General features: G+C 54.0%; 107 protein-coding genes, 3 tRNA genes, 2 rRNA genes and 1 pseudogene (1 of these 113 only partly in view). 58 read left to right on the forward strand and 55 right to left on the reverse strand.

The annotated features are described in order from the left end of the window. Nucleotides 1-9 precede the first annotated feature (9 nt). The 3 genes from rrf (COO59_RS14510) to rrf (COO59_RS14520) all read left to right on the forward strand — a co-directional run bounded on the left by rrf (COO59_RS14510) (nt 10) and on the right by rrf (COO59_RS14520) (nt 417). Nucleotides 10-125: ribosomal RNA gene (gene rrf, locus COO59_RS14510) — 5S ribosomal RNA — on the forward strand. A 14-nt stretch (nt 126-139) separates the two neighbouring features. Further along, nucleotides 140-215: transfer RNA gene (locus tag COO59_RS14515), tRNA-Thr, on the forward strand. 86 nt (nt 216-301) lie between these two features. Further along, nucleotides 302-417 (forward strand): 5S ribosomal RNA (gene rrf, locus COO59_RS14520). A 177-nt stretch (nt 418-594) separates the two neighbouring features. Here the strand turns inward: rrf (COO59_RS14520) and COO59_RS14525 are convergent. The 17 genes and pseudogenes from COO59_RS14525 to acuI all read right to left on the reverse strand — a co-directional run bounded on the left by COO59_RS14525 (nt 595) and on the right by acuI (nt 16,610). Beyond that, nucleotides 595-1,350 carry an amino acid ABC transporter ATP-binding protein gene (locus tag COO59_RS14525; RefSeq protein WP_103060496.1) on the reverse strand — a complete coding sequence of 252 codons (756 nt, stop codon included), beginning with the start codon at nt 1,348-1,350 and terminating at the stop codon, nt 595-597. 8 nt (nt 1,351-1,358) lie between these two features. Then, nucleotides 1,359-2,460, reverse strand: a pseudogene (locus COO59_RS14530) (amino acid ABC transporter permease). Nucleotides 2,461-2,475: 15 nt separating this feature from the next. Further along, nucleotides 2,476-3,654, reverse strand: a complete 1,179-nt coding sequence (locus tag COO59_RS14535; RefSeq protein ID WP_133158611.1) for an amino acid ABC transporter permease — start codon at nt 3,652-3,654, stop codon at nt 2,476-2,478. 65 nt (nt 3,655-3,719) lie between these two features. Then, nucleotides 3,720-4,745 (reverse strand): amino acid ABC transporter substrate-binding protein, encoded by a 1,026-nt coding sequence (locus tag COO59_RS14540; protein WP_103060497.1) that lies wholly within the window; start codon nt 4,743-4,745, stop codon nt 3,720-3,722. Nucleotides 4,746-5,094: 349 nt separating this feature from the next. After that, on the reverse strand, nt 5,095-6,015 hold the full coding sequence (gene lpxP, locus COO59_RS14545; protein ID WP_103060498.1) for a kdo(2)-lipid IV(A) palmitoleoyltransferase: 921 nt from the start codon (nt 6,013-6,015) through the stop codon (nt 5,095-5,097). Between the two features lie 193 nt (nt 6,016-6,208). Beyond that, on the reverse strand, nt 6,209-6,505 hold the full coding sequence (gene fis, locus COO59_RS14550) for a DNA-binding transcriptional regulator Fis (RefSeq protein WP_000462905.1): 297 nt from the start codon (nt 6,503-6,505) through the stop codon (nt 6,209-6,211). Between the two features lie 24 nt (nt 6,506-6,529). Next, complete coding sequence (gene dusB, locus COO59_RS14555) at nt 6,530-7,495, reverse strand: tRNA dihydrouridine synthase DusB (RefSeq protein ID WP_103060499.1); 966 nt, start codon at nt 7,493-7,495, stop codon at nt 6,530-6,532. Between the two features lie 301 nt (nt 7,496-7,796). Then, nucleotides 7,797-8,531: a carbonic anhydrase gene (locus tag COO59_RS14560; protein ID WP_103060500.1), complete on the reverse strand. Its 735-nt coding sequence runs from the start codon at nt 8,529-8,531 to the stop codon at nt 7,797-7,799. Nucleotides 8,532-8,705: 174 nt separating this feature from the next. Continuing rightward, the gene (gene prmA, locus COO59_RS14565) at nt 8,706-9,587 is read right to left on the reverse strand and encodes a 50S ribosomal protein L11 methyltransferase (RefSeq protein WP_103060501.1); all 882 of its coding nucleotides are present in this window, start codon (nt 9,585-9,587) and stop codon (nt 8,706-8,708) included. Between the two features lie 11 nt (nt 9,588-9,598). Then, nucleotides 9,599-11,050: a sodium/pantothenate symporter gene (panF, locus tag COO59_RS14570; protein WP_103060502.1), complete on the reverse strand. Its 1,452-nt coding sequence runs from the start codon at nt 11,048-11,050 to the stop codon at nt 9,599-9,601. Beyond that, on the reverse strand, nt 11,040-11,300 hold the full coding sequence (locus COO59_RS14575; RefSeq protein WP_240614142.1) for a YhdT family protein: 261 nt from the start codon (nt 11,298-11,300) through the stop codon (nt 11,040-11,042). The genes panF and COO59_RS14575 overlap by 11 nt, the downstream gene beginning before the upstream one ends. Before the next feature lie 59 nt (nt 11,301-11,359). Further along, nucleotides 11,360-12,709: an acetyl-CoA carboxylase biotin carboxylase subunit gene (accC, locus tag COO59_RS14580; RefSeq protein ID WP_103060503.1), complete on the reverse strand. Its 1,350-nt coding sequence runs from the start codon at nt 12,707-12,709 to the stop codon at nt 11,360-11,362. An 11-nt stretch (nt 12,710-12,720) separates the two neighbouring features. Continuing rightward, complete coding sequence (gene accB / locus COO59_RS14585; RefSeq protein WP_085068405.1) at nt 12,721-13,188, reverse strand: acetyl-CoA carboxylase biotin carboxyl carrier protein; 468 nt, start codon at nt 13,186-13,188, stop codon at nt 12,721-12,723. Between the two features lie 21 nt (nt 13,189-13,209). Continuing rightward, entirely contained in the window at nt 13,210-13,662 is a 453-nt protein-coding gene (aroQ, locus tag COO59_RS14590; protein WP_103060504.1) for a type II 3-dehydroquinate dehydratase, read from the reverse strand. 235 nt (nt 13,663-13,897) lie between these two features. Then, nucleotides 13,898-14,503 carry a protein-methionine-sulfoxide reductase heme-binding subunit MsrQ gene (msrQ, locus tag COO59_RS14595; RefSeq protein WP_103060505.1) on the reverse strand — a complete coding sequence of 202 codons (606 nt, stop codon included), beginning with the start codon at nt 14,501-14,503 and terminating at the stop codon, nt 13,898-13,900. Next, a complete protein-coding gene (msrP, locus tag COO59_RS14600) occupies nt 14,504-15,508 on the reverse strand; it encodes a protein-methionine-sulfoxide reductase catalytic subunit MsrP (RefSeq protein ID WP_103060506.1) in 1,005 nt (334 codons plus the stop codon). Between the two features lie 118 nt (nt 15,509-15,626). Next, entirely contained in the window at nt 15,627-16,610 is a 984-nt protein-coding gene (gene acuI / locus COO59_RS14605; RefSeq protein WP_103060507.1) for an acrylyl-CoA reductase (NADPH), read from the reverse strand. A 213-nt stretch (nt 16,611-16,823) separates the two neighbouring features. Between acuI and csrD the strand changes: the two genes are divergently transcribed. The 8 genes from csrD to tldD all read left to right on the forward strand — a co-directional run bounded on the left by csrD (nt 16,824) and on the right by tldD (nt 29,289). Next, on the forward strand, nt 16,824-18,773 hold the full coding sequence (gene csrD, locus COO59_RS14610; protein WP_103060508.1) for an RNase E specificity factor CsrD: 1,950 nt from the start codon (nt 16,824-16,826) through the stop codon (nt 18,771-18,773). Between the two features lie 305 nt (nt 18,774-19,078). Next, nucleotides 19,079-20,122, forward strand: coding sequence for a rod shape-determining protein MreB (mreB, locus tag COO59_RS14620; protein ID WP_003855260.1), 1,044 nt, complete (start codon nt 19,079-19,081; stop codon nt 20,120-20,122). A 69-nt stretch (nt 20,123-20,191) separates the two neighbouring features. Then, entirely contained in the window at nt 20,192-21,226 is a 1,035-nt protein-coding gene (mreC, locus tag COO59_RS14625) for a rod shape-determining protein MreC (RefSeq protein ID WP_103060509.1), read from the forward strand. Beyond that, the gene (mreD, locus tag COO59_RS14630) at nt 21,223-21,711 is read left to right on the forward strand and encodes a rod shape-determining protein MreD (RefSeq protein WP_103060510.1); all 489 of its coding nucleotides are present in this window, start codon (nt 21,223-21,225) and stop codon (nt 21,709-21,711) included. Before mreC ends, mreD begins: the two co-directional genes overlap by 4 nt. Nucleotides 21,712-21,719: 8 nt before the next feature. Beyond that, the gene (locus COO59_RS14635) at nt 21,720-22,307 is read left to right on the forward strand and encodes a Maf family protein (protein WP_103060511.1); all 588 of its coding nucleotides are present in this window, start codon (nt 21,720-21,722) and stop codon (nt 22,305-22,307) included. Beyond that, nucleotides 22,307-23,776: a ribonuclease G gene (gene rng / locus COO59_RS14640; RefSeq protein ID WP_103060512.1), complete on the forward strand. Its 1,470-nt coding sequence runs from the start codon at nt 22,307-22,309 to the stop codon at nt 23,774-23,776. The genes COO59_RS14635 and rng overlap by 1 nt, the downstream gene beginning before the upstream one ends. Before the next feature lie 178 nt (nt 23,777-23,954). Further along, entirely contained in the window at nt 23,955-27,779 is a 3,825-nt protein-coding gene (gene yhdP, locus COO59_RS14645; protein WP_103060513.1) for an AsmA2 domain-containing protein YhdP, read from the forward strand. Nucleotides 27,780-27,843: 64 nt separating this feature from the next. After that, nucleotides 27,844-29,289 carry a metalloprotease TldD gene (gene tldD, locus COO59_RS14650; RefSeq protein WP_103060514.1) on the forward strand — a complete coding sequence of 482 codons (1,446 nt, stop codon included), beginning with the start codon at nt 27,844-27,846 and terminating at the stop codon, nt 29,287-29,289. A 35-nt stretch (nt 29,290-29,324) separates the two neighbouring features. Here the strand turns inward: tldD and aaeR are convergent, their stop codons facing one another. Then, entirely contained in the window at nt 29,325-30,245 is a 921-nt protein-coding gene (aaeR, locus tag COO59_RS14655) for an HTH-type transcriptional activator AaeR (RefSeq protein ID WP_103060515.1), read from the reverse strand. 270 nt (nt 30,246-30,515) lie between these two features. Here aaeR and aaeX point away from each other — a divergent pair, with 270 nt between their 5' ends. From aaeX to COO59_RS14680, 5 genes are all read left to right on the forward strand, one after another. Then, nucleotides 30,516-30,719 carry a p-hydroxybenzoic acid efflux pump operon protein AaeX gene (gene aaeX, locus COO59_RS14660; RefSeq protein WP_103060516.1) on the forward strand — a complete coding sequence of 68 codons (204 nt, stop codon included), beginning with the start codon at nt 30,516-30,518 and terminating at the stop codon, nt 30,717-30,719. A gap of 8 nt (nt 30,720-30,727) precedes the next feature. Further along, the gene (gene aaeA, locus COO59_RS14665; RefSeq protein ID WP_103060517.1) at nt 30,728-31,660 is read left to right on the forward strand and encodes a p-hydroxybenzoic acid efflux pump subunit AaeA; all 933 of its coding nucleotides are present in this window, start codon (nt 30,728-30,730) and stop codon (nt 31,658-31,660) included. Nucleotides 31,661-31,671: 11 nt separating this feature from the next. Beyond that, entirely contained in the window at nt 31,672-33,636 is a 1,965-nt protein-coding gene (gene aaeB / locus COO59_RS14670; protein ID WP_103060518.1) for a p-hydroxybenzoic acid efflux pump subunit AaeB, read from the forward strand. 132 nt (nt 33,637-33,768) lie between these two features. Then, nucleotides 33,769-35,220, forward strand: a complete 1,452-nt coding sequence (locus COO59_RS14675; protein ID WP_103060519.1) for an NAD-dependent succinate-semialdehyde dehydrogenase — start codon at nt 33,769-33,771, stop codon at nt 35,218-35,220. A 48-nt stretch (nt 35,221-35,268) separates the two neighbouring features. Next, a complete protein-coding gene (locus COO59_RS14680; RefSeq protein WP_103060520.1) occupies nt 35,269-35,553 on the forward strand; it encodes a barstar family protein in 285 nt (94 codons plus the stop codon). 52 nt (nt 35,554-35,605) lie between these two features. Here the strand turns inward: COO59_RS14680 and yhcN (COO59_RS14685) are convergent, their stop codons facing one another. From yhcN (COO59_RS14685) to argR, 4 genes are all read right to left on the reverse strand, one after another. Further along, nucleotides 35,606-35,869 carry a peroxide/acid stress response protein YhcN gene (gene yhcN / locus COO59_RS14685; RefSeq protein WP_103060521.1) on the reverse strand — a complete coding sequence of 88 codons (264 nt, stop codon included), beginning with the start codon at nt 35,867-35,869 and terminating at the stop codon, nt 35,606-35,608. A gap of 88 nt (nt 35,870-35,957) precedes the next feature. Beyond that, entirely contained in the window at nt 35,958-36,227 is a 270-nt protein-coding gene (gene yhcN / locus COO59_RS14690) for a peroxide/acid stress response protein YhcN (protein WP_103060522.1), read from the reverse strand. A 120-nt stretch (nt 36,228-36,347) separates the two neighbouring features. After that, nucleotides 36,348-36,611 carry a peroxide/acid stress response protein YhcN gene (gene yhcN, locus COO59_RS14695; protein WP_103060523.1) on the reverse strand — a complete coding sequence of 88 codons (264 nt, stop codon included), beginning with the start codon at nt 36,609-36,611 and terminating at the stop codon, nt 36,348-36,350. 517 nt (nt 36,612-37,128) lie between these two features. After that, on the reverse strand, nt 37,129-37,599 hold the full coding sequence (argR, locus tag COO59_RS14700) for a transcriptional regulator ArgR (protein ID WP_038628827.1): 471 nt from the start codon (nt 37,597-37,599) through the stop codon (nt 37,129-37,131). A 445-nt stretch (nt 37,600-38,044) separates the two neighbouring features. Between argR and mdh the strand changes: the two genes are divergently transcribed. After that, the gene (gene mdh, locus COO59_RS14705) at nt 38,045-38,980 is read left to right on the forward strand and encodes a malate dehydrogenase (RefSeq protein ID WP_103060524.1); all 936 of its coding nucleotides are present in this window, start codon (nt 38,045-38,047) and stop codon (nt 38,978-38,980) included. A gap of 118 nt (nt 38,981-39,098) precedes the next feature. Here the strand turns inward: mdh and degS are convergent, their stop codons facing one another. The 3 genes from degS to zapG form a co-directional block, all read right to left on the reverse strand. Next, nucleotides 39,099-40,154 (reverse strand): outer membrane-stress sensor serine endopeptidase DegS, encoded by a 1,056-nt coding sequence (gene degS, locus COO59_RS14710; protein WP_103060525.1) that lies wholly within the window; start codon nt 40,152-40,154, stop codon nt 39,099-39,101. Between the two features lie 94 nt (nt 40,155-40,248). Next, nucleotides 40,249-41,619 (reverse strand): serine endoprotease DegQ, encoded by a 1,371-nt coding sequence (gene degQ / locus COO59_RS14715; protein WP_103060526.1) that lies wholly within the window; start codon nt 41,617-41,619, stop codon nt 40,249-40,251. A 105-nt stretch (nt 41,620-41,724) separates the two neighbouring features. Further along, nucleotides 41,725-42,126 carry a Z-ring associated protein ZapG gene (gene zapG / locus COO59_RS14720; RefSeq protein ID WP_103060527.1) on the reverse strand — a complete coding sequence of 134 codons (402 nt, stop codon included), beginning with the start codon at nt 42,124-42,126 and terminating at the stop codon, nt 41,725-41,727. A gap of 174 nt (nt 42,127-42,300) precedes the next feature. Between zapG and zapE the strand changes: the two genes are divergently transcribed. The 5 genes from zapE to sspB all read left to right on the forward strand — a co-directional run bounded on the left by zapE (nt 42,301) and on the right by sspB (nt 45,923). Further along, nucleotides 42,301-43,425 (forward strand): cell division protein ZapE, encoded by a 1,125-nt coding sequence (gene zapE / locus COO59_RS14725; protein ID WP_103060528.1) that lies wholly within the window; start codon nt 42,301-42,303, stop codon nt 43,423-43,425. 225 nt (nt 43,426-43,650) lie between these two features. Continuing rightward, nucleotides 43,651-44,079: a 50S ribosomal protein L13 gene (gene rplM / locus COO59_RS14730; protein ID WP_006121722.1), complete on the forward strand. Its 429-nt coding sequence runs from the start codon at nt 43,651-43,653 to the stop codon at nt 44,077-44,079. A 15-nt stretch (nt 44,080-44,094) separates the two neighbouring features. Continuing rightward, entirely contained in the window at nt 44,095-44,487 is a 393-nt protein-coding gene (rpsI, locus tag COO59_RS14735) for a 30S ribosomal protein S9 (protein ID WP_085068355.1), read from the forward strand. 300 nt (nt 44,488-44,787) lie between these two features. Then, on the forward strand, nt 44,788-45,429 hold the full coding sequence (gene sspA / locus COO59_RS14740) for a stringent starvation protein SspA (RefSeq protein ID WP_103060529.1): 642 nt from the start codon (nt 44,788-44,790) through the stop codon (nt 45,427-45,429). A gap of 5 nt (nt 45,430-45,434) precedes the next feature. Next, nucleotides 45,435-45,923 (forward strand): ClpXP protease specificity-enhancing factor, encoded by a 489-nt coding sequence (sspB, locus tag COO59_RS14745; RefSeq protein WP_103060530.1) that lies wholly within the window; start codon nt 45,435-45,437, stop codon nt 45,921-45,923. A gap of 149 nt (nt 45,924-46,072) precedes the next feature. Here sspB and COO59_RS14750 read toward each other — a convergent pair whose 3' ends face one another. Further along, entirely contained in the window at nt 46,073-47,491 is a 1,419-nt protein-coding gene (locus COO59_RS14750; protein WP_103060531.1) for a glutamate synthase small subunit, read from the reverse strand. Between the two features lie 9 nt (nt 47,492-47,500). Next, nucleotides 47,501-51,970 carry a glutamate synthase large subunit gene (gene gltB, locus COO59_RS14755; RefSeq protein WP_103060532.1) on the reverse strand — a complete coding sequence of 1,490 codons (4,470 nt, stop codon included), beginning with the start codon at nt 51,968-51,970 and terminating at the stop codon, nt 47,501-47,503. Between the two features lie 859 nt (nt 51,971-52,829). Between gltB and arcB the strand changes: the two genes are divergently transcribed. After that, on the forward strand, nt 52,830-55,163 hold the full coding sequence (arcB, locus tag COO59_RS14760) for an aerobic respiration two-component sensor histidine kinase ArcB (protein WP_103060533.1): 2,334 nt from the start codon (nt 52,830-52,832) through the stop codon (nt 55,161-55,163). An 889-nt stretch (nt 55,164-56,052) separates the two neighbouring features. Next, nucleotides 56,053-56,769, forward strand: coding sequence for a monofunctional biosynthetic peptidoglycan transglycosylase (gene mtgA, locus COO59_RS14765; RefSeq protein ID WP_103060534.1), 717 nt, complete (start codon nt 56,053-56,055; stop codon nt 56,767-56,769). A 5-nt stretch (nt 56,770-56,774) separates the two neighbouring features. On the opposite strand, the gene npr is transcribed toward mtgA, so the two are convergent. From npr to COO59_RS14820, 11 genes are all read right to left on the reverse strand, one after another. After that, nucleotides 56,775-57,047 carry a PTS phosphocarrier protein NPr gene (npr, locus tag COO59_RS14770; protein WP_085068341.1) on the reverse strand — a complete coding sequence of 91 codons (273 nt, stop codon included), beginning with the start codon at nt 57,045-57,047 and terminating at the stop codon, nt 56,775-56,777. After that, nucleotides 57,044-57,898 (reverse strand): RNase adapter RapZ, encoded by an 855-nt coding sequence (gene rapZ, locus COO59_RS14775; RefSeq protein WP_103060535.1) that lies wholly within the window; start codon nt 57,896-57,898, stop codon nt 57,044-57,046. The genes npr and rapZ overlap by 4 nt, the downstream gene beginning before the upstream one ends. 70 nt (nt 57,899-57,968) lie before the next feature. Next, complete coding sequence (gene ptsN, locus COO59_RS14780) at nt 57,969-58,451, reverse strand: PTS IIA-like nitrogen regulatory protein PtsN (protein WP_205960880.1); 483 nt, start codon at nt 58,449-58,451, stop codon at nt 57,969-57,971. A gap of 192 nt (nt 58,452-58,643) precedes the next feature. After that, nucleotides 58,644-58,931 carry a ribosome hibernation promoting factor gene (hpf, locus tag COO59_RS14785; protein ID WP_103060537.1) on the reverse strand — a complete coding sequence of 96 codons (288 nt, stop codon included), beginning with the start codon at nt 58,929-58,931 and terminating at the stop codon, nt 58,644-58,646. A gap of 23 nt (nt 58,932-58,954) precedes the next feature. Further along, nucleotides 58,955-60,388: an RNA polymerase factor sigma-54 gene (gene rpoN / locus COO59_RS14790; RefSeq protein WP_103060538.1), complete on the reverse strand. Its 1,434-nt coding sequence runs from the start codon at nt 60,386-60,388 to the stop codon at nt 58,955-58,957. Between the two features lie 48 nt (nt 60,389-60,436). After that, the gene (lptB, locus tag COO59_RS14795) at nt 60,437-61,162 is read right to left on the reverse strand and encodes an LPS export ABC transporter ATP-binding protein (RefSeq protein ID WP_103060539.1); all 726 of its coding nucleotides are present in this window, start codon (nt 61,160-61,162) and stop codon (nt 60,437-60,439) included. Nucleotides 61,163-61,167: 5 nt separating this feature from the next. Continuing rightward, nucleotides 61,168-61,719 (reverse strand): lipopolysaccharide ABC transporter substrate-binding protein LptA, encoded by a 552-nt coding sequence (gene lptA, locus COO59_RS14800; RefSeq protein WP_103060540.1) that lies wholly within the window; start codon nt 61,717-61,719, stop codon nt 61,168-61,170. After that, the gene (gene lptC / locus COO59_RS14805; RefSeq protein ID WP_103060541.1) at nt 61,691-62,266 is read right to left on the reverse strand and encodes an LPS export ABC transporter periplasmic protein LptC; all 576 of its coding nucleotides are present in this window, start codon (nt 62,264-62,266) and stop codon (nt 61,691-61,693) included. The genes lptA and lptC overlap by 29 nt, the downstream gene beginning before the upstream one ends. Then, complete coding sequence (kdsC, locus tag COO59_RS14810; protein WP_103060542.1) at nt 62,263-62,829, reverse strand: 3-deoxy-manno-octulosonate-8-phosphatase KdsC; 567 nt, start codon at nt 62,827-62,829, stop codon at nt 62,263-62,265. The genes lptC and kdsC overlap by 4 nt, the downstream gene beginning before the upstream one ends. Before the next feature lie 17 nt (nt 62,830-62,846). After that, on the reverse strand, nt 62,847-63,833 hold the full coding sequence (gene kdsD / locus COO59_RS14815) for an arabinose-5-phosphate isomerase KdsD (RefSeq protein WP_103060543.1): 987 nt from the start codon (nt 63,831-63,833) through the stop codon (nt 62,847-62,849). Between the two features lie 14 nt (nt 63,834-63,847). After that, entirely contained in the window at nt 63,848-64,828 is a 981-nt protein-coding gene (locus COO59_RS14820; protein WP_103060544.1) for a calcium/sodium antiporter, read from the reverse strand. A gap of 225 nt (nt 64,829-65,053) precedes the next feature. Between COO59_RS14820 and mlaF the strand changes: the two genes are divergently transcribed. The 7 genes from mlaF to murA all read left to right on the forward strand — a co-directional run bounded on the left by mlaF (nt 65,054) and on the right by murA (nt 69,848). Continuing rightward, nucleotides 65,054-65,869 (forward strand): phospholipid ABC transporter ATP-binding protein MlaF, encoded by an 816-nt coding sequence (gene mlaF / locus COO59_RS14825; RefSeq protein WP_103060545.1) that lies wholly within the window; start codon nt 65,054-65,056, stop codon nt 65,867-65,869. 4 nt (nt 65,870-65,873) lie between these two features. After that, the gene (gene mlaE, locus COO59_RS14830; protein ID WP_103060546.1) at nt 65,874-66,656 is read left to right on the forward strand and encodes a lipid asymmetry maintenance ABC transporter permease subunit MlaE; all 783 of its coding nucleotides are present in this window, start codon (nt 65,874-65,876) and stop codon (nt 66,654-66,656) included. 4 nt (nt 66,657-66,660) lie between these two features. Then, the gene (gene mlaD / locus COO59_RS14835; RefSeq protein WP_205960879.1) at nt 66,661-67,200 is read left to right on the forward strand and encodes an outer membrane lipid asymmetry maintenance protein MlaD; all 540 of its coding nucleotides are present in this window, start codon (nt 66,661-66,663) and stop codon (nt 67,198-67,200) included. Between the two features lie 12 nt (nt 67,201-67,212). Beyond that, complete coding sequence (gene mlaC, locus COO59_RS14840) at nt 67,213-67,851, forward strand: phospholipid-binding protein MlaC (protein ID WP_103060548.1); 639 nt, start codon at nt 67,213-67,215, stop codon at nt 67,849-67,851. Continuing rightward, complete coding sequence (gene mlaB / locus COO59_RS14845; protein WP_103060549.1) at nt 67,844-68,149, forward strand: lipid asymmetry maintenance protein MlaB; 306 nt, start codon at nt 67,844-67,846, stop codon at nt 68,147-68,149. Before mlaC ends, mlaB begins: the two co-directional genes overlap by 8 nt. A 116-nt stretch (nt 68,150-68,265) precedes the next feature. Further along, nucleotides 68,266-68,520, forward strand: coding sequence for a BolA family iron metabolism protein IbaG (gene ibaG / locus COO59_RS14850; RefSeq protein WP_103060619.1), 255 nt, complete (start codon nt 68,266-68,268; stop codon nt 68,518-68,520). Nucleotides 68,521-68,588: 68 nt separating this feature from the next. Further along, nucleotides 68,589-69,848, forward strand: coding sequence for a UDP-N-acetylglucosamine 1-carboxyvinyltransferase (gene murA, locus COO59_RS14855; RefSeq protein ID WP_103060550.1), 1,260 nt, complete (start codon nt 68,589-68,591; stop codon nt 69,846-69,848). Nucleotides 69,849-69,933: 85 nt separating this feature from the next. On the opposite strand, the gene COO59_RS14860 is transcribed toward murA, so the two are convergent. Continuing rightward, nucleotides 69,934-70,200 (reverse strand): helix-turn-helix domain-containing protein, encoded by a 267-nt coding sequence (locus COO59_RS14860; protein ID WP_103060620.1) that lies wholly within the window; start codon nt 70,198-70,200, stop codon nt 69,934-69,936. Between the two features lie 289 nt (nt 70,201-70,489). Continuing rightward, complete coding sequence (gene ispB, locus COO59_RS14865; protein ID WP_103060551.1) at nt 70,490-71,461, reverse strand: octaprenyl diphosphate synthase; 972 nt, start codon at nt 71,459-71,461, stop codon at nt 70,490-70,492. A gap of 257 nt (nt 71,462-71,718) precedes the next feature. On the opposite strand from ispB, the gene rplU reads away from it, so the two are divergent. The 4 genes from rplU (at nt 71,719) to fepB (ending at nt 74,801) form a co-directional block, all read left to right on the forward strand. Continuing rightward, entirely contained in the window at nt 71,719-72,030 is a 312-nt protein-coding gene (rplU, locus tag COO59_RS14870) for a 50S ribosomal protein L21 (protein WP_085068300.1), read from the forward strand. Between the two features lie 15 nt (nt 72,031-72,045). Further along, nucleotides 72,046-72,303 carry a 50S ribosomal protein L27 gene (gene rpmA / locus COO59_RS14875; protein ID WP_103060552.1) on the forward strand — a complete coding sequence of 86 codons (258 nt, stop codon included), beginning with the start codon at nt 72,046-72,048 and terminating at the stop codon, nt 72,301-72,303. A gap of 208 nt (nt 72,304-72,511) precedes the next feature. Further along, nucleotides 72,512-73,684: an Obg family GTPase CgtA gene (cgtA, locus tag COO59_RS14880; RefSeq protein WP_103060553.1), complete on the forward strand. Its 1,173-nt coding sequence runs from the start codon at nt 72,512-72,514 to the stop codon at nt 73,682-73,684. 133 nt (nt 73,685-73,817) lie between these two features. Then, nucleotides 73,818-74,801, forward strand: a complete 984-nt coding sequence (gene fepB, locus COO59_RS14885) for a Fe2+-enterobactin ABC transporter substrate-binding protein (RefSeq protein ID WP_165786522.1) — start codon at nt 73,818-73,820, stop codon at nt 74,799-74,801. Here fepB and fes read toward each other — a convergent pair. Beyond that, on the reverse strand, nt 74,761-75,963 hold the full coding sequence (fes, locus tag COO59_RS14890) for an enterochelin esterase (RefSeq protein WP_103060554.1): 1,203 nt from the start codon (nt 75,961-75,963) through the stop codon (nt 74,761-74,763). The genes fepB and fes overlap by 41 nt on opposite strands. 135 nt (nt 75,964-76,098) lie before the next feature. Between fes and COO59_RS14895 the strand changes: the two genes are divergently transcribed. Then, nucleotides 76,099-78,339 carry a TonB-dependent siderophore receptor gene (locus tag COO59_RS14895; protein WP_103060555.1) on the forward strand — a complete coding sequence of 747 codons (2,241 nt, stop codon included), beginning with the start codon at nt 76,099-76,101 and terminating at the stop codon, nt 78,337-78,339. On the opposite strand, the gene pmrB is transcribed toward COO59_RS14895, so the two are convergent. From pmrB to dacB, 3 genes are read right to left on the reverse strand one after another with little or no spacing between them, the layout of a single operon-like run. Continuing rightward, on the reverse strand, nt 78,317-79,411 hold the full coding sequence (pmrB, locus tag COO59_RS14900; RefSeq protein ID WP_103060556.1) for a two-component system sensor histidine kinase PmrB: 1,095 nt from the start codon (nt 79,409-79,411) through the stop codon (nt 78,317-78,319). The two genes, COO59_RS14895 and pmrB, sit on opposite strands and share 23 nt — an antisense overlap. Further along, complete coding sequence (gene pmrA / locus COO59_RS14905) at nt 79,408-80,070, reverse strand: two-component system response regulator PmrA (RefSeq protein WP_103060557.1); 663 nt, start codon at nt 80,068-80,070, stop codon at nt 79,408-79,410. The genes pmrB and pmrA overlap by 4 nt, the downstream gene beginning before the upstream one ends. Before the next feature lie 5 nt (nt 80,071-80,075). Further along, entirely contained in the window at nt 80,076-81,509 is a 1,434-nt protein-coding gene (gene dacB / locus COO59_RS14910) for a serine-type D-Ala-D-Ala carboxypeptidase (protein WP_103060622.1), read from the reverse strand. Between the two features lie 250 nt (nt 81,510-81,759). Here dacB and greA point away from each other — a divergent pair, with 250 nt between their 5' ends. Then, nucleotides 81,760-82,236, forward strand: a complete 477-nt coding sequence (gene greA / locus COO59_RS14915; protein ID WP_103060558.1) for a transcription elongation factor GreA — start codon at nt 81,760-81,762, stop codon at nt 82,234-82,236. 112 nt (nt 82,237-82,348) lie between these two features. On the opposite strand, the gene yhbY is transcribed toward greA, so the two are convergent. Then, nucleotides 82,349-82,642: a ribosome assembly RNA-binding protein YhbY gene (yhbY, locus tag COO59_RS14920; protein WP_103060559.1), complete on the reverse strand. Its 294-nt coding sequence runs from the start codon at nt 82,640-82,642 to the stop codon at nt 82,349-82,351. Between the two features lie 125 nt (nt 82,643-82,767). Here yhbY and rlmE point away from each other — a divergent pair, with 125 nt between their 5' ends. The 4 genes from rlmE (at nt 82,768) to glmM (ending at nt 87,759) form a co-directional block, all read left to right on the forward strand. Further along, nucleotides 82,768-83,397: a 23S rRNA (uridine(2552)-2'-O)-methyltransferase RlmE gene (gene rlmE, locus COO59_RS14925; protein ID WP_103060560.1), complete on the forward strand. Its 630-nt coding sequence runs from the start codon at nt 82,768-82,770 to the stop codon at nt 83,395-83,397. 173 nt (nt 83,398-83,570) lie between these two features. After that, nucleotides 83,571-85,499: an ATP-dependent zinc metalloprotease FtsH gene (gene ftsH / locus COO59_RS14930; protein WP_103060561.1), complete on the forward strand. Its 1,929-nt coding sequence runs from the start codon at nt 83,571-83,573 to the stop codon at nt 85,497-85,499. An 84-nt stretch (nt 85,500-85,583) separates the two neighbouring features. Then, nucleotides 85,584-86,420 (forward strand): dihydropteroate synthase, encoded by an 837-nt coding sequence (gene folP / locus COO59_RS14935; protein ID WP_103060562.1) that lies wholly within the window; start codon nt 85,584-85,586, stop codon nt 86,418-86,420. Between the two features lie 4 nt (nt 86,421-86,424). Beyond that, entirely contained in the window at nt 86,425-87,759 is a 1,335-nt protein-coding gene (gene glmM / locus COO59_RS14940; protein ID WP_103060563.1) for a phosphoglucosamine mutase, read from the forward strand. Between the two features lie 27 nt (nt 87,760-87,786). On the opposite strand, the gene COO59_RS14945 is transcribed toward glmM, so the two are convergent. After that, nucleotides 87,787-87,966, reverse strand: coding sequence for a hypothetical protein (locus tag COO59_RS14945; protein ID WP_103060564.1), 180 nt, complete (start codon nt 87,964-87,966; stop codon nt 87,787-87,789). Nucleotides 87,967-88,054: 88 nt separating this feature from the next. Here COO59_RS14945 and secG point away from each other — a divergent pair, with 88 nt between their 5' ends. The 12 genes from secG (at nt 88,055) to COO59_RS15005 (ending at nt 100,877) form a co-directional block, all read left to right on the forward strand. Then, the gene (gene secG / locus COO59_RS14950) at nt 88,055-88,384 is read left to right on the forward strand and encodes a preprotein translocase subunit SecG (protein WP_103060565.1); all 330 of its coding nucleotides are present in this window, start codon (nt 88,055-88,057) and stop codon (nt 88,382-88,384) included. A gap of 47 nt (nt 88,385-88,431) precedes the next feature. Further along, a tRNA-Leu gene (locus tag COO59_RS14955) sits at nt 88,432-88,518 on the forward strand. 58 nt (nt 88,519-88,576) lie between these two features. Then, nucleotides 88,577-88,653: transfer RNA gene (locus COO59_RS14960), tRNA-Met, on the forward strand. A 210-nt stretch (nt 88,654-88,863) separates the two neighbouring features. Next, a complete protein-coding gene (gene rimP, locus COO59_RS14965) occupies nt 88,864-89,316 on the forward strand; it encodes a ribosome maturation factor RimP (protein WP_157130228.1) in 453 nt (150 codons plus the stop codon). A gap of 24 nt (nt 89,317-89,340) precedes the next feature. Beyond that, nucleotides 89,341-90,828, forward strand: a complete 1,488-nt coding sequence (nusA, locus tag COO59_RS14970; protein WP_103060566.1) for a transcription termination factor NusA — start codon at nt 89,341-89,343, stop codon at nt 90,826-90,828. A 17-nt stretch (nt 90,829-90,845) separates the two neighbouring features. After that, nucleotides 90,846-93,536 (forward strand): translation initiation factor IF-2, encoded by a 2,691-nt coding sequence (infB, locus tag COO59_RS14975; protein ID WP_103060567.1) that lies wholly within the window; start codon nt 90,846-90,848, stop codon nt 93,534-93,536. Nucleotides 93,537-93,635: 99 nt separating this feature from the next. Next, on the forward strand, nt 93,636-94,040 hold the full coding sequence (gene rbfA, locus COO59_RS14980; protein WP_103060568.1) for a 30S ribosome-binding factor RbfA: 405 nt from the start codon (nt 93,636-93,638) through the stop codon (nt 94,038-94,040). Beyond that, nucleotides 94,040-94,984, forward strand: a complete 945-nt coding sequence (gene truB, locus COO59_RS14985) for a tRNA pseudouridine(55) synthase TruB (protein WP_103060569.1) — start codon at nt 94,040-94,042, stop codon at nt 94,982-94,984. The genes rbfA and truB overlap by 1 nt, the downstream gene beginning before the upstream one ends. 105 nt (nt 94,985-95,089) lie before the next feature. Continuing rightward, nucleotides 95,090-95,359: a 30S ribosomal protein S15 gene (gene rpsO / locus COO59_RS14990; RefSeq protein ID WP_103060570.1), complete on the forward strand. Its 270-nt coding sequence runs from the start codon at nt 95,090-95,092 to the stop codon at nt 95,357-95,359. A 285-nt stretch (nt 95,360-95,644) separates the two neighbouring features. Beyond that, nucleotides 95,645-97,774: a polyribonucleotide nucleotidyltransferase gene (gene pnp / locus COO59_RS14995; protein ID WP_103060571.1), complete on the forward strand. Its 2,130-nt coding sequence runs from the start codon at nt 95,645-95,647 to the stop codon at nt 97,772-97,774. Nucleotides 97,775-97,900: 126 nt separating this feature from the next. Further along, nucleotides 97,901-98,785, forward strand: a complete 885-nt coding sequence (nlpI, locus tag COO59_RS15000) for a lipoprotein NlpI (protein WP_103060572.1) — start codon at nt 97,901-97,903, stop codon at nt 98,783-98,785. A gap of 178 nt (nt 98,786-98,963) precedes the next feature. Beyond that, complete coding sequence (locus tag COO59_RS15005) at nt 98,964-100,877, forward strand: DEAD/DEAH family ATP-dependent RNA helicase (RefSeq protein ID WP_103060573.1); 1,914 nt, start codon at nt 98,964-98,966, stop codon at nt 100,875-100,877. A 62-nt stretch (nt 100,878-100,939) separates the two neighbouring features. Here the strand turns inward: COO59_RS15005 and COO59_RS15010 are convergent, their stop codons facing one another. The 3 genes from COO59_RS15010 to ubiU form a co-directional block, all read right to left on the reverse strand. Continuing rightward, entirely contained in the window at nt 100,940-101,953 is a 1,014-nt protein-coding gene (locus COO59_RS15010) for a luciferase-like monooxygenase (protein WP_103060574.1), read from the reverse strand. A 173-nt stretch (nt 101,954-102,126) separates the two neighbouring features. Next, nucleotides 102,127-103,005, reverse strand: a complete 879-nt coding sequence (locus COO59_RS15015) for a U32 family peptidase (protein ID WP_103060575.1) — start codon at nt 103,003-103,005, stop codon at nt 102,127-102,129. A 10-nt stretch (nt 103,006-103,015) separates the two neighbouring features. After that, complete coding sequence (gene ubiU / locus COO59_RS15020) at nt 103,016-104,011, reverse strand: ubiquinone anaerobic biosynthesis protein UbiU (protein ID WP_103060576.1); 996 nt, start codon at nt 104,009-104,011, stop codon at nt 103,016-103,018. 204 nt (nt 104,012-104,215) lie between these two features. Here ubiU and ubiT point away from each other — a divergent pair, with 204 nt between their 5' ends. Beyond that, nucleotides 104,216-104,740 (forward strand): ubiquinone anaerobic biosynthesis accessory factor UbiT, encoded by a 525-nt coding sequence (ubiT, locus tag COO59_RS15025; RefSeq protein ID WP_420845709.1) that lies wholly within the window; start codon nt 104,216-104,218, stop codon nt 104,738-104,740. After that, on the forward strand, nt 104,734-105,243 hold the full coding sequence (locus COO59_RS15030; RefSeq protein ID WP_103060577.1) for a GNAT family N-acetyltransferase: 510 nt from the start codon (nt 104,734-104,736) through the stop codon (nt 105,241-105,243). The genes ubiT and COO59_RS15030 overlap by 7 nt, the downstream gene beginning before the upstream one ends. On the opposite strand, the gene COO59_RS15035 is transcribed toward COO59_RS15030, so the two are convergent. Continuing rightward, a complete protein-coding gene (locus COO59_RS15035) occupies nt 105,224-105,526 on the reverse strand; it encodes a GIY-YIG nuclease family protein (RefSeq protein WP_103060578.1) in 303 nt (100 codons plus the stop codon). The genes COO59_RS15030 and COO59_RS15035 overlap by 20 nt on opposite strands. Nucleotides 105,527-105,615: 89 nt before the next feature. Here COO59_RS15035 and COO59_RS15040 point away from each other — a divergent pair, with 89 nt between their 5' ends. Next, complete coding sequence (locus COO59_RS15040; protein WP_103060579.1) at nt 105,616-106,056, forward strand: YhbP family protein; 441 nt, start codon at nt 105,616-105,618, stop codon at nt 106,054-106,056. A 79-nt stretch (nt 106,057-106,135) separates the two neighbouring features. On the opposite strand, the gene COO59_RS15045 is transcribed toward COO59_RS15040, so the two are convergent. Beyond that, nucleotides 106,136-106,657: a type 1 glutamine amidotransferase domain-containing protein gene (locus COO59_RS15045; RefSeq protein WP_103060580.1), complete on the reverse strand. Its 522-nt coding sequence runs from the start codon at nt 106,655-106,657 to the stop codon at nt 106,136-106,138. 153 nt (nt 106,658-106,810) lie between these two features. Between COO59_RS15045 and COO59_RS15050 the strand changes: the two genes are divergently transcribed. Further along, nucleotides 106,811-107,443, forward strand: a complete 633-nt coding sequence (locus COO59_RS15050) for an NAD-dependent epimerase/dehydratase family protein (protein ID WP_103060624.1) — start codon at nt 106,811-106,813, stop codon at nt 107,441-107,443. Between the two features lie 78 nt (nt 107,444-107,521). On the opposite strand, the gene nrdG is transcribed toward COO59_RS15050, so the two are convergent. The 3 genes from nrdG to treC all read right to left on the reverse strand — a co-directional run bounded on the left by nrdG (nt 107,522) and on the right by treC (nt 111,989). Further along, the gene (gene nrdG, locus COO59_RS15055) at nt 107,522-107,986 is read right to left on the reverse strand and encodes an anaerobic ribonucleoside-triphosphate reductase-activating protein (protein WP_103060581.1); all 465 of its coding nucleotides are present in this window, start codon (nt 107,984-107,986) and stop codon (nt 107,522-107,524) included. Further along, the gene (nrdD, locus tag COO59_RS15060; protein WP_103060625.1) at nt 107,983-110,103 is read right to left on the reverse strand and encodes an anaerobic ribonucleoside-triphosphate reductase; all 2,121 of its coding nucleotides are present in this window, start codon (nt 110,101-110,103) and stop codon (nt 107,983-107,985) included. Before nrdD ends, nrdG begins: the two co-directional genes overlap by 4 nt. Before the next feature lie 218 nt (nt 110,104-110,321). Next, nucleotides 110,322-111,989: an alpha,alpha-phosphotrehalase gene (gene treC / locus COO59_RS15065; protein WP_103060582.1), complete on the reverse strand. Its 1,668-nt coding sequence runs from the start codon at nt 111,987-111,989 to the stop codon at nt 110,322-110,324. Between the two features lie 354 nt (nt 111,990-112,343). Between treC and COO59_RS15070 the strand changes: the two genes are divergently transcribed. Continuing rightward, on the forward strand, nt 112,344-114,749 hold the full coding sequence (locus COO59_RS15070) for a beta-N-acetylhexosaminidase (protein ID WP_103060583.1): 2,406 nt from the start codon (nt 112,344-112,346) through the stop codon (nt 114,747-114,749). Nucleotides 114,750-114,823: 74 nt separating this feature from the next. Here the strand turns inward: COO59_RS15070 and ridA are convergent, their stop codons facing one another. Then, nucleotides 114,824-115,050: the 3' portion of a 2-iminobutanoate/2-iminopropanoate deaminase gene (ridA, locus tag COO59_RS15075; protein ID WP_103060584.1), read on the reverse strand. Its footprint extends 160 nt past the window's final position; the window shows 227 of its 387 coding nt (coding positions 161-387); the start codon falls outside the window, past its right edge; its stop codon occupies nt 114,824-114,826.

Here is a 115,050-nt window from a genome sequence, read left to right on the forward strand (position 1 = left end):
CAGAATTTGCCTGGCGGCGAGAGCGCGGTGGTCCCACCTGACCCCATGCCGAACTCAGAAGTGAAACGCCGCAGCGCCGATGGTAGTGTGGGGCTTCCCCATGCGAGAGTAGGGAACTGCCAGGCATCAAATTTAGTGTGCTGATATGGCTCAGTTGGTAGAGCGCACCCTTGGTAAGGGTGAGGTCCCCAGTTCGACTCTGGGTATCAGCACCAGTATTATTAGGGCGGCACTATTGTGGCCCATGCTTAAAAAGCAACAGATTAAATAAGTCGTCTTAGACAACTTATAAAAAGATTTGCCTGGCGGCAAGAGCGCGGTGGTCCCACCTGACCCCATGCCGAACTCAGAAGTGAAACGCCGTAGCGCCGATGGTAGTGTGGGGCTTCCCCATGCGAGAGTAGGGAACTGCCAGGCATAAAATAAACGACAGAGCCTCAGCGAAAGCTGAGGCTTTTTCGTTTCTGGCTGGCAAAAATAAGTTAACCAGCTTTTCAAAAAAGTTTCGTCGTTAAGCCAGTTATTAAATTATCTACCCCAGCCCAGCCCAGCCCAGCCCAGCCCAGCCCAGCAAGGGCAGATTCTATGACATGCCTAATGGATAACCTGCGATAAAAAGGTACGCGTACGCTCAGATTTGGGATGCGCAAAAAACTCCTCTGGCGGCGCCTGTTCAACAATCTCTCCGCGATCCATAAAGATCACGCGATCGGCAACGGTACGAGCAAAGCCCATCTCATGCGTAACGCAAAGCATGGTCATGCCGTCTTCTGCCAGACCAATCATGGTATCCAGAACCTCCTTCACCATTTCCGGATCGAGCGCCGATGTCGGCTCATCGAACAGCATAATTTTGGGTTTCATACACAGCGAGCGGGCAATAGCCACACGCTGCTGCTGGCCGCCAGAAATTTGTCCGGGAAATTTGTGGGCATGTTCAGCGATACGAACCCGTTCCAGATAATGCATAGCCAGTGCTTCAGCCTCTTTTTTAGGCGTCTTGCGCACCCAGACCGGAGCCAGAGTACAGTTTTGCAGCACGGTCAGATGGGGAAAAAGATTAAAATGCTGAAATACCATACCCACTTCGGTACGGACTTTTTCAATATTGCGCAGGTCATCATTTAAATGAATGCCATCAACGATGATCCGTCCCTGCTGATGCTCCTCAAGATGATTAATACAGCGTATCGTCGTTGATTTCCCTGAACCGGAAGGGCCGCACAATACAATACGCTCGCGCGGTTTCACCGTCAGGTTAATATTTTTCAGGACGTGAAACTGCCCATACCACTTATTCACATTTTCGAGCGTAATCATCGTATCGGCAGAATGAGTAACAGGTTTCATTATATTCCTTAGTGCGCTTTACGCCCGGTGCTAAAACGGTTTTCAAGGTGCTGACTGTAACGCGACATACTGAAACAAAAGATCCAGTAAACCAGCGCTGCAAAAACGTAGCCTTCGGTCGACATGCCGAGCCAGGCTGGATCGACCGTAGCCTGCTGTACGCTGCTGAACAGATCAAACAGACCAATAATGATCACCAGACTGGTATCTTTGAACAGGGCGATAATGGTATTGACCAGGCCAGGGATGGTAAGTTTGAGGGCCTGCGGAAGGATCACCAGCAGCTGGGTTTTCCAGTAGCCAAGCGCTAAAGATTCCGCGGCTTCCGTTTGCCCTTTAGGCAACGCCTGTAACCCGCCCCTGACGACTTCCGCAACGTAGGCCGACTAGAAAGAGAATGACGCCTGTCAGCGCCCGCACCAGCTTATCTATCGAAGTTCCCTCTGCCATAAACAGCGGCAGCATGACGGATGACATAAACAGTACGGTAATCAGGGGAACGCCGCGCCAGAATTCAATAAAAATCACTGACAGCGCCCGTACCACCGGCATTTTTGCGCGGCGTCCCAGAGCCAGTAAAATGCCCAGCGGTAAAGCGCCGGCAATACCCACTGCCGCAATAATCAACGTCAGGGTTAAACCGCCCCACTGGCGCGTTTCCACTCGCTCAAGCCCGAACAGGCCGCCATAGAGCATCAGCCAGACGAAAAGCGGGTATATCACAGCCCAGACGGCGATATAGCGGCCCCGACGCGGCATGCGCTTGATAAACATCGGAATAACAGAAAACAGCCCAACAACTAACGCGACATTGATACGCCAGCGCAGCTCATGCGGATAAAGGCCATACATAAACTGGCCAAAACGCGCATGAATAAATACCCAACAGGCTCCCTCTTTCGTGCAGTCGGTCCGACTTTCACCAAACCAGTTAGCCTGGAAAATCAGCCAGTTCAACGCAGGCGGGATAACGCTCCATATAATCCATAAACAGAGCAAAGTAAGCAGTGAATTAAACCAGCTGGAAAACAGATTTTTACGTGCCCAACGCGCCATTCGCATAACAGCATTTATCGGAACGGGAGGCGAATCGTGTGTCGTTACTGTCATGATATGCCGTACCTTTTAACGCTCAACCAGGGCGATTTTGCGGTTGTAGATGTTCATAAGCAGCGAGATCAGCAGGCTGATCGTCAGATAAACCGCCATCGTCATCGCAATAGTCTCGATTGCCTGACCGGTCTGATTAAGTACCGTACCGGCAAACAGCGAAACCATATCGGGATAGCCAATAGCGGCCGCCAGCGAGGAGTTTTTAACAATATTCAGATACTGGCTGGTCAACGGTGGAATAATTACCCGCATCGCCTGCGGAATGATGACCTGTCGTAGCGTAACCGGATTAGGTAAGCCTAACGACATGGCGGCTTCATGCTGCCCATACGGCACCGACTGAATGCCTGAACGGATCACCTCGGCGATAAATGAGGAGGTATAAATAGAGAGCGCCAGCGTCAGCGCTGCCAGTTCAGGTATCAATACAAAGCCACCACGAAAATTGAAGCCGTGCAGCGCAGGGATAACCCAGTGCATTGCCGCGCCAAACAGCATATGGGCAAGTAAGGGAAAAATAACTAACATCGTCAGCGCTGCGGGCCAGGTGCGGCGTAGCCGACCGGTTTTTAGCTGATAGTTGCGATTAAAACGAAACAGGACAACGGTAGCAATGACGGCCAGCAGCAGGGCGGCGATAAAAGGCAGCGTTCCCGAAGCGTATTCAGGCCAGGGGATATAAAGCCCACGGTTACTGATAAAAGCCAGCTCAAAAGCATTCAGCGCCTGCCGTGGTCCGGGCAGATTACGCAGCACGGCGAAGTACCAGAAAAATATCTGTAGCAGCGGCGGAATATTACGGAAGGTTTCGATATAGCAGGTTGAAATTTTACGCAGCAGCCAGTTATCGGACAGACGCGCCAGGCCGATAAAAAATCCCAGGACGGAAGCAAAAACAATACAAAGCGCAGAAACCAGCAATGTATTGGTTAAGCCAACCAGAAAGACACGGGCATAGGTATCGCCGTCAGAGTAGTCGATAAGATGCTGAACAATACCGAAGCCAGCGCCGCGCTCCAAAAAGCCGAAGCCGGAAGTAATACCCCGGTTGGCCAGATTAATCACGCTATTATGGATGAGATAACCCACCACGGAGAAAACCGCGAGAACGGCAAAAATCTGGTAAAGCCAGGCGCGAACCGCAGGATTAGAGAATGAAAAGTCCCTTTTCACGGTTGGGCGTTGAGACATGATCGACCTCAGAAACGAGAATACTGGCGAGGGCACCGTTGGCGGTGCCCGGTGTGGTAACAGGATTAACGTACGGGTGGCGCGTACTGAATACCGCCATCTTTCCAGAGAGCATTTTGCCCACGGGCGATTTTGAGCGGACTGTCTTTACCTACGTTGCGATCGAAACTCTCCTGATAGTTGCCGACCTGTTTGATAATGTTATAAGCCCATTTGTTATCCAGCTTCAGATCCTTACCAAAATCGCCTTCCGCGCCCAGTAAATGCGCCATATCCGGCGTGGTTGGTTTTGCCGCCATTTGATCAACGTTTTTCGAACTGATGCCCATCTCTTCGGCGTTAAGCATGGCGTAGAAAGACCATTTTACGATGGTGAACCAGTCATCATCGCCACGACGGACGACTGGGCCAAGCGGCTCTTTCGAAATCACTTCTGGCAGGACGATAAATTCATCCGGCTTGCCCAGCTTAATACGCAAGGCATACAGCTGTGACTGATCGGACGCTAGCGTATCGCAACGCCCGCTGTCGAGCGCCTTCGCTGACTCATCGGAGCGGTCAAAGGTAACCGGCGTATACTGCATCTTATTTGCTTTGAAATAGTCCGCCACGTTCAGCTCGGTATCCGTACCGGCCTGAATACATACGGTTGCGCCATCAAGCTCTTTAGCGCTTTTTAGCCCGGCTTTGTTATGGGTAAGAAAGCCGATGCCGTCATAGTAGTTGACGCCAGCAAACAGGAAGCCCATGCCGCCGTCACGCGAGGAAGTCCATGTGGTGTTGCGTGATAAAATATCGACCTCGCCCGATTGCAGGGCGGTAAAGCGTTCTTTAGCGGTTAGCGGGGTATACTTCACTTTGGTTGCATTGCCGAATAGCGCGGCGGCGGCGGCGCGGCATATATCCACATCCAGGCCGGTAAATTTGCCGTTGGCATCAGCATAGGAAAAGCCAGGCAGACCATCGCTAATCCCGCACTGAATAAATCCTTTCTTCTTAATGGCATCAAGCGTAGCGCCAGCGTGCGCCTGATTCGCTACGGCCAGCAGCGACGCGGTAGCAAACAAAGCGGAAAGCATCATTTTATTCATAAATAATCCTGTGTGGCGTGATCGTATTGTTATGGAGTAACCAGCGCTTTTGCGGCGCTTTTCCTGTCTGTGGCGGTCAGCCATCTACAACTTTGCAAGGAGAATGCCAGAGTTGCAGGATCCTGATTTTTTGTAGGAGTGGTATTAATAACTGCAGGTAACGGAAAAGTTTGGCTACTATCGCGCACCAGTATGAGGCGACGTAAGTCGCCGCGATCACAAAGGGTGCAAACGATTGAAGAGGATGATCGTAATGTGAACTGGCGCGCACATTAAGCGCATCACAAGGTGACGCGCATAAAAAAGCCCGTTAGCGTTACCACCAACGGGCTGTAATAAATTCGGTTAGCTAGTAGAGCGAGGTAGCGCCGGCTGGACGGGTTTTAAAACGGCGATGCAGCCATAAATACTGGCTTGGCGCACGCAGGATTTCCCGCTCAATAATTTTATTCATATAGGCAGCAGCAGCCTGTTCATCGTCCAGCGGATAATCTTCCAGCTGCGGCTGGATCACCAGTTCATAGCCCTGGCCACGCTCTTTACGAATCAACACTACGGTAATCATGGCTGGTTTGGCCATACGGGCCAGCATAAAAGTACCGTTGGTGGTCGCCGCCTGCGGAACGGCGAACAGCGGAGCAAATACGCTGCCTTTAGGACCGTAGTCCTGATCGGGCGCGAACCATACGGCCTCGCCTTGCTTAAGCGCTTTCACCATGCCGCGTAAATCACGGCGATCGATCATTGCCTTATTGGAGCGAGTGCGGCCTTTCGTTTGTACCCATTCCATCAGCTTATTGTTATGAGGCCGATACATAGCCATCATCGGCTGACACAGCCCCATCGTGCGGCCGCCCAGCTCCAGCGACATAAAATGCACGCCAATAATCAGCGCGCCGCGTTTATTTTTCTGCGCCGCATGCAGGTTATGTAAACCATTAACGGTAAACCAGCGCTTCACGCGGGCGTCTGACCAAAACCACGCCATGCCGGTTTCCATCAGGCCCATGCCCAACGATTCAAAATTATGGACGATACGCTGCTCTAACTCATCCGGGCTAAGATCGGGAAAGCAGAGTTCTAAATTACGCCGCGTAATACGTACCCGGCGCGGCAAAAAGCGCATTGAGGTGCGGCCCATCCAGACGCCCAGGCGCTCAAGCAACGGGAAAGGAAGCTGAACCAGCAGAAACAGGATGCCAAGACCGAACCAGGTAAGCCAATAGCGGGGGTGCAACATATCAACGGTAAAACGTGGAGATGATTTCATGACGCTCTCATATGCGTAAAAGAAAGATGTAACGCATAAAGATGCCAATCAGTCGCGGTACAGATTCTCAGACAACAATCGTACTCAGAAGTTAGGCCGGGCGGCTCAACTTTACAAAAAATGGACAATTCTTGAGGTCCAGACATTAAAAAGGCGCATCCGGATGGAGCGCCTTTTTTTCACAGCGGAGAAATTAATTCATGCCGTATTTTTTCAGTTTCTTACGCAGCGTACCGCGGTTGATGCCCATCATCAGGGCTGCACGGGTCTGGTTGCCACGGGTATATTGCATCACCATGTCCAACAGAGGCTGCTCTACTTCAGCCAGTACCAGCTCATACAGATCATTGACATCCTGACCATTCAGTTGAGCAAAATAGTTCTTCAGTGCCTGTTTTACCGAATCACGCAGCGGCTTTTGCGTCACCTGATCCTGTGAGTTAACGGTAGAAACGGTCAGTACGTCAGAATTTACGCGTTGTTCGAACATAGTTCTGTCAGCTCTTTATTTCGTTTACGCAAGTTTTTCGAAGTATGCCTCCAACGCCTCCAGCTGTTCGCTGGCATCCTCAATGGCGTTGAATGTGCGCCGAAACTGGTCGTTTGGGGCGCTCTCCTGGAGATACCAGGAAACGTGTTTTCGTGCAATACGGTATCCCTTGCCGTGACCGTAAAAGTCGTGCAGTTCCCGTATATGCCCGATTAGCAAGCGCTTCACTTCTGCCAGCGGCATGGGTGGGAGCAACTCCCCAGTGTCCAGATAATGCTGGATTTCCCGGAAGATCCACGGTCTTCCCTGAGCGGCGCGTCCTATCATCAGAGCATCAGCTCCCGTATAGTCGAGCACCGCCCTGGCCTTGTGCGGGTCAGTAATGTCTCCGTTCGCGATAACCGGAATGGAAACGTTCTGCTTAACTGTCCGAATGCTGTCGTATTCAGCGTTGCCGTTGAACAAACAGGCGCGGGTACGGCCATGAATGGTCAAAGCCTGGATACCACAACGTTCAGCCAATTGGGCAATTTCAGTGCAATTACGATTATCTCTATCCCAGCCGGTACGAATCTTTAAGGTAACCGGCACCTCTACCGCATTCACCACGGCGGTAAGAATATTCTTTACCACCTCGGGGTATTGCAGCAGCGCAGAGCCTGCCATCTTTCGATTAACTTTCTTAGCCGGGCAGCCCATATTGATATCAATAACCTGAGCGCCGGATGCGACATTAATCCGTGCCGCTTCAGCCATTTCATCAGGATCGCAACCGGCAATCTGCACGGTGCGAACGCCGGGCTCGTCACTATGTACCATACGCAAACGAGATTTATCGCTGGCCCAAACTTCCGGGTTCGACGACATCATCTCGGAAACGGTCATTCCGGCCCCCATCTGATAACAAAGCGTTCTGAAAGGCCTGTCAGTAATACCGGCCATCGGAGCGGCTATCAGTTGATTACGGAGCTGGTGTTGTCCAATGCGCATGAAAGAAGTGACCGTATCTACTCGCAAGGCGGCGTATATTACGCATTTTTTACTGAAGATGAAAGGCCAAACTTTGAACAATCAGCGGGTAAAAATCATGGAAAAGCCGGTTACCCACTGACCCTTTAAACTTTACCTTTTAAAAACATGCAGTTAAAAAAATGCGCTTGAATTGTGAGCAAAGATTTTTATTAAAATGTGATCTCATCCACAAGATAAAAGCGCCTTTTCGCCGCTTAAAACCAGAGATATGACGCCAGTAACGCGCCTGAAACCGGCTATGGCTTTAAAGAGCGGCGCATCATTGCGTTATTTGCCGACCATGAAGCGGCTGCAACGGACGGTTATTCGCGTGACGCAGCGCTTGCGCAAAATGCGCCAGCTGTGTTTCAGATGCCTCTACCGGCTGCTTCATCACCAGCCATATAACGCCTTCCGTGCAAGGCGGCGTGGTCAGTGAGCCGCTGAAACGGTAATAATGTTTATCCTGCGGAAAAAGCGATTCTAAAGAGAAGGGTTGATTCAATGCTTTTTCTTGGTTTTGCTGTTGCGGCAAGGCAGCAAGCATCATTTCCAGCGCCGGGTTGGCCTTACCGGCTACCAGCATGACGGCGATAACCACCAGTTCATTGTCGCTGTTAGCCTGCACGAAATGCACCTCCAGCGGAAAGCTTTGGCCGTTAATATGATTCTCGCTGGGCGTATGAAAATGAAATTGCTTTAACTCCCAACGTTGCCTGTCCAGCATAAAGCTGTTTCCATCCTCAACGGCGATTTGAATCGTGTGCCCGTTGTTGATGATGCTTTTGGCACGCGTGGAGAATTTAAAGTTTAACGGCGGCAGGTTTCCCGCTATGGGATTTCTGATATCAATGGGTGACTGGTACATACCCTTATTGCAGAAAAACCACTGTTTGCTCAGTTCGCCCCAGTGCTCAGGCGAGGTATTTCCCTCATATGACCATTGATTTTCTGCAAGCGCTGATGTCGTCCAGGCCAGCGGCAAGCTCAGCAGTGCGGTGGTTATTTTTTGCATCTTTATATCCCTTTTTGGTTTATCAGTGGCGTCTCAGCGCCTTCCCGGTTAAAGCAGCGAAGCCCTAATCCGTACTGATAGTACAAAAAATAACCACGTCTTTATTAATAGAAAAGAGGAAAAGGGAAATGGCGCGTTGCGATAGCCGCTCACAACGCGCTGGAAGGCTAAGGATTAGCGGCGGATACCGGTAATGCGGCACCACTCTTCTTTTTCAGCTACGGGATCGAGCGCAAAGTGTTCCGTGTAAGCTTCACAAACGCTTTCAGCCTGGCTTGCAAGAATACCTGACAGGCCTAAATGGCCGCCGGGCTTCGGCAGGACGCTGATAAGCGGCGCCAGCTCGCGTAGCGGCCCGGCAAGGATATTCGCTACCACAACATCGGCGCTCAGATTGTCCGGCTGCTGGTGGGGCAGATAGAGCGCTAAGCGATCGGACACGCCATTACGTTCAGCGTTATCGCGGCTGGCCTGAATGGCCTGCGGATCGATATCAATCCCAATCGCCTGAGCGGCGCCAAGCTTCAGTGCCGCGATAGCCAGAATACCGGAGCCGCAGCCGAAATCGATAACGGTCTTGCCCTGCAAATCCAGGCCATCAAGCCAGCTCAGGCACATTGCGGTGGTAGGGTGCGTGCCGGTTCCGAAAGCGAGCCCCGGATCGAGCATTACGTTAACCGCATGCGGATCGGGCACGTCACGCCAGCTTGGACAGATCCACAAACGTTGTCCAAAGCGCATCGGATGAAAGTTTGCCATCCATTCGCGTTCCCAGTCCTTATCTTCGATCTGTTCGATCTTATGGCGAAAGCCTTTGCCCAGCAGCGGATCCTGTTCCAGCAGGCTAACGATCTCCGCCATATCCGTTTCGGCATCAAACAGGCCGATAGCGTCGGTGTCGCCCCACAGGCGCGTCTCGCCCGGCAGCGGCTCAAATACCGGCGTATCGTGAGTATCCTGGAAGGTTACCGACACGGCACCCTGTTCCATTAACAGGTCACCCAGCGCTTCTGCATCCGCGCCGGTTGTGTTGATCTTAATTTGTATCCAGGGCATAGCGATTCTCTTTATTCATACAGTGAAGAGGCGTCCGGCGCTGAAGCCGAACGCCCAAACAGGTTACCGATAATAAATGCCAGCAGGCTTAATAGCAGGGCCGGCACGATAGGATGAAAGCCTCCCGGCTGCAGCTGCAGCGCCGCCAGCAGGGTATAACAGGACGCACCGACAATCATGGCGCTCAGGGCGCCCGCCGCATTGGCTTTTTCCCAGTAAAGGCCTAACACCAGCGGCCACAGAAAGACCGCCTCCAGCCCGCCAAACGCCAGCAAATTCAGCCAGATCAGCATATCGGGCGGATTCCACGCGGCCAGCAGCAGTAAAACCCCCAGCACCAGCGTAACGATGCCGGACAGGCGCCGCAGCCGTGGCTCGTTATCCATCTGTTGCGGATAGAGACGCAGGTAGAGATCTTTAACGATCGTCGCAGAGGATTGCAGCAGCTGAGCGTTGATCGTTGACATGATCGCCGCCATCGGCGCAGCCAGAAAGATCCCGGCGGCGAACGGCGGCAGCACGGTAAGCATCAGTACAGGAATAACGCGATCCGGGATTGCCAGATCGGGCAGGATCGCCCGGCCCAGCGCACCCGCCAGATGCATACCAAATACCAGCAGCGAAACGACAAGGGTGCCAACGATAATGCCGCGATGTACTGCCTTGCTGTCTTTATAGGAGATACAGCGCACTGCGGTATGCGGCAGGCCGATAACGCCAAAGCAGACCAGTACCATAAAAGAAGAAAGAAAAGTGGGCGTAATAATGTTATCGACACCCTGCGGCGTAACCAGGCGCGGGTCGATATGTTGCAGCTTGCTGATGGCGGCGTGCATACCGCCTGCCGCATGCACGACGGCGAACAGCAGCAAAAAGGTGCCGATCAGCATCACCAGACCCTGCATCGCATCGTTCAGCACGCTGGCGCGAAAGCCGCCGAAAGCGGTATAGAGCGCGATGGTGCCGCCGAAGATCAGCAAACCGGTATCGTATGGAATACCCGCTGCGCTTTCCAGCAGCCGGGCTCCGCCGATAAACTGTACGGTCATGGCGCCAATAAACGCCACCAGCAGGCTAAGGCTGGCCAGCCAGACCAGCAGCGGGCTGCGGTAGCGGGCGTAAAGCATGTCATTGAGCGTAACCGCATTATAACGCCGCGCCAGGATGGCGAACTTTTTACCCAGCACGCCAAGCGATAACCAAACGGCAGGTACCTGAATCATCGCTAACAGCACCCAGCCCAGCCCATATTTATATGCCGCGCCGGGCCCGCCAATAAAGGAGCTGGCGCTGATATAGGTCGTGGTCAGCGTCATCGCCAGCACGAAGCCGCCCATGGAGCGACCGCCAAGAAAATATTCGTTAAGGAAGTTTCCCTGACGGCGCTTGCGCATCGCATAGACCGAAAGCAGGGCGATCAACAGCAGGTAACCGAGCAGGGGAAGAATAACTTCAGCTTTCATCATCATCCTCCAGCGGAATATCACGGAAGCAGACGCGAATCATCAACCAGCAAAGCAGAATAAACAGCAGCGGCGCAAACAGGCAGGAAAGCTCAAACCAGCGCGGCAGGCCGGTGAAGCCGGGTTGCATACCGCCCAGCCAGGCACAAAGCGCCCAGACGGCAAGATAAGCCACTGCCAGCCAGAAAGAGCAGCGGGCCTCACGGTGTGCCTGAATAAAGCGCGTATCGACAGAAGTGCTTTTCATCATCAGCAAAACCAGAAAGAAAAAAGGCCGGACAAGCCGGCCTCAGACAGGGCAACAGGAAGTTATTTCTCTGCCAGACCCAGCTTTTTCTCCAGATAGTGGATATTGGTGCCACCATGCTGGAAGTTTTCATCGCACATGATCTTCATCTGCAGTTCGACGTTAGTTTTAATCCCGTCGATGATCAGTTCAGCCAGCGCGTTTTTCATGCGGGCAATAGCCACATCACGGTTTTCACCGTAGGTAATCAGCTTGCCAATCATGGAATCGTAGTACGGCGGCACGGTGTAACCGGCATAAATATGCGATTCCCAACGCACGCCGAAGCCACCCGGCGCATGGAAGCGCGTGATTTTGCCCGGACTTGGCAGGAAGGTGTTGGGATCTTCCGCGTTAATACGGCATTCCATCGCGTGGCCTTTAACCACGACTTCTTCCTGTTTGATCGACAGCGGCTGGCCTGCAGCGACACGCAGCTGTTCTTTGATCAGATCCACGCCGGTGATCATCTCGGTAACCGGATGCTCAACCTGAATACGGGTGTTCATCTCGATAAAGTAGAATTCACCGTTTTCATACAGGAACTCAAAAGTCCCCGCGCCGCGATAGCCGATCTCAACGCACGCCTGGGTGCAGCGCTCGCCGATATAACGGCGCATTTCTGCGGTAATGCCCGGTGCCGGCGCTTCTTCCACCACTTTCTGGTGACGGCGCTGCATAGAACAGTCGCGTTCAGCCAGATAGATAGCGTTGCCCTGACCGTCAGCCAACACCTGAATTTCGATGTGGCGCGGATTCTCCAGGTATTTCTCCATGTAAACCATGTCGTTGTTGAAAGCGGCTTTCGCTTCCGCACGCGTCATGTTGATGGAGTTTTCCAGCTCTTTATCACTGCGGACAACGCGCATACCGCGTCCGCCGCCGCCGCCGGAGGCTTTGATAATTACCGGGTAGCCGATGCGTTTAGCAATCGCGCGGTTCTTATCCATATCATCGCCCAGCGGGCCATCAGAACCGGGTACGCACGGAACGCCAGCTTTTTTCATCGCGCTAATCGCGGAAACTTTATCGCCCATCAGACGAATCGTTTCGGCACGAGGACCGATGAAAATAAAGCCGGAGCGCTCAACCTGCTCGGCAAAGTCAGCGTTTTCTGACAGGAAGCCGTAGCCTGGGTGAATGGCGACCGCGCCGGTGATTTCCGCAGCGGAGATCAGCGCCGGGATATTCAGATAGCTTTTTACTGACGGCGCCGGGCCGATACAAACGGTCTCATCAGCCAGCAGCACATGTTTCAAATCACGATCCGCAGTGGAGTGTACCGCAACGGTTTTGATGCCCAGTTCTTTACAGGCACGCAAAATACGCAGGGCAATCTCACCACGGTTGGCAATAACAATTTTATCCAGCATGGTTCGCCTCGTTATTCGATGACGACCAGCGGCTCGTCAAACTCAACAGGTTGACCGCTCTCGACCAGGATAGCTTTAACCACGCCCGCCTTATCTGCTTCGATCTGATTCATCATTTTCATGGCTTCAACGATGCACAGGGTATCGCCGATATTCACCTTCTGGCCGACTTCAACAAACGCTTTAGCGTCCGGGCTTGGGGTGCGGTAGAACGTCCCGACCATCGGTGAGCGAACAATGTGACCACTCAGTTCAGCGGCGGCAGGCGCTTCGATAGCCGGCGCGCTGGCTGGGGCAACGGCGGTAGCCAGCGCCGGCTGCGGAGCCGGTACGGCGTAAGCCTGTTGCATCATGGGATAAGGAGCGGCTGCAGGTGCGCGGCTGATACGAACTGATTCTTCGCCTTCGGAAATTTCAAGTTCAGCGATACCGGATTCTTCAACCAGTTCGATCAGTTTTTTAATCTTACGAATATCCATGAGTGTGGTTCCGTACTCTGTTTAATTTGATTTTGACAGGCGTTTTACTGCCGTTTGTAAAGCCCAGGAGTAACCGTCGACGCCAAGTCCACAGATTACACCGGCAGCAATATCAGAAAGCCAGGAATGGTGGCGGAAAGGCTCGCGGGCATGCACATTGGTGATATGCACCTCGATAAAGGGAATATCCACCGCCAGCAACGCATCACGTAGCGCTACGCTGGTATGAGTGAATGCCGCCGGGTTGATAATGATGTAATCAACGTTGCCTCTCGCCTCGTGAATACGATCAATCAGAACGTGTTCTGCATTCGACTGTAAATGGCTTAACTTCACATTCAGTTCGCTGGCCTGCGAGGTCAGATCGTCTACGATCCCAGACAGCGTGGTATGCCCATATTTATCTGGCTCACGCGTTCCCAATAAATTGAGGTTGGGGCCATTCAAGAGCAGAATATGAAAATTATGCGCCATTTTGCTGCTATCTCCTGCAATAAGTGAGGCATCGCGTAAAATACCTCGTGAAAAGCCATTTGTCACCTTTCTGAAGTGAAAAAGAGGCTTTCATAGCAACCGAAGCCGGGCATTATATCTATTTCGTTACTTTTCGCAGCTAAATACTGGTCTTATCTGCGGAGTTTATCAACGCGAGCGGGAAAAGTTTTTGCGGAGTTATACAGATATGTGGGATGCGGCACAGATTATGCCGCTATTTAGACCACCAACGGCGAAATTTCTTATAACGCCAGGCCAGCAAGATGAACGCCAGCAGCGCATAAATAAGCGGCTGCGGGGAAACCACTTTTACCGACCAGAGATAGTGTATTGGCGCAAGAATGGCGACCAGGTAAATAAAGTTATGCAACGTTTGCCAGCGAGGCCCCAGTTGGCGCTGGAATTTCTGCAACGAGGTTGCCGCCAGCGCCAGCAGGATCGCCCAGCTAATAATGCCCAGCGTTAAATAAGGACGTAAAATTAACTCCGATCCCAGCAGCGATAAATTACTGAGGCCCAGCTCCAACAGCGCATAGCTCAGCAGGTGCAGCGTGGCCCAGGCAAAGCACCATAAACCCAGCAGGCGCCGCACGCGAACTAATAGCGGCTGGCGACCATAGCGCGCCAGTGGCGTAACCAGCAGCGTAGCGAGCAAAAATTTCAGCGCCATGCGGCCGGTAAAATGCTGAATATCTTTCGCCGGATCGGCGCTAAATCCGCTGCCCTGCAGGACGGAAAATATCAGCCACAGCAAGGGCAGCAATCCTGCCAGATGCAGCAAAACTTTCAGGCCCGTTATCTGCTTTAACGTCAGGCGCATTCAGTAATTCTCTCTTAAATCGAGCCCGTGGTAGAGCGACGCGACCTGCTCGCCATAGCCGTTAAATAACAGAGTCGGCTGCCGTTTGACGTCCAGAATGCCGCCGCTGCCAATAAAGCGCTCGCTGGCCTGCGACCAACGCGGATGATCCACATGCGGGTTTACGTTGGCAAAAAAACCGTACTCATTTGGCGCCAGCTGATTCCAGGTCGTCGTCGGCCGATCGCGCGTCAGTGCAATATGAACAATAGATTTAATGCCTTTAAAACCATATTTCCACGGCACCGTCAGGCGAATCGGCGCGCCATTCTGCGGTGGGAGCGCTTTCCCATAAACCCCAGTGGAAAGCAGCGTTAGCGGATGCATCGCTTCATCCAGGCGTAACCCTTCCACATAAGGATAATCCAGCCCGCCGCCAATAAATCGATCCTTTTGTCCAGGCATCTGATCGGGAGCGTAAAGCGTTTGAAAAGTGACATAGCGTGCATGGCTGGTCGGCTCGGCCGCTTTGAGCAGCGCGCCCAGTTCGAAACCAATCCAGGGAATCACCATCGACCAGGCTTCAACGCAGCGCATACGATAAATACGCTGCTGCTGGGGAAAACGTTTAAAAATATCGTCCATATCCAGCGTGAGCGGTTTTGCCACTTCACCATCGATGCGGATTTTCCAGTTTTCCGTTTTTAGCGTGCCGGCGTTGGCGGCGGGGTCCGCTTTATCCAGGCCAAATTCGTAGAAATTATTGTAGCCGCTGACCTTTTCTTCCGGCGTTAGCGGCAGCGCCGCCTGCCAGGCTTCGGGCTTGCTGAAATCCAGCGGGCGGCCTGCGGGCGCGGGCGGGCGATCGTTGCCCTTAAACCAGGAAAGTACGTCGGCACGCGCGATCCCCGGAACGCTGAGCGCCGCCGCGCTCAAACCCAGCGCCTTAAGCACCTGACGACGCTGCTGATAGAAAATACTTTCGGGGGTTACATCAGCTTCGGTCAGCTTATTCACCGGCTTCATGGCTTTACTCCTGTGCAGGCTCCCCGCAGCGTCGGCGGGAAACGGATAACTAAGCATGAAGCAAAACATGGCTCCCGTGCACCTGGTTACGCAAAAATATGAAATTTCCTGGCTCGGTTTATGCCTGGCCGATTTTTACCAGCGTGCGGCCCGTCACTTTATTATCCAGCAGGCGCTGGGCGGCAACGATAGCTTCCGATAAGGTCACCTCCGTGGTGGCCTGTTGGTAAAAGCTGACCGGCACCGTTTTGACCAGTCGTTTCCAGGCCTCGATACGGCGGCCCGCTGGCGTTTGCACCGAATCAACGCCCTGCAGACGAACATTGCGCAGGATAAAAGGCATCACTGTGGCAGGCAGTGCAAATCCTCCGGCCAAACCACAGGCGGCCACCACGCCGGAATAGCGCATTTGCGCCAGCACGCTGGCCAGCACCTTATCACCGACGGTATCAATCGCACCTGCCCAGCGCTGTTTCTCCAGCGGGCGGCTTTCGGCCGTAAACTCGCTGCGCGGCAGCACATTAACGGCGCCGAGCTGATGCAAATAATCGGTATTACTTTCCCGGCCGCTGACGGCGGTAACCTGATAACCCAGCGCGCTGAGCAAGGCGATTGCCGTACTGCCGACGCCGCCGCTGGCGCCGGTCACCAGCACCTCACCTTTATCTGGCGTAATGCCGCCTTCTTCCAGCGCCATTACGCACAGCATCGCGGTAAAACCCGCGGTGCCCAAAATCATCGCCTGACGCTCCGTCAGCCCTTCCGGCAACGGCACCAGCCAGTCGCCATTGACCCGCGCCTGTTCCGCCAGGCCGCCCCAGTGCGTTTCGCCAACGCCAAAGCCGGTCAATAAGACCTGCTGCCCCACGTGAAAACGGGGATCTTCGCTGTGATGCACGGTACCGGAAAAGTCGATGCCGGGCACCATCGGAAACTGGCGAATAATTTTGCCTTTACCGGTAATCGCCCGCGCATCTTTATAGTTAATGCCCGACCAGTTAATATTCACCGTCACGTTACCCGGCGGCAGCTGCTGCGGCGAAATATCACTCAAGGCTACGTGGTAAGCGCCGTCAGATTGCTCAATCAGTAAAGCCTGCATGGGATTCTCCTGAATTTTATTATTCAATGGTAACGATAAGTTCTCTGGCAACTATACTCGCCGAAGAGTAGCAGAGGTTGACCAGCCGCAAATAAATCCAGGCTATTGATTATGTTATCGCTGGCGACGCGAATGACGTCAGAATATTTACCATCCTGCACCCGCTTCTGATTGTCATGGCGTGGTCATAACCGCAGTGAAAAAGGCACAGGGATGCGATTAACTACAAAACTTTCAGCGTTTATTACGCTGCTTATTACTCTGGCAATAGTATTCATGTTGGCAGGCTGCACGCTGAGCTTTTTTTGGCTACGCAGCGAATGGGCCGAACAGCAGGTGCAGGCGCTGACAACGGAAGTCGATCAGGCGCTGCTAACGCAGAGCCCTACCGAACTGGCGCCCTGGCTGCGGCGTACGATGTCGCTGATGGATATAGAACGGCTACGGATCATTGGAAAAAAAGAGGTTATTCTTTCGCTTTCCCACCGCCAGTATCCTTTACTGGATGATGTTCCCAATCGCTTTCGCCGTTACGATCTGCCGCTGCTGCATCAGCAGGGCTGGGTACTGCGCGTTGAGCTGCTCGATCCGGCGAATACCTGGTTTAGATCCTTTATCGGCTCCTCGACGATTATTGCCGTCGTGCTGGTGGCGGCCTTTATGCTGCTGCTGCTGGTGCCCACGCATCGCTGGTTATGGCGGCAGCTCAAGGGGATGGAAAGCCTGGAAAAGCGTGCAGAACGGATTATTGCGGGCGAGCGGCGCGGTATCGGGCGCGGCAATGTAAATGAATGGCCGTCGAAAGCCTCTACGGCAATCGATCTGCTGCTGGACAATCTGCAGGAGGCGGGCGAGCAGCGTACCCGAATTGATACTTTAATCCGTGCGTTTACCGCTCAGGATGCCGCTACCGGCCTGAACAACCGGCTGTTTTTTGATAATCAGCTGGCGACGCTATTAGAAGATCAGGAAAAAGTGGGCACTCACGGCGTGGTAATGATGATCCGTCTGCCTGATTTTGACAGCCTGAGTGAAAAATGGGGCAGCGGCGCGGTACAGGATTATCTCTTTTCGCTGGTCAATATGCTGTCGACGTTTGTCATGCGCTATCCCGGCGCGCTGCTGGCACGTTATTTTCGCAGCGATTTTATGGTGCTGCTGCCGCACCGCACGTTAAAAGAGGCGGACGGCATCGCCGCACAGCTGGTTAAAGCGGTCGATGCGCTGCCGCCTACGGCAATGATTGATCGGCAAAATATGCTTCATATTGGCATCAGCGCCTGGCGCAGCGGACAAACTACCCAGCAGGTGATGGAGAGCGTTGAGCAGGCCACGCGCCATGCTTCGTTGCAGGGCGGTAACACATGGGCGACGGCAGAAGGCGCGGATGTGGACGGCGGGCGCGGCAGCGTGAAATGGCGCACGCTGCTGGAGCATACGCTGAAGCGCGGCGGGCCACGGCTTTATCAGAAACCTGCCGTGTTGCGCGATGGACGCGTCCATCATCGTGAAATGCTGCCGCGAATTTTTGACGGCGAAAAAGAGCTGCTGGCTGCCGAGTTTATGCCGCTGGTACAGCAGATGGGGCTGGCAGAAGCTTACGATCGCCAGCTAATGCAGCGCATCATGGAGCTCTCCGCCTGCTGGCCGGAAGAGACGCTGGCGGTGCCGGTTACCATCGATTCGTTATTACAGCCTGCGTTCCAGCGAACGCTGCGCGATATGCTGCTACAGTGTACAAAATCGCAGCGGCAGCGTTTTTTATTTGAACTTGCTGAGGCGGAAGTGTGTCAACACTTCAATCGATTGCAACCGGCGTTACGATTGATCAAGGGTTTTGGCTGCCGTTTGGCAGTCAGCCAGGCCGGATTAACGGTGGTCAGCACCGCCTATATTACCCAGGCGGGCGTTGAGCTTATTAAGCTTCATCCGGGGCTGGTGCGTAATATTGAGCGACGCACGGAAAACCAGCTGTTTGTAAAGAGTTTACTGGAAGTGTGTACTATGACACCGGCGCAGGTTTTTGCCGCAGGCGTCAGGACGCGGGAAGAGTGGCAAACGCTGTCAGCGCTTGGCGTGGCGGGCGGACAGGGCGACTTTTTCTCGACTTCCCAGCTGGTTAACAGCAACGTGAAAAAATATTCGCAAAGAGTTCGGGTTTAGCCGGATGATTTGACATAATGGCGCGCGGTTATGGAGCCAGCGGCTGTTTGCGGCGGCCAAGCGCCGTGGAATTTAAATGTTAGATTTTATAACTGTTATGTCCGCTTGCCAGCCCGATTTTGAGGGTATTTAGCTATTTTTTCGGCCGAATATTGTTGCATCGCTTCGATGACTTGGTAACAAGCGCGAGATAGCGTGATTTTTCACCGAAGTAGAACGTTTTTGCGCCTTGTGGCGGCTTCGCGTGGTTGGTAAAGTAAGCGGATTTTATTTTCCGCCCCCAGCTTGCAGGATTATCCTTTAGTATGTTTAAAAAATTTCGTGGCATGTTTTCCAACGACTTGTCCATTGACCTGGGTACCGCGAATACCCTGATTTACGTCAAAGGCCAGGGTATCGTACTGAATGAGCCCTCAGTCGTTGCCATCCGCCAGGATCGTGCCGGCTCTCCTAAGAGCGTTGCGGCTGTTGGTCATGATGCAAAACAGATGCTTGGTCGTACGCCGGGCAATATTGCCGCTATTCGTCCAATGAAAGACGGCGTAATCGCTGATTTCTTTGTTACTGAGAAAATGCTGCAGCACTTTATTAAGCAGGTGCATAGCAACAGTTTTATGCGTCCCAGCCCGCGCGTGCTGGTATGCGTTCCGGTCGGCGCAACCCAGGTTGAGCGCCGCGCAATCCGTGAGTCGGCGCAGGGAGCAGGCGCGCGTGAAGTCTTCCTGATTGAAGAACCGATGGCTGCCGCTATCGGCGCAGGCCTGCCGGTATCTGAAGCAACCGGTTCTATGGTGGTGGATATTGGTGGCGGTACTACCGAGGTTGCGGTTATTTCCCTTAACGGCGTGGTCTACTCCTCTTCCGTACGTATCGGCGGCGATCGTTTTGATGAAGCTATTATTAATTATGTGCGCCGTAACTACGGTTCACTGATTGGTGAAGCTACCGCGGAACGTATCAAGCATGAAATCGGTTCTGCCTATCCGGGTGATGAAGTCCGCGAGATCGAAGTGCGCGGGCGTAATCTGGCTGAAGGCGTGCCGCGTGGCTTTACGCTTAATTCCAACGAAATCCTGGAAGCCCTGCAGGAGCCGCTGACCGGCATTGTTAGCGCCGTGATGGTTGCGCTTGAGCAGTGCCCACCGGAGCTGGCGTCCGATATTTCAGAGCGCGGCATGGTTCTGACCGGCGGCGGCGCGCTGCTGCGTAATCTTGACCGACTGCTGATGGAAGAGACCGGCATTCCGGTCGTGGTGGCTGAAGATCCGTTGACCTGTGTCGCACGTGGCGGCGGTAAAGCGTTGGAAATGATCGACATGCACGGCGGCGATTTGTTCAGCGAAGAATAATCTGCCAGAAGGGAGTACGCGACGAAAGCCACACTCCCTTTTTTTGATGTCGGGGAATACGCAGAGTTTATGAAGCCAATTTTCAGCAGGGGGCCCTCCCTGCAGCTCCGCCTTTTTCTGGCGGTTATTGTGGCCATCGGCATCATTGTTGCCGACAGCCGCGTGGGTTCGTTTACCCAAATCCGTAACTATATGGACACGGCCGTAAGTCCATTCTATTTTCTGGCCAATGGGCCACGACAAATTCTGGACAGCGTTGCTGAAACGCTGGCCTCTCGCCAGCAGCTGGAACAGGAAAATAAAGCGCTGCAGCGCGAACTCTTTCTGAAAAATAGCGAGCTGCTGATGCTGGGACAATACCGGCAGGAAAATGCACGTCTGCGCGAGCTGTTAGGATCGCCGCTGCGTCAGGATGAGCATAAAATGGTGACCCAGGTGATTTCTACCGGCACCGATCCCTATACCGATCAGGTGGTGATTGATAAAGGCAGCGTGAACGGCGTCTATGAAGGCCAGCCGGTCATTAGCGATAAAGGCGTCGTGGGGCAGGTTATTGCGGTGGGCCAGATGACCAGCCGCGTACTGCTTATTTGTGATGCGTCTCATGCCTTGCCGATTCAGGTGCTGCGTAATGATATTCGCGTTATCGCCGCCGGCAACGGCTGCACGGAAGAACTGCAGCTGGAGCATCTGCCGGGCAATACCGATATTCGCGTGGGCGATGTGTTGGTCACTTCCGGCCTCGGCGGCCGTTTCCCGGAAGGTTATCCGGTCGCGGTGGTATCTTCAGTGAAGGTGGATACGCAGCGTGCCTATACGGTTATTCAGGCGCGTCCAACGGCAGGGCTGCAGCGTCTGCGCTATTTGCTATTGCTGTGGGGCGCGGATCGTAACGGTGATATGCCGATGGCGCCGGATGAAGTCCATCGGGTGGCGAACGAGCGTTTGATGCAGATGATGCCGCAGGTGCTGCCGCCAGCCGGAGTCATGGGGCCGCCGTTGCCGCCTGAAGCCGAAGGCGCGCCAGCACAGGATAAGCCATCAGCGGATAGCCGAGCTGCCGTACCGGGCAGCCAGCCCGCCGCGCCGGGAGGCCGTCCTTGAGCCGCTATCGCAGCCATGGCCGCTGGGTTATCTGGCTATCCTTCCTGGTGGCGCTGATACTGCAAATTATGCCGTGGCCGGACAATTTCTATATGTTTCGTCCTTCCTGGCTGCTGCTGATCCTGATCTACTGGCTACTGGCGCTACCGCATCGGGTTAGCGTCGGCACCGGTTTTTTGATGGGCGGCATTATGGATCTTATCTCCGGCTCTACGCTGGGCGTACGGGCGCTGGCGCTTAGCATTATCGCTTATCTGGTCGCTTTCAAATTTCAGCTTTTCCGTAACCTGGCGTTGTGGCAACAGGCGTTAATGGTTATGGTGCTGTCGCTGGCGATGGATGTCATTGTTTTCTGGGCTGAGTTTTTAGTTATCAATATTTCGTTCCGACCAGAGATTTTCTGGAGTAGCGTGGTGGACGGTATTTTGTGGCCCTGGCTATTCTTATTGATGAGAAAGATTCGTCGTCAATTCGCCGTTCAGTAAGGACAACTATGTTATCCCTTTATCTTGCCTCCGGTTCACCGCGTCGTCGTGAACTGCTGACGCAGCTTGGCCTGCATTTTGAGCGTGTGATGACTAACGTGGAGGAGCTGCGCCGCGAGAAAGAGAGCGCGCAGCACTACGTGCGTCGGCTGGCGCGTGAAAAAGCCCAGGCGGGCGTTGCGGCGGCAGCGCAGGATCTGCCGGTACTGGGCGCAGATACGATTGTGGTGCTGAATGGCGAAGTATTGGAAAAGCCGCGCGATGCGGTGCATGCTGTGGAGATGCTGACGCGCCTGTCCGGCCAGACGCACCAGGTGCTGACGGCAGTGGCGCTGGCGGATCGTCAGCATGAACTTGACTGTCTGGTCGCCACGGACGTGACCTTCCGGTTGCTGACGCCGCAGGATATTCGCGATTACATCGCCAGCGGCGAACCGATGGATAAGGCGGGCGCATACGGTATTCAGGGGCTGGGCGGCAATTTTGTCAGAAAAATTAACGGAAGCTATCACGCCGTGGTTGGCTTGCCGCTGGTGGAAACCAGCGAACTGTTCAGCCATTTTCAATCGTTGCGTGAGGTAAGTAAGAGGACATGATGACGGCTGAGCTACTGGTTAACGTCACGCCATCAGAAACGCGCGTGGCCTATATTGACGGCGGTATCCTGCAGGAAATCCATATTGAACGCGAAGCGAAGCGCGGCATCGTCGGCAATATCTATAAAGGCCGCGTGAGCCGGGTTCTGCCGGGCATGCAGGCCGCCTTTGTGGACATTGGCCTGGATAAAGCGGCGTTTCTTCATGCCTCCGATATTATGCCGCATACCGAATGCGTGGCTGGCGAAGAACAGAAGAATTTCAGCGTCAGAGATATTGCGGAGCTGGTGCGCCAGGGACAGGATCTGATGGTGCAGGTGGTGAAAGATCCGCTTGGCACCAAAGGCGCGCGCCTCACCACCGATATTACATTGCCTTCGCGCTATTTGGTGTTTATGCCGGGCGCCTCTCACGTTGGCGTATCGCAGCGCATTGAAAGTGAAGCCGAGCGCGATCGTCTGAAAGCGGTGGTTTCTGCCTGGTGCGACGAGCAGGGCGGATTTATCATTCGCACGGCGGCGGAAGGCATTGGCGAAGATGAGCTGGCGCAGGATGCCGCTTTTCTTAAGCGCCTGTGGACCAAAGTTATCGAGCGGAAAAAGCGCAATAAAACGCGCTGTCGCCTGTATGGCGAGCTGGCGCTGGCGCAGCGCGTGCTGCGTGATTTCGCCGGTGCCGCGCTCGATCGCATCCGCGTTGATTCACGGCTGACTTATGAACTACTGCTGGAATTCACCTCCGAATATATGCCGGAAATGACGGCCAAGCTGGAGCATTACAGCGGTCGCCAGCCGATTTTCGATCTGTATGATGTGGAAAATGAAATTCAGCGCTCGCTCGATCGCAAGGTCGAGCTGAAATCGGGCGGCTACCTGATTATCGACCAGACGGAAGCGATGACGACGATCGATATTAATACCGGCGCTTTCGTGGGTCACCGCAATCTGGATGAAACCATCTTTAACACCAATATCGAAGCGACGCAGGCGATCGCGCGCCAGCTGCGGCTGCGTAATCTCGGCGGCATTATCATTATCGATTTTATCGATATGAATAATGAAGAGCATCGCCGCCGCGTACTGCATTCGCTGGACAGCGCGCTCAGTAAAGATCGGGTGAAAACCAGCATCAACGGTTTTTCCGCGCTGGGGCTGGTGGAGATGACGCGCAAGCGTACCCGCGAAAGCATTGAGCATGTGCTGTGTCAGGACTGCCCGGTCTGTAAAGGACGCGGCACGCTGAAAACCGTCGAAACCGTCTGCTACGAAATCATGCGTGAAATCGTGCGCGTCCATCATGCCTATGACTCCGATCGCTTTTTGGTCTATGTTTCGCCCACCGTTGGTGAAGCGCTGAAAAGCGAAGAGTCGCATGCGCTGGCCGAAGTGGAGCTGTTTGTCGGCAAGCAGGTAAAAGTGCAGATCGAGCCGCTTTATACCCAGGAGCAGTTTGACGTCGTGATGATGTAAAATCTGGTTAATATTTTGGTCGGCAATTGACGATTTCTCTCCAGTCAAGCGCTAAAAATGCGCGTCTGTTTCAGGTAAACTCCGCTGACCTGATTCTCCCTGACTGCTGCAACGGCACGTTCGGGAATATGAGCCAGCTTATTCATCCGTTCAGTTTGCGCAAAACAAGGAGAGGAGTGTGAGGCAACTGCCCAGGATCCTGTTACTTACAGGCGCTGCGGTAATCGTTATCGTTGCGCTACTGGTCAGTGGCTTGCGGCTGGTGATGCCGCAGTTAAAACACCATCGCAGTGCGCTGTTCAGCGCCGTTTCCTCTGCGACCGGTTTAAAAATCGATGCCGCCTCGCTGCAGGGGCGTTGGGAAAACTTTGGCCCAACGCTGGATATGCATCGGCTGGCGGTTTCCCTGCCTGACGGCGGTTCGCTGGATATTGGCCGCGTTACGCTGGCGCTGGATGTCTGGCAGTCTCTGCTGCATGCCCGCTGGCAGTTTCGTGAGCTGACCTTCTGGCAGCTCGATCTCGATAGCCTTTCGCCGCTTATCAGCAATGATGAACATAACCACACGCTGAAGGCGGGACAAATCAACGAACTTTTCCTGCGGCAGTTCGATCATTTTGATCTGCGCGATAGCCGTATTCGTTTCCAGACGCTTTCCGGGCAGCGCGCCGAGCTGACGATCCCGCGTCTGAGCTGGCTGAATGAAAAAGCGCGTCACCGTGCGGAAGGGGAAGTCAGCCTCTCCAGCTTTACCGGCCAACATGGCGTGGTACAGGTACGCTTAGATCTGCATGATGAAAACGGCCTGCTGAACGATGGGCGCATCTGGCTACAGGCGGATGATATGGACCTGAAGCCCTGGCTGGGGCGATGGATGCGCGATAACACCACGCTTCAGAGCGCGCGCTTCAGTCTGGCCGCCTGGCTTAGCCTGAAGGAGGGGGAAGTCTATGATGGTGATGTCTGGCTGAAACAGGGGGGCGCGCGCTGGCAGGGCGATAAGCAACCGCATCTGCTGGAGGTGGATAACCTGACGATGCATCTGGCGCGTTGGCGCAGCGGCTGGACATTAACCGTACCGCAAAACAGCCTACGTACCGACGGTCAGCCGTGGCCAGAAGGGCATTTTTCTCTGGCCTGGCTACCGCAGCACACTATCGGTCCGGAGCCGCAAAGCGTGGAAGAGCTGCGCGTGCGCGCCACCGGGCTTAATCTTCAGCGGCTGGAGCCGTTAATTCCGTTATTCTCTCGCCTGACGCCGCAGCTGCTGGAAAACTGGCGTACCCTGCAGCCGCAGGGGCAAATCGATGCGCTGGCGCTGGATATTCCGCTGCAGCAGCCGGAGCAAAGCCGTTTCCAGGCGCGCTGGCACGATTTAAGCTGGCAGCACTGGCAGCTGCTGCCCGGCACGCAGCATGCCACCGGCAAACTGAGCGGCAGCCTGCCGGATGGACGTCTGGATATTGGCGTTAATGATGCGGTAATGCCTTACGGCACCATGTTCCGGGCGCCGCTGGAAGTTAAACGCGCAACCGGAACGCTAAGCTGGCAGCGTAGTGAAAACGCGCTGGCGCTGCAGGGCAAAAATCTTGATGTGCAGGCGCGCTCACTGTGGGCCAGAGGGGATTTCAGCTATCGGCAGGGAGCGGGACTGCCGCCGCGCCTCGATATTCTGGCCGGTATTAACGTAACCGATGCCGGTGATGCCTGGCGTTATTTCCCTGAACCTCTAATGGGAACCCGCTTAACCGACTATCTCAGCGGCGCGATTAAAAGTGGTCAGGCTGCTAACGCCACGCTGCTGTTTGCCGGCAACCCGAAACTGTTCCCCTTCCGCCATAATGAAGGCATGTTTGAAGTATCGGTGCCGCTGCGTCGGGCCAGCTATGCTTTTCAGCCTGGCTGGCCGACTATCGAGAACATGGATATCGATCTCGACTTCGTTAATGATGGCCTGTGGATGACGGCGAAGCAGGCGATGCTCGGCAAGGTGCAGGCGAATAATGTCAGCGCCGTGATCCCGGACTACCTGAAAGAGAAGCTGATCGTTAACGGCGATCTGCGCGGCGAGGCGGCTAATATTCGCGACTACTTTAACCAGACGCCGCTGCGATCTTCACTGGGCGCGGCGCTGGATGAGCTGCAGCTGAGCGGACAAACCGGCGGGCATCTGCAGCTGGATATTCCGCTGGATGGCAAACAGGTACATGCGCGTGGCGATGTGCAGCTCGCCGATAACGCCCTGTTTATCGTCCCGCTTAATAGCCGGTTAACCGCGCTTAACGGCAGCTTTACCTATGATAACGGCAACCTGCACAGCGATACGCTGCGGGCCAGCTGGTTTGGGCAGCCGGTTAACGTTAATTTCCATACCGAGGAGCGTCCGCAGGATTATCAAATCGGCGTTAATCTGGCGGCAGACTGGCAGGTTAATAAACTCTCACCGTTACCCGCAGGCGTAAGCCGACAGCTGAAAGGCAATCTTCCCTGGCAGGGCGACGTCGCCATTACGCTACCGCATCAGGGCGGAGCGAATTATAAAATTAACCTCTCTGGCGACCTGAAGAATATAAGCAGTAACTTACCTTCTCCGCTGGGAAAAATACGCGGGGATGCGTTGCCGCTGCAGGTAACGGCAGTCGGCGACCTGCAGCACTTTGACTTACAGGGCGTGGTGGCTAATCAGCAGCGCTTTAACAGCCGCTGGCTGCTCGGTAAACAGCTGCGCCTCGATCGCGGTATCTGGCTGAACGATGCGAAAAGCACGCCAGCCTTACCGGATACGCGCGGAATGTTGCTGCATCTGCCGCCGCTGGACGGCGACAGCTGGCTAAAACTGCTGATGGCCGACGGCGGAACGCAGAAAGCCACGTCAAAACCGGGCAGCAGCGCCATCAGCCGCAACAGGCTTCCTGGCGATATTACGCTGAGTACGCCAGTTCTCCAGCTGGCGGGGCAGCAGTGGCACGATACGCAGGTTACGCTGCGTCAGCTGATGACCGGAGGAATGCAGGCCGATGCGCAGGGGCGTGAAATTAACGGCAGGCTGGATATTCCCGCCCGCGGTCCGTGGCGCGTGCATCTTGACCGGCTCTATTACAACCCTGAATGGCACGGCAGCGATGCCTCGTCACCGGCTTTGCCGCAGGAAAGCATGCCTGCTGACTTTGCCGGCTGGCCAGCGTTGCAAATCAACTGTGACGACTGCTGGCTGCGCGGACAAAAGTTCGGACGCATCCAGGCTAACCTGACGCCGCAGAATGATACGTTAGCGCTGACCGACGGCCTGGTGGATACCGGCAGTTCGCGCCTGAGCGTTAGCGGGGAGTGGGTTAATCGCCCTGATGAACAGCGCACCTCGCTTAAAGGCAGGCTGAGCGGCAGCAATATCAATAATGCGACCAACTGGTTTGGCGTGAATACGCCGCTGCGCGATGCACCTTTCGCTCTGGAATATGATTTACACTGGCGCGCGGCGCCCTGGCAGCCAGCGGCATCCTCGCTAAGCGGCGTGCTGAAAACCCACTTTGGGAAAGGGCAAATCGCCGATGTCAACAGTGGACGCGCCGGTCAGCTGCTGCGTCTGGTTAGCTTTGATGCGCTGCTGCGCAAACTGCGTCTCGATTTTAGCGATACCTTTAGCGAAGGCTTCTGGTTTGACTCGATTAACGGCACGGCATGGATCAAAGACGGCGTTATGCAAACCGACAATCTGCTGATCGATGGGCTGGAGGCGGATATCGCCATGCAGGGCAAGCTGGATCTGGTGCAGCGGCAGATTGATATGGAAGCGGTCGTCGCGCCTGAAATCTCTGCTTCGGTAGGGGTCGCGACCGCGTTCGTGATCAATCCGGTGGTCGGCGCGGCGGTTTTTGCTGCCAGCAAGGTGCTGGGACCGCTGTGGAACAAAATTTCGCTGCTGCGTTACCACATCAGCGGGCCTATAGATAAGCCGGAAATTAACGAAGTGTTGCGCAAACCGCGCGAAAAGAGCGCGAAGTGAATTTGACGCCGCAGGGGAATTACCGCAGGCTATAGCAATAATGTCACATAACGAGTGAGAAACGATGAGTCTGAATCTGGTAAGTGAGCAATTGCTAACTGCGAACAACATCAATCAGCAGGATTTGTTCACCCTGCTTGGGCAGCTTTCAGAACGTCGCCTGGATTATGCCGATCTCTATTTCCAGTCCAGCTATCATGAATCCTGGGTGCTGGAAGACCGCATTATTAAAGACGGCTCCTGGAATATCGATCAGGGCGTTGGGGTACGCGCCGTTAGCGGCGAAAAAACCGGCTTCGCCTATGCCGATCAGATTACCCTGAATGCGCTGCAGCTGAGCGCGCAGGCCGCACGCAGCATTGTCCGTGAACAGGGCAACGGCAAGGCGCAGGCGCTGGCTGCGGTAACGCACCAGGCGCTTTATCCCTCCTTCGATCCTTTACAAAGCCTGTCGCGTGAAGAAAAAATTGCCCTGCTGCACCGCGTCGATAGCGCGGCGCGCTCGGCGGATAAGCGCGTACAGGAGGTCAGCGCCAGCCTGACCGGCGTTTATGAGCTGGTGCTGGTGGCGGCCACTGACGGCACGCTGGCGGCAGACGTTCGTCCGCTGGTGCGCCTGTCGGTTAGCGTGCTGGTGGAAGATGACGGCAAGCGCGAGCGCGGCTCCAGCGGTGGCGGCGGGCGTACCGGCTACGATTTCTTCCTGGCTGATGAAGCGGGCGAAGTGCGGGCGGAGCGCTGGGCGCGCGAAGCGGTACGCATGGCGTTGGTCAACCTCTCCGCCGTGGCGGCGCCTGCGGGTTCAGTCCCGGTAGTGCTGGGCGCCGGCTGGCCTGGCGTACTGCTGCACGAAGCGGTCGGGCATGGGCTGGAAGGCGATTTCAACCGGCGCGGCACCTCGGTGTTTAGCGGTCAGATGGGCAAGCTGGTGGCCTCTGAACTTTGTACGGTGGTTGATGACGGTACGCTGGACGGCCTGCGCGGTTCGTTAGCTATTGATGATGAAGGCGTGCCGGGCCAGTACAACGTGCTGATCGAAAACGGCGTGCTGAAAGGCTATATGCAGGATAAGCTCAACGCGCGTCTGATGGGCGTTAAGCCCACCGGTAACGGCCGCCGCGAATCCTATGCGCATCTGCCGATGCCGCGTATGACCAATACCTATATGCTGGCCGGGCAGTCCACGCCGCAGGAAATTATTGAAAGCGTGGACTATGGCCTTTACGCGCCTAACTTCGGCGGCGGACAGGTGGACATCACTTCCGGCAAATTTGTTTTCTCTACTTCAGAAGCCTATCTGATCGAAAAAGGGAAAGTGACGCGTCCGGTAAAAGGCGCCACGCTGATTGGCTCCGGTATTGAAGCCATGCAGCAGATTTCTATGGTCGGTAACGACCTGGCGCTGGATAAAGGCGTGGGCGTATGCGGTAAGGAAGGGCAAAGCCTGCCGGTAGGCGTCGGCCAGCCGACGCTGAAGCTGGATCGTTTGACCGTTGGCGGCACTGCCTGATTTACCGTCCCCTGGCAGGCTCTCTGCCAGGGGATTCAACCGCCGTTGCGATGTTCCTGATAGATTTGCGCCACTTTTTTAAACCAGGCGCTGAGATAATCAATACACACCTGTACCTTTAGCGGCAGCTTATCTTTCTGCGTATAAAGGGCATATACCGGTCGCGGATCTGACTGATAGCGGCTAAACAGGATCTCTACCTCGCCCGCCTTAATCTCTTCAATTACCCACATCAGCGGAACATAAGCGATACCGCAGCCTGCCTTCAGCCAGCGGATCAGCGTCTGTGAATCATTGGTGACAAAGCGCCCCTGTGGCGAAAGGTGCGTGCTAATCCCTTCCGGCGCGATAAGTTCGAAATCGCTGTCCGGCCTTACGCTATATTCCAGCCACGAAAAATTGGCAATATCGGCAGGCTTATCGGGCGTACCGTGCTGCTCAAGATAGTGCTTCGCGGCGCAAACCACCATCGGCATTGAGCCCAGCCGCCGGGAAAACAGGCTGGAATCCTGTAACGCGCCGACCCGAATAACCACGTCCAGCCCGTCGGCAATTAGATCGGGAGCCGGAATGCCGGTCACCAGATTTACCGTCAGGCCGGGATATTCCTGCAGCATTTCCGCCGTCATACTGGCCAGGACGTTTTGCGCCATAGTCGATGAGCTGCCAATGCGCAGCGTGCCAATCGGCGAGTTATTAAACGCATAGAGCTGTTCATGAACCTGATGCACTTCCGTCAGCATCCGGCGACAGCCCTGATAATAGATGCGGCCCGCCTCGGTAAGTCCAATGCTGCGGGTGCTGCGATTCAGCAATTTAACCTGCAGCCCATCCTCCAGCCTGGAGACAATTTGGCTTATTGAAGAGACGCTCATCTGTAGCTGACGCGCAGCGGCAGTAAATGACCCTAATTCAACCACTTTGGCAAAAACTGACATACCCTTAAGTCGTTCCATTATTCACTCTGGCTTAAAAGTGATTTAGATCACATTATGTAGATTACTTATAGTCAGGCGCGTTACTATACGACGCCGGGTTGCCGTCTGGTGACTCACCTTTTGTGCCAGGGCACTAACTACACGCTATGCTTTAGGTGCTGATATTCGTCTGACAGTGTACCTGTCGTCCGATCATCATCAACCCGTAATATGAAACTTCCTGTATTCGCAGGCCGTTTCGTACTGGCATAACGGTAAGACCCGGTTACGTATCAATAAGGATAAAAGATGAGTGTGTTACCGGTTATCGTCATATTTGGGCTCTCTTTCCCGCCCATATTTTTTGAAATCATTGTCTCGCTCTTGCTGTTCTGGCTGGTACGCCGCGTACTGCTGCCGGTCGGCCTGTATGATTTTGTCTGGCATCCGGCGCTATTTAATACCGCACTCTACTGCTGCCTATTTTATTTAGTATCCCGTCTGTTCGTCTGAGGTTTTAAGTGAAAGCTCTAATAAGAAAAATTGCGCGCTATGCCATTACCCTGATTCTGGTTGTTATCGCCGTGGTGGTTATTTTCCGTGCCTGGGCTTTTTATACCGAATCGCCCTGGACACGAGACGCTAAATTTACCGCTGACGTGGTCGCTATCGCGCCTGACGTTACCGGTCTGATTACCGACGTGCGCGTGCATGATAACCAGCTGGTGAAGAAGGGCGATGTGCTGTTTACCATCGACCAGCCGCGTTTTGAGAAAGCGCTCGCGGAAGCGGAGGCGGATGTACAGTATTACCAGGCGCTGGTTAACGAGAAACGTCGCGAAGCGGCCCGGCGTAATCAGCTGGGCGTGGTCGCCATGTCGCGTGAAGCGATCGAACAATCCAATAACGATCTGCAAACCGCCGAACATCAGATGGCGAAGTCGCAGGCCTCGCGCGATCTGGCGAAGCTGGATCTGGAGCGGACGGTAATCCGCGCGCCGGCAAATGGCTGGGTCACCAACCTCAACGTTTTTACCGGTGAGTTTATTACGCGCGGCACCACGTCGGTGGCGCTGGTAAAACAGAACTCTTACTACGTGATAGCCTATATGGAAGAGACCAAGCTGGAAGGCATTCGCCCCGGCTACCGTGCAGAGATCACGCCGCTGGGCAGCGATCGCGTACTGCGCGGTACGGTTGATTCGGTAGCCGCTGGCGTGACCAACAGCAGCAGCAGCGTCGATAGCAAAGGAATGGCAACCATCGATTCTAATCTGGAATGGGTGCGTCTGGCGCAGCGCGTACCGGTCAAGATCCGGCTCGATCGGCAACCGGGTAACCTTTATCCGGCGGGCACAACCGCCACTATCGTGGTAACCGGTGAGAAAGATCGTGAGCAGAAACCAGAATCACCGCTGACCCGGCTGCTGCATCGCCTGCGTGAGTTCGGTTAAGCGAGGGCGTGATGCAACTCGAACGGTTACGCTTTCCGGTTAAGCTGACTTGCGCCATCCTTATCGCGCTGCTAATTGGCTTTCACTTTAATCTGGAAACGCCGCGCTGGGCGGTGATGACCGCCGGCATTGTCGCCGGCGGCACCGCCTTTGCTGCGGGTGGCGATCCTTACTCCGGCGCGCTGCGCCATCGCGGCATGCTGCGTATTATCGGCACCTTTCTGGGCTGCCTGGCGGCGTTGGTGATTATGATCGTCGCCATCCGCGCGCCGGTGGTCATGATGCTGCTCTGCTGTATCTGGGCGGGATTCTGCGTCTGGCTTTCCTCTTTAATTCGGGTTGAAAACTCCTATGCGCTGGGGCTGGCGGGCTATACCGCGCTGATTATCGTGGTCAGCGTTGATTTATCCGCCGGCACGCCGATGCTGGCACCGCAGTTTGCGGTAGAACGCTGCAGTGAGATTATTATTGGTATCATCTCGGCGATTTTGGCGGATATGATCTTCTCGCCGCGATCGATCAAGAAGGTGATTGATAAAGAGATCGAAACGCTGCTGCTGGAGCAGTATCGCCTGCTGCAGATCTGCGTAGCCCACGGCGATAAAGAAGAGGTGGATAAGGCGTGGGGCAACCTGGTGCGTCGTACCACCACGCTTAACGGTATGCGCAGCCAGCTGAATATGGAATCATCACGCTGGCGGCGGGCAAATCGTCGTCTGAAAGGAATGCATACGCTTTCGTTAACCTTGATTACCCAGGCGGCGGAAACCTTTCTGATCCAAAACACCCGTCCGGAATATATCCCGCCGCAGTATCGCGTTCTGCTGGAAAAAGAGGCCGATAACCTTAGCGATCTGCACAAACATCTGAAAAATTTACGGCGCGTGATAAGCACATCCGGCAGTAAAAGTACGCCAATTACGCTGGTGAGCTGGGTAGGAGCCGCGACGCAGTATCTGATGCTGTTAAAAGGCGTGCAAACCAACACCCGCATTAATCAGCAGGAAGAAGCCCTGCTGAGTAAAGAGGTGGAAGTGGTGCGCGCACGCTCGGCGGAAACCCATCATGCGATGATTAACGGCATCCGCACTTTCGTTGCTACGGCGCTGGGTACGCTGTTCTGGCTGTATAGCGGCTGGACTTCCGGCAGTGGCTGTATGCTGATGCTGGCGGTCATTACCGCGCTGGCGATGCGTGCGCCAAATCCGCTGATGATGGCGAAAGACTTTCTTTACGGCATGACGGTCGCGATACCGTTGGGCGCGCTCTACTTTATGGTGATTATGCCCTCTACGCAGCAGAGTATGCTGCTGCTGTGTATCGCCATCGGCGCGCTGGCGTTTGTCGCCGGTATCTTTATTCAGCGTCGGCAGATAGGCACGCTCGGGGCGTTTGTCGGCACGCTTAATATCCTGGTGCTGGATAACCCGATGTCATTCTCGGTGAATGCGTTTCTTGATAGCGCGCTGGGCCAGGTTATCGGCTGTTTCGTGGCGCTGATGGTGATCCTGCTTATCCGCGATAAATCACGCGCGCGCACCGGACGTACCCTGCTGAATCGCTTTATGTATGCGGCGGTATCGGCCCTGACCACCAATCAGGCGCGACGTAAAGAGAATCATCTGCCCGCGCTTTATCAGCAGCTGTTTTTACTGTTGAACCTGTTTCCCGGCGATATTAATAAATACCGGCTGGCGCTGACCCTGATTATCGGACATCAGCGGTTGCGTAATGCGGAGATCCCGGTGAACGCCGATCTTTCCGCGTTTCATAAGCAGCTACGCTATACCGCCGACCGGGTAATCGCTTCGCGTAGCGATGACAAGCGACGTTACTACTATCAAAAGCTGCTGCGCGAGTTTGATTCCTATCAGGAAAAGCTCCGGCAGTATCAGGCGCCGCTAAGCGTTACCGAGCCGGTACAGCGTCTGGCCGATATGCTGAAAAAATATCAGAATACCCTGATCAATATTTGATCCTGCCGCCGGTGCTCCTCTGGCACCGGCCTTTTCACCTGTTTTCCCCGTTTTCCTGCTGCGCTGAAACCGAAGGCCCAGGCTTTGCCAACTATACTTGGCACAACAGGATGACAAAAACAGGAGCGTAAAATGACCCATTCCCTGCAAGATCATGAGCTATTCCAGACGGGCTGTCTGATTAACGGCCAGTGGCAAACCCTGAGCGAAACCTTTGATGTGCTTAATCCGGCTACCGGAGAAGTCATTGCCCGCGTTGCTAAAGGCGGTAAGCGCGAGACGGAGCAGGCTATTGCGGCGGCCGAGCGGGCTTTTCCCGCCTGGCGGGCCCTGACGGCGAAACAGCGGTCAGAGATCCTTTATCGCTGGTATCAGCTGATGATTGAAAATAAAAGCTGGCTGGGGCGGCTGATGACGGCTGAACAGGGCAAACCGCTGAAAGAGGCGGAAGGCGAAGTGGAGTATGCCGCCAGCTTTATTCAGTGGTTTGCCGAGCAGGCCAAGCGCGTTAATGGCGAAATTATTCCGCCAGCCAAAAGCGGCGCGCGCATTCTGGCAACCCGTGAACCCATTGGCGTGGTAGCCGCGATTACGCCGTGGAATTTTCCGATGGCGATGCTGACGCGTAAGCTTGGGCCCGCGCTGGCCGCCGGCTGTACCGGCATTATCAAACCGGCCAACAACACGCCGCTTTCCGCCTTTGCGCTGCTGGCGCTGGCGCAAAAAGCGGGCGTGCCCGATGGGGTGCTGAATGGCGTTGCCGGCGATACCCACGCCATCAGCGACGCCATTATGGCCAGCGGCGCAGTGCGCAAAATCTCTTTTACCGGCTCAACCGCCGTGGGCAAAACGCTGATGCGTAACGCTGCGGAAACGATGAAAAAAATCTCTATGGAATTAGGCGGCAACGCTCCTTATATCGTGTTTGAGGATGCGGATATTGATGCTGCGGTTAAAGGGGCGATAGCAAATAAATTCCGTAATGCCGGGCAGGTTTGCGTCAGCGTAAATCGCTTTTTTATTCACGATGCGGTTTACGATCGTTTCGTTAATCAGCTGGCGACAGAGGTCAACAAGCTGAAGGTTGGCAACGGCATGGATGAGGGCGTCGTGGTTGGTCCGTTAATCAATCACGCGGCGGTAGAAAAAGTTGAGGAACATGTAAAGGATGCGCAGGCGAAGGGCGGCCGTATCGTGACCGGCGGCGCACGACATGCGCTGGGCGGCAACTTTTGGCAGCCAACGGTGATCGCCGATGCCAGTGAAGAGATGAAGTTGGCCCGCGAGGAGACCTTCGGCCCGGTTGCGGCCTGTTTTCGTTTTACCCATGAGGATGAGGTTATCCGCCGGGCGAATGCCACGGAGTATGGTCTGGCGGCCTACTTTTATACGCAAAACCTGCAGCGGGTATTTCGGGTCTCCTCGGCGCTGGAAAGCGGCATGATTGGCATCAATGAGTGTGCGGTATCAACCGAACTGGCACCTTTCGGCGGCGTAAAAGAGTCCGGGCTGGGACGTGAAGGCTCGGTACTGGGTATGGAAGAGTATCTGGAAGTAAAAGCCCTGCATATTGGTGGCCTGTAAGCAGATTGGGCGCGCAGGCGCCCAATTGCGTATTAAGGAGCAGCCGGCATGAAGAAAGAGAGTTTTGATTTTAATGAGATCGTCGATCAGGCGCACTTTTATCGCCAGTTCAGCGAGCGCTTTGCGCTTAGCGATCGGTTAATTGTCGACCTGGATTCATTATGGGATGCCGTGACGGAATCCCGGCTGCCGTTACCGGTAGAAATTGAGTTTATTCATTTAGGCGCCGGGCAAAAACGCCGCTATGGCGCGCTGATTTTGCTGTTTGAGGAGGCAGAAGAAGAGCTGGAAGGAAAGTTCCGCTTTAATGTTCGTCAGGCGAAAAGCCAATAAAAAAGGCCCCAAACGACAGGGCCAAAGGGTTCGTCAGGTAGCTGACGAGGAATTACTTATAGAGTTCTGCCGTGACATGCCAGCTATTGCCGCTGCGTGCTTCGATAATGCGATAAGCATGAGCGCCCTGTGCATCGGCTTTTTCAGCGAGTCGTGCCTGCTGATCCATTGGCGACCCGCCAGCACCGCTCACGGTGATAATCCCCGTAGACTGCAAATTTTGCGCCTGCTGCTGGCTAACCTGTTCAGCAGCACAAGCGCCAAAGGTTACCAGCGTCAGCAGGCCAAGAGCATTAATCGCCGTTTTGATTGTCATTGTTCATCTCTTCGTGTGATCAACAACCTACGGTTACCACATCAGGCCCCGGTCATCGATGCCACGCTCAGGCCTTCAGGCCCGCTAATTATTGATAAATTACAGCGGTAGCGTGGTAGTTACCGTTGGTATAAGCCTCAACAACGCGGTAGGCCGAAGCGCCTTCTTTATCCGCTTTCTGAGCCAGATGCTGGCGAATAGTGGTGGGGCTGGCATCAATACCGCTAACGGAAATGGTGCCGATCGGCTGTAGGTTTTGGCTGGCAGCCTCTTGTTGCGTTACCAGATCGGCTGCGGCTGCGCCGAATGAAAGTACGGAAGCCAGACCTAAAGCAGCAAAGGTAAATGTGGTTTTCATTTTTTACTCCTGAATATCGATGTTACGGCAGCCGGGATGGCTTGATAGCGATTGTTTTTTCTGAGGCTGCCTGAGTCGTAGATGCGTTAAACCGTTATGCAACCGACGGTTGCGTTTCGCTTATTTATACAGCTCAGCAGTCACGTGATAGTTGTCATTGTTACGCGCTTCGATAATGCGATACGCGCTGGCGCCCTGACGTTCGGCTTTTGCCTGCAGCGCCTGATGAATATCCATCGGCGTGCCCGCTACGCCACTAACGCTTACCGTCCCTACAGGCTGCAGATTTTGCGCTTGATCGGCGTTAATGGATTCTGCTGCGAAAGCGCCGAATGACAGGGTAGAAAGAAGCCCTACGGTTGCGATGGTAGTTTTAATGTTCATTGATCTGTTCCTCGTCTTCTGTTTTTGTCTTTATTTGCTCTGTGATTCGCATCACGAAAACAAGTATAGAACTAATAACGTCAGAAATTAATACTCTGCTAATAATGTTTTGTTGTGACGCTTTAGCCAATGACGCCCTTTTTATAACGTTAAGTTATAACAAGCGGTTATAATGTGTACGATGTGCGTTATTTTTTAGTAAAAACAAAGGGATGTGTCACTTTATCTATTTGTGCTTTGCCTGCTGGTTAAATCCACCAGTGAAAAAATAAAAGCAGTCATATGCACTATGGTACAGCCATAAAAGCAGCATAATATGCGAAGGAGGCGCTATGGCGGGCTACTGGGCGACGTGGCCTTATTCCATTTGGCGCTGATAGCGCCTTATCGCAATAAGGAAATAAGAGTAGAAGGCGGCGGATCGGCAGCCCATTGGACAAGAAAAGTAATAGCGGCGAGTTAACGGTGGGGAAAGAAACGGGATCGTTAGCTCCGAATGCCAGCGATCCCGCTTTGCTTACAGCTCCTGTTCAAACAGATTCAGGATAGCTTCATAAAGTTGTTTAACGGTAAAGGCGCGTGCCGGGGTAATAAAAATGGTGTCATCACCCGCAATCGTACCGAGGATCCCTTCTGCTTTTCCTAAGGAGTCCAGCAGGCGGGCGATCAGCTGGGCTGCGCCGGGGCTGGTATGAATCACTACCAGCGCATCATTGTAATCAATATCCAGCACCAAGTTTTTAAGCGGAGAGGTGGTGGTCGGCACCCCCAGTTCGGCTGGCAGACAGTAGACCATTTCCATCTTCGCATTACGGGTACGCACCGCACCAAACTTGGTCAGCATACGGGAGACTTTCGACTGATTGATATTGTCGAAGCCTTCTTCCTGCAGGGCGGTCACGATCTCGCCCTGCGAGCTGAATTTTTCTTCTTTAAGTAAAGCTTTGAACGCTTTAATCAGATCTTCTTGTTTCGATGGGTTACGCATAGGCTACCGATAATATAAAAATGCTGTGAAGCCCGGCCAGCAGGCGATACATTATTATGCATTTGGATGAATGTTTATGCAAATACGCTGCGGCGAATAACAGCTTTACCGCGCGGTGGGCGCGCATTTTACCAGACTTTCAGCGCAGAGAAAATTTACGCTAAGCGCATAGCTATGACGGATGAAGTGAAGGAATTGTTATAAAATTGATGTTGTTCTGCTAAGCGCGAACGGTGTAAGGTATTGCTGATTAATCTATCTTTATCCGGTTACGCTCAGTGTCAGACCTGTACGTAATGCGGTCATTTTCACCCGTTTTCGCCAGCAGTTTGTGTCTTGCTACGCAAAACGATGACAACGTCCTCGCTATTACTTCTCAGGTCGTCCAGCATGGTACCCCGCTGGATTCCAACATTTTTCTGCTCACAATAATAAGGAGTTTAGGATGAAAGTTGCAGTTCTCGGTGCGGCTGGTGGTATCGGCCAGGCACTCGCACTTCTGCTGAAAACCCAGCTGCCTGCGGGTTCAGAACTCTCTCTGTATGATATTGCTCCCGTAACGCCCGGTGTGGCCGTTGATTTAAGCCACATTCCTACGCCGGTTAAAATCAAAGGGTTCAGCGGTGAAGATGCAACGCCTGCGCTGCAGGGCGCCGATGTGGTATTGATCTCTGCCGGCGTGGCGCGTAAGCCTGGTATGGATCGCTCCGATCTGTTTAATGTTAACGCCGGTATCGTACGCAATCTGATTGAACAGGTGGCTAAAACCTGTCCTAAAGCGCTGATCGGGGTAATTACTAACCCGGTTAACACCACCGTTGCCATTGCCGCAGAAGTACTGAAAAAAGCGGGCGTTTACGATAAAAATCGTCTGTTCGGCGTAACCACGCTGGATATTATCCGCTCTAATACTTTTGTGGCCGAGCTGAAAGGCAAACAGCCGACCGAGTTGAATGTACCGGTCGTGGGCGGACACTCCGGCGTCACCATTCTGCCGCTGCTTTCACAGGTGCCCGGCGTTTCTTTCAGCGAACAGGAAGCGGCCGACCTGACCAAACGTATCCAGAACGCGGGTACTGAAGTGGTTGAAGCGAAGGCGGGCGGCGGATCCGCTACGCTGTCGATGGGGCAGGCCGCTGCGCGCTTTGGCCTGTCGCTGGTACGTGCGCTACAGGGCGAAAGCAACGTAGTTGAGTGCGCCTATGTCGAAGGCGATGGCGAATATGCACGCTTTTTCTCGCAGCCGCTGCTGCTGGGTAAAGAGGGTGTTGCCGAGCGTCGTCCTGTTGGCCAGCTGAGCGATTTTGAGCAAAAAGCGCTGGAAAACATGCTGGACACGCTGAAGAAAGATATTCAGCTGGGCGAAGAGTTCGTTAAGTAAAAAACGAATATTAAAAAGGGAGCCGCAGGGCTCCCTTTTTTATTGTCAGGCAACCCGAAGCGCAGATTCGTTGCCTTGCTTTTAAAGGAAGCCGTAAGACTTCCTTTTTACTTGCCAGCTATTGCGCCGGATATTCCTGAATGGTGACTTTCAGCGTCAGTTTCCGATCGTTACGAATAACCCGCACATCAATGACCGAGCCTGGACGTATCTCAGCTACCTGATCCATGGTTTCCTGTGCAGAAACGGCGGGCTTGCCGTTGACGCTAATAATCAGATCGTTAACCTGAATACCGGCTTTGGCCGCCGGGCCCTCAGGCGAAACGTTACTTACCACAATCCCCTGAATATGATCGATACCAGCATTCTGCCCATGCAGCGGAGGAACCTCGCGGCCGGTAATGCCGATATAGCCGCGAATCACGCGCCCGTCACGGATAAGCTTATCCATAATTTTTGTCGCCAGCGCGGTGGGAATCGCAAAGCCGATGCCTTCGGGCGTCTCTCCATCATTACTTTTATCAAAAGAGAGCGTATTAATGCCCATCAGCTCGCCCAGCGAGTTAATTAGCGCCCCGCCGGAGTTGCCCCGGTTAATCGACGCGTCGGTTTGCAGGAAGTTTTGCCGCCCGGAAGGGCTTAAACCGACGCGGCCGGTGGCGCTGATAATGCCCTGCGTAACGGTTTGCCCAAGGTTATAGGGATTACCGATAGCCATCACTATATCGCCTACGTGAGCGATGCGTTCACGGTTAATGGGAATAACCGGCAAATTAGTCGCGGTGATTTTCAGCACCGCCAGATCGGTCAGGCTATCAGAGCCAACCAGCATTGCTTCAATAAAACGCCCGTCCTGTAGCGCGACGATAATCTGATCGGCACCGTTGATGACGTGACGGTTAGTCAGAATATAACCTTTGTTATTCATTATCACGCCGGAGCCGAGCGTAGTAATGCCTCGTCCGTTATTACTCGACGCGCTGCGGTTATAAACGTTTACCACTGCCGGAACGGCGCGGCGTACACCCTGATTAAAGCTAAATGGCGTTTGATCGGCGCTGCTTTCAGGTGAGGAAAGCAAACTGTTGCCGATGCGTAACGCGGGCATCACCGCCAGTAAAATACCTGCGACGATCAGCCCCAGAACTACCGAGCGCAAGAGTTTAAGAAACATGATGTTAAGCTATATCGGAAAAGAACTGGGGCAGAATATCATGAGTTACGCGGACACACACGGGCTTGTGTCCGCAACATGATACGGCTCTTTTTTAACGCAGCAGCAGATAGATACTTTCACCGCCGCGTACTACATTCAGCGCCAGGAAAGGCGGTTTGCTGGTCAGCACCTTACGCATCTCATCCAGGTTCTGAACGCGAGTGCGGTTAACGCCGATGATGACATCATCCTTTTGCAAACCGATCTGTTCGGCCGGCGTCCCTTTTTGTACGCTATCTACCTTGACGCCCTTATTACCGTCCGGTAGCTGACCATCGCTGAGCGAAGCGCCCTGTAACGCTGGCGTCATTAGTTCGTCGCTGGTCATGGTACGCGCGCTGGCATCAAGCTTCACCGTGACGCTAAGCGGCTTCCCTTCGCGCAGCAGGCCGATTTTTACCTCTTTACCCGGCGGCGTAGTGCCGATTTTTACCCGCAGCTCGGCAAAGCTGGTAACCGGCTTATCATCCACGGAAGTGATAATGTCGCCGGCCTTAATCCCTGCGGCTGCCGCAGCGGATTTAGGCAGAACTTCCGAGACAAAGGCGCCGCGCTGGGTATCAACGTTAAAGGCGCGCGCCATGTCGGCGGTCATTTCCGTTCCCTTAATGCCCAGCTGACCGCGTTTTATTTCACCGGTCTCAATCAGCTGCTTAGCCAGCTCCATAGCCATATTGCCGGGAATCGCGAAGCCGATACCAATATTGCCGCCGCTGGAGGCGAGGATCGCGGTATTGATGCCGATCAGCTCACCGTTCAGGTTCACCAGCGCCCCTCCTGAGTTGCCACGGTTAATCGCAGCATCGGTCTGAATAAAGTTTTCCAGACCTTCCAGGTTCAGGCCGCTGCGGCCCAGCGCGGAGATAATGCCTGAGGTTGCGGTTTGGCCGAGACCAAAGGGGTTACCGATGGCGATAGCGAAGTCGCCGACCCGTAGCTGGTCGGAATCCGCGACTTTTATCTGCGTCAGGTTTTTAGCGTTCTGTATCTGAATAAGCGCAATATCAGTCTGCTCATCGCGCCCCAACAGCTTAGCGTCATATTCACGGCCATCGCTCAGCTGGACGCTGATTTTATCGGCACCGTTAACCACATGATTATTGGTTAATATATAGCCTTTTTGCGCATCGATAATCACGCCCGACCCTAAGCCTTCAAAAGGCTGCGGCTGCGCCTCGCCCTGTCCCTGACCAAAAAAGCGTTTTAACGGCTCAGGCAGATCCTGCGTCGCGTCTTCGGTTGACGTGCCTTCAACATGCACGCTGACCACGGCCGGCAAGACTTTTTCCAGCATTGGCGCCAGGCTGGGCAGCGCCTGATTCTGAACCTGGGCAGGCAGCGACGCCATGGCTGAAGGCGCCAGGGTCAGATTTAAACCAACGGATAAGGCTACCGCGCTCAACAATAATGATTTTTTCTTCATCGTTACGACGCTCTCGCTGCTCAACAGGGGGAAGATCTTGCATGCCAGCTCAGGTTGCTGGCTTGAAAAAACAAAAGAAAACAGGGCGCTGACGCGCCCCGTAGATCAATTGCGCGGGGTACGTTCACCACGCAGCAGACCGGACGCATTTTCTGAATAATCGCGAGGGATCTGTACCGGCGCCTGATCGTTATCCGCTTCCGCTTCGGTAAGCTGATAAGCGAACGGGTTTTTCTCACCCGGCAAATTAGGCAACAGATCGTTAGATCCTTTTGCCATATGCTGATAGAGCTGGCGATAATCACGCGCCATGTTATCCAGTAGCTCTGCGCTATGGGCAAAGTGGTTGGTCAGCTCTTCACGGTAATCTGCCAGCTCCGCTTTGGATTTCTCCAGTTCATACTGCAGGCTGCGCTGTTCGCGCAATTTCCTGTTACCAAAACGCATGGCGATAGCGCCGATAATAATACCAATGACTAAACCAATTAGCCCGTATTCCCAGGTCATAATGACTCCCGTATTGTCCTCGTTGTTCCGTAGGGCGTTCCACTTCAATAGTAGCCACTATAACCGTTAATCTTATGGAAGTGGAATCCTGCGGCAGCATCGCTTAGGGTAGAACGAACTTTTTTTCGACAAACAGGCAGTTGCCTGACATTTTTCAGGAAAGCAGGATCACGAATGCAAACGATGTCTCCGCTGACGCGTTATCAGCAGGCGCTGGATAAAGGTGAATATCAGCCTGATGAAGTCCAGCATGCGGCGATTAGCCGCTTAGATGCGATTCAGCAGGCGCTTATCGCCCGTCGCCCTTCAGTACAGCAGCCAGCGTCAGGCTGGCGCGGCAAGCTAAATAAGCTGCTGGGAAAAGAAAAAAACAGTCAGCAGCCGGTGCGCGGGCTTTATATGTGGGGCGGCGTCGGACGCGGCAAAACCTGGGTAATGGATCTGTTTTTTCAGTCTATTCCTGGTGAACGCAAGCTGCGGCTTCATTTTCACCGTTTTATGCTGCGGGTGCATGAAGAGTTAACCGCGCTGCAGGGTGAAAGCGATCCGCTGGAAATTGTGGCGGACCGCTTTAAAGCACAGGCGGATGTGCTGTGCTTCGATGAGTTTTTTGTTTCTGATATTACCGATGCCATGCTGCTGGGCACCCTGATGGAGGCGCTGTTTGCGCGCGGCATTACCCTGATAGCGACCTCTAATATTCCGCCTGATGAGCTATACCGCAACGGCCTGCAGCGCGCGCGCTTTTTACCCGCCATTGAACAGATTAAGCAGCATTGCGAAATTATGAACGTCGATGCGGGCATCGATTACCGTCTGCGTACGTTAACCTCAGCGCATCTCTGGATGTCGCCACTGAGTGAGGAAACGCGCCAGGCTATGAGCCGCATGTTTATCGCGCTGGCGGGACAGGAGGCAGAAGAGAAACCGGTGCTGGAGATTAATCATCGCCAGCTGCCGACGCAGGGTGTAGAAAAGGGCATACTGGCGATCGACTTCGCCACGCTGTGCGGGGAAGGGCGTAGTCAGCATGATTACATCGAACTGTCGCGGCGTTTTCATAGCGTGCTGCTGCTGGATGTGCCGGTTATGCAGGCGCGCAGCGAAGACCGGGCGCGCCGTTTTCTGGCGTTAGTGGATGAATTTTACGAACGTCACGTAAAACTGGTGGTTTCCGCTGAGGCTTCGCTGTTTGATATTTATCAGGGCGAGCGGCTGAAATTTGAATATCAGCGCTGCCTGTCGCGTCTGCAGGAGATGCAAAGCGAAGAGTATTTGCGGTTAAAGCATCTCTCCTGAGCGGGGCGCTTTTTTTGTTGAAAAGTGATCGATCTTTGGCAACGACTTCTCTATAATCTTGCGACCCCACGTTACGGCAAAGTTTTTTTTCCCAGAAACTTTGTAGCACCGGCAAAACTGTCCGAGGGGGTGGCTTGCTGGTCGATAAGGTCGTGTGAGCCTCAACCGTTTATTCAAGCGTTTGGGATTTCACCAACGTGTAACTTAATTTGGGTAAGCTTTTAGATGAAAACTTTTACAGCTAAGCCAGAAACCGTCCAACGTGACTGGTATGTCGTTGACGCGACGGGCAAAACTTTAGGTCGTTTAGCGACTGAACTGGCTCGCCGTCTGCGTGGCAAGCATAAAGCGGAATATACTCCGCACGTTGATACTGGTGATTACATCATCGTTCTGAACGCAGAAAAAGTTGCCGTAACCGGTAACAAGCGTAGCGATAAGATCTATTACCATCACACCGGCCACATCGGTGGTATCAAACAAGCGACCTTCGAAGAGATGATTGCTCGCCGTCCTGAGCGTGTAATTGAAATCGCGGTTAAAGGTATGCTGCCGAAGGGCCCGCTGGGTCGTGCTATGTACCGTAAACTGAAAGTTTACGCGGGCAACGAGCACAACCATGCGGCACAGCAACCGCAAGTTCTTGACATTTAATCGGGATTACAGGCAATGGCTGAGAATCAAAACTACGGCACTGGTCGCCGCAAAAGCTCTTCCGCTCGCGTCTTTATCAAGCCGGGTAGCGGTAACATCGTTATCAACCAGCGTTCTCTGGAACAGTACTTCGGTCGTGAAACTGCCCGCATGGTAGTTCGTCAGCCGCTGGAACTGCTGGATCTGGTTGGTAAATTCGATCTGTACATCACCGTTAAAGGTGGTGGTATCTCTGGTCAGGCTGGTGCGATCCGTCACGGTATCACCCGCGCTCTGATGGAGTACGACGAGTCCCTGCGTGGCGAACTGCGTAAAGCAGGCTTCGTTACTCGCGATGCTCGTGAAGTTGAACGTAAGAAAGTCGGCCTGCGTAAAGCACGTCGTCGTCCGCAGTTCTCCAAACGTTAATTGTTTCTGCCCCGGCAGCAGCAATTACAAAAACCCGGCGCTTTGCGCTGGGTTTTTTTATGCGTAAAGAGCAGCAAAACAAAAGTAAATCCCGCCTTTTTACCGGCAATTCTTTTTTCCCATCGCCACAAGCTGCCTAAAATCTGGTAAACTGACTGTCACTTTGCGCCCGTTAAACGGAGAGCGTCCTGACAGGAAGAGGATTGATGTAGCTCCGGCTAGCGGGTGGTTTCGTCAAGCAGGTTAGTCGCCGCGCGGTTGGCTATTCGCACTGTATTCTGGATAAACTTGGAGGTTTTCATGGCTGTCGCTGCCAACAAACGTTCGGTAATGACGCTGTTTTCTGGTCCGACTGACATTTTCAGCCATCAGGTGCGTATCGTACTGGCAGAAAAAGGTGTCAGCGTAGAGATCGAGCAGGTTGAAATGGATAATCTGCCGCAGGATCTGATTGACCTCAACCCGTATCGTACCGTGCCTACGCTGGTCGATCGTGAGCTGACGCTGTACCAATCACGCATCATTATGGAATACCTCGACGAACGCTTTCCGCATCCGCCGCTGATGCCTGTTTATCCGGTCGCACGTGGTGACAGCCGTCTGATGATGCATCGTATTGAGCAGGACTGGTACAGCCTGATGCGCACCATCGAAACCGGCTCCGCTCAGCAGGCGGAAACGGCACGTAAGCAGCTGCGTGAAGAGCTACTGGCTATTGCGCCGCTGTTTACGCGTACGCCTTTCTTCCTGAGCGAAGAATTCAGCCTGGTAGACTGCTATCTGGCTCCGCTGCTGTGGCGTTTGCCGCTGCTTGGCGTGGAACTGATCGGTAGCGGTACTAAAGAGCTTAAAGGCTATATGACGCGCGTATTTGAGCGTGACTCTTTCCTCGCTTCGCTGACCGAAGCAGAACGCGAAATGCGCCTGCAAGCCCGGGGCTAACGGCTATGGAAATGTCTCAGCTTACCGCCCGCCGTCCTTACCTGCTGCGCGCTTTCTATGAGTGGCTGTTGGACAATCAGCTAACGCCGCATTTAGTGGTGGATATTAATCTACCTGGCGTGTTGGTGCCGCTTGAATATGCCCGTGACGGACAGATTGTATTAAACATTGCACCGCGTGCCGTGGGCAATCTGGAGTTAGGTAATGATGAAGTGCGCTTTAATGCGCGCTTCGGTGGCGTTCCTCGTCAGGTTACCGTGCCCATCGCGGCGGTACTGGCTATCTATGCGCGTGAGAACGGGGCAGGCACCATGTTTGAGCCCGAACCCGCTTATGAGCTACAGGATACGGATGAGCTGTCACAGGGTCAGGAAGAAACGGTCATGTCCGTGATTGACGGCGACCGTCCTGATGATGCCGAATCCGGCAGCGATAATCCTGACGACGATCCACCGCCGCGCGGTGGGCGTCCTGCATTACGCGTCGTTAAATAAAAGAGCGGGCCTTCAGGCCCGTTTTTTATGTCGCGCATTTCGTCTCCGTTGCGCGTAGATGCGTTTTCTCTTTCAGCCGGTTTTTCGCTCGACGAATAAAAAAGCCCGCCAATAAAAATGCGGGCTTTTTTTATCGGGCAGCAGCGTAATCAGACTTCCAGGTAATTCATAATCCCTTCTGCAGCTTTACGCCCTTCAGCAATCGCGGTAACCACTAAGTCAGAACCGCGTACCGCATCGCCGCCGGCAAAAATTTTCGGATTAGTGGTCTGGAAGGCATTTTCATGCCCTTCCGGCGCAATGATACGGCCCTGCGCGTCCAGCTCAACGCTAAACTGTTCCAGCCATTCCATTTTATGCGGGCGGAAGCCAAATGCCACCACCACGGCGTCAGCGGGCAAAATATGCTCAGAACCCGCGACGATTTCAGCGCGACGACGGCCCTGCGCATCAGGCTGGCCCATTTCGGTGCGAGCAACCCTGACGCCGCAGACGCGGCCATTACCGTTCACTTCCACACCTAACGGCTGCAGGTTGAACTGGAATTCCACGCCTTCTTCACGCGCATTTTTAACTTCGCGGCGTGAGCCCGGCATGTTCTCTTCATCACGACGATAGGCGCAGGTTACGTGCGTAGCGCCCTGACGAATAGAGGTGCGCACGCAGTCCATCGCCGTATCGCCACCGCCCAACACCACTACGCGTTTGCCTTGCATATTGATATAGGGCTGCTCAGCCAGTTCTGCAAAACCCATGATTTGACGCGTATTGGCAATCAGGAAAGGAAGGGCATCGTACACGCCCGGCGCATCTTCGTTTTCCAGGCCGCCGCGCATTGACTGATAGGTGCCCACGCCAAGGAATACCGCATCAAAATCGCCGAGCAGATCGCTTAACTGAATATCACGACCTACCTCAGTATTAAGCTGGAAATCAATGCCCATCTCGGTGAACATCTCGCGGCGACGCGTCATCACTTCTTTTTCCAGCTTGAAGGCGGGAATTCCGAAGGTCAGCAAACCGCCAATTTCCGGATGGCGATCGTAAACCACCGCTTTGACGCCGTTGCGGGTTAACACATCAGCGCAGGCCAGGCCAGCCGGACCCGCGCCGATAATCGCTACGCGTTTACCGGTCGGTTTAACGTGCGACAGATCGGGGCGCCAGCCCATCTCCATCGCCTTATCATTGATATAACGCTCAATATTGCCGATGGTGACGGCGCCAAACTCATCGTTAAGCGTACAGGAGCCTTCGCACAGGCGATCCTGCGGGCAAACGCGCCCGCATACCTCAGGCAGACTGTTTGTCTGATGCGATAGCTCGGCCGCTTCGATAATTCTTCCTTCATTAGCCAGCTTCAGCCAGTTCGGGATGTAATTATGTACCGGACATTTCCATTCGCAGTAGGGGTTACCGCATGACAAACAGCGATCCGCCTGGGCTTTCGCCTGGCTTCCCGAAAAAGGCTCGTAGATTTCTACAAACTCAATTTTACGGATCTTGAGCGGCTTTTTCGGCGGATCAACGCGCTGCAAGTCGATAAACTGATAAACGTTTTGACTCATTGTGACCTCTTACTGCGCCTGCACCCGCAGCTCGGCTGCGGAACGACTACGATGCCCCAACAATGCTTTGACATCACTGGATTTGGGTTTGACCAGCGCAAACCTGGACGACCACTCTGGCCAGTTAGCCAGAATCTCTTCGCCATACGCCGATCCGGTATGCTGAACATGCTCGGTGATTAAACCGCGCAGGTGCTCTTCATGAATAGCCAGCTCGTCCACGTTCAGCACTTCTACCAGCTCCGGGTTAACGCGCTTGCGGAACTCACCATCTTCATCCAGCACATAGGCAAAGCCGCCGGTCATCCCGGCGCCAAAGTTGACGCCGGTTTTACCCAGGACGCAAACAATGCCGCCGGTCATATATTCACAGCCGTTATCGCCGATGCCTTCCACAACGGTGATCGCACCGGAGTTACGTACTGCGAAACGCTCGCCTGCGCGGCCAGCCGCAAACAGTTTGCCGCCGGTTGCGCCATACAGACAGGTGTTGCCGGCAATCGTCGCTTCGTGACTGCGGAACGCCGAACCAACCGGCGGACGGATGGCCAACATGCCGCCAGCCATACCTTTGCCTACGTAGTCATTGGCGTCGCCGGTAAGGGTTTGCTCTACGCCACCAGCGTTCCATACGCCAAAACTTTGTCCAGCCGTACCGCTGTAATGAACCTTGATCGGATCGGCGGCCAGCCCCTGATCGCCGTGGATCGCGGCGATCGCACCGGAGAGCGTGGCGCCAACGGAGCGATCGGTGTTGCGAATATCAAACCAGAACGTTTTGCTCTGCTTCGCTTCCACGTAAGGCATCGCCTGCTGTAACAGCGCTTTGTTAAGGTCGCCATTATCAAACGGCGGGTTGCTGCTTTCAGTACAGTAAACCGCTTTACCAGGCATCGGCGTTGCCGTTACCAGCAACGAAGAGAGATCCAGGTTCTGCTGTTTCGCCGTGAAGCCTTCAAGCACTTTTAACAGGTCAGTGCGGCCAATCAGATCCACCAGCCGTTTAACGCCCAGCTCCGCCATAATTTCCCGCGTTTCCTGCGCGATAAACTGGAAGTAGTTGGTTACGCGATACGGCAGCCCGTGGTAATGATTTTTACGCAGCTTTTCATCCTGAGTGGCTACGCCGGTCGCGCAGTTATTCAGATGGCAAATACGCAGGTATTTACAGCCCAGCGCCACCATCGGCCCGGTACCAAAACCAAAGCTTTCTGCGCCGAGGATCGCGGCTTTGATAATATCGCGTCCGGTTTTTAAACCACCGTCAACCTGCAGGCGAATCTTATGACGCAGGCCGTTTGCCACCAGCGCCTGCTGCGTTTCGACCAGCCCCAGCTCCCAGGGACAACCGGCATATTTTACCGAACTGAGCGGGCTGGCGCCGGTGCCGCCATCATAGCCGGCAATCGTAATTAAATCGGCATAGGCTTTTGCTACGCCGGTTGCGATAGTTCCCACGCCCGGTTCTGAAACCAGCTTCACGGAAATCATCGCCTTAGGATTAACCTGTTTCAGATCGAAAATCAGCTGCGCCAGATCCTCAATCGAGTAGATGTCATGATGCGGCGGCGGAGAAATCAGGGTAACGCCCGGTACGGAATAACGCAGCTTGGCGATATAAGGGGTAACCTTATCGCCCGGCAGCTGACCGCCTTCGCCGGGTTTCGCGCCCTGCGCCACTTTAATCTGAATAACATCGGCATTGACTAAATAAGCGGGCGTAACGCCAAAGCGACCCGAAGCAACCTGCTTAATGCGCGAGACTTTATTGGTCCCGTAACGCGCCGGATCTTCACCGCCTTCACCGGAGTTGGAATAGCCGCCCATGCTGTTCATTGCCTCAGCCAACGATTCATGGGCTTCCGGGCTCAGCGCGCCGATAGACATCGCAGCGGTATCAAAACGCTTGTACAGCTCGCTGGCCGGCTCAACCTCATCCAGCCTTACCGGATGGGTGCCTGGCTGAATCTCCAGCAGATCGCGCAGCGTAGCAACCGGGCGCTCATTTACTTCACGGGCATAGAGCTGATAGTCGCTATATTCCCCGCTCTGCACCGCTTTTTGCAGCGTACCCACTACGTCCGGGTTATAGGCATGGTACTCCCCGCCGTGCACATATTTCAGCAGACCACCCTGATCGAGCGGTTTGCGCTGAAGCCATGCGCGTTTTGCCAGGTTAACCAGATCCTGTTGGAAATCAGCAAAGCTGGCGCCGTTAATACGGCTGACGACGCCCTGAAAACAGAGCGAGGAGACTTCCTTATGCAGGCCAACCGCTTCGAACAGCTTAGAGCAGCGGTAAGAGGCGATGGTTGAAATGCCCATCTTGGACATGATCTTATACAGGCCTTTGTTGATACCGTTACGGTAGTTCAACATGAGCGTACGATAATCTTTCTCAATAATGCCGCTGTCGGCCATTTTCGCCAGTGACTCATAGGCGAGGTAAGGATAGATAGCCGTCGCGCCGAAGCCCAGCAGCACGGCGAAATGATGCGGATCGCGCGCGCTGGCGGTTTCAACGATGATATTGGCATCACAGCGCAGGTTTTTTTCAACCAGGCGAGCCTGAATCGCGCCAACTGCCATCGGCGCCGGAACCGGCAGACGATCTTCCGCAATGGCACGATCGGACAGCACCAGCAGCACCGTACCGTTACGTACCATACTTTCAGCCCGATCGCAGAGCTGGTGCATCGTCGCTTCCAGCGTTTGTTCGGCTGGGTTAAAAGTGCAGTCAAGCGTATCGGCGCGGTAGTATTCGCCTTCCAGCGTCGTCAGCTGACGGAAGTCGGAATAGAGCAGGATCGGCGATTTAAACGAGACGCGATGCGCCTGGCCTTCCGCTTCGCAGAAGACATTCATCTCACGGCCGATGCTGGTCGCCAGCGACATCACGTGATTTTCGCGCAACGGATCGATCGGCGGGTTAGTCACCTGCGCGAACTGCTGGCGGAAATAGTCATAAATAATGCGTGGACGGCTGGAAAGCACGGCGAATGGCGTGTCATCGCCCATCGATCCGACCGCTTCCTGGCCGTTTTCTCCCAGCACACGAATAATCTGGTCCAGCTCTTCGCTGCTGTAGCCGAACTGTTTCTGGTAAGTGGCCAGCGTTGTATCATCCAGTTTGCGGCTACCAACCTGCTCGTCAGGCAGATCCTCAAACGGCACCAGACGCTTAACGTTTTTCTCCATCCATGACTGATAGGGATGTCGGCTTTTCAGATCGTTGTCGGTCTCTGCAGAATGCAGAATGCGGCCAGCACGCGTATCGATAACCATCAGCTCGCCCGGACCTACGCGGCCTTTTTCCAGCACTTCATCCGGCTGGTAATCCCAGATGCCGACTTCAGAGGCGCAGGTGATGAGCTTATCTTTGGTAATCACATAGCGCGCCGGGCGCAGGCCGTTACGATCGAGGTTACAGGCGGCATAGCGGCCATCAGACATTACGATGCCGGCCGGGCCGTCCCACGGCTCCATATGCATCGAGTTGAAGTCAAAGAAGGCGCGCAGCTCCGGGTCCATATTCGGATTATTTTGCCAGGCCGGCGGTACCAGCAGACGCATCGCACGGATCAGGTCCATCCCGCCACTCAAAAACAGCTCCAGCATATTATCCATAGAGCTGGAATCGGAGCCGGTTTCATTAACGAACGGGGAGGCATCCTGCAAATCGGGGATCAGCGGCGTCTGGAATTTATAGGCGCGCGCGCGTGCCCACTGACGGTTGCCGGCAATGGTATTGATTTCACCATTGTGCGCCATATAGCGGAACGGCTGGGCCAGCGGCCAGCGCGGTACGGTATTGGTGGAGAAACGCTGGTGGAACAGGCAAATGGCCGACTCCAGACGCAGATCCGCCAGGTCAAGGTAGAAGCGCGGCAGATCCGCCGGCATACACAGACCTTTATAAATGTTGACCTGGTTGGAGAAGCTGCAGATATAGAACTCTTTATCGCCCAGCGCTTCAATACGCTTTTCGATACGACGACGCGCCATATACAGGCGGCGTTCCATATCACGCGGACGCCAGCCAGCGGGGGCGTTGATAAAAATTTGCTCAATGCGCGGCAGAGAGGAGAGGGCTATTTCGCCCAGCACGTCCTGATTCGTCGGCACATCGCGCCAGCCAACGAACGATAAGGTTTCGCGCAGCACTTCTTCTTCGACAATGCGACGGCTGATACGGGCTTGCTCATCGTCCTGGCTCAGGAACAGCATACCGACCGCGTAATTTTTAGCTAAGCGCCAGTTCTGTTCCTGGGCAACGATACGGAAAAAACGGTCGGGTTTTTGTAATAGCAGGCCGCAGCCGTCTCCGGTTTTGCCATCAGCAAGAATTGCGCCGCGGTGCTGCATACGAGCCAGGGCATGGATCGCGGTGCGCACTACTTTATGGCTGGGTTCGCCTTCAATATGAGCGATCAGGCCGAAACCACAGTTATCCTTTTCAAGGGATTTATCGTACAACATTTCAGTGAACCTCCCCAGGCTCTGCGGATCCCCGGCATCGACGGCGGGCGTAGAAAGGGCTGGCGGCAGGATTGCGTATCATACGCGCACATGTCGCATGCTCCCATTCATAGCCTCAGGCATCGGTGTCACAAGTATTGCGGACTTGTTTCAGAGGGAATCTCAATTACTGCATAAATATGATGAGTGGAACACTCATCCGAAAAGCTTCCAGCGGATTTCCAACTTATCGGGAAAGCGTAAAGAGGTCAAATAGCGTTCTTACCTACGCTTTTTCTCGCTTTGTTTGATTAACTTTTTGTTTTTAAAGTAATTTGTGCGAAATTTTGTGCTGTGCGCCCCTTGCCTGCTTCAAAGCAGAGTGTGAGCTGTATCACTATAGGGTAGCGGTCAAATCTCTGCACCATGCTGGTGCTGGCGCGTATTGCAGAATTTCCTGCTATTAAATCCCGCTGAAGTGCAGGATATATCTGTTTTTCTTATGGCGTTTTTTTTGTATTAACTCAATGAGAGTTATAAGGAAAATTAATCAAGCGAATATTGACTAAAAAGCTGCTTAATTTGAATGATTATTCGTTGAAATAAAAGAGGACTAAAGACATTGCGCGGGCATTGTCTTGAAAAGCATCAGATGTGAGGAAATAAGCCTGTTTTAAGCAGGGCCCTTCAATGTAAGCGACTTAATAAAATAGTCAATATTTTTGACCCGCTAACTTCCTTTACCGGGTAAAACGGATTTATATGCACTTTAATAGTGCAGGTCCGGCTATTTCCCTGTGGAAGGCGAGTTTGAGCCTGTCACGTCCCGCTGGCATTAAAGTGGGGTATGATGGAAAAAGAGACCCGGAAGGAAGCTGATATGAAACAAATTCGCCTGTTGGCGCAATATTATGTCGATTTAATGGTAAAGCTGGGGCTGATTCGCTTTTCTCTGCTGTTAGCCTCGGCGCTGGTCGTGCTGGCTATGGTCGTGCAGATGGCGGTCACCATGTTGCTGCGCGGTCATGTTGAAAGTATTGATATGGTGCGCTCCGTTTTCTTTGGGCTGCTAATTACGCCGTGGGCCGTTTACTTTTTATCGGTTGTGGTTGAGCAACTGGAAGAGTCGCGACAGCGGCTGGCCCGGCTGGTGGATAAGCTGGAGGAGATGCGCAAGCGCGATTTGGAACTGAACCAGCAGATGAAAGAGACCATTAGTCAGCTTAACCAGGAAATCGCCGACCGTATCAAAGCGGAAGAGGCGCGTTTACTGGTGGTGGATAAGCTAAAAGAGGAGATGGCGCGCCGCGAGCAAGCGCAAATCGAACTGGAGCAACAAACCTCTTTTCTGCGATCTTTCCTCGATGCCTCGCCGGACCTGGTATTTTACCGCAATATCGATCAGCAATTTTCCGGCTGTAACCGGGCGATGGAGCTGCTGACCGGAAAAAGTGAAAAACAGCTGATCGGCCTGACGCCAAAAGATGTTTACGATGAAGAAGCGGCGACAAAAGTACTGGAAACGGATGAGAAAGTATTCCGCCACCACGTTTCGCTAACGTATGAGCAGTGGCTGCAATATCCCGATGGCCGCAAAGCCTGCTTTGAGATTCGTAAAGTGCCTTACTATGACCGCGTGGGCAAACGCAGCGGCCTGATGGGCTTTGGCCGCGATATTACGGAGCGTAAGCGCTATCAGGACGCGCTGGAGAATGCCAGCCGCGAGAAGACCACCTTTATTTCAACCATCAGCCATGAGCTGCGTACGCCGCTGAACGGCATCGTTGGGCTCAGCCGTATTCTGCTGGATACCGAACTGAATCAGGAACAGCTGAAATATCTCAAAACCATCCATGTTTCCGCGATAACGCTGGGCAATATTTTTAATGATGTTATTGAGATGGATAAGATCGAGCGCCGTAAGGTACAGCTTGATAATCAGCCGCTCGATTTTACCGGCTTCCTCGCTGACCTGGAAAACCTGTCCGGCCTGTTAGCCCAGCCGAAAGGGTTGAAGTTCGTACTGCAACCTCAGCTGCCGCTGCCCCATAAGATCATTGCTGACGGCACACGTCTGCGTCAGATCCTGTGGAACCTGATTGGTAACGCGGTGAAGTTTACTCAGCAGGGTGAAATTATCGTGCGGGTTTCCTGTGAGGCAGAAAAACTGCGCTTTGAAGTTGAAGATTCGGGAATGGGAATTCCGCCTGATGAGCAGGATAAAATCTTTGCGATGTATTATCAGGTTAAAGATCAGCACGGCGGTAAACCCGCTACCGGCACCGGTATCGGCCTGGCGGTGTCACGACGTTTAGCACAGGCCATGGGCGGCGATATTACCGTGCGCAGCCAGCCTGGCGAAGGCGCATGTTTTACGGTGACGCTGAGCGCGCCGCACATCGCTGAAGAAGTCGAGGATGAAATGCCGGCTGATGAGATGCCGCTGCCTGCGCTGCACGTGCTGCTGGTTGAAGATATTGAGCTAAACGTCATTGTCGCGCGTTCTGTATTAGAGAAGCTGGGAAATAGCGTCGAAGTCGCCATGACCGGACAGGCAGCCCTGGATATGTTTGATCCCGACGAGTTCGATCTGGTGTTGCTGGATATTCAGCTGCCGGATATGACCGGTCTGGATGTGGCTCGCGCAATACATCAGCGCTTTAGCGGGCAGGTATTGCCGCCGCTGGTGGCCCTGACGGCCAATGTCCTGAAGGATAAAAAAGAGTATCTGGATGCGGGCATGGATGACGTACTCAGCAAACCGCTGGCGGTGCCGGCGTTAACGGCGATGATCAAAAAGTTCTGGGACTATCAGGATGATCCGATCGAGCCGCACACGCAGCTGGATGAAAAGAAACTGGCGTTACTTGACCTGCCTATGCTGGAGCAATATATCGATCTGGTTGGCCCATCACTTATCACCCGCGGTCTTGATATGTTTGAGCAGCTGTTGCCGGGCTATCTGGCGGTGCTGGATTCCAACATGATGGCGCGTGATCAAAAGGGCATTGCTGAGGAAGGGCACAAAATCAAAGGCGCAGCGGGCTCGGTTGGATTACAGCATCTGCAACAGTTAGCGAAACAGATCCAAAGTCCGGAGTTGCCTGCCTGGTGGGACAATGTTCAGGAATGGATTGACGAACTCAGGCAAGAATGGCGGCATGATGTGGCCGTATTGCGTGAATGGATTGAACAACAGGAAGCGGGACGCTGAAAAAAATGACCCCGGCTTGTGCCGGGGTGCGCGAATACTGCGCCAACACCAGGGAAAAAGTTTGCTCAGGCCATTTCTTAGAAGAGTTAACAAGCGGCACAAGCATGGTATTGGTTAACGCTTTGACACACCTTAGCAAATCTCAATGTCTCTGTTAAATGATTCATTAAAATATGTGATGTGCGCCAGCGTTCCTGTACAGAAAACATTAATTTACTGACACAGTCAAGCAAGGAATTAACTGAGGCCCTATCTTGGCGTCAATTTAAGCTTTTGTAAAGGATTTCATTACAAAAATCTTCCAGCCTTGATAAGCCATACTTAGGTTCTCATTTTTTAACAATAATCCGTACTTATCCTGTGTGATATATTTAATTAACTCATTGTATTTAAATATAATATTTAAAGATAACCCTGACCTGAAACCGGCGATGAAAAAGTTGGGCCTGGCCCTTTAACCGCGTTGTTTGCCCGCAAGCGGCGACAACGGGCAGCAGACGGAACAGGGAGAAATAAAAAGAGTAAAAAGGGAACCGGGCGGGTAGCCAGTGAGTAGTTAACTTCAGTTAATTTTGTCTTTTTAACCCCTCGAATGGTGCTTTATCAACCTATTTATAAATTATTCAAATGTTTTTTCTTATGGGTAATGGGCGGGTTTTCAGAGTAAGCCGCGATAAAACAGCAAGCGAACTAAACTTTGGAACCGATTCCGCCGCGACGGAAGCCATTGATGCAAGAAGAATTTTACAAACGCTAAACTTCTGAATCAGAAGGCGTAGTGAAGAAAAGCCGTTTTTTTAACAGGTTTTGCGCCCTGCGGTTAACGGACAAGAAAAGGCAGTAACAGACGTAATTAATAAGTGAAAAAATCAGTAATGGAAAAGAGCAAATGAAGAAAAATAAAGGGGGCTTCCTGAGCATGGCCCGGCGCTGGTTAGCGCGACTGGTGATGTTAATTGCGGGACTATGGTTGGCCGAAATGGCGCTGTTTGCCTTTTTGCCGGTGCCGTTTTCAGCCGTTATGGCAGAACGCCAGGTTTCGGCATGGCTAACGGGGAATGTCGCATGGGTAGCGCATTCTGACTGGGTCTCCAGAGATAATATTTCTCCCTGGATGCCGTTGGCGGTGATTGCCGCAGAGGATCAAAAATTCCCGGTTCACTGGGGATTTGACGTCGAGGCGATTGAATCCGTACTTGATAAGCAGAACGGGCGGCTGCGTGGCGCTTCTACGCTATCTCAACAAACGGCAAAAAATTTATTTCTGTGGGATGGTCGCAGCTGGCTGCGTAAAGGCCTGGAGGCAGGATTAACGCTGGGGTTGGAAGGCGTATGGAGTAAGAGACGTATTCTGACGGTCTATCTGAATATTGCCGAATTTGGCGACGGGGTATTTGGCGTTGAGGCCGCTTCGCAGCGTTATTTTCATAAGCCCGCCAGCCGGCTGACGCTGTCAGAAGCGGCGCTTCTGGCAGCGGTACTGCCGAATCCGCTGCGCTTTCGCGCCGATGCGCCCTCAGGCTATGTACGGCAGCGTCAGGCGTGGATCATGCGGCAGATGAGCCAGCTGGGCGGCGTGGGCTTTATTCAACGGCATAAACTGTAGCGGGTCTACTCTTCGTCGAAGCCCGCTTCAAAAAGTTCGATCACGGCTGCCAGCGCCTGCTGTTCTTGCGGGCCGCTGGCTTCAATTTCAATATGACCGCCTTTTGCCGAATCGAGCATCAACAGCGCAATGACGCTACTGGCTTCGGCTTCGGTGCCCGTCTCATTGCGCAGCAGCACTTCAGCGTCGAAACTTTGTACCAGTTCAAACAGCTTCATCGCCGGGCGCGCATGCATACCCAGCTTATTTTTAATTTCAACGGTTTGTCTGACGGTCATGATTTACGTTTTTCCAGCGTACGATGACGGGACTGAACATTTTTACCGCGTGAACGGAAGTAATCGGCTAACTGTTCGGCAATATAAACGGAACGGTGTTTACCGCCGGTACAGCCAATGGCGACGGTTAAATAGCTGCGATTATTGGTTTCCAGCATGGGCAGCCAGAGTTCCAGATAGCTGCGCGTCTGGTAAATAAAGTTATGAACTTCCGTATGTCGATCGAGGAATGCCGCCACGGGGCGATCGAGACCGGTCATCGGACGTAGTTTGGGATCCCAGTGAGGGTTCGGCAGAAAACGGACGTCAAAGACATAATCGGCATCGATAGGAATACCATGCTTATAGCCGAACGATTCAAAGACCATCGTCAATTCGCGCTCGCGTTTGCCAAGCAGGCGGGTACGCAGCATTTCAGCCAGTTCATGTACGGACATTTCGGAAGTATCAACAATCAGATCGGCGCGTGAGCGTAACGGCTCTAAAAGATCGTTCTCTTCATCAATGGCGCTTTCCAGCGACAGATTTTTACTGGAAAGCGGATGCAGGCGGCGGGTATCACTGTAGCGGCGGATAAGCGTATTGCGATCGGCGTCCAGAAACAGCAGCTGAGGTGAAAAGCTGCTGGGCAAGCTGGTTAATGCTTTTTCCAGCACGTCCGGCGATTCCGGCATATTGCGCACATCAATACTGACGGCTGCGGAAATATTGCGCTCGGCCAGCGAGCTTGCCAGATCGGGCAGTAACGCTACCGGCAGGTTATCTACACAGTAAAACCCCATATCTTCCAGCGCGCGTAACGCGACGGATTTCCCTGAGCCTGAACGACCGCTAACGATCATCAGCACCATTAAGTTATCTCCCCATCCAACCCGCGATTACCGGGCTATGCCGGTGCGGGCAAAAGCGCAAGCTGACTAATTAGTGATTTTCTTCTGGCGTCGCGGCGATGATTTCATACAAATCTTCATCGCTTTGCGCCGCCCGCAGACGACGGCAAACGGTTTTGTCAGCCAGCCGCTTTGCTACCAGTGAAAGGGTATGTAGATGTGTTTTACATTGATCCGCCGGCACCAGCAAGGCAAACAGTAAATCGACCGGCTGGTTATCAATGGCATCAAAAGCGATAGGCTGATCGAGGCGGATAAAAACGCCAACGGCGCGCAGCGTATCTTCTTCCAGCTTGCCGTGAGGGATCGCAATACCGTTACCGATACCGGTGCTGCCCATGCGTTCGCGCGTCAGAATAGCTTCAAAAACCGTCTGATGGGGCAGGTTAAGCTGTCTGGCAGCCAGTTCACTGATGATTTCCAGTGCCCGCTTTTTGCTCTGGCAATGTACGCCGCTGCGGGTACAGTCAAGGCTAAGTACAGAGCTGAGTTCCAGTGAGAGTTCGTTATTCATCATAGTTTCACTTGCGTGTTCACAGTTACTGGCACATCGCGTTACTTTACGCGTCTTGCGACGAGAAAAGCAGTAAAAACTTCGCCAGCCGGCGTGAATGGAAAAACGGGGCGAAAGAGCTCGCCCCCGGTCTGTGCATGTTACCGTATCCGGCAACCTGACGGCCTGTTTTTTCCTTCAGCCGCGTGAAGGTTAGTGTTGTTTTAACTTGTCTTTATGCTTGGTTAGCTGGCGCGCCAGCTTATCGATTAAACCATCGATCGCCGCGTACATATCCTCTGCTTCCGACGTGGCATGCAGCTCGCCGCCGCTGACATGCAGCGTTGCCTCCGCTATCTGCTGGACTCTTTCTACCTTTAGCACAATATGAACCTGAGTTATCCGGTCGGAATATTGGGCCAGCTTGGCAAATTTGGTGTTCACAAACTCACGTAAAGCGGTCGTGATTTCAACGTGTTGCCCGGTAATATTGAGTTGCATAGCGTCTTCCTTCTCAGTGAGGATCAAACCAATTGTTTACGCTGGTTTGATGGCGGGATGGATAAAGACTCGCGATACTTCGCGACAGTGCGGCGCGCCACCATAATGCCTTGCTCAGACAACATGGTGGTAAGCTTACTGTCGCTCAGCGGTTTGGCGGGGTTTTCCGCCGAGATTAGCTTTTTCACCAGCGCGCGAATGGCGGTTGATGAGGCTTCGCCGCCGCCTTCGGTATTTACATGGCTGGAGAAAAAATATTTCAGTTCGAAAATGCCGCGTGGGCTGTGCAGATATTTTTGGGTGGTAACGCGGGAAATGGTGGATTCATGCATATCAACGGCCTGGGCAATATCCGCCAGCACCATCGGGCGCATAAACTCTTCACCCTGCTCAAAGAAAGCCTGCTGCTGTTCAACAATACAGCGAGTTACCTTTAGCAGCGTATCATTACGGCTTTCCAGACTTTTAATCAGCCATTTCGCGTCCTGTAAATTTGTGCGGATAAACTGGCTATCGCTGTCGTTGCGCGCTGAACTGCCCAGCGCGGCGTATTGCTGATTGATCTGCAGGCGCGGCACGCTGTCGCCGTTTAACTCCACCGTCCAGCGGCTGCCCATTTTACGCACCAGCACGTCAGGGATGACATACTCCGGCTCACCGGTATTAATCGATTGACCTGGCCGTGGATCGAGAGACTGGATCAGCGTCAGCGCGGTTTTTAGCACCTCTTCTTTCAGGCGCGTCACGCGCATCAGGCTGCGGAAATCATGGTTCGCCAGCAGATCGAGATGCCGATCGACAATGAGCTGCGCTTCAGTCAGAAACGGCGTATCGCGGCCAAACTGCGAAAGCTGTACCAGCAGGCAGTCACGCAGATCACGCGCGCCGACGCCAACCGGATCGAAACGCTGGACTCGCTTCAGAACCGCTTCGACCTCATCCAGCGCCACATCTTCCTTGCCGATGCTATCGCGGATCTCATCCAGCGTAACGGTAAGATAGCCGGTCTCATCAATGGCATCGACGATAGCGGTGGCAATAGCACGGTCAGTGTCGCTAAACGGCGTTAGCTCTACCTGCCATGTCAGGTAATCCTGCAACGATTGGGTGGTCTCGCCCTGATAAACTGGTAATTCATCATCGCGATAATCATTGCCGGTGCCTGAAGGCGTGCCGGCCGTATAGATCTCATCCCAGGTGGCATCAAGCGGCAACTCTTCCGGCATATCCTTTTGCTCAAGAGCCTCACGCGTGTCGAGCGTTTCGCTTTCGGCATATTCGCGTGAGTCGACTTCCTCATGGTTATCGCTCTGCTCAAGCAACGGATTACTCTCCAGCGCCAGCTGTATCTCCTGTTGAAGTTCCAGCGTAGAAAGCTGCAGCAAACGAATCGCCTGCTGTAGCTGCGGAGTCATCGCAAGCTGTTGACTGAGCCTGAGTTGCAAACCTTGCTTCATATTCAGAATAAAGTTTCCTGATAAAACACCGTCATAACTGTCACCATATCAGAGTCTGAACTCTTCACCCAAATAGACACGTTTCACCTGTTCATCGGCCAGGATCGCTTCCGGCGTACCGTGCGCGATTAAACGGCCCTGGCTGACGATATAAGCGCGCTCGCATACGGCAAGGGTTTCACGGACGTTATGGTCAGTAATCAGAACGCCGAGCCCGCTGTCGCGCAGATGCTCGATAATTTTTTTAATATCGATAACGGAAATGGGATCAACGCCGGCAAAGGGCTCATCCAGCAGAATAAATTTGGGATTAGCTGCCAGCGCACGCGCAATTTCAACACGGCGGCGCTCACCGCCCGACAGCGCCTGGCCGAGGCTATTGCGCAGATGCTCAATATGGAACTCTTCCATCAGCTCTTTGGCGCGATCTTCACGCTGCTCGGTGGTCAGATCTTCACGTATCTGCAGCACCGCCATCAGGTTGTCATAGACGCTCAGGCGACGAAAGATGGACGCTTCCTGCGGCAGATAGCCAATACCGCGCCGAGCGCGGGCGTGCAGCGGCAGAATACTAATATCTTCTTCATCAATAACGATGCGGCCCGCATCACGCGGCACAATACCCACGACCATATAAAACGTGGTGGTTTTGCCGGCTCCGTTCGGACCGAGCAGCCCGACGATCTCGCCTGATTTAACCTGCAGACTGACATCTTCTACCACGCGGCGGCCTTTATAGGCTTTTGCCAGATTTTCAGCGATTAGTGTTGCCATAGGTATCAGCGGCTCTTCTGTTGGCTGGTAGATGAAGCGGGCTTGTCCTGCAGCTGCGAAGGCACCAGCACCGTCGTGACGCGCTTATTATCGCCTTCGCTCCAGGCCTGCATTTTCTGCTCTTTGACCAGATAGGTAATGCGATCGCCTTTAACATTGCTGTCCAGCTGTTCGATATAGGCATTGCCGGTGAGCTCGACGAAATCTTTCGCCAGCTCATAGTGCATCTTCGCCGCGTGGCCTTTTACCGGTTTGCCGTCGTCCTGTAGCTGATAAAACGTGGCCGGATTACCGTAGGCATCGACTACGGTTTTTTTGCTATCGCCGCCGGGACGCGTAACGACTACTTTATCCGCAGTAATTTTAATCGACCCCTGGGTCACGATAACGTTGCCGGTAAAGGTCGCGACATTGCCCTGCATATCCAGCGCCTGATTGGCCGAATTGATATTAACCGGCTTTTCAGAGTCGCCGGTTAACGCAAAGGCCGGAACGCTGGCGGCCAGCAGAGTACTGATAAGCAGCAGTTTAAGGCTGTGGTTGTTCATTGATTTCATAATTTGTTTTGACCTTTTCAATCAGCTCGGCCGTTTTTGTCCGTAAGTTACCGCGCATCTTCATACCAGTGGAATTAAAGCTGCGGCCATAAAGAGTGACCTGGTCGTCGGACATGACATCCTGCGTCACCAGATTAACCTGCGCATTATCGGTCTTGATCCGCTCAAGCTGGGCATCTTTAGCCAGGCTGTTGACTTCAACGTGACCGTAGAGATAAAGCATACGATCTTTAGTCAGTTTGGCTTTGTCGGCGCGTACTGACCAGGCAGGGATCTTATTTTCGTCGTAGGTGGTCATCAGCGGATTATCAAACCAGCTGATCTCATCGGCGGAAAAGTAGGTTACCTTATCCGATACCAGCTTGTAGCTCAGGCTGCCGGTTGGGTTATATACCACGGTACTGGAATTCGCGCTGGTATAGGTTGGCTCCCGATCGTTTGTTTCCACCTGACCCCGATCGTCATCGTTACCGGCGAGATTCCAGCCGATCAAAATAATGGCGATCAACGCCAACAATAGCGTTATCCAACGCCTGGTTTTACTCATATCGATTGCCCTTTGGCATCATCAAACTTATCCTGGGCGATCAAAATAAGATCGCAGACTTCGCGCACTGCGCCGCGACCACCGGCGATGCGGGTCACATAGTTAGCGCGCCCCAGCAGCAGCGGATGTGCATCGGCCACCGCAACGCTTAAGCCGGCCTGGGCCATTACCGGCCAGTCAATTAAATCGTCGCCAACGTAGGCAACCTGCCTGGGGGCCAGCGACAGTTTATCCAGGAGTTCCCTGAAGGCCAAAAGCTTATCGGACTGTCCCTGGTAAAGATGTGTAATGCCCAGCGTCTGGCAACGATCTTCCAGCAGCTTAGCCCGGCGACCGGTAATAATCGCGACCTCAATATCGGACGTCAGCAGGCAGCGAATGCCATAACCGTCACGAACGTTAAAGGCTTTCAGCTCTTCGCCGCTGTTGCCCATATAAATCAGGCCATCAGACATTACGCCGTCAACGTCGCAGATTAACAGGCGAATCTCACCGGCGCGTGTTATTACGTCCTGGCTTACCTTACCGTAGCAGGTATCCACGACGTCGGTTTCTTGCGTCATTCTTATTTCCATTCGGTTTATACTACGCCAGCGCGCAGCATGTCATGCATATGTACGATACCGATAAGCTGGTCGCCGTCGGCGACCATGACGGCAGTGATATGCTTACTTTGCATCAGGTTCAGGGCGTCGACCGCCAACATATTGGGCCGTACGCGAATGCCGCCCGGCGTCATCACGCTGGCAATGGAAGCGTTTTGAAAATCGATGCCCATATCAAAAACGCGGCGTAAATCGCCGTCGGTGAAAATCCCCTGGATATGCATCAGATCGTCTACGATCGCCGTCATGCCCAGATTTTTGCGCGTAATTTCCAGCAGAGCATCGCGCAGCGACGCTTCCTGGGTTACATGGGGAATTTCATCGCCGCTGTGCATAATATCACTGACGCGCAGTAACAGCTTGCGGCCCAGCGCGCCGCCTGGATGAGAAAGGGCAAAGTCTTCGGCAGTAAAGCCGCGCGCCTTAAGCAGGGCAACCGCCAGCGCATCGCCCATTACCAGCGTCGCCGTGGTGCTGGTGGTCGGCGCCAGGCCCAGCGGACAAGCCTCGTGCGGAACTTTAACACACAGATGAATATCTGCTGCACGCGCCATGCTGCTTTCCGGACGGCTGGTAATGCAAATCAGCGCCACTTTAAGCCGCTTTAGCACCGGGATCAGCGCCAGGATTTCATTTGATTCGCCGGAATTGGAAATGGCGATCACAATGTCGCTGGTGCTGACCATACCCAAATCGCCATGGCTGGCTTCGGCGGGATGAACAAAAAAGGCGGGCGTGCCGGTACTGGCAAAGGTTGCCGCCATTTTTTTGCCAATATGCCCCGATTTTCCCATCCCCATCACCACGACTTTTCCCTGGCAATAGAACATCATTTCGCAGGCGCGGGTAAAATCATCGTTAATGTATTGATCGAGCTGTTCCAGCCCCTGACGTTCAATATCCAGCACTTCTTTACCAGCCTGTTGGAAATCAAACCCCGGCTCAAGCATGATGTGAGTCATTGATGTTCAGTCCTTTATCCGTTGAGACTAAATGGCTGCAGGTAGAGTACGGCTACCCAGACAATAAAACCGGCCAGTAAAATAGCCCCGGCGCGACGACCAATACGGCGGCTGCGCTGCAGGCAAATCAGCATAAACAGGGCGCTGACGCCCAGCATAACCCAGTAATCGCGCTCAAAAGCGGCGCTATCGAACTCGCCGGGCTGAATCAGGGCCGGCAGCCCAGGTACAATAGCCAGATTATAAATGTTGGAGCCGATAAGGTTGCCAATAGCAATATCATCTTCCCCTTTTAATGCGCCCGCGATCACGGTCGCCAGCTCCGGCAGACTGGTGCCAACTGAGATAATCGTTAGCCCTATTACCAGCTCGCTGACGCCGAAATAATCGGCAATTACCGTTGCGTTATCGATCACCATTCGGGTTGACATCGGCAGAATAATCAGCGCAACCGCCAGCCACAGAAAGGCCACCGTGTTGCCCGAATCATCACGCGGCAGCTCAGCCAGCTGCTCCTGCGTTAGCGTATCGCTGTTGTCCCGTTCAGCGCGGCGGGCAATACGAATAATAAACAGCAGGTATAGCAGGGCAATCGCGATCAACGCGACGCCATCAATGCGGCTTAGCCGGTGATCGCAAAGAATAATGCCGCTCAGTAGCGTAACCAGCAGCATTAACGGCAGCTCACGCCGCACCAGGTTTGAATGTACCGTGAGTGGGTGCAGCAGCGCCGCGCCGCCAAGAATGAGCAAAATATTGGTAATATTGGAGCCCATGGCGGTTCCGACGGCCATATCCATCTGCCCGTGCGTGGCGGCAGTAAAGGAGACGATCAGCTCAGGCAGCGAAGTTCCGATGCCCACAATAGTCATGCCGATAATCAGCGGGGGAACGCCTAGCGAACGACAGAGTATGGCAGCACTAAACACTAAACGATCGGCTCCATAGACCAGTAGAACTAAACCGATAACTAACAGTGCAGCGGCTAAAAGCATGAAAAATCCTTGGATCGGTTATACTCGTCGGTTTGCCAGACTCGTCATTTTGCAGGCAATATAAAGAATGGCGATGATTTTGACCGTCTGCGAGCAAAAAGTAAAACTTATGCCGGTTTTCGCTACGACGAAGCATCAGATTTCTGCAAAACTCGCGGCTATTGTTAGTTGAACGCGATTAACATAAATGATTTGAATCGCCTGAAATGGATAACAGAGGTATCAATGCACCAGCCATCCACGAATCTGGTTGAGGTCCACGGCGTTAGCTTTAGCCGGGGTAATCGCACCATTTTCGACAATATCTCGTTAACGGTGCCAAAAGGGAAAGTCACCGCCATCATGGGGCCTTCCGGTATCGGGAAAACGACCTTGCTGCGTCTTATAGGCGGTCAGCTGCAGCCGGATGCCGGAGACATTTGGTTTGACGGCGAAAATATTCCCAAACTTTCGCGCTCGCGCCTGTATGAGACGCGCAAGCGTATGAGCATGCTGTTTCAGTCCGGGGCGCTGTTTACCGATCTTAACGTTTATGAGAATGTCGCCTGGCCGCTGCGCGAGCATGCCCGTTTACCCGCGCCGCTGCTGCACAGCACGGTGATGATGAAGCTGGAGGCGGTTGGGCTTCGCGGCGCGGCCAAATTAATGCCTTCAGAGCTTTCAGGCGGGATGGCGCGCCGTGCCGCCCTGGCGCGTGCGATTGCCCTGGAGCCCGATCTGATCATGTTCGACGAGCCTTTTGTCGGCCAGGATCCGATTACGATGGGCGTCCTGGTTAAGCTAATTGATGAACTGAATCATTCGCTGGGCATGACCTGCATCGTCGTATCGCATGATGTGCCTGAAGTCTTGAGCATCGCCGATTACGCCTATATTGTTGCCGGGCAAAAAATCATTGCTCAGGGAACAACGCAGGCGCTACAGGATAATCCTGACGCGCGCGTACGCCAGTTCATCGATGGTATTGCTGATGGGCCGGTGCCTTTTCGCTATCCGGCCGGCGACTATTTTGCCGATCTTACCGGTTCAGGGAGTCAATAAACTGATGTTTTTAAATGCGCTGGCGCTGCTGGGTCGCCAGGGGATCCAAACCTGTGCCTCGTTTGGCCGTGCTGGCCTGATGCTATTTCACGCGCTGGCCGGTAAACCGCAGTTCCGTAAACACGCCCCGCTGCTTATCAGGCAGTTGTACAGCGTAGGCGTGATGTCCTTACTGATCATCCTGGTCTCCGGCCTGTTTATCGGCATGGTGCTGGGGCTGCAGGGCTTCCTGGTGCTGACGACCTACGGAGCCGAAACCAGCCTCGGCATGCTGGTGGCGCTGTCGCTGCTGCGCGAGCTGGGGCCGGTCGTCACTGCCCTGCTGTTTGCCGGACGCGCCGGATCGGCGTTAACGGCGGAAATTGGCCTGATGAAAGCCACGGAGCAGCTTTCCAGTATGGAAATGATGGCGGTGGATCCGCTGCGTCGGGTAATCTCTCCGCGCTTCTGGGCGGGCTTTATCAGCATGCCGCTGCTGGCGCTGATTTTTACCGCCGTTGGTATTTGGGGCGGGGCGCTGGTTGGCGTTAGCTGGAAAGGCATCGACGCTGGGTTTTTCTGGTCGGCTATGCAAAACGCGGTAGATTTTCGCACCGATATTATTAACTGCCTGATTAAAAGCGCGGTGTTTGCCATTACGGTCACCTGGATCGCGTTGTTTAATGGCTACGACGCGATTCCGACCTCAGAAGGGATCAGCCGGGCCACCACACGTACGGTGGTACATTCCTCTCTGGCGGTACTCGGATTAGATTTCGTGCTGACGGCACTGATGTTTGGGAACTAAGGCAATGCAAACTAAAAAAAGTGAAATTGGGGTAGGGGCGTTCATGCTGTTGGCGCTGGTCGCCATCCTGTTTCTCTGTCTGCGCGTCGCAGATGTGAAATCGCTGGGCACCGAGCCTGGCTGGAAGCTTTACGCTACCTTTGACAATATCGGCGGCTTGAAAACCAGCTCTCCGGTTAAGATTGGCGGCGTGGTGATCGGCCGCGTGACGGATATTTCACTGGATGAGAAATCCCTGTCGCCACGCGTAACGATGGAAATCGAGGATAAATATAATCATCTTCCCGATACCAGTTCGCTGGCGATTCGTACTCAGGGGCTGCTGGGCGAACAGTATCTGGCGTTAAACGTTGGTTTTGACGATCCTGAAATGGGAACGGCAATCCTGAAGGATGGCGATACGCTGCAGGATACGAAATCAGCGCTGGTGCTGGAGGATCTGATTGGTCAGTTTTTATATAAGAGCGGCGATGGTAATCAAAGCGCTCAGCAGGAGCAAAACGCGCCTGCAGCATCGACTCCTGCTAACCCGGAACAACCTTAAGAGGCTATACGTATGTTTAAACGTTTACTGATGGTCGCTATGCTGGTCATCGCACCGCTGGCGGCAAATGCGGCAGACCAAAGCAACCCCTATAAGCTGATGAATGAGGCGGCGGCAAAAACCTTTACCCGCCTGAAAAATGAGCAGCCGAAAATCAAGCAGGATCCAAATTACCTGCGCGACATCGTGCGTCAGGAGCTGCTGCCTTATGTACAGATTAAATATGCCGGCGCGCTGGTTTTAGGCCGCTACTACCGTGACGCTACGCCGGCGCAGCGCGAAGCCTATTTCAGCGCGTTTGGCGACTATCTGGCGCAGGCCTACGGCCAGGCGCTGGCGCTTTATCATGGACAAACTTATCAAATCGCCCCGGAGCAGCCGCTTGGCGACGCGAAAATTATCGCTATCCGCGTAAGCATTATCGATCCCAACGGGCGTCCCCCGGTTCGTCTGGATTTCCAGTGGCGTAAAAACAGCCGCACCGGCGAATGGCAGGCTTATGACATGATTGCCGAAGGGATCAGTATGATCACCACCAAACAAAATGAGTGGAGTGATACGCTGCGAACCAAAGGCATCGATGGCCTGACGCAGCTGCTGAAAAAATATGCGGCGCAGCCTATTTCTCTGGATCAGAAAAATAATGGCTGATCTTTTGAGCTGGCAGGTTGAGGCGAAAACGCTTTACCTTCGCGGTGAGCTTGATCGGGAAACGCTGCTCGGCCTGTGGCAGCAGCGAGAAACCGCAATGCAAAATATTGCGGTTATCGATGTCTCCGGGCTGCAGCGCGTGGACTCAGCCGGACTGGCGCTACTGGTGCATTTGCGTCAGATAGCGCAACAGCAGGGCGCCAGCCCCGTTTTCAGCGGCGTCACGGATAAATTACACTCCCTGATTACGCTGTATAATTTACAGCAGATTATTGTTTCTGTTGAAAATCCCGCCTGATCGCGCGGGATCTCCGCTTAAGCCCCTGCGCTGCAGGGGCTTTTTGTTTGTTTAAGATAGATGCGCTTTCAACTAATATGTCAGCCTGTTTATCATCTACCGAATGTAAAAAAATCATGGAAAATAGTGAAATTCAGACAGTGCTAATGAACGCACTGCCGTTAAAAGAAGTACATGTAAGCGGTGACGGCAGCCATTTTCAGGTGATCGCCGTTGGTGAATTATTCGCTGAGCTAAGCCGTGTGAAAAAACAGCAAACGGTCTATGCGCCGCTGATGGAATACATCGCTGATAACCGTATTCATGCCGTATCCATCAAAACTTATACCCCTGAAGAGTGGGAACGGGATCGTAAGCTAAACGGTTTTTAAGCCGTTGAGGCGGCTTATGTTCCGCGACTCGATGGCCTTTTAAGTTCTGATAACAGAGAGCAGTTGCAATGGATAAATTTCGTGTACAGGGCCCAACCCGGCTAAGCGGTGAAGTCACCATCTCCGGTGCCAAAAATGCCGCACTGCCGATCCTGTTCGCCGCTCTGCTGGCTGAAGAGCCGGTGGAGATTCAGAATGTCCCGAAGCTGAAGGACATTGATACCACCATGAAGCTGCTCAGTCAGCTGGGGGTAAAAGCGGAGCGCAATGGCTCGGTGCACCTCGATGCCAGTAAGGTAAATATCTACTGCGCCCCTTATGAACTGGTGAAAACCATGCGTGCCTCTATTTGGGCGCTGGGGCCGCTGGTCGCGCGTTTTGGTCAGGGACAGGTCTCTTTACCTGGCGGCTGCGCCATCGGCGCCCGGCCGGTTGATTTGCATATTACCGGGCTGGAGCAGCTGGGTGCGGAAATCAAGCTGGAAGAGGGCTACGTTAAAGCGTCGGTAAACGGGCGGCTGAAAGGCGCGCACATTGTCATGGATAAAGTCAGCGTTGGCGCGACGGTAACCATTATGTCTGCGGCTACCCTGGCGACCGGCACGACCGTGATTGAAAACGCCGCGCGCGAGCCGGAAATTGTCGATACCGCTAACTTCCTGAATACGCTGGGCGCGAAAATCAGCGGCGCAGGCGGCGATCGCATTACGATTGAGGGCGTTGAGCGCCTGGGCGGAGGCGTTTATCGCGTTTTGCCGGATCGTATTGAAACGGGAACTTTCCTGATTGCCGCAGCGATCTCCGGCGGCAAGGTGGTATGTCATAAAACGCAGCCGGATACGCTGGATGCGGTGCTGGCGAAGCTGCGTGAAGCCGGTGCGGAAATCGAAACGGGCGAGGACTGGATCAGCCTTGATATGCACGGTAAACGCCCGAAAGCCGTTAACGTGCGTACCGCGCCACATCCGGGTTTTCCAACCGATATGCAGGCGCAGTTTACGCTGTTAAACCTGGTTGCAGAAGGAACCGGCGTTATTACCGAAACCATTTTCGAAAACCGTTTTATGCATATCCCTGAGCTGATTCGTATGGGCGCGCATGCGGAAATTGAAAGCAATACGGCGATTTGCTACGGCATAGAGCAGCTGTCTGGCGCGCAGGTAATGGCGACGGATTTACGCGCTTCCGCCAGCCTGGTATTGGCCGGCTGTATTGCTGAAGGGACGACAATGGTCGATCGTATTTATCATATCGACCGCGGCTATGAGCATATCGAAGATAAGCTGATTGCCATGGGTGCAAAAATTGAACGCGTTAAAGGCGAATAAATTTCGTCACCGTGGCGCGTCTTGAAGAGACTGGCTTCTTAAAAACAGCTCCCGCCTCCGGGGGCTGTTTTTTGCTTAAGCGGGTTCAGGATCGTGAACGAATCAGTTTTCTACGATCAAGTAGCTTATTGGTTCTTGGGTCGTAATAGCGGCTGGGCCAGATTTCCGCAGGATGAACCGCGATCGCTTCCGCAATCAACCATTCTCCCTTTGGCCACGGACGATTAAGAGCATTAGCCAGCGTTGATGAACTCAGGCCAGCCTGACGCGATACGGCGGCAAGAGAGGTTCCTTTTTTATGCAGAGCAGCAATAATATCCGCAGTATGCCAGTCTTTCCTGGACTTGTTCATATCACTCATAGCGCACTTCTCCCTATGCTAATTTCGCCTTACGAAAATTGTTGGAGCTTTTCAGAATCTTTACGGTAAATGAATTAGAGAAAAGAGTATATTTATACCTGAAGTTCAGCCTTTCTCTTGCCAGCGGGTAGTTTTTTATAGCAAATGGAATCCACTTATTTCCAGTAAATTCCAAATGGTACAAGAGAAATGTGTTTCTCTTCGCAAAAGCTTGATAATTGGCTGCAAACGGGAAGGGAAAATGAAGAGCGGGAGCCTTAACCAGCACTCCCGTAACGCATCAGGAATCGCGCTGTACTGCCATATGAGCAAGCGCTTCCAGCGCGCTGCGCCAGGGGGATTCAGGCAGCGCCTGCAGAGCGGCGATAGCTTTATCCGCTTCCTGTTCAGCACGGCTGCGCGTCCACTCCAGTGAGCCGCATTGACGCATCGCCTCCAGTACCGGATCCAGCAGATGACGACCATTACCCTGTTCAATCGCCTCACGGATCATGGCTGTCTGCTGGGGATTACCGTGGCGCATGGCATGCAGCAGCGGCAGGGTAGGTTTCCCTTCGCTGAGATCGTCGCCCACGTTTTTCCCCAGCGTTTGCCCATCGGCGCTGTAATCCAGCAGATCGTCAATCAACTGAAAAGCGGTGCCAAGATAGCGGCCATAATCCTGTAAACCCTGCTCTTCGGCCGCGGCCGCTCCCGCCAGAATCCCGGACGATTGCGCCGCCGCTTCGAACAGGCGCGCCGTTTTGCTGTAAATCACCCGCATATAGCTTTCTTCAGTAATATCCGGGTCGTTACAGTTCATCAGCTGCAGCACTTCGCCCTCGGCGATAACGTTCACCGCCTCTGACATCAGCGCCAGAATACGCAGCGAACCGAGGCTGGTCATCATTTGAAAGGCGCGGGTATAAATAAAATCACCCACCAGCACGCTGGCTGCGTTGCCAAACGCCGCGTTGGCCGTGGCTTTCCCACGTCGCATATCGGACTCGTCAACCACATCATCATGCAGCAGCGTCGCGGTATGAATAAACTCAATCAGCGCGGCAATAGTCACGTGCTGTTTACCCTGATAGCCGAGCGCGCGTGCCGCAAGAATGGCAATCATCGGACGAATACGCTTTCCGCCGCCGCTGATAATGTAGTAACCCAACTGATTGATGAGCGAAACATCTGAATTCAGCTGTGAGAGGATGGTCTCGTTGACGGCCGCCATGTCTTGTGCGGTTAATTCATTAATTTGTTCTAAATTCATCAGTCTGTTCAGCTATTGCTCTGTTCAGCGCCATGTTAAGCGACTTTGCCCATGTCTGTGCCACGTAATGTATTACAGATTGTACTTGAAAAACGAGGCTCTTGAATCCTGAGTATGGCGCTGCGTTTTTTTTCTGCAATCCTTTGCTATGTCCTCTTGTCAACGCAGGGATTTTTGCGTAGAATTCGCGCCCTATTGTGAATATTTATCGCGCCGCCTGACAATTGAAGAAGGTAAGCGCAGAAGCGGAGTTTTATATGTACGCGGTTTTCCAAAGTGGTGGTAAACAACACCGAGTAAGCGAAGGTCAAACCGTTCGCCTGGAAAAGCTGGACATCGCAACCGGCGAAACTATTGAGTTCGATCAGGTTCTGATGATTGCAAATGGTGACGACGTTACAATCGGCGCACCGCTGGTTTCAGGTGGCGTGATCAAAGCAGAAGTTGTTGCTCATGGTCGTGGCGAGAAAATTAAGATCGTTAAGTTTCGTCGTCGTAAACACCATCGTAAGCAGCAGGGCCATCGTCAGTGGTTCACTGATGTGAAAATCACTGGCATCAGCGCCTGAGAGGAGATCTGACAAATGGCACACAAAAAGGCTGGCGGCTCAACACGTAACGGTCGCGACTCTAATGCACAGCGCCTGGGCGTAAAACGTTTCGGCGGTGAATCTGTACTGGCTGGCAACATCATCGTTCGTCAGCGTGGCACCAAATTCCACGCAGGCACCAACGTTGGTCTTGGCCGTGACCACACTCTGTTTGCTACTGCAAACGGTAAAGTGAAATTTGAAGTTAAAGGCCCGAACAACCGTAAATACGTCAGCATCATTGCTGAGTAAGGTTATCGTGCTGCAGGCTGGTTAATCTGCCTGCCAGAGAATGAAAGCCCCGCAGAATATTGCGGGGCTTTTTACATTTTGAGCTTGCCTGATTTGCTGTACACTTTACGTACAGTCTTTCCGCAACGGGTCATCGCTTATGGCCTCGGCGGAATAAAGCCGCACCGGTTTGTCCGGTCGCCAGGTGAATGATTTACGGAGAAGGTAAATGAAGTTTGTTGATGAAGCGACGATCCTGGTCGTTGCAGGTGACGGCGGTAATGGTTGCGTCAGCTTCCGCCGCGAAAAATATATTCCGAAAGGTGGCCCGGACGGCGGCGACGGCGGCGACGGCGGCGATGTCTATCTGCTGGCCGATGAAAACCTTAACACGCTGATCGATTATCGCTTTGAAAAATCTTTCCGCGCAGAGCGTGGACAGAACGGGCAGAGCCGTGACTGTACCGGTAAACGCGGTAAGGATATAGTGATTAAAGTGCCGGTAGGCACGCGCATTATCGATCAGGGGACCGGTGAAACGCTGGGCGACCTGACGCGTCATGAGCAAAAGCTGATGGTGGCGAAAGGCGGCTGGCACGGGCTGGGCAACACGCGCTTTAAATCCTCAGTCAACCGTACGCCGCGTCAGAAAACAATGGGTACGCCAGGTGAGAAACGCGACCTGCAGCTGGAGCTGATGCTGTTGGCCGATGTGGGCATGCTGGGCCTGCCGAATGCCGGTAAATCGACCTTTATCCGTGCTGTTTCTGCCGCCAAACCGAAAGTGGCTGATTATCCCTTTACAACGCTGGTGCCAAGCCTTGGCGTTGTGCGTATGGATAACGAACAAAGCTTTGTGGTCGCTGATATTCCCGGCCTGATTGAAGGTGCTGCGGATGGCGCGGGCCTGGGCATTCGCTTCCTGAAGCATCTGGAGCGCTGCCGCGTTCTGCTGCACCTGATCGACCTGGCCCCGATTGATGAATCCGATCCGGTAGAAAATGCGCGCATTATCCTCGGCGAGCTGAAGAAATACAGTGAAAAACTGTATAACAAGCCGCGCTGGCTGGTATTCAACAAAGTAGATTTGTTGAGTAAAGAAGAAGCTGAAACGCGCGCGAAAGCGATTGTGGAAGCGCTTGGCTGGGATGAAAAATATTACCTTATCTCTGCCGCCAGTCAGACCGGTGTCAACGCGCTGTGCTGGGATGTTATGTCCTTCCTGAACGCCAACCCTAAAGAGGTGGAAGAGGAAGAGAAGAAACCTGAGAAAGCTGAATTCATGTGGGACGATTACCATCGTGAAGCGCTGGAACAGGCAGAAGAAGAAGTGGATGAAGATTGGGATGACGACTGGGATGAAGATGACGACGAAGGCGTCGAAATCATCTATCAGCATTAATCACAGCCAATAACCACAGCCCGGCCTGACGCCGGGCTTTTTTTTGCCGTTTTTTCGCGGCGTGCAGCAAGCAGTAGCACAACGGTAAAGAAAATGATTATCATTATCCCATAACTTATTATCGGGATAGATTATGTTTTATCGTCGCCTGTGTTTCCTGTTTAGCATGCTGATGGTTTTGTCCACCGGCGCGCTGTCCGCTTTTGCCGAACCCGCCAGCTGGCCGCGCCAGCTAACCAGCGGTAAACAAACTATCACCCTGAAGCAGCCGCCACAGCGTATTGTCTCAACCAGCGTCACCTTAACCGGCTCTTTGCTGGCGATTGACGCGCCGGTGGTAGCCAGCGCCGCCGCAATGCCCGGTAAACGTTTCACCGACCAGCAGGGATTTTTTCGGCAGTGGGGTGATATTGCGCGTCAACGTAACGTCCAGCGGCTTTACAGCGGAGAGCCGACCATTGAAATGGTTGCTGCCGCCCGGCCCGATCTGATTGTTGTCAGCGCCACCGGAAATGATTCGGCGCTGGCGCTCTATCCGCAGCTGGCCGCTATCGCACCTACCCTGGTGATAAACTATGACGATAAAAGCTGGCAGCAGGTGATGAAAGATCTGGGCCAGGCAACGGGCCATGAAGCCCAGGCGGAGCAGCGGATTGCTGATTTCGACCAGCGCTTACAGCAGCTGCGTAAAAAAATTACGCTGCCGCCGCAGCCGGTATCCGCTTTCGTCTATAACCGCCACGGCCCGATGGTCAATCTGTGGACCAGCGCATCCGCCCAGGGACACCTGTTACAGCAGCTTGGTTTCACGTTAGCCGCTTCCTTGCCGGGGGGCTTGCTGCAAAAGCGCCGTGACAAGGTGCAGCTAAGCGGCGAAACGCTGGTGCATGGGTTGACAGGCAAAACGTTTTTGCTGTTTGCCGCTGATGATAAAGATGCCGCCGCGTTGATGCGTGAACCGCTGCTGGCGGGTGCCCCGGCAGTACAGCAGCAGCGGGTTATCGCGCTGGGCGAAGACAGTTTCCGGCTCGATTATTATAGCGCCGGTCATTTACTCACGCGTATCGGCCAGCTGTTCAGCAAAGCGCAGCCCACAGCGCCTGCAGGCCATCCGTAAGGCCGCCGCGCCAGCACAGCGCATCATGGCCGCCGTCAAATTCACGATAGTGAACATCGTGGCCGGACGCCTGAAGCAGCGGCAGCAACGTTCGGTTTGATTGCAGAATGATTTTTTCATGTAATCCTGCTTCAAGCCAGAGCCGCTGAGGATGAGCCGAACCTAAACCCTGTCTGAGCTGTTCTCCCAGCCAGCCGCCGCTGCTGGCCGTATGGCGATCGGGCCACCAGTAAGAGCCTGACAGGCTAATCGCGCCGTTAAAAGATTGCGGCCAGCTCAGGGCGGCGTAGAGCGCGGCCAGTCCGCCGTAGCTCTGGCCTGCTACCAGCGTTGGTAGACTTTTATCCCATGAGGGCAACCACTCACTTACTTGAGGAAGCAGCTCTTCCTGCACGGCCAGCCAAAATTCAGGGTTACAGGTTAGTTCATGGCTGCGCTGCGCTGTGCCAATGGCATCGATAAAAAGATAACAGGCTGGCGGTAGCTCACCGCGCTGCGTCAACCATTCCAGTGGCGCGGCGAGGGGCATACCGTTCGCCCAAAACTGACCGTCCAGCAGAATAGCCAGCGGACGCGGCGTGGCGCTTTCTTCTCCCGTTTTCAGTAACCAGACTGAACGCCGGTTGGCAAGGCGAGAGCTATACCACAGCCGGGTGGTCAGCTGATTGCTGGCGGAGGGTTGCCTGCGATCCAACGGCTGCCAGGCTGGCTGCGGCGGCGCTGCAGGCATATGCAGTGGTGAAACCGCATGTCCACGACCATTGCGCCAGCTGCGCAATGGATTAAGCGGATCGGCGATAGCCGCAGGCAAATGGGTTTTCCACCAGCGGCGCAGTTTGTCGGCAGCCAGATTATCTGCCGGGAAATCGCTGTCATCCTGGCTGGGGATCAGGCAGTAGCTGCCTCGCCAGCGGCTGCTAAGCGTAACTTCGCCTTGCCAGGTATCGGTTCCCGCAACGCGCTGGAGTGAAAAGGGGCGCTGTTGACGATGATGATCGGTTATGCCAGCAATGTTTAGCCATACGCGGCGTGTAGTAGAGTGCCGTTCATCGCCCTGGGGATCGCGCCAGTAAAAAACGATCCGACAGCGATCTCCCTGCACTTCAGCTATTGCCGGAATACCAGCCTGAGTTTTTGCCTGCCACCAGGCGTCGCTACCCATTTGCACCACGAGTTTCCTCAACGGTAAAAAGAATAAAAGTTAATTAATAACAATATTGATAATCATTTGCATTTTCAATAATCTGTTTCCGCATGTTAACAGGGCGAATAACCTGATATTCATAACGGAAATAAAATGAAAAAAACACATTATAGAGCTTACCAGCTTCTCGTGCCGCTAACGCTGGCCAGCGGACTGTTAAGCGTGAACAGCAGGGCAGCAGAAACTTCAACGGACGGCGGCGCAGAAGATGGCACTATGCTCGTCACGGCACAGCAGCAAACCTTACAGGCGCCGGGCGTCTCGACTATTTCAGCCGATCGGATCAAAAAGCAGCCGCCAGCACGTGACGTATCAGAGATTATTCGTACGATGCCGGGCGTTAACCTGACCGGCAATTCGACCAGCGGCCAGCGTGGTAATAATCGACAAATTGATATTCGCGGGATGGGGCCGGAAAACACGCTGATTATGGTGGATGGCAGGCCGGTCACCAGCCGTAATGCCGTACGCCTTGGCTGGCGCGGCGAACGCGATACGCGTGGTGATACCAGTTGGGTGCCTGCGGAAATGATCGATCATATCGATGTGATCCGCGGGCCGGCGGCGGCGCGCTACGGTAACGGTGCGGCAGGCGGCGTGGTCAATATTATTACTAAAAAAGAGAGCGACGGCTGGCACGGTTCATGGAACACCTATTATAACGTGCCGCAGCATAAAGAAGAGGGCGCTACCCGCCGCACTAACTTTAGTCTGAGCGGCCCGCTTGATGACGATCTTAGCTTTCGGCTGTATGGCGGCCTGAGCAAAACCCAGGCGGATGCGCAGTTTATCAACCAGGGGCACCAATCCTTACGTACCGGCACCTATGCCGATACGGTGCCCGCTGGCCGGGAAGGGGTGGTAAATAAGGACATTAACGCGCTGTTGCGCTGGGCTTTCGCGCCAATGCAGGCGCTGGAGTTTGAGGCGGGCTACAGCCGTCAGGGCAACCTGTACGCAGGGGATACGCAGAATACCAATACCAATGCCCTGGTAAACAAATATTACGGCAAAGAAACTAACCGTCTTTATCGGCAGAATTTCGCCGTCACCTGGACCGGCGCCTGGGATAACGGCATCAGCACCAAAAGCTTCGCGCAATACGAAAATACCCGTAACTCGCGTCTGGATGAAGGCCTGGCGGGCGGTACGGAAGGAATTTTCGCCAGCGACAGCTTCTCTACCATTGAACTGAACGATGTGCTGCTGCACAGCGAAATCAGCGTGCCTTTTGAACTGTGGGTCAATCAAACTGCGACGGTGGGTACCGAATGGAATCAGCAGCGAATGAAAGATCCCAGCTCCACCAAACAGGCGCTCTCCGGCGGTAATATTGACGGTGTTTCTACCGGCAGCCGCAGCCCTTATACGCAGGCGGAAATTTTCTCGCTGTTTGCTGAAGATAACGTAGAGCTAACCGACAGCACCATGCTGGTGCCGGGGCTGCGCTTCGATCACCACTCCATCGTCGGCAATAACTGGAGCCCCTCGCTTAACCTTTCTCAGGCGCTCGGCGAAGACGTAACGCTTAAGTTGGGCATCGCCCGTGCTTACAAAGCGCCCAGCCTCTATCAGACCAACCCAAACTATGTGCTTTACAGCCGTGGACAAGGATGTGCGGCCAGTAGCGGTGCCTGTTATCTGATCGGAAACGACGATCTGAAGGCGGAAACCAGCATTAATAAAGAAGTCGGACTGGAATGGAAGCATGAGGGCTACCAGACGGGTCTGACCTGGTTCCGTAATGATTATCGTAACAAAATTGAGGCGGGCTACCTGCCAGAAGGCACTGCAACTAACGGCAGTACGGACGTTTATAAATGGGAAAACGTGCCAAAAGCGGTGGTGGAAGGGTTGGAAGGCACCGTGAATCTTCCGCTCAGCGACACGGTGAGCTGGAATAACAACCTCACCTGGATGCTGCAGAGCAAAAACAAAGAGACCGGCGATCGGTTATCGATCATTCCGCAGTACACGCTGAACTCCATGCTGAGCTGGCAGGCAACGCAAAGCCTGTCGCTTCAGACTTCGTTCACCTGGTACGGCAGACAAACGCCGAAGAAATACAATTACAAAGGAGAAACGGTTACCGGCAGCGAGAAAAATGAGGTCAGCCCTTATTCTGTTATTGGCCTCAGCGGGACGATGGAGGTCAATAAATATGTCAGCGTAACGCTTGGCGTCGATAACCTGCTGGATAAGCGCCACTTCCGTGCGGGTAACGCGCAAACCACCGGTAATGCCGCTACCGATTCCTATATGTATGGCGCAGGCGCCAATACCTATAATGAATCCGGGCGCACCTGGTATCTCAGCCTGGATACTCACTTCTGATCGTTTGCCCGCCATCCTGATTCAGGATGGTGGGCAACCAGCATTGCGCTTCCAGTCCGGAGCGATCCTGGCGATTGCTTAACTGCATCTTCCCACCATGCAGCTGCAAAATCCGCAGCACAATATTTAAACCCAGCCCGCTGCCGCCGTAGCGTCGATCGCGTCGATGAAACGCCTGCGTAAGTTCGCCTGCAGTCTCTTCATCAATGCCGGGACCTTCATCGCGGATCACCAGCAGGCTGCCATTCTCTTGCGCCTGTAGCTGCAGCGTAACCAGTGAATGCTCCGGACTATAGCGCGAGGCGTTCTCCAGTAAATTACGTACCATCAGGCGCAGTAAAACGGCATCGCCCTGCACGCTCATATCCTGCTGCGCCCAGACCAGCACTTGCTGTCGCTGTTTCAGCAGCTCAGCCATTTCACCCCGTAAAGGAAGAAAAATATCCTGCTGCCAGCTCAGCGTCTGATAATGGCCGCTGGCCAGCGCTTGTCCGGCACGTGAGAGCATCAGCAGCTGCTCGATAACGTGCATCAGCTGGTCGATACGCGCTACCAGCATTGGCGCCTGCTTAATTTCCTGCTGCGCCATTAGCTCAAGATGCAGACGCAGCCCTGCCAGCGGCGTGCGTAGTTCGTGAGCCGCATCGGCCGTAAATAATCTTTCCTGCTGCAGCGTTTGATTAAGGCGGGCCAGTAGCTGATTCATCGCCCGGGTCACCGCCACAATTTCTTCCATCTCTGAATAGACTGGCAGCGGCGACAGATTATCGGCGGATCGCTCAGCCAGGCTGGTCTGTAAGGCATTTAACGGACGGATAACCCAGCTGATCGCCCAGAAAGAGAGGATTAGCGTAAAGCCGACCATCACTAACGAAGGCAGCAGGAGAGAGGCGATCGCTTCACGGATCTCATTTTCAACATGCTGATTACGTGATTTCGCCGTCAGCGTTTCGTTTACCAGAAAGCTAATCTGTTCACGGCTTTCATGCCATAACCAAATGGCGCTCATGAGCTGGCAGGTCAGCAGAATGAGCGCCAGCATGATCAACAAACGCCGACGCATACTGTTCACTGGCGCTCTTCCAGTCGATAGCCGACGCCGCGCACCGTTTTGATACGATCTTTACCCAACTTTCGACGTAGATTATGGATATGTACTTCCAGCGTATTGGAGCCGTTATCATCCTGCCAGCTATAAATATCCTGCTGTAGCGTCTCACGATGCACCGTTTGACCGATGCGCATCAGCAGACGGGACAGAAGCGCGAATTCTTTAGGCGTCACCTCTATCGGCTGATTATCTACCGAGACCTGCAGGGAGGAGAGATTGAGCGCCAGATCGCCATGCCGTATCTGATTATCACTGAGTCCCTGATAACGCCTGATCAGCGCCCGTACGCGCGCTTTCAGCTCAGCCAGCGCAAAAGGCTTAACCAGATAATCGTCTGCGCCGGCATCCAGCCCGCTGACCCGGTCTTCCAGCGCATCGCGCGCCGTCAGTATCAGCACCGGCAGATCAATATTTTGACGACGCCAGCGGCGCAGCAAATCAGCTCCGTCCGCATCCGGCAGGCCAAGATCGAGCACCGCTAAACTATATTCTCCGCTGTGCAGCAGGGCATCCGCCTGCGCCGCTTTATCGGCACAATCGATGGCGTAGCCCTCGCTACTCAGCGCAAGGGCGATGCCTTCCTGCAATAGCACATCATCTTCCACAATGAGAATTTTCATGCGCCTCAGTTATTTTGGTAAATGTCCTTGTACAACCGGCTTTCAAAGCGCACCAGCGGCACGCGGCGGATGCGTTTGTCTTCCGGCGGTACGGCATAGCCGGACAGGAACTGTACAAAAGCCACGCGTTGACCACTGGCGGTAGTGATAAAGCCTGCCAGATTATAGACCCCGGACAGCGAACCGGTTTTCGCGGAAACTTTACCATCCACGCCAGCCTCATGCAGGCCGCCGCGATAGCGCAATGTACCATCGTAGCCTGCCAGCGGCAGCATAGAGATAAAGTTCAGCTGCCGATCGTTTTGCGCGATGTATTGCAGCGCCTGCATCATGGTCGCCGGAGAGATCAGATCGTGACGTGACAGGCCGGAACCATCGACCTGAATGCTGTTGCCGAGATCGATATTCGCCTTTTGGCGCAGAATGCGGCGTACCGCGTCTGAACCCGCACGCCAGGTGCCGGGGACGTTAAAATAGTGATGGCCGATGGTGCGGAAAACCGTATCGGCAATCATGTTGTCCGATTTTTTCAGCATGGTTTTCAGCAAATCATGCAGCGGCGCGGACTGCGTTTCCGCCAGGATGGTGCCGGGATCGGTGACGCGCGTTTGACGCACCAGGTGCCCGGTGTAATCAATACCGGCATCCTGCAGCATCGCTTTTAAAATGGCGCCGGCCCAGGCGGCGCCATCCTGAATAGCAAAAGCCAGCGGCAAAGGTTCGCTGCGCTGCGTCATGCAGCCGGTCAGCGTAAAGCGGTTCAGCTCTCCCGGCACGACATCCAGCTCGCAGTAGGGCGCATCGGGCGATCCTTTCGCTAAGGTACGCACCTGGCTAAACATGGTCACGGGGTAATATGACGCTACGCGAATAAAGGCGTTATCGTCGGGACGATCGGCGCTGTACAGCGAAACTGAAAAACAGTTTTTATCGACGATAGCGGCGGCAGGCGGCGCGCTAAAGCATTCAGTGATATCGTTCCATGGCCAGCCGGGCGCTTTATCGTGACTGGCGAAGACCGAGGTATCAATCACCAGATTACCCTGAATATGGGTAATGCCCTGTTTAGTCAGGGCGGTGACCATATTACGTAAATCCTGACGCGATAACGTCGGATCGCCGCCAAAGCGGGCAATCAGGTCGCCCTGTAGCGTGCCATTATTCACTTTGCCCTGGGTTTCCAGCGTTGTGCGAAAGCGGAAGTCTGGACCCAGCTCCAGCAGCGCTGCGAGCGCCGTCACTACTTTCATGGTGCTGGCTGGCAAAGCCATTTGTTTACTGTGATAATCGACCAGCGGCGTTGATGAACCCACTTTTTGTGCCATCAGCGCCAGGTTTGCGCCATCCGGTAAATATTGTGTGTATTCTTCCACAGATGCTGCCTGAGCTTGCAGCATAAACGCACAGGTTAGTCCGGTAACAAGTCGTGAAAATCGCATAATCTCGCGGTAACTGACGGGTGAAGCCGTCATACTACGGTGCATCGCGGTAGAAAGTAAACGATGACCCATAGGGAACTCTGGGTTAAAATACGTATCAAAATGCAAACCCGAATCCTGACCTGGAGCCTGCTCCGGGTCAGGTTTCTTTTGTTTGCGAATCAGCCGGTAGCGTTGCACAACGCGTCAGGCCGACGACCCAATGGTCAGGACGACAACAAGCAAACAGGACCGATGACGAGGTATTAAAATGAATCAGATTCCGATGACGTTAAGGGGCGCGGAGAAGCTGCGTGAAGAACTCGAAGAGCTGAAGACCGTCAGACGCCCCCGTATTATTGCCTCAATAGCGGAAGCGCGTGAGCATGGCGATCTGAAAGAGAACGCCGAGTATCATGCCGCACGTGAAGAACAAGGCTTTTGTGAAGGGCGCATTCAGGAGATCGAAGCCAAGCTGTCCAATGCGCAGGTAATCGATGTGACTAAAATCCCTCACAATGGCCGGGTGATTTTTGGCGCGACGGTATCCGTGCTCAATATTGATACTGATGAAGAGTCAACCTATCGTATCGTAGGTGATGACGAGGCGGACTTTAAGCAGAACCTGATTTCCGTAAACTCGCCGATGGCGCGCGGGTTGATTGGTAAAGAAGCGGATGATGTGGTGGTGATTAAAACGCCCGGCGGCGACGTCGAGTATGAAATTCTGAAAGTAGAATATCTGTAATCGCACCTGACGCATCGCATGAATGTAAAGAAAGGAAAAAGGCCGCGCTGCGGCCTTTTATCCTGTGCAGGAGCATGGCAATTTCTTCCGGCTGAATAATCAGCTCGCCCGATTAACGCGGCAGGGAGATTTTGCGTTCTTCTGAAGGTCGGTACAGCACCAGCGTCTTGCCGATAACCTGCACGTTGCAGGCTCTCGTTTCACGAACAATGGCTTCCACCATCAGGTTTTTCGTTTCCCGATCTTCGGTAGCGATCTTCACCTTAATCAGTTCGTGATGCGCAAGCGCCTGTTCGATTTCGGCCAGCACACCTTCAGTCAGGCCGTGGTTACCCAGCATTACCACGGGTTTCAGCGGATGGGCCAGACCTTTCAGGTGCTGTTTTTGTTTGGTACTCAGATTCATCGTATATTTTTACTTACATTGGGATTGAAAACGGGTCATTCTACCGCCATCTCTGGTATATCACCAAACAGGACGTCATTATGTTTGGTTATTTATCGCTACGATGAAGAATAGTTGGAAAAAGTATGACAGGTAAAAAGCGTTCGGCCAGTTCCAGCCGCTGGCTTCAGGAACACTTTAGCGATAAATATGTGCAACAGGCACAGAAAAAGGGGTTGCGTTCGCGCGCCTGGTTTAAACTTGATGAAATACAGCAGGGCGACAAGCTGTTTAAGCCGGGGATGACCGTGGTCGATCTTGGTGCGGCGCCTGGCGGTTGGTCGCAATATGTCGCTACCCAGATTGGGGCAAAGGGACGTATTATCGCCTGTGACATTTTGCCGATGGATCCTATCGTTGGTGTCGATTTCCTTCAGGGCGATTTTCGTGAAGAATCCGTAGTGAAAGCACTGCTGGAACGCGTCGGAGAAGAGAAAGTCCAGGTTGTCATGTCCGATATGGCGCCCAATATGAGCGGCACTCCAGCCGTTGATATTCCCCGGTCGATGTATTTAGTTGAGCTGGCACTGGAAATGTGTCGCGATGTACTGGCACCTGGTGGCAGTTTTGTAGTGAAAGTATTTCAGGGAGATGGCTTCGATGAATACCTGCGGGAAATTCGCTCCCTGTTTACGAAAGTGAAAATTCGTAAGCCGGACGCTTCGCGATCACGTTCACGCGAAGTGTACATTGTAGCGACAGGGCGCAAACTATAGCCAAAATAACTGGATTCGCAGCAGGGCGAGCGAATCCCAATGAGCTTACGCAGGTAAGTAATTTGGGTTAGCGCGCGTAGTCAACACCGCAGCGATTCCAAGTGTGAAGGATATATAGTACCCTACGCTGTCTGTTAACACAGTTGTAATAAGAGGTTAATCCCTTGAGTGACATGGCGAAAAACCTGATTCTCTGGTTGGTCATCGCAGTTGTGCTGATGTCTGTTTTCCAGAGCTTTGGGCCCAGCGAGTCGAATGGCCGTAGGGTTGATTATTCAACCTTCCTGTCGGAAGTGAACCAGGATCAGGTCCGCGAGGCGCGTATTAACGGGCGTGAAATCAACGTTACCAAAAAAGACAGTAATCGATATACGACCTACATTCCCGTCAACGATCCCAAGTTACTCGATAACCTGTTGACTAAAAATGTAAAAGTTGTCGGTGAACCACCGGAAGAACCAAGCCTGCTGGCTTCTATCTTCATCTCCTGGTTCCCGATGCTGCTGCTGATTGGCGTCTGGATCTTCTTTATGCGCCAGATGCAGGGCGGGGGCGGCAAAGGCGCAATGTCCTTTGGTAAAAGCAAAGCCCGCATGCTGACGGAAGATCAGATTAAAACCACTTTTGCCGACGTCGCAGGCTGTGATGAAGCAAAAGAGGAAGTGGGTGAGCTGGTGGAATACCTGCGCGAACCCAGCCGTTTCCAGAAACTGGGCGGTAAAATTCCGAAAGGCGTACTGATGGTGGGCCCGCCGGGTACGGGTAAAACCCTGTTGGCGAAAGCGATCGCCGGTGAAGCTAAAGTGCCTTTCTTTACTATCTCCGGTTCTGACTTCGTCGAGATGTTTGTCGGTGTTGGTGCTTCTCGCGTGCGTGATATGTTTGAGCAGGCGAAGAAAGCGGCACCGTGCATTATCTTTATCGATGAGATCGATGCGGTAGGCCGTCAACGTGGCGCAGGCTTAGGCGGTGGTCACGATGAGCGTGAGCAGACGCTGAACCAGATGCTGGTTGAGATGGATGGCTTCGAAGGTAATGAAGGCATCATCGTTATTGCTGCAACTAACCGTCCTGACGTGCTTGACCCAGCACTGTTGCGTCCGGGCCGCTTCGACCGTCAGGTTGTTGTTGGGCTGCCAGACGTGCGTGGCCGTGAGCAAATTCTGAAAGTACATATGCGCCGCGTACCGCTGGCGACCGATATTGATGCCGCCATTATTGCTCGTGGTACGCCAGGCTTCTCCGGTGCCGATCTGGCTAACCTGGTCAACGAAGCCGCTCTGTTTGCCGCTCGTGGCAACAAGCGCGTCGTGTCGATGGTGGAATTCGAAAAAGCGAAAGACAAAATTATGATGGGTGCGGAACGCCGCTCTATGGTAATGACGGAAGCGCAGAAAGAATCTACCGCCTACCACGAAGCGGGCCACGCCATTATTGGTCGTCTGGTGCCGGAACACGATCCGGTGCATAAAGTGACGATTATTCCGCGTGGACGTGCGCTTGGGGTAACGTTCTTCCTGCCGGAAGGCGATGCGATTAGCGCCAGCCGTCAGAAACTGGAAAGCCAGATTTCTACCCTGTACGGCGGTCGTCTGGCTGAAGAGATTATCTACGGTTCGGAACATGTTTCTACCGGTGCTTCTAACGACATCAAGGTCGCGACTAACCTGGCGCGTAACATGGTGACGCAGTGGGGCTTCTCTGAAAAGCTGGGTCCGTTGCTGTATGCGGAAGAAGAGGGCGAAGTTTTCCTCGGCCGCTCAGTAGCTAAAGCGAAGCACATGTCCGATGAAACGGCTCGCCTGATCGATCAGGAAGTTAAACTGCTGATTGATAATAACTATCAGCGTGCGCGTCGCATCCTCAATGATAACATGGATATTCTGCACTCGATGAAAGACGCACTGATGAAATATGAAACCATCGATGCGCCACAAATCGACGATCTGATGGCACGCCGCGAAGTGCGTCCGCCAGCCGGTTGGGAAGATCCAGGCTCCGGCCATTCGGACAACAACGGTTCGCCAAAGGCGCCGCGTCCGGTTGATGAACCGCGTACGCCGAACCCAGGTAACACCATGTCTGAGCAGTTTAATAAATAAACGCAGGCAGACGACTAAAAACCCCGGCTGGTCCGGGGTTTTTTACATCTGTCACATGACCAAACACCGAAAGGAGAAATAAAGATGAAGTTGTACGCAAGGGATTCCCTACTGGATCTGTCTCATCCCCATGTTATGGGCATTCTTAACGTCACTCCTGACTCTTTCTCCGACGGCGGCCGGCATAACTCGCTGGTGGCAGCGCTGACGCATGCTAATGAGATGGTGAACGCTGGCGCGACGATTATTGATATTGGTGGTGAATCAACCCGGCCTGGGGCTGATGAAGTGAGCACGGAAGAGGAGCTGGAACGGGTTATCCCGGTGGTCGAAGCGATTGCTCAACGGTTTGAAGTATGGATTTCCGTCGATACCTCGAAGCCTGAAGTGATTCGTGAATCAGCGCGAGTAGGCGCTCACATCATTAACGATATTCGATCGCTACAGCTGCCCGGCGCGCTTGAAGCGGCGGCGGAAACCGGCTTACCGGTATGCCTGATGCATATGCAGGGGGAACCCGGCACCATGCAGGCAGCGCCGCACTACGCTAACCTGCTGCAAGAAGTTAACGACTTTTTTGTTCATCATATTGCTCGCTGTGAAGCCGCAGGGATTAAAAAATCGCAGCTGCTACTCGACCCGGGCTTCGGATTCGGTAAGAATCTCAGCCACAATTATCAGCTTTTGGCGCATCTGGCCGATTTCCATCATTTTGGTCTGCCGCTACTGGCAGGGATGTCGCGTAAATCGATGATAGGGCAACTGCTAAACGTCGGGCCTTCTCAGCGTTTAACCGGTAGCCTGGCCTGTGCGGTGATTGCGGCGATGCAGGGCGCGCAGATTATACGCGTACACGATGTCAAAGAGACCGTAGAGGCAATGCGCGTCGTCGAAGCGACACGTTCAGCGAAGGAAGAATAACGCTATGAGTAATCGTAAATATTTTGGCACCGATGGCATTCGCGGAAAAGTCGGCGAAATACCTATTACGCCTGATTTTGTGCTTAAGCTGGGCTGGGCTGCGGGAAAGGTACTGGCGCGCCACGGTTCGAAAAAAATCATTATTGGTAAAGATACGCGCATTTCTGGCTATATGCTGGAGTCGGCGCTGGAAGCCGGGCTGGCTGCCGCCGGGCTTTCCGCCGCGTTTACCGGCCCTATGCCAACGCCGGCCATCGCTTATTTAACCCGGACGTTCCGCGCCGAGGCGGGTATCGTGATTTCCGCATCGCACAACCCGTTTGAGGATAACGGCATCAAATTCTTCTCTTCCGAGGGCACTAAACTGCCGGACGAAGTCGAGGAGGCGATTGAACTGGAAATGGACAAGCCGTTAACCTGCGTGGAATCAGCGGAGCTGGGACGCGCGAGTCGTATTGTGGATGCTGCCGGTCGTTATATTGAGTTTTGCAAAGGTACTTTTCCCAGCGAATTGAATCTGAACGGCCTGAAAATTGTGGTCGATTGTGCGAATGGCGCAACCTATCACATTGCGCCTAACGTATTGCGCGAACTGGGCGCAACGGTAATATCACTCGGCGTGCAGCCTGATGGCGTGAACATTAACAAAGAGTGCGGCGCCACCGATGTGCGTGCCTTACAGCAGCGCGTCATTGAGACCAAAGCGGACGTTGGGCTGGCTTTTGACGGCGACGGCGATCGCGTCATAATGGTTGACCATCTTGGTAATAAGGTCGATGGCGATCAGATCCTGTATATCATTGCGCGTGAAGGTTTGCGTCAGGGGCAACTGCGCGGTGGCGTTGTGGGTACGCTAATGAGCAATATGGGTCTTGAGCTGGCGTTAAAGCAGCTGGGTATTCCTTTCGCGCGCGCCAAAGTCGGCGATCGTTACGTACTGGAAAAACTGCAGGAAAAAGGCTGGCGTCTGGGTGCGGAAAATTCCGGGCATGTCATCCTGTTGGACAAAACTACCACCGGCGACGGCATTGTTGCGGGTTTGCAAGTGCTTACCGCTATGGCGCGTAATCATATGACGCTCCACGATTTATGCAGCGGGATGAAGCTGCTGCCACAGATCCTGGTTAACGTCCGTTTTAGCGGCGATACGGACCCGCTGGAAAGCGCGGAAGTTAAAACCGTTACGGCTGAAGTTGAAAAAGCTTTAGCGGGGCGTGGACGCGTTCTGCTGCGCAAGTCCGGCACTGAGCCGCTTATCCGCGTCATGGTTGAGGGCGAGGATGAAACTCAGGTTACCGCGCTGGCGCATCGTATTGCCGATGCGGTAAAAGCGGCATAGTCCTGCGGCAGTAAACGCAAATCCTGATTAAGGTCTGCTACCCGGCAGGTAACGGCGATCGGTTCCATCGCTGGCAAATCCTGTTTTGTCAGCGTCAGGAACCGGTTGTTTCGGCGTAAAAAACAGCATGATGGCGCTTTTTTCCGCAATCAGTGCCGCAGGGAAAAATTGCACTTGCAGATGTTTAAGCCTTTGGTTAGTATTCACACCCGCTTCTGATGGGTAATTACAATTATCCCGTCAAATGGTTTGAAGCTTTTGATGTGCGGTAACCGCGCAAGGAAACAGGTTGATTATGTACGAAGCTCTGTTAGTCGTTTTTCTGTTAGTAGCACTTGGCCTTGTGGGTCTGATCATGCTGCAACAGGGTAAAGGCGCTGATATGGGAGCCTCCTTTGGTGCAGGCGCTTCCGGCACGCTGTTTGGATCTGCAGGTTCTGGTAACTTCATGACCCGTATGACCGCAGTGTTGGCGACCCTGTTCTTCGTTATCAGCCTGATTCTGGGTAACCTGAACAGCAATAAAACAACCAAAGGAAGCGAGTGGGAAAATCTGACTCAGCCGGCACAGTCGCAGACTGCACCAGCTAAACCGGCAGCGCCGGGCAGTGACATCCCGCAATAAGCATCAAGCTTTCGACGCGGCTCAGGATAAGGTCGCCGTCTTAAAGTGCCGAGGTGGTGGAATTGGTAGACACGCTACCTTGAGGTGGTAGTGCCCGATTGGGCTTACGGGTTCAAGTCCCGTCCTCGGTACCAAATCTCAGTTTTACTTGCATTTTGTGCATGTTCGGCGTAATATTCGCACGTTTTCGGACGCGGGGTGGAGCAGCCTGGTAGCTCGTCGGGCTCATAACCCGAAGGTCGTCGGTTCAAATCCGGCCCCCGCAACCACTTTCCCTTAGAGTTATTTTTCAAATATACTGTATGCATCTCCGGACGCATCCGCAGCCAATTTTGAAAAAAATTCTTTGGATGGTGTGCCGGGCCGCAGTTGCGGCATACAGGGTCCAGTCGCATTAAGCCCCGATTTTTCGGGGTTTTTTGTTATCAGGAATCGCAATACTGGGCTATATGCCCTTTTTTTATGTCTTGGGGGTGGGCTTGTCCACATTAGAGCAGAAATTAACAGAGATGATTTCAGCACCGGTAGAAGCGCTTGGCTACGAACTGGTCGGTATCGAGTTCATTCGTGGTCGCACTTCGACGTTGCGCATCTATATTGATAGTGAAGATGGCATCAATGTTGATGATTGTGCTGATGTCAGCCACCAGGTAAGCGCAGTCATGGATGTGGAAGATCCCATCACCGTGCCTTACAACCTTGAAGTTTCCTCGCCGGGTCTTGAGCGCCCGCTATTTACTGCTGAACACTATGCACGATTCACAGGTGAGGAAGTCAGCCTGGTGCTGCGTATGGCCGTCCAGAACCGCCGCAAATGGCAGGGCATCATTAAAGCTGTCGAAGGTGAGATGATTACGGTGACCGTCGAGGGTAAAGATGAAGTATTCGCGCTGAGCAATATTCAGAAAGCGAATCTGGTCCCCCACTTTTAAAAGTCCGGATTGAGGCTAACCAGGATGAATAAAGAGATCTTAGCTGTTGTAGAAGCCGTTTCTAACGAAAAAGCCCTGCCGCGTGAGAAAATCTTCGAGGCGCTGGAGAGCGCACTGGCCACTGCAACCAAGAAAAAATATGAGCAGGAGATCGATGTTCGCGTTAGCATCGATCGTAAAAGCGGTGATTTCGATACTTTCCGCCGCTGGCAGGCCGTGGAAGAAGTGACGCAGCCGACGCGCGAAATTACTCTGGAAGCCGCCCGCTATGAAGATGAAACCATCAACCTGGGCGACTTCGTTGAAGATCAGATTGAGTCGGTAAAATTTGACCGTATCACCACGCAGACCGCCAAGCAGGTTATCGTACAGAAAGTACGCGAAGCCGAGCGCGCGATGGTGGTCGATCAGTTCCGCGAGCAGGAAGGCGAAATCATCACCGGCGTGGTGAAAAAAGTTAACCGCGATAATATTACGCTGGATCTGGGTAACAATGCTGAAGCGGTTATCCTGCGTGAAGATATGCTGCCGCGTGAAAACTTCCGTCCCGGCGATCGTATCCGTGGCGTACTGTATGCGGTACGTCCGGAAGCGCGTGGCGCTCAGCTGTTTGTCAGCCGTTCCAAACCTGAAATGCTGATTGAGCTGTTCCGTATTGAAGTGCCGGAAATCGGCGAAGAAGTTATTGAGATTAAAGCGGCGGCACGCGATCCGGGTTCTCGCGCTAAAATTGCGGTGAAAACCAACGATAAGCGTATCGATCCCGTGGGCGCCTGCGTAGGTATGCGCGGCGCGCGCGTTCAGGCCGTATCCAGCGAGTTGGGCGGTGAGCGTATCGATATCGTTCTGTGGGATGATAATCCGGCGCAGTTCGTTATCAACGCGATGGCGCCTGCCGATGTCGCTTCAATCGTGGTTGATGAAGATAATCACACCATGGATATCGCTGTAGAAGCTGGAAATCTGGCTCAGGCGATTGGCCGTAACGGCCAAAACGTACGTTTAGCTTCGCAACTGAGCGGTTGGGTGCTGAACGTCATGACGGTCGATGATCTGCAGGCGAAGCATCAGGCAGAAGCGCATGCTGCTATTGGTGTCTTTACTAAACACCTGGATATCGACGAAGAGTTCGCCACCGTGCTGGTCGAAGAAGGTTTCTCTTCTCTGGAAGAGTTGGCCTATGTGCCGATGAATGAGCTGCTGGAAATCGACGACCTGGATGAAGCGACTGTAGAAGCACTACGCGAACGTGCGAAAAATGCGTTAACGACCCTGGCGCTGGAAAAGGCGGAGAGCCTTGGCAACGGCGTACCTGCTGATGATCTGCTAAACCTTGAAGGTATGGATCGCGATCTGGCCAATAAGCTGGCGGCAAGAAGTGTTTGCACGCTGGAGGATCTGGCCGAGCAGGGTGTTGACGATCTGACAGATATTGAAGGCCTGAATGATGAGAAGGCCGGCGCTCTGATTATGGCGGCGCGTAATATTTGCTGGTTCGGCGATGACGCGTAATAACAGGAAGGAACAGCATGACAGATGTAACCGTAAAATCGCTGGCCGCAGAGATACAGACTTCGGTAGAACGCCTGGTACAGCAGTTTGCTGACGCAGGGATCCGTAAGTCTGAAAATGACTCTGTAACCCAGCAGGAAAAAGAAGCCTTACTGACGCACCTGAACCGCGATAATGGCAGCCCGTCAGGTAAGTTAACCCTGCAGCGTAAAACACGTAGCACCTTGAATATTCCTGGCACCGGGGGTAAAAGTAAGTCGGTGCAAATCGAAGTCCGCAAAAAGCGCACCTATGTAAAAGAGGATGCTGAGGCTGAAAAAGCTAAGGCTGAAGCAGAAGCGCAGGCGCAGCGTGAAGCGGAAGAACAGGCTCGTCGTGAGGCGGAAGAAAAAGCCACGCGCGAAGCAGCGGAAAAAGCGAAGCGTGAAGCCGAAGAGCAAGCCAAACGCGAAGCCGTGGAAAAGGCTAAGCGCGAAGCAGCGGAAAGTGAGAAAGTGACGAACCAACAAACCGACGAAATGACCCGGACCGGACAGTCTGATAAAGCCCGCCGCGAAGCTGAAGCTGCAGAGCTGAAGCGTAAAGTGGAAGAAGAAGCCCGCCGTAAGCTGGAAGAAGATGCGCGCCGTGTAGCTGAAGAAGCGCGCAAACTGGCCGAGCAGAAAGCAGGCGACTGGGAAGTAAAACCAACCGAGAGCGATGACGTTGACTATCACGTTACCACCTCTCAACATGCCCGCCAGGCTGAAGACGAAAACGATCGCGAAGTTGAAGGTGGTCGTAGCCGTGCTCGCACCACCACTAAAGCGCCGCGCCCGCGTAAGGGCAACAAGCATGCAGAAGCCAAAACCGATCGTGAAGAAGCCCGTGCGGCCATTCGTGGCGGTAAAGGCGGCAAGCATCGTAAAGGCAGTATGCTGCAGCAGGGCTTTAACCGACCGGCACAGGCCGTTAACCGCGACGTAATCATTGGTGAAACCATCACCGTTGCGGAACTGGCTAACAAAATGGCGGTTAAAGGCTCCCAGGTCATCAAAGCGATGATGAAAATGGGCGCGATGGCCACCATCAACCAGGTTATCGATCAGGAAACGGCACAGCTGGTCGCGGAAGAGATGGGTCACAAAGTGATCCTGCGCCGCGAAAACGAGCTGGAAGAAGCGGTAATGAGCGATCGTGATACCGGTGCTGCTGCTGAATCCCGTGCGCCAGTGGTGACCATTATGGGTCACGTTGACCATGGTAAAACCTCTCTGCTGGATTACATTCGCTCCACCAAAATCGCCTCTGGCGAAGCGGGCGGCATTACTCAGCACATCGGTGCTTACCATGTTGAAACCGACAATGGCATGATCACCTTCCTTGACACTCCGGGCCACGCCGCGTTTACCGCTATGCGTGCTCGTGGTGCGCAGGCGACGGATATCGTGGTGCTGGTTGTGGCAGCTGACGATGGCGTAATGCCCCAGACCGTTGAGGCCGTTCAGCATGCGAAAGCCGCTGGCGTACCGGTCGTTGTTGCAGTCAATAAGATCGATAAGCCTGACGCCGATCCGGATCGCGTGAAAAATGAACTGACCCAGTACGGAATTATTCCGGAAGAGTGGGGCGGTGAGAACATGTTCGTTAACGTTTCTGCGAAAGCAGGTACCGGCGTTGACGATTTGCTGAACGCTATTCTGCTGCAGTCTGAAGTGCTTGAGCTGAACGCAGTACGTGCCGGTATGGCCAGCGGCGTCGTAATCGAATCCTTCCTGGATAAAGGTCGTGGTCCGGTTGCTACCGTTCTGGTACGCGAAGGTACGCTGCGTAAAGGCGACATCGTACTGTGCGGCTTTGAATATGGCCGTGTCCGTGCGATGCGTGACGAGATGGGTCATGAAGTGACCGAAGCCGGTCCTTCTATTCCAGTAGAAATCCTCGGCCTTTCTGGCGTTCCGGCGGCCGGCGATGAAGCGACCGTGGTTCGTGACGAGAAAAAAGCGCGTGAAGTTGCGCTGTATCGTCAGGGCAAATTCCGCGAAGTTAAACTGGCGCGTCAGCAGAAATCGAAGCTGGAAAACATGTTTGCCAACATGACTGAAGGCGACGTATCCGAGCTGAATATCGTATTGAAAGCCGACGTACAGGGCTCTGTCGAAGCGATTTCCGACTCCCTGCTGAAACTTTCTACTGATGAAGTGAAAGTGAAGATCGTGGGTTCAGGCGTGGGCGGTATCACCGAAACCGACGCAACGCTGGCTGCGGCATCCAACGCGATCATCCTGGGCTTTAACGTACGTGCCGACGCCTCAGCGCGCCGTGTTATCGAAGCGGAAAGCCTGGATCTGCGTTACTACTCGGTCATCTATAATCTGATCGATGAAGTGAAGGCAGCGATGAGCGGTATGCTGGCACCGGAATACAAACAGCAGATCATCGGTCTTGCCGAAGTGCGCGACGTGTTCAAATCGCCGAAGTTTGGCGCGATTGCTGGTTGTATGGTTACCGAAGGCGTGGTTAAACGTCATAACCCAATTCGTGTACTGCGTGACAACGTGGTCATTTATGAAGGCGAGCTGGAATCCCTGCGTCGCTTTAAAGATGACGTTAACGAAGTGCGTAACGGCATGGAGTGTGGTATCGGCGTTAAGAACTATAACGACGTTCGCACCGGCGATATGATCGAAGTCTTCGAAGTGATCGAAATCCAGCGTACCATCGAATAACGATCGCATCGCAAGTGGCATTTGGGAAGCCGAGCGCTTCCCCGGACTGAGCCCCGCCATTTCATGGTCGGGGCTCAGCCATTATCAGGAGAAATAATTATGGCGAAAGAATTTGGTCGCCCACAGCGTGTCGCACAGGAACTGCAAAAAGAGATCGCCATGATCATCCAGCGGGAAATTAAAGATCCGCGTGTTGGCATGATGGTGACCGTTTCAGGCGTGGAAGTTTCACGCGATTTGGCCTATGCCAAAGTGTTTGTGACTTTTTTGAATGACGATAATGCTGATTCCATTAAGGGCGGCATCAAAGCGCTACAAGATGCTTCTGGCTACATTCGCTCTCTGCTCGGTAAAGCCATGCGTCTGCGCATCGTGCCTGAGCTGACTTTCTTTTATGATAATTCGTTGGTGGAAGGGATGCGTATGTCCAACCTGGTTACCAACGTAGTGAAAAAAGATGCTCAGCGCCGGGGCCCGGCGAAAGAAGACGACAAGGAGGAGTAATGAGTCGTCCTCGTCGTCGCGGCCGCGATATTCATGGCGTGTTGCTGCTCGATAAGCCTCAGGGGCTCTCTTCTAACGATGCTCTGCAAAAAGTGAAGCGTATTTTCCGGGCTAATAAAGCGGGCCACACCGGCGCGCTGGATCCCTTAGCGACCGGAATGCTGCCGATCTGCCTGGGAGAAGCGACCAAATTCTCGCAATACCTGTTGGATGCGGATAAACGCTATCGGGTGATTGCTCGTCTGGGGCAGCGCACCGATACATCAGATGCAGATGGCCAGGTTATCAGCGAACGCGCCGTAACCTTCAGTCAGGCGCAGCTGGATGAGGCATTAGAAAGTTTTCGTGGCGAAACGCAGCAGGTGCCTTCAATGTACTCTGCCCTGAAATATCAGGGGCGTCCTCTGTATGAATATGCGCGACAGGGTCTTGAAGTTCCGCGTGAAGCACGCTCAATCACGGTTCATGAACTGCAGTTTATTCGCTGGCAGGACAATGAGCTGGAGCTGGAAATCCACTGCTCAAAAGGCACCTATATTCGTACCATCATTGATGATCTGGGCGAACTGCTGGGCTGCGGCGCGCACGTAATCATGCTGCGCCGCCTGCAGGTTGCTCGTTATCCGATTACGAAAATGATAACGCTTGAGCAACTGTATGAATTACAGGGCGAGCCGGGTGACTTAACCGAAGAAGCGCAAACGCAGCTTGATGCGTTGCTGATGCCGATGGATAGCCCGGCAGCAGATTATCCGGAAGTTAACCTGAGCGAGATTGCTGCTGGTTATTTTAAGCAGGGTCAGCCGGTACAGGCATCAGGCACTCCGCGTAGTGGTCTGGTACGCGTTACCGAAGGGGAAGTACGTAAGTTTATCGGCATGGCGGAAATTGCTGACGATGGACGCGTAGCCCCGCGCCGTTTGGTTGTGGAATATTCTGCCTGAGTCATTTGCACTCATCTCAGCCTGAGAGTAGAATAATGCGGCTTTACATGGGGTGCTGAATTAGAGATTGGCACCCTGAAATTTATCATTTAACTGGAGTTTATTATGTCTCTAAGTACCGAAGCTAAAGCAGAGATCGTTGCTAAATATGGTCGTGGCACTAACGACAGCGGCTCAACCGAAGTTCAGGTTGCACTGCTGACTGCTCAGATCAATCACCTGCAGGGTCACTTTGCTGAGCATAAAAAAGACCACCACAGCCGTCGCGGTCTGCTGCGCATGGTTTCTCAGCGTCGTAAGCTGCTGGATTACCTGAAGCGTAAAGATGTTGCTCGCTACACCAGCCTGATTGAAAACCTGGGCCTGCGTCGCTAAGTCTTAACGTACTGTTTTATGGCGTATACGCTATCAGAACGGTATGGTGCAAGTTTCGTAAAAAAAGGGGCCTTCGGGCCCCTTTTTTCAGGCAATCGGCAGCAATCTCTAGCAATCTATTGTATTGTTGCAGTATGTGATCTTTATTTGCAGAGGTTCGCGCGGCTAATGAGAGACTTTATGCCACAGGTATAAGGATTGTCATTAGTCGCGAGGATGCAATAAAGGTTTAAAACCCACAGCAGGCACGCTGTTCGTGCCTGTTTTGACGTAAAGGAAGTTATTTTGCTAAATCCGATTATACGTAAATTCCAGTATGGTCAGCATACCGTGACGCTTGAGACCGGTATGATGGCTCGCCAGGCCACCGCTGCCGTCATGGTCAGCATGGATGACACCGCGGTATTTGTTACCGTTGTTGGTCAGAAAAAAGCGAAAGCAGGTCAGGATTTCTTTCCGCTGACCGTAAACTATCAGGAGCGTACTTACGCTGCCGGCCGTATCCCAGGAAGCTTTTTCCGTCGTGAAGGTCGTCCAAGCGAAGGCGAAACCCTGATTGCGCGCCTGATTGACCGCCCGGTTCGTCCGCTGTTCCCGGAAGGCTTTGTTAACGAAGTTCAGGTTATTGCGACCGTAGTATCGGTAAACCCGCAGGTTAATCCCGATATCGTTGCGATGATTGGCGCCTCTGCCGCGCTGAGCCTGTCCGGTATGCCGTTCAACGGCCCGATCGGCGCAGCTCGCGTAGGTTACATCAACGATCAGTATGTTCTGAACCCCACTTCCGATGAGATCAAACAGTCACGTCTGGATCTGGTGGTAGCGGGTACGCAGGGCGCTGTACTGATGGTGGAATCCGAAGCGGATATTCTTACCGAAGAGCAGATGCTGGGCGCGGTCGTTTTCGGCCATGAACAGCAGCAGGTCGTTATTGAAAACATCAATGCTCTGGTCGCTGAAGCGGGCAAACCGCGCTGGGACTGGCAGCCTGAAGCCGTCAATGAAACGCTGAACGCACGCATCGCCGCTCTGGCTGAATCACGCCTTAGCGATGCTTACCGCATCACTGAAAAGCAAGAGCGCTATACTCAGGTGGATCTGATTAAATCAGAAACCATTGCGGCTCTGCTGGCGGAAGATGAAACGCTGGATGACGGTGAGATTGGCGACATTCTGCACCACATCGAGAAAAACGTGGTGCGTAGCCGTGTTCTGAACGGCGAGCCGCGTATCGATGGTCGTGAAAAAGATATGATTCGCGGCCTGGACGTTCGTACCGGCGTGCTGCCGCGTACGCATGGTTCAGCCCTGTTTACCCGTGGCGAAACGCAGGCGCTGGTTGCCGCAACGCTGGGTACTGCACGTGACGCTCAGAACCTTGATGAGCTGATGGGCGAGCGTACCGATAACTTCCTGTTCCACTACAACTTCCCTCCGTACTCCGTAGGCGAAACCGGAATGGTAGGTTCACCGAAGCGTCGTGAAATCGGCCATGGTCGTCTGGCTAAACGCGGTGTGCTGGCAGTTATGCCTAAACTGGATGAATTCCCGTATACCGTGCGCGTGGTATCTGAAATTACCGAATCTAACGGTTCTTCCTCAATGGCTTCCGTCTGTGGCGCATCGCTGGCGCTGATGGATGCTGGCGTGCCGATTAAAGCGGCCGTAGCCGGTATCGCGATGGGCCTGGTGAAGGAAGGAGAGCGTTTCGTCGTTCTGTCCGATATTCTTGGCGATGAAGATCACCTTGGCGATATGGACTTTAAAGTAGCCGGTAGCCGTGAAGGTATCACCGCGCTGCAGATGGATATTAAAATCGAAGGTATCACCCGCGAAATTATGCAGGTTGCGCTGAATCAGGCCAAAGGTGCTCGTCTGCACATTCTGGGCGTGATGGAGCAGGCTATCAGCACGCCGCGTGGTGATATTTCTGAGTTTGCACCGCGCATTCACACCATCAAGATCAATCCGGACAAAATCAAGGATGTGATCGGTAAAGGCGGTTCAGTGATCCGTGCTCTGACTGAAGAGACGGGCACCACCATCGAAATCGAAGATGATGGTACGGTGAAAATCGCTGCAACCGACGGTGATAAAGCGAAGCATGCTATCCGTCGTATCGAAGAAATTACGGCAGAAATCGAAGTTGGCCGCATTTACAACGGTAAAGTAACGCGTATCGTCGACTTCGGTGCCTTCGTCGCTATTGGTGGCGGTAAAGAAGGTCTGGTTCATATTTCTCAAATCGCCGACAAGCGCGTTGAGAAAGTGACCGACTACCTGCAGATGGGCCAGGAAGTACCGGTTAAGGTACTGGAAGTGGACCGTCAGGGCCGCGTGCGTCTGAGCATCAAAGAAGCGTCAGAGCAGCAGCCGCAGGCAGAAACTGCAGCCGTTAACCCTGAAGCAGAGTAAAAGCGCGTTCGACATTGAGCTCTCCTCCCCGTGGGGAGAGCTGTTTCGTTGCGAGGGCGGGAATCCTTGTGCATGGCAGGCGGATGACAGGACGTGCATCCCAATGTTGGTATTCGGGAGTGGGAAATGAAGCCTTTTTTGCGCTGGTGTTTCGTTGCGACAGCTATCACGCTGGCAGGATGCAGCAACTCAAATTGGCGTAAGAGCGATGTGCTGGCGGTTCCGCTACAGCCAACTCTGCAACAGGAAGTCATCCTGGCGCGCATGGAACAAATTCTTGCCAGTCGGGCACTGACCGATGATGAGCGTGCACAGCTATTATATGAGCGCGGAGTGTTGTATGATAGCTTAGGTCTGAGGGCATTAGCGCGGAACGATTTTTCGCAAGCGCTGTCTATAAGACCAGATATGCCTGAAGTATTTAACTATTTAGGTATATACTTAACGCAGGCGGGCAACTTTGATGCCGCCTATGAAGCGTTCGATTCTGTACTTGAGCTTGATCCAACTTACAATTATGCGCATTTAAACCGTGGTATCGCCCTCTATTACGGCGGACGATACAAGTTAGCGCAAGATGATCTGCTGGCGTTTTATCAAGACGATCCTAACGATCCTTTCCGCAGCCTGTGGCTTTATCTCGATGAACAAGAGATAGATGCTGACAAGGCAAAAGTGGCGCTGAAACAGCGTTACGATAAGGCGGAGCGGGATCAATGGGGATGGAATATTGTCGAGTTCTACCTTGGCGACATCAGTGAAAAAACGCTGATGGAACGTCTCAAGGCGGACGCAACGGATAACACCTCGCTCGCTGAACATCTCAGTGAAACCAACTTCTATTTAGGTAAGTACTACCTAAGTCTGGGGGAGAAGGACAGCGCGGAAGCGTTGTTCAAACTGGCGGTTGCTAACAACGTACATAACTTCGTTGAGCACCGATACGCATTGTTGGAACTGGCGCTGTTAGGCCAGACACAAGACGATTTAACAGAATCTGACCAGCAATAGCTGACGAACACCTGAGTCCATTTTTGTAAAAAATGTCATCACCTTCCGGGGTGACGGCTTTTTTGTTCGTCAAAACATCTAATTTGAGCCGGTTCACATTTTTCAATGAAAATGATTGCATATTTTCAGGACGAGTTATGTAGACTGGCCGCCGTAATCTAAGAGGCACTTGTACTACATGACTGATATCCAAACCACTTTTTCCGATCTGGGTCTTAACGAATTCATCCTTAAAGCACTGAATGACCTGGGCTATGAGAAGCCGTCACCCATTCAGGCCGCCTGTATCCCACATCTGCTGGAAGGCCGCGATGTACTGGGTATGGCACAAACCGGTAGTGGTAAAACCGCAGCGTTCTCTTTGCCGCTGCTGCACAACCTCGACCCTGAACTGAAAGCACCGCAGATCCTGGTGCTGGCACCGACGCGTGAACTGGCGGTGCAGGTTGCAGAAGCCTGCAACGAATTTTCTAAACATATGCATGGCGTTAACGTGCTGGCTCTGTACGGTGGCCAACGTTATGACGTGCAGCTGCGTGCGCTGCGTCAGGGCCCGCAGATCGTGGTCGGTACGCCGGGTCGTCTGCTGGATCACCTGAAGCGCGGTACGCTGGATCTTTCTAACCTGCGTGGCCTGGTGCTGGACGAAGCAGATGAAATGCTGCGCATGGGCTTTATCGAAGACGTAGAAACCATCATGGCGCAGATCCCGGAAGGTCATCAGACCGCCCTGTTCTCTGCCACCATGCCGGAAGCGATTCGCCGTATTACGCGTCGCTTTATGAAGGATCCGCAGGAAGTGCGTATCCAGAGCAGCATCACTACGCGTCCCGACATCAGCCAGAGCTACTGGACCGTTTGGGGCCGTAAAACGGATGCGCTGGTTCGCTTCCTGGAAGCTGAAGATTTTGATGCGGCGATTATTTTCGTCCGTACTAAAAACGCCACGCTGGAAGTTGCTGAAGCGCTGGAGCGTAGCGGCTATAGCAGTGCTGCGTTAAACGGCGATATGAACCAGGCGCTGCGTGAGCAGACGCTGGAGCGTCTGAAAGATGGTCGTCTGGATATTCTGATCGCGACTGACGTTGCCGCGCGTGGTCTTGATGTTGAACGTATCAGCCTGGTCGTAAACTATGATATCCCAATGGATTCAGAGTCTTACGTTCACCGCATCGGCCGTACCGGTCGTGCTGGCCGTGCTGGCCGTGCGCTGCTGTTCGTAGAAAACCGCGAACGTCGCCTGCTGCGCAACATTGAGCGCACCATGAAGCTGACTATCCCGGAAGTTGAACTGCCGAACGGAGAGTTGCTGAGCGCGCGTCGTCTGGAAAAATTCGCCGCGAAAGTACAGCAGCAGCTGGAAAGCAGCGATCTGGATCAGTACCGTGCGCTGCTGAGCAAGCTGTCGCCGGAAAACGATCTGGAGATGGAAACGCTGGCTGCCGCGCTGCTGAAAATGGCGCAGGGCGAACGTCCGCTGATTGTGCCGCCGGAAGCACCGCGTCCGCAGCGTCGTGAGTTCCGCGAGCGTGATGAGCGTCGCAGCCCGCGTGATGCACGCGATGGCCGTGACAGCCGCGAAAGCCGTGATGGCGATCGTCCGCGTCGTGAGCGTCGTGACGTTGGTGATATGGAACTGTATCGTATCGAAGTGGGCCGTGATGATGGCGTTGAAGTACGTCACATCGTTGGTGCTATCGCTAACGAAGGCGATATCAGCAGCCGTTACATCGGTAACATCAAGCTGTTTGGTACTCACTCAACTATCGAGCTGCCGAAAGGCATGCCGGGTGAAATCCTGCAACACTTCACCCGCACGCGTATTCTGAACAAACCGATGAATATGCAGCTGATGGGTGATGCGCAGCCGCGTGAGCGTTCTGAGCGTGGTGGTGAGCGTCGTCCTGGCGGTCGCGGTGGCTTCGGCGGCGAACGTCGTGAAGCTGGCGCAGGCCGTGAAGGCGGTCGTCGTTTCAGCGAGCGTCGTGAAGGCGGTGCCCGTGGTAACGGTAACCGTGATGGCGCCAGCCGTGGTCCGCGTCGTGAAGACAGCGCCGGTGGTACAGGTGCCGTTCGCCGTCGCGACTACTAATCGCTAAGCGTGAAATAAAAAACCAGCCGTAAGGCTGGTTTTTTTATGCGTGCTATTCAGGATTATGCCAGTGACTGCGCGGCCTGCATCGCCAGTTCAAACGAGCGCAAACGCGCCTGACGATCGAAAATTTGGCCGTTAACCATAATTTCATCCGCCTGCGTTTCGCGGATTAACGCTGCCAGCCCATGCTGTACCTTTGTCATATCACCCACAATCGACATGCTCAACGCCTGCTGCACGCCATACTGCTCGGAAGGCGACCAGAGATTATCCATATTTTCTACCGGTGCCGGCAGCGGGCCCGGTTTACCCCGGCGCAGGTTGATAAACTGCTGCTGCATAGAGGTAAACAGGAAGCGGGCTTCCCGTTCGGTCTCCGCCGCGACAATATTGACGCATACCATCGCGTAAGGCTTATCCAGGCGTTCGGAGGGCTGGAAATTCTCACGGTACATATGGAGGGCCTGGAAAAGCAGGTCGGGCGCGAAATGGGAAGCAAAGGCAAACGGCAGACCAAGCTTCGCCGCCAGCTGCGCGCTGTACAGGCTGGAACCCAACAGCCAGACCGGTATCTTTAAGCCAAGGCCCGGCACCGGCTGCACCGCCAGCTGGGCTTCTTTATCCGCGTCAAACCAGGAGATCAGCGTTTCCACATCTTCCGGGAAGCTATCGATCAGATTAGAGCTTTGATGGCGACGCAACGCCATCATGGTGCGCTGATCGGAGCCCGGAGCGCGGCCCAGGCCAAGATCGATGCGGCCCGGATAAAGCGAGGCCAGCGTGCCGAACTGCTCAGCAATGACCAGCGGCGCATGGTTGGGCAGCATAATACCGCCTGAGCCGAGGCGCAGCGTTTGAGTATTTGCCGCCAGATAACCGATCAGCACCGAGGTGGCGGCGCTGGCGATGCCGGTCATATTGTGATGTTCTGCCAGCCAGTAGCGATGAAAGCCTAATTCTTCTGCCTGCTGAGCCAGCGCCAGCGAGGCGTGGAATGCATCACGCGGTGAGGCACCTTGTGGAATCGGTGCCAAATCGAGTACTGACAGAGGAATATTTTTTTTCTCAGACATATCTGCTCACTTTGTTGGCTACAGGGCCAGGTATGTCAGCCCTGTAGAAAAACATGCATTCACTTTACCGTATTGCATTTTTAGCAGAGTAGCCAGAATATGCTCAGAGAGCAAAGCGGCGACGGGCAGGGCGTTAAAATAAAGGGCACAGCGACAGCTCGCTGCGCCATACATCAGGATTGCAGCGCCATCCCGGCCAGCTTGCGCCAGTAGCCGTTACAGTCATTTCGCTGCGCCATCATCAATGGGGCCTGGCCTTCTTCATTAGCTCGGAAGCGATCGATAAGCGTCAGCGTCTGTTTATCTTCTGGCGACAGGCGTACCACGTCCACCAGGCCGTGCATACTGGTGAGATCGTTGCCCAGATTATAGCAGTAGCCGCTCATGGTCTGGATACCGTTCAGGACAAAGACCTGCTGATCCTCCTGCGAAAGCACGCGACGCCCCTGCGGATAGTTAATACAGCAGGTTTCGCATTCGTCTTTGGGCTTATCTTCTGACCGGGCGGTAAAGCAGCGGGCCGACAGCGCCAGCGGCAGATGACCGTAAGCCAGCACCTCGGTTTCGAACTTGCCGTGAATGCCTAAATCATCACACTGCTGTTGAATGTCGCGCAGCCAGTCACGCGACAGTTCAACCGGCATACACCACCGCGTCATGCCCAGTCGCAGCAGCATGCGCAGCGTAACGGCGTTATAACAATTAAGCGCATGGCCGACCACAAAGGGAAGTTTCTGCTCCGCCGCCATATTCACGGTGCCCAGATCGTTGGCTTCAATCAGAAACTCGCCGTTATCAACGTAACGTTTAATTTCCTGTAATTCCGAGGCGGACTGCACCAGCGCCAGCGTACTAAACACCACCTGCTTACCGCTTTGCGCCAGCAGCCGGGCAAATTCCATCCATTGATTAAAGCGGGTAGCGCGGCGTTTGCTGCATACCGACTCACCCAAATAAATAATATCCGCGCTGCTTTGCGCTGCGTCCTGATAAAAATCGGCCAGCGTATCCGTTGGCCAGTACCACAGTACCGGCCCTAAAGAATATTTCATTATCTTTCCTTTATTGCCATTTGCGGTGGTAAGCGCCAAGCGTGGTCTGCGTACCTTCCGCCAGCGCGCCTAATTCCGTCATCCAGTTTTCCTGAACGGCAAAAGCGCCCGGCTCCGCTTTACAACGATCGATAGCCTGGCGCCAGATACGAGCGACCTGCGCGACATAGGCCGGGCTACGCTGGCGGCCTTCGATTTTCACCGAAGCAATATTTGCGGCTAACAAATCGGGCAATAGCTCAAGGGTATTCAGGCTGGTGGGCTCTTCCAGTACATGATAACGCTGCCCGTCTACCTGATAGCGTCCCTTACATAAGGTAGGATAGCCCGCGTTTTCGTGGGATTCATAGCGGTCAATCAGCACCTCATTCAGGCGCGATTCCAGCCCGGCGGACGTTTGCTGCCAGCGCACAAAGCGGGCGGGCGAACAGGCGCCGACGGTATTCGGGGATTCACCGGTCATCCACGAAGAGAGATAGCAACGTCCTTCCGCCATAATGCACAGGCTGCCGAAGGCGAAAACCTCCAGCGGAACCGGCGTATTACGCGCCAGCTGACGCACCTGGTGAATGGAGAGCACGCGCGGCAAAACCACCCGCGCGACGTCGAAATGTTGATGATAGAAGCGGATGGCTTCCAGGTTGGTGGCGGATGCCTGAACTGAGACATGCCGTTCGACGTGAGGATAGCGATTGGCGGCATAATCCAGCATCGCCAGATCGGCAATAATCAACGCGTCAGCGCCATGATCAACGGCCATATCAACGGCATTTTGCCAGCGCTTAAAGCCCTCAGGCTGGGCAAAAGTATTAATGGCGACGTGCAGCTTACGCCGATGCTGATGTATTACGCGCGCCGCTTCTTTCAGGCGCTTATCGGTAAAGTTCAGGCCGGCAAAATGACGCGCATTAGTGTCATCTTTCAGTCCGATGTAAACTGCATCGGCTCCGTTCTCGATCGCTGCCTTCAGCGCGGGCAAATTTCCCGCCGGGCAAAGGAGTTCCATGACATATCCTGTAAGCAATGAATACCTGCGCCGAGTGTAGACAAGCTCAGCGTGAGAAATTTTGATTTAAGGCAGCGAATGGCGTATTGATCGGATGAGCGTTGCTGCATTGTTCATCTGGCAGAGTGATTTATTGATCCAGCCAGCCTGGGAAAAGTGGTGCTGTGGCAAAATAACACCTATTTATTTAAAGGAGTAAAGACTGTGTTAAATATGCTTCGCGCTCAGTGTGTTAATCATGGACCGCGTCTGCTGCGTCTGCCGGTGCAGTACACGCCGTTTGTCCTGAAAAAAATCCTGTTGCAGCAGCTGCTGAATACGCAGTTTAGCCATGCGCTGGCGGAAGGTGAGTTAGACTTTCTGCAGGGACGTTGGCTGGGTATTGATATTCATGATATTGCGCTGCGCTGGATCGTTACGCTGGAGAACGATCGGTTACAGATTAGCAATCGTGAGGAAGCCGATGTCTGGTTCCGTGGCGGTGCTAACGATCTGCTGCTGATCGCCGCACGTAAAGTCGATCCGGATACGCTTTTTTTCCAGCGTCGGTTGGTGATCGAAGGCGATACCGAGCTGGGGCTGGAGGTCAAAAATCTGATGGATGCGATCGAACTGGAAAATATGCCAGCGCCGCTGCGCATTGGATTAATGCAGCTGGCCGAATTTGTCGAGGCCGGCCTGAACGAGGACGCGAAATCTTCGGGAGTTCGCGCAGGTGTTTCATGTTAATTCGTACAGAAATAGGGTTGGACGCAGCCGGTATTGATAACCTGCTGCGCCGCTGTTTTCCCACCGGTGCCGAGGCGGATCTGGTGCAACGGCTGCGTGAAGATGGGCAGCTTACGCTGGGCGTCGTCGCGACTGATGAAGAGGGGCAGGTTCTTGGTTACGCCGCTTTCAGTCCGGTAACCTTACAGGACGAAGATCGCAACTGGGTTGGTCTGGCGCCGCTGGCCGTCGATGAACGCGTTCGCCGCCAGGGCATAGGCAAACAGCTGCTTTTTGAAGGGCTGGATACGCTGAATGAATTTGGCTATGCGGCGGTCGTGGTGCTGGGCGATCCCGCCTGGTATGGCCGTTATGGTTTTGAACCGGCGGCGCGCCATCAGCTCCATTGCCCATGGCCGGGCACCGAAGCCGCTTTTCAGGTCTACAAACTGGCGGATGACGCTTTTGCCGACGTTAGCGGCGAAGTGGCTTATTCCACGCATTTTAACCTGAACGATCGCTAAGCCAGCGGGCCAGCGAAACCGGCTGGCTGGCTACCAGCCGGAGCTTTTCCCGGCGTGACAGCTGTTTAACCTGATATTCCAGACGGGAAGCCATCGCCCGATCGCCCGCTTCGCAGATAAGCAGCAGCTCCAGCGGGCCTTTGCCGCGCAGCGCTTTAGCGCCGGTGCCTTTCTGGTGCTGCTGAAAGCGACGCGGCACGTTATTGCTGATGCCGGTATAAAGCGAGCCGGCAGCGGTACGCACAATATACAGCTGCCAGAACGCAGGGGCGATTTCACTCATCTTGATAACCTCCGTTGCGGGTGTGGCATTGTAACGGCAACGGTTCCTGTTGGTCATGGATAGCCGCTTTTTTTATCACTGGAGCAAGAGTGTCTGACGTTAGCGCGATAATTCGCTATTTAAAAAAGCAGCATGTGCTGTCCGTTTGCTGTCGCAACGATGAAACGTTTTGGTGTGCCAACTGTTTTTATTTATTCAATGAAGCGCGTATGGCTTTCTGGATTATGACGGAAGTCGAAACGCGTCATGGCGCGCTGATGGCGCAGCAGCCGCAGGTAGCAGGTACGGTAAGCGGACAGACGAAAACGGTGACGTTGATTAAAGGGATCCAGTACCGTGGCGCGGCGCGCTTACTACATGGCGAACAGGAACAGCTGGCGCGTGCAGCTTACTGTCAGCGCTTTCCTGTGGCGCGAGCCGTATCGGCTCCGCTGTGGGAAATCAGGCTTGATGAAATAAAAATGACGGATAACACTTTAGGTTTCGGTAAAAAAAACCAATGGTTGCGTAACGAAGCGGGAAGTCTGTAACAACAGAAGATTCCCGTTCCCTGCGGCCAGCTCGCTGAGAAGGCTGTGCGGCAGGTCGCCGCACAGTAGAGTAACGCTTTTAAAGGTTGTTAAGAATGCGCAGCGATTCCTGATTAAAGGCCGGCAAATCTTCCGGCGTACGGCTGGTCACCAGCTTGTCGTTATCGACGACCACCTCTTTATCATAAAAGTCAGCGCCGGCATTTTTTAGATCGACGGCGATGGCCTTCACGCAGGTCATTTTACGACCGCGCACGCCGTTGGCGCTGATTAACAGCTGCGGCCCGTGGCAGATTGCAAAGATCGGTTTTCCGCTGGCGACAAATTCCTTGGTAAAGCTGACAAAGCGATCGTCGCCGCGCAGCGAATCCGGCGAATGCCCCCCCGGCAGCAGCAGCGCATCAAATTCCGCCGGGCTGACATGGTCAATATCTTTATCTATTTTTACCTGTGCCTTTCCCTGCTTGCCCGTTACCGTTTTACCGGCTTCCATCTCGATGGTCACAACTTCATGGCCCGCTTTGGTATAGGCTTCTGCAGGGGAGGTAAATTCAGAGTCTTCAAATCCATCGGTAATCAACACCGCTATCTTCTTGCTCATCTTTATCCTCCTGTTTACGTGATACTACCGGGTTAAGCCTGGTTGAGTATGCTGAAAAATCAAATCATCTGCGGCGCTTTATCTGCTAATCTCATTGATAACAGTCAGTTAACCAGCAAAGCGGATCCCGCCGGCCGCATATCAGGAGAGACGATGAGTCGGATACTATTAACCGGAGCCAGCGGCCTGGTAGGAAGCCACCTGTTGCGGCTGTTAATTGCCGAGCCGCGCGTCAGCGAAATTATTGCGCCCACCCGGCGCGCGCTACCGCCGATGAAGAAAGTGATCAATCCGGTGGAGGCGGATCTGACGGATGTGCTGCGTCCTCTGCAGCAGCCGGTTGATATTGTTTTTTGCTGTCTGGGCACAACGCGTAAACAGGCGGGCAGTAAGGCGGCCTTTATCCATGTTGATTACACGCTGGTGGTGGATAGCGCGATTATCGGCCAGCGGCTTGGCGCAAAACATATGCTGGCGGTCAGCGCGCACGGGGCCAACGTCAGCTCTCCTTTTTTCTATCAGCGAGTCAAAGGCGAAATGGAGCGGGCGCTGCAACAGCAGAACTGGCCGCGCCTGACGCTTATTCGTCCCTCTCTGCTGCTGGGCGATCGCCAGCAGCCGCGACCGGGCGAAAGGTTTTTAGCGCCGTTATTCAAACTGCTGCCCGGAAACTGGCGGGCGGTGATGGCTAAAGATGTGGCTGCCGTGATGATGCGCGCGGCTTTTTCAGCTGGCCACAACGACGTGACCATTATTGAATCCGCCGCTATTTCCCGCCGTGCATAAAATGATGAAGGGATAAAGCCCGCCGGTAGCCGTTCTTCCGGGAATAGTCGCCAGGATTGGCGCAGACGTGGAAGGCGTTCAGCGCAAATAGTGGATAACCTGATTACTGCTCCCGCGCCAGACCAGCGAGGGATCTTTTAATTCCCGGATAAATTTACCATCCACCAGCACGTCCAGTTCCGCCACGACTTTCTGCTGGGCTTCGCTAAGCTCTGCCAGCGTGTAGCCGGTCCACAGCCAGATATCCTTACCGGGGCAGGCGCGCCGTACGCGGCGCACCAGACGCAGCACATCGGGCACGTTGGCCGGATGTAGCGGATCGCCGCCGGACAGGGATAATCCCTGCCGTGGAATACGGCGATCGTTCAGATCGCCTATCAGCTTTTCTTCCATATCAATGGTAAAAGGAACGCCGGAGTTCAGCCGCCAGGTGCGCTGGTTATAGCAGCCGGGACACGCATGTTCACAGCCGGCGACAAACAGCGTACAGCGGGTGCCTGGCCCGTTTACCACATCAATGGGGTAATACTGATGGATATTCACAGATGTTTTACCCGCCGCTTCACCTCTTCCTGCTTACCGGCGTTAAACGGACGGGCATCCGGGCTGCCCAGATAGCCGCAAACGCGACGCGTAACGGACACTCTGGCCGGATCGTGGTTGCCGCAGGCCGGGCAGGTGAACCCCTTGCTGGTACAGTCAAACTCACCGGTAAAGCCGCACTCGTAACACTCATCAATCGGCGTATTGGTGCCGTAATAAGGAACGTGGTTATAGCTATAGTCCCAGACGTCTTCCAGCGCTTTCAGGTTGTGCTGCAGATTGGGATATTCGCCGTAACAGATAAAGCCGCCGTTAGCGATGGCGGGGTAAACGGCTTCAAAATCGAGCTTATCGTACGGGTTAACTTTCTTTTCCACGTCGAGGTGGAAGCTGTTGGTGTAGTAGCCTTTATCGGTCACGCCTTTAACCTGACCGAACTCGGCGGCATCAAGACGGCAGAAGCGATCGCAGAGATTTTCGCTGGGCGTGCTGTACAGGCTGAAACCGTAGCCGGTTTCCTCTTTCCAGCTATCGACCGCTTCACGCAAACGCGTAACGATTGCCAGCGCTTTAGCGCGCAGCGTTTCATCATCGTACAGATGCGTCTCGCCGCCGCGCAGGGCGTTAATGGTCTCATGCAGTCCGATATAGCCCAGAGAAACAGAAGCGCGGCCATTTTTAAAAATCTCCGCCACGTTATCGTCAGCGTTAAGCCGCACGCCGCAGGCCCCTTCCATATACAGAATGGGTGCCACGCGCGCTTTGGTCTGTTCCAGCCGGGCGATGCGCGTCATCAGCGCTTTCTTCGCTATGGCTAAACGCTCGTCAAGCAGCTGCCAGAAGCGCGTTTCATCACCGCGTGCCTCCAGGCCAATTCGCGGCAGGTTAAGGCTGATAACGCCCAGGTTGTTGCGGCCATCATGGATCTGCTCACCGTTCTCTTCCCAGACGCCAAGGAAACTGCGGCAGCCCATCGGCGTTTTAAACGAGCCGGTCACCTCGACAACGCGATCGTAATTAAGAATATCGGGATACATGCGCTTGCTGGCGCATTCCAGAGCCAGCTGTTTTATATCGTAATTGGCATCGCCCGGACGGCGATTAAGCCCTTCACGGATCGCAAACACCAGCTTGGGGAAAACGGCGGTTTTACGATTTTTACCGAGGCCCGCGATCCGGTTGCGCAGGATGGACTGCTGGATCAGGCGCGCCGCCCAGCTGGTTCCCAGACCAAAGCCAAAGGTGACGAACGGCGTCTGACCGTTGGCGGTGTGCAGCGTATTCACCTCATATTCCAGCGACTGGAAGGCGTCGTAACACTCTTTCCCGGTGCGCTCCTGGGCATAACGTTCGCTTTCGTCAATCCGCCAGGCACGCGCAACCGCCAGATGTTTTTCATAGCTGGCTTCCACAAAGGGAGCGAGGATCTCATCGATACGGTTAATGGTGGTACCGCCATAAATATGGCTGGCGACCTGGGCGATAATCTGTGCCGTGACAGCCGTTGCGGTAGCAATGGATTTGGGCGGTTCAATCTCGGCATTGCCCATTTTAAAGCCGTTCGTCAGCATGCCTTTTAAATCGATCAGCATGCAGTTAAACATCGGGAAGAAGGGGGCGTAGTCCAAATCGTGATAGTGGATTTCGCCGCGCTGGTGGGCGCGTACCACATCACGCGGCAACATATGCTGCTGAGCATAGTGTTTGGCGACGATGCCCGCCAGCAGATCGCGCTGGGTCGGGATGACTTTGCTGTCTTTATTGGCGTTTTCATGCAGCAGCGCGGGATCGCTTTGCTCCACCAGCCCGCGAATGGCTTTGCTCAGTTTACCGCGCTGTTCGCGTGCAAGATCGCGTTCGTGGCGGTATTCAATATACTGGCGCGCCAGCTGCGGATAGCGACCCGCCATCAATAAGTCTTCTACCGCCTGCTGGATCTCGTGAATATCTACGCGCTCGCGGCTGCTTATTTGTTCACTGACCTGTTGGGCTAACGCTACGCAGTAGGCTTCATCTTCAATCTGAGCGGCCTGGGCTGCGGCGCGAATCGCCCCAGCGATGCGCTGTTGATCAAAGGCTACCTGACAGCCGTCTCGTTTTACTACCGTCGTTGTCACCACCGTTCTCCCCTGAAGCCTTTACTATATGTAGGACTGGTAGTGGATATTAAACGCTATATATGGTGTTTTCGCCTTATTTAAGCGTATTTTTCTTGACGCAGAACAAGGATTGCCAGAGGCGGTTGAAAAGTTAAACGGCGGCTATACAAAAAGAGGTAACGGCGGGCATTAAAGAAAATGCCGCTGCGCACGCTGATGACGCGCAGCGGTTTGACTCAGTAATTTTTCTTCTGATACCACCAGACCGCTTCCCACGGCCGCAGCATTATCTCGCCCGGCTCGTTTTTCGCATCCGGATAGTTGCTTAACAGCACCTCCCAGCCGCTGCCGAACGACTCCTCCGGTCGCCAGGTCTGCGCCTCACGGCTGAAGTTCGCCATCACCACCAGCGTTTCGCCTTCATACTGGCGTTGGTAGCACCACAGATAAGGATGGTTCGGCAGCAGGTCGAGATAGTCGCCCCAGGTCAGGATGAGATAACGCTTACGCAGCTGAATAAGCTGCTTGTAAGCGTAAAAAATAGAGTCCGGGTCGGCGATCGCCGCTTCAGCATTGATGGTTTCATAATTCTTGCTCATGCCGATCCACGGGGTGTCGGTGGAAAAACCGGCGTTCTCGCTGGCGTCCCACTGCATCGGCGTACGGCCATTATCGCGTGATTTACTGGCCAGAATCGCCAGCAGATTTTCACTGTCGCGGCCCTGCGTACGTAGCTCCGCATACATGTTATGACTTTCAATATCGCGGTAGTCGATAATGCGGGTAAAGCCGGGATTGGTCATGCCCAGCTCTTCGCCCTGGAAGATATAAGGGGTGCCCTGCATGCCGTGCAGCACCATCGCCAGCATCTTCGCCGACTGCACACGATATTCACCATCGTCGCCCCAGCGCGAGACCACGCGCGGCTGATCGTGATTACACCAGAACAGGGCATTCCAGGCGCGGTTGTGCATACCCTGCTGCCAGTGGGTAAAGATTTTCTTTTGCGCCACCAGATCCAGCGGAGTCAGCGTCCACTTCTGTCCGTTCCAGAAATCCACCTCGACATGGTCAAAACTGAAGACCATCGACAGCTCATCGCTCTCCAGCGAACCATACTGCTGACAGTGCTCCAGCGTCGCGGAAGACATTTCACCTACCGTTACCAGTTCGCGCGGGCGGAAAACGTCGCGGCTCATCTCACGCATATATTCATGAATGCGCGGGCCGTCGGTATAAAGGCGCAGGCCGTCGCCGTCGGGATCGTCGGGAAAATCCTGATGCTTGGAGACCAGGTTAACCACGTCAAGGCGCAGCCCATCGATGCCGCGATCGGCCCAGAAGTTAACAATCTGCTTCAGCTCGGCGCGTACATTGTCATTTTCCCAGTTCAAATCGGCCTGTTCAGGCGCCCACAGGTGCATATAGTACTGATTACTTTCCGGGTGCCAGCGCCAGGCGGAGCCGCCAAATTTTGACTTCCAGTTATTGGGCGGCTCGGTTGGCGTGCCATCGCGCCAGATATAGTAGTCACGATAGGGGCTTTCCGGGTTCAGCGACTCATGAAACCAGTGGTGCTGGGTAGAAGAGTGGTTAAACACCATATCGAGAATAACGCGCAGCCCGCGTTTATGCGCCTGCTCAACCAAATGGTCGAAATCGCTCATCGTGCCGTAAGCGGGATCGATGGCGGTGTAATTCGCTACGTCGTAGCCGTTATCAACCTGCGGTGAAATATAAAAAGGCGTCAGCCAGATCGCATCCACGCCCAGCAGTTTCAGGTAGTCCAGACGCTGAATCACACCGGCCAGGTCGCCTGTGCCACTACCGGTCGTATCCTGAAAGCTTTTGGGATAGATTTGATAAATGACGCCGTTCTGCCACCATGGTGGAGTTTTATTCATTGCTCAATCCTGATTGCTTATCGGGGCGAAAACCTCCGCCCGTTTTATCGAAAAGTCTGCTTTTTCACATTCAGTAAGGTTAGCTACTCCTTGCGAATTCGAAATGTTTAACGTGACGGAATTCACTGAAAAACGCAGTTTCCCCTAACAGACGGAGCGGCGACAGCGCCATTACCACGGGGCTCCCGCTCTCTTCGCTTTTTAAATGGATTCAGGTAAATCTGTTTTGACGGTTGTTGCAAAAATTTACTGCGCGCCGGGTTTTACGCCAGCGTCGTCTTGCCCGCTGCGATGAAATGTGATTAATGGAATTTTTGCACGGTTTCCGATCCGCCATGATAAAAGGACCTCACCATGTCGCTACGTCATACCGTCTTCACTTTACCTCTGCTGTTTTCCAGTTCCCTTATCGCTTTTGCCGTTTCCGCCGATTCCATCCCGCTGCCGTTGATGCCCTGGCCGCAGCAGGTCGAACAGCCTGCGACCGGCGGCAGGCTGGCGCTGACGCCGCAGCTACAGCTGCATATCGTCGGCGATCTTCCGGAAGGGGCGGATGCGCGCTGGCGCGAACGTATCGCACGTCAGACCGGCTGGACGCTACTGCCCGATACGTCGTCTGCTGTGCCGACGATTACCGTGCGCATCGCCAACAAAGTCGATCCGCTGCCGCAGTTGGAGAGCGATGAAAGCTACCGGCTGGTGGTTGACGACACGGGCGCCACGCTGAGCGCGCCGACGCGTTTCGGTGCCCTGCGCGGTATGGAAACCCTGCTGCAGCTGATCCAGAATGACGGCGGCGGCACCTTTATTCCTTTCGTCACCATTAACGACAGGCCGCGCTTCCCGTGGCGCGGCGTACTGATCGATTCCGTGCGTCACTTTATTCCCATCGAAACCCTTAAACGGCAGATCGACGGCATCGCCGCCGCGCGCATGAATGTCTTTCACTGGCACCTGACGGACGATCAGGGCTGGCGTTTCGCTTCTTCACACTATCCGCAGCTGCAGGAAAAAGCCAGCGACGGCCTGTTCTACACGCAGCAGCAGATGCGCGACGTGGTGCGCTATGCTGCGGATCGTGGCGTGCGCGTCGTGCCGGAGCTGGATATTCCCGGCCACGCCTCCGCTCTCGCCGTGGCGATGCCGGAGCTGATTGCCGCGCCGGGCTCTTACCAGATGGAGCGCGGCTGGGGCGTATTTAAACCGCTGCTCGATCCGTCGAACGAGGAGGTTTACCGCGTTATCGATACGCTGGTAGGGGAGATGGCGGCGATTTTCCCCGATTCCTGGCTGCATATCGGCGGTGATGAGGTGGATGCGCAGCAGTGGAACGATTCGCCGCGTATCCAGCAGTTTATGCGCGAGAAAGGCCTTGCCGACAGCCATGCGCTGCAGGCCTGGTTTAACCAGCGGGTCGAGAAAATCCTTGAAAAGCATCAGCGACGCATGGTCGGCTGGGATGAGATCTGGCATCCCGATCTGCCCAAATCGATCCTGATTCAGTCCTGGCAGGGGCAGGATGCGCTGGGCGCCGTGGCGAAACAGGATTATCGCGGCATTCTCTCCACCGGTTTTTACCTCGATCAGCCGCAGTTCGCTTCCTATCACTACCGTAATGAGGTCTGGCCGCTGGCGTTGAACGGCGCCGGGCACATCGGGGCTGACGAACGCGCCCAGAGCTGGCAGTTTACGCTGCCGCGCCTGAAAGGCAGTCCGGTAAAGGGCAGCTTTACCCTGGTGGAAGGGAAGGCGGGCTGGCGCGGCTTTATCGATTTTGCCGGCAAGTCGCGACGCCTGGTGCAACAGGTGACGTGGCTGTCGCCGGATGAGGTGACCTTCCAGGTTGACAGCTGGATGGGGCCGCTGCAGCCGGTCGTCACGCTGCAGCAGAATCGGCTGGCAGGCTATTTCCTGGTGGGCAACGTACGCTATCCGGTAACGGGAGCGCGGCTTACCGCCACGCCGGCGGGGATTGAACCGGCGATGCCGGACGCGAAGCAGCTGCAGGCCAACCTGAAGGGCGGCGAGGCGGCGCTGTGGGGGGAAAATGTCAGTGCCGACGTGCTGGATATCCGGCTGTGGCCGCGCGCTTTCGTCGTCGCGGAACGGCTCTGGTCGGCGCAAAACGTGACGGACGAGGACAATATGTATCAGCGGCTGGCCGCGGTCGATCGCTGGTCGGCGGTGTCGGTAGGGTTGCAGCAGCATACGCAAGCGCTGACCGGCATGATGCGTTTAGCCAATCGCACCGACGTTGTGCCGCTGCAGATTTTTGCTCAGGCGCTGGAGCCGGCGCATTACTACACCCGTCAGCATCTGAAATTTCAGGCCGGGCACTATACGCTGGCCGAGCCGCTGAACCGGCTGGCGGACTTGCTGCCGGCGGAGAGCATGGCGGTCAGAGCGCTGACGCGGCAGATGGATGCGCTGATTGGCGATCGTGCTAACCAGCAGGCGGCGCAGGCGATTCGCCAGCAGCTGACGCTGTGGCAAAACAACGTGCCGCAGGTAACGCCGCTGATCGAAGCCAACTATCAGCTGCAGGCGCTGCGCCCGGTGGCGGAGCAGGTGGCGGCGCTCAGCAAGATGGGCGTTGCGCTGGTTAACCGGTGGGAAAGCGGTCGGCACCTTACTGCACAGGAAGTCAGGACGATGCGCGGACAGCTGGATGCGGCGGCGCAAACGCAGGATGAACTGGTTATCGCGCTGGTCAGGCCGCTGGAAAAACTGCTGCGCGCCGTGGAGGCAATAAAGCCGTAAAGGCGCAGATGAAATAACCGGTAATCGGCAGAGAGGGGATCGGGCTGCCGCAGCGAGTACGGCAGCCTGAAACCTTAGCGACGCACGGCAATCGCTTCGATTTCAATCTTCACATCTTTCGGCAGACGCGCCACTTCCACGCAGGAACGGGCCGGGAAAGGCGCGCCGTGCTCGCTGAAGAAAGCTTCATAGGCGGAGTTAACGGTGGCGAAGTCGTTAAGGTCTTTAACGAATACCGTGGTTTTCACAATATCGCTCACCTTCAGGCCTGCCGCTTCCACGATGGCCTGCACATTTTCCA

Origin of the sequence: Mixta theicola, from assembly GCF_002895925.1 — a bacterium.
Classification (GTDB): domain Bacteria; phylum Pseudomonadota; class Gammaproteobacteria; order Enterobacterales; family Enterobacteriaceae; genus Mixta; species Mixta theicola.

Excerpts from the sequence above, each read along its gene's own strand:
- COO59_RS14525 (WP_103060496.1), bottom strand. The coding sequence starts at position 1,350 with ATGAAACCTGTTACTCATTCTGCCGATACGATGATTACGCTCGAAAAT.
- COO59_RS14535 (WP_133158611.1), bottom strand. The coding sequence starts at position 3,654 with ATGTCTCAACGCCCAACCGTGAAAAGGGACTTTTCATTCTCTAATCCT.
- COO59_RS14540 (WP_103060497.1), bottom strand. The coding sequence starts at position 4,745 with ATGAATAAAATGATGCTTTCCGCTTTGTTTGCTACCGCGTCGCTGCTG.
- lpxP (WP_103060498.1), bottom strand. The coding sequence starts at position 6,015 with ATGAAATCATCTCCACGTTTTACCGTTGATATGTTGCACCCCCGCTAT.
- fis (WP_000462905.1), bottom strand. The coding sequence starts at position 6,505 with ATGTTCGAACAACGCGTAAATTCTGACGTACTGACCGTTTCTACCGTT.
- dusB (WP_103060499.1), bottom strand. The coding sequence starts at position 7,495 with ATGCGCATTGGACAACACCAGCTCCGTAATCAACTGATAGCCGCTCCG.
- COO59_RS14560 (WP_103060500.1), bottom strand. The coding sequence starts at position 8,531 with ATGCAAAAAATAACCACCGCACTGCTGAGCTTGCCGCTGGCCTGGACG.
- prmA (WP_103060501.1), bottom strand. The coding sequence starts at position 9,587 with ATGCCCTGGATACAAATTAAGATCAACACAACCGGCGCGGATGCAGAA.
- panF (WP_103060502.1), bottom strand. The coding sequence starts at position 11,050 with ATGAAAGCTGAAGTTATTCTTCCCCTGCTCGGTTACCTGCTGTTGATC.
- COO59_RS14575 (WP_240614142.1), bottom strand. The coding sequence starts at position 11,300 with ATGATGAAAAGCACTTCTGTCGATACGCGCTTTATTCAGGCACACCGT.
- accC (WP_103060503.1), bottom strand. The coding sequence starts at position 12,709 with ATGCTGGATAAAATTGTTATTGCCAACCGTGGTGAGATTGCCCTGCGT.
- accB (WP_085068405.1), bottom strand. The coding sequence starts at position 13,188 with ATGGATATTCGTAAGATTAAAAAACTGATCGAACTGGTTGAAGAATCC.
- aroQ (WP_103060504.1), bottom strand. The coding sequence starts at position 13,662 with ATGGCGCATAATTTTCATATTCTGCTCTTGAATGGCCCCAACCTCAAT.
- msrQ (WP_103060505.1), bottom strand. The coding sequence starts at position 14,503 with ATGCGCCTGACGTTAAAGCAGATAACGGGCCTGAAAGTTTTGCTGCAT.
- msrP (WP_103060506.1), bottom strand. The coding sequence starts at position 15,508 with ATGAAGCCGGTGAATAAGCTGACCGAAGCTGATGTAACCCCCGAAAGT.
- acuI (WP_103060507.1), bottom strand. The coding sequence starts at position 16,610 with ATGCAGGCTTTACTGATTGAGCAATCTGACGGCGCTTACCACGTAGCC.
- csrD (WP_103060508.1), top strand. The coding sequence starts at position 16,824 with ATGCGATTAACTACAAAACTTTCAGCGTTTATTACGCTGCTTATTACT.
- mreB (WP_003855260.1), top strand. The coding sequence starts at position 19,079 with ATGTTTAAAAAATTTCGTGGCATGTTTTCCAACGACTTGTCCATTGAC.
- mreC (WP_103060509.1), top strand. The coding sequence starts at position 20,192 with ATGAAGCCAATTTTCAGCAGGGGGCCCTCCCTGCAGCTCCGCCTTTTT.
- COO59_RS14635 (WP_103060511.1), top strand. The coding sequence starts at position 21,720 with ATGTTATCCCTTTATCTTGCCTCCGGTTCACCGCGTCGTCGTGAACTG.
- rng (WP_103060512.1), top strand. The coding sequence starts at position 22,307 with ATGACGGCTGAGCTACTGGTTAACGTCACGCCATCAGAAACGCGCGTG.
- tldD (WP_103060514.1), top strand. The coding sequence starts at position 27,844 with ATGAGTCTGAATCTGGTAAGTGAGCAATTGCTAACTGCGAACAACATC.
- aaeR (WP_103060515.1), bottom strand. The coding sequence starts at position 30,245 with ATGGAACGACTTAAGGGTATGTCAGTTTTTGCCAAAGTGGTTGAATTA.
- aaeX (WP_103060516.1), top strand. The coding sequence starts at position 30,516 with ATGAGTGTGTTACCGGTTATCGTCATATTTGGGCTCTCTTTCCCGCCC.
- aaeB (WP_103060518.1), top strand. The coding sequence starts at position 31,672 with ATGCAACTCGAACGGTTACGCTTTCCGGTTAAGCTGACTTGCGCCATC.
- COO59_RS14675 (WP_103060519.1), top strand. The coding sequence starts at position 33,769 with ATGACCCATTCCCTGCAAGATCATGAGCTATTCCAGACGGGCTGTCTG.
- COO59_RS14680 (WP_103060520.1), top strand. The coding sequence starts at position 35,269 with ATGAAGAAAGAGAGTTTTGATTTTAATGAGATCGTCGATCAGGCGCAC.
- yhcN (WP_103060521.1), bottom strand. The coding sequence starts at position 35,869 with ATGACAATCAAAACGGCGATTAATGCTCTTGGCCTGCTGACGCTGGTA.
- yhcN (WP_103060522.1), bottom strand. The coding sequence starts at position 36,227 with ATGAAAACCACATTTACCTTTGCTGCTTTAGGTCTGGCTTCCGTACTT.
- yhcN (WP_103060523.1), bottom strand. The coding sequence starts at position 36,611 with ATGAACATTAAAACTACCATCGCAACCGTAGGGCTTCTTTCTACCCTG.
- argR (WP_038628827.1), bottom strand. The coding sequence starts at position 37,599 with ATGCGTAACCCATCGAAACAAGAAGATCTGATTAAAGCGTTCAAAGCT.
- mdh (WP_103060524.1), top strand. The coding sequence starts at position 38,045 with ATGAAAGTTGCAGTTCTCGGTGCGGCTGGTGGTATCGGCCAGGCACTC.
- degS (WP_103060525.1), bottom strand. The coding sequence starts at position 40,154 with ATGTTTCTTAAACTCTTGCGCTCGGTAGTTCTGGGGCTGATCGTCGCA.
- degQ (WP_103060526.1), bottom strand. The coding sequence starts at position 41,619 with ATGAAGAAAAAATCATTATTGTTGAGCGCGGTAGCCTTATCCGTTGGT.
- zapG (WP_103060527.1), bottom strand. The coding sequence starts at position 42,126 with ATGACCTGGGAATACGGGCTAATTGGTTTAGTCATTGGTATTATTATC.
- zapE (WP_103060528.1), top strand. The coding sequence starts at position 42,301 with ATGCAAACGATGTCTCCGCTGACGCGTTATCAGCAGGCGCTGGATAAA.
- rplM (WP_006121722.1), top strand. The coding sequence starts at position 43,651 with ATGAAAACTTTTACAGCTAAGCCAGAAACCGTCCAACGTGACTGGTAT.
- rpsI (WP_085068355.1), top strand. The coding sequence starts at position 44,095 with ATGGCTGAGAATCAAAACTACGGCACTGGTCGCCGCAAAAGCTCTTCC.
- sspA (WP_103060529.1), top strand. The coding sequence starts at position 44,788 with ATGGCTGTCGCTGCCAACAAACGTTCGGTAATGACGCTGTTTTCTGGT.
- sspB (WP_103060530.1), top strand. The coding sequence starts at position 45,435 with ATGGAAATGTCTCAGCTTACCGCCCGCCGTCCTTACCTGCTGCGCGCT.
- COO59_RS14750 (WP_103060531.1), bottom strand. The coding sequence starts at position 47,491 with ATGAGTCAAAACGTTTATCAGTTTATCGACTTGCAGCGCGTTGATCCG.
- gltB (WP_103060532.1), bottom strand. The coding sequence starts at position 51,970 with ATGTTGTACGATAAATCCCTTGAAAAGGATAACTGTGGTTTCGGCCTG.
- arcB (WP_103060533.1), top strand. The coding sequence starts at position 52,830 with ATGAAACAAATTCGCCTGTTGGCGCAATATTATGTCGATTTAATGGTA.
- mtgA (WP_103060534.1), top strand. The coding sequence starts at position 56,053 with ATGAAGAAAAATAAAGGGGGCTTCCTGAGCATGGCCCGGCGCTGGTTA.
- npr (WP_085068341.1), bottom strand. The coding sequence starts at position 57,047 with ATGACCGTCAGACAAACCGTTGAAATTAAAAATAAGCTGGGTATGCAT.
- rapZ (WP_103060535.1), bottom strand. The coding sequence starts at position 57,898 with ATGGTGCTGATGATCGTTAGCGGTCGTTCAGGCTCAGGGAAATCCGTC.
- ptsN (WP_205960880.1), bottom strand. The coding sequence starts at position 58,451 with ATGAATAACGAACTCTCACTGGAACTCAGCTCTGTACTTAGCCTTGAC.
- hpf (WP_103060537.1), bottom strand. The coding sequence starts at position 58,931 with ATGCAACTCAATATTACCGGGCAACACGTTGAAATCACGACCGCTTTA.
- rpoN (WP_103060538.1), bottom strand. The coding sequence starts at position 60,388 with ATGAAGCAAGGTTTGCAACTCAGGCTCAGTCAACAGCTTGCGATGACT.
- lptB (WP_103060539.1), bottom strand. The coding sequence starts at position 61,162 with ATGGCAACACTAATCGCTGAAAATCTGGCAAAAGCCTATAAAGGCCGC.
- lptA (WP_103060540.1), bottom strand. The coding sequence starts at position 61,719 with ATGAAATCAATGAACAACCACAGCCTTAAACTGCTGCTTATCAGTACT.
- lptC (WP_103060541.1), bottom strand. The coding sequence starts at position 62,266 with ATGAGTAAAACCAGGCGTTGGATAACGCTATTGTTGGCGTTGATCGCC.
- kdsC (WP_103060542.1), bottom strand. The coding sequence starts at position 62,829 with ATGACGCAAGAAACCGACGTCGTGGATACCTGCTACGGTAAGGTAAGC.
- kdsD (WP_103060543.1), bottom strand. The coding sequence starts at position 63,833 with ATGACTCACATCATGCTTGAGCCGGGGTTTGATTTCCAACAGGCTGGT.
- COO59_RS14820 (WP_103060544.1), bottom strand. The coding sequence starts at position 64,828 with ATGCTTTTAGCCGCTGCACTGTTAGTTATCGGTTTAGTTCTACTGGTC.
- mlaF (WP_103060545.1), top strand. The coding sequence starts at position 65,054 with ATGCACCAGCCATCCACGAATCTGGTTGAGGTCCACGGCGTTAGCTTT.
- mlaE (WP_103060546.1), top strand. The coding sequence starts at position 65,874 with ATGTTTTTAAATGCGCTGGCGCTGCTGGGTCGCCAGGGGATCCAAACC.
- mlaD (WP_205960879.1), top strand. The coding sequence starts at position 66,661 with ATGCAAACTAAAAAAAGTGAAATTGGGGTAGGGGCGTTCATGCTGTTG.
- mlaC (WP_103060548.1), top strand. The coding sequence starts at position 67,213 with ATGTTTAAACGTTTACTGATGGTCGCTATGCTGGTCATCGCACCGCTG.
- mlaB (WP_103060549.1), top strand. The coding sequence starts at position 67,844 with ATGGCTGATCTTTTGAGCTGGCAGGTTGAGGCGAAAACGCTTTACCTT.
- ibaG (WP_103060619.1), top strand. The coding sequence starts at position 68,266 with ATGGAAAATAGTGAAATTCAGACAGTGCTAATGAACGCACTGCCGTTA.
- murA (WP_103060550.1), top strand. The coding sequence starts at position 68,589 with ATGGATAAATTTCGTGTACAGGGCCCAACCCGGCTAAGCGGTGAAGTC.
- COO59_RS14860 (WP_103060620.1), bottom strand. The coding sequence starts at position 70,200 with ATGAACAAGTCCAGGAAAGACTGGCATACTGCGGATATTATTGCTGCT.
- ispB (WP_103060551.1), bottom strand. The coding sequence starts at position 71,461 with ATGAATTTAGAACAAATTAATGAATTAACCGCACAAGACATGGCGGCC.
- rplU (WP_085068300.1), top strand. The coding sequence starts at position 71,719 with ATGTACGCGGTTTTCCAAAGTGGTGGTAAACAACACCGAGTAAGCGAA.
- rpmA (WP_103060552.1), top strand. The coding sequence starts at position 72,046 with ATGGCACACAAAAAGGCTGGCGGCTCAACACGTAACGGTCGCGACTCT.
- cgtA (WP_103060553.1), top strand. The coding sequence starts at position 72,512 with ATGAAGTTTGTTGATGAAGCGACGATCCTGGTCGTTGCAGGTGACGGC.
- fepB (WP_165786522.1), top strand. The coding sequence starts at position 73,818 with ATGTTTTATCGTCGCCTGTGTTTCCTGTTTAGCATGCTGATGGTTTTG.
- fes (WP_103060554.1), bottom strand. The coding sequence starts at position 75,963 with ATGGGTAGCGACGCCTGGTGGCAGGCAAAAACTCAGGCTGGTATTCCG.
- COO59_RS14895 (WP_103060555.1), top strand. The coding sequence starts at position 76,099 with ATGAAAAAAACACATTATAGAGCTTACCAGCTTCTCGTGCCGCTAACG.
- pmrA (WP_103060557.1), bottom strand. The coding sequence starts at position 80,070 with ATGAAAATTCTCATTGTGGAAGATGATGTGCTATTGCAGGAAGGCATC.
- dacB (WP_103060622.1), bottom strand. The coding sequence starts at position 81,509 with ATGCGATTTTCACGACTTGTTACCGGACTAACCTGTGCGTTTATGCTG.
- greA (WP_103060558.1), top strand. The coding sequence starts at position 81,760 with ATGAATCAGATTCCGATGACGTTAAGGGGCGCGGAGAAGCTGCGTGAA.
- yhbY (WP_103060559.1), bottom strand. The coding sequence starts at position 82,642 with ATGAATCTGAGTACCAAACAAAAACAGCACCTGAAAGGTCTGGCCCAT.
- rlmE (WP_103060560.1), top strand. The coding sequence starts at position 82,768 with ATGACAGGTAAAAAGCGTTCGGCCAGTTCCAGCCGCTGGCTTCAGGAA.
- ftsH (WP_103060561.1), top strand. The coding sequence starts at position 83,571 with ATGGCGAAAAACCTGATTCTCTGGTTGGTCATCGCAGTTGTGCTGATG.
- folP (WP_103060562.1), top strand. The coding sequence starts at position 85,584 with ATGAAGTTGTACGCAAGGGATTCCCTACTGGATCTGTCTCATCCCCAT.
- glmM (WP_103060563.1), top strand. The coding sequence starts at position 86,425 with ATGAGTAATCGTAAATATTTTGGCACCGATGGCATTCGCGGAAAAGTC.
- secG (WP_103060565.1), top strand. The coding sequence starts at position 88,055 with ATGTACGAAGCTCTGTTAGTCGTTTTTCTGTTAGTAGCACTTGGCCTT.
- nusA (WP_103060566.1), top strand. The coding sequence starts at position 89,341 with ATGAATAAAGAGATCTTAGCTGTTGTAGAAGCCGTTTCTAACGAAAAA.
- infB (WP_103060567.1), top strand. The coding sequence starts at position 90,846 with ATGACAGATGTAACCGTAAAATCGCTGGCCGCAGAGATACAGACTTCG.
- rbfA (WP_103060568.1), top strand. The coding sequence starts at position 93,636 with ATGGCGAAAGAATTTGGTCGCCCACAGCGTGTCGCACAGGAACTGCAA.
- truB (WP_103060569.1), top strand. The coding sequence starts at position 94,040 with ATGAGTCGTCCTCGTCGTCGCGGCCGCGATATTCATGGCGTGTTGCTG.
- rpsO (WP_103060570.1), top strand. The coding sequence starts at position 95,090 with ATGTCTCTAAGTACCGAAGCTAAAGCAGAGATCGTTGCTAAATATGGT.
- nlpI (WP_103060572.1), top strand. The coding sequence starts at position 97,901 with ATGAAGCCTTTTTTGCGCTGGTGTTTCGTTGCGACAGCTATCACGCTG.
- COO59_RS15005 (WP_103060573.1), top strand. The coding sequence starts at position 98,964 with ATGACTGATATCCAAACCACTTTTTCCGATCTGGGTCTTAACGAATTC.
- COO59_RS15010 (WP_103060574.1), bottom strand. The coding sequence starts at position 101,953 with ATGTCTGAGAAAAAAAATATTCCTCTGTCAGTACTCGATTTGGCACCG.
- COO59_RS15015 (WP_103060575.1), bottom strand. The coding sequence starts at position 103,005 with ATGAAATATTCTTTAGGGCCGGTACTGTGGTACTGGCCAACGGATACG.
- ubiU (WP_103060576.1), bottom strand. The coding sequence starts at position 104,011 with ATGGAACTCCTTTGCCCGGCGGGAAATTTGCCCGCGCTGAAGGCAGCG.
- COO59_RS15030 (WP_103060577.1), top strand. The coding sequence starts at position 104,734 with ATGTTAATTCGTACAGAAATAGGGTTGGACGCAGCCGGTATTGATAAC.
- COO59_RS15035 (WP_103060578.1), bottom strand. The coding sequence starts at position 105,526 with ATGAGTGAAATCGCCCCTGCGTTCTGGCAGCTGTATATTGTGCGTACC.
- COO59_RS15045 (WP_103060580.1), bottom strand. The coding sequence starts at position 106,657 with ATGAGCAAGAAGATAGCGGTGTTGATTACCGATGGATTTGAAGACTCT.
- COO59_RS15050 (WP_103060624.1), top strand. The coding sequence starts at position 106,811 with ATGAGTCGGATACTATTAACCGGAGCCAGCGGCCTGGTAGGAAGCCAC.
- treC (WP_103060582.1), bottom strand. The coding sequence starts at position 111,989 with ATGAATAAAACTCCACCATGGTGGCAGAACGGCGTCATTTATCAAATC.
- COO59_RS15070 (WP_103060583.1), top strand. The coding sequence starts at position 112,344 with ATGTCGCTACGTCATACCGTCTTCACTTTACCTCTGCTGTTTTCCAGT.